The 112,233-nt window shown below is 63.1% G+C and carries 110 protein-coding genes, 1 tRNA gene and 1 other RNA gene (2 of these 112 only partly in view); 47 read left to right on the top strand and 65 right to left on the bottom strand.

Annotated features, from left to right (window positions below):
* Together C8N43_RS04760 and C8N43_RS04755 are read right to left on the bottom strand one after the other, a co-directional pair.
* Positions 1-513: the 5' portion of a TerC family protein gene (locus C8N43_RS04760; RefSeq protein WP_107844510.1), read on the bottom strand. The gene continues 156 nt to the left of window position 1, outside the view; only the first 513 of its 669 coding nucleotides appear in the window; its start codon is at positions 511-513; its stop codon lies off the left edge, out of view.
* A complete protein-coding gene (locus C8N43_RS04755) occupies positions 510-2,108 on the bottom strand; it encodes a GMC family oxidoreductase (protein ID WP_107844509.1) in 1,599 nt (532 codons plus the stop codon). Before C8N43_RS04755 ends, C8N43_RS04760 begins: the two co-directional genes overlap by 4 nt.
* Before the next feature lie 158 nt (positions 2,109-2,266).
* Here C8N43_RS04755 and C8N43_RS04750 point away from each other — a divergent pair, with 158 nt between their 5' ends.
* The 5 genes from C8N43_RS04750 (at position 2,267) to C8N43_RS04730 (ending at position 11,588) form a co-directional block, all read left to right on the top strand.
* A complete protein-coding gene (locus tag C8N43_RS04750) occupies positions 2,267-3,064 on the top strand; it encodes an IclR family transcriptional regulator (protein WP_107844508.1) in 798 nt (265 codons plus the stop codon).
* Positions 3,065-3,282: 218 nt separating this feature from the next.
* On the top strand, positions 3,283-6,549 hold the full coding sequence (locus tag C8N43_RS04745) for an Ig-like domain-containing protein (RefSeq protein WP_107844507.1): 3,267 nt from the start codon (positions 3,283-3,285) through the stop codon (positions 6,547-6,549).
* A gap of 71 nt (positions 6,550-6,620) precedes the next feature.
* Entirely contained in the window at positions 6,621-8,108 is a 1,488-nt protein-coding gene (locus C8N43_RS04740) for a TolC family protein (RefSeq protein ID WP_107844506.1), read from the top strand.
* 137 nt (positions 8,109-8,245) lie between these two features.
* Positions 8,246-10,417 carry an ATP-binding cassette domain-containing protein gene (locus C8N43_RS04735; RefSeq protein ID WP_107846238.1) on the top strand — a complete coding sequence of 724 codons (2,172 nt, stop codon included), beginning with the start codon at positions 8,246-8,248 and terminating at the stop codon, positions 10,415-10,417.
* A 1-nt stretch (position 10,418) separates the two neighbouring features.
* Positions 10,419-11,588, top strand: coding sequence for an HlyD family type I secretion periplasmic adaptor subunit (locus C8N43_RS04730; RefSeq protein ID WP_107844505.1), 1,170 nt, complete (start codon positions 10,419-10,421; stop codon positions 11,586-11,588).
* A gap of 102 nt (positions 11,589-11,690) precedes the next feature.
* Here C8N43_RS04730 and C8N43_RS04725 read toward each other — a convergent pair whose 3' ends face one another.
* The 6 genes from C8N43_RS04725 to C8N43_RS04700 all read right to left on the bottom strand — a co-directional run bounded on the left by C8N43_RS04725 (position 11,691) and on the right by C8N43_RS04700 (position 18,936).
* Positions 11,691-12,935, bottom strand: coding sequence for a glycerate kinase type-2 family protein (locus tag C8N43_RS04725; protein ID WP_107844504.1), 1,245 nt, complete (start codon positions 12,933-12,935; stop codon positions 11,691-11,693).
* A 36-nt stretch (positions 12,936-12,971) separates the two neighbouring features.
* Positions 12,972-14,279 carry a xylose isomerase gene (xylA, locus tag C8N43_RS04720; protein WP_107844503.1) on the bottom strand — a complete coding sequence of 436 codons (1,308 nt, stop codon included), beginning with the start codon at positions 14,277-14,279 and terminating at the stop codon, positions 12,972-12,974.
* Positions 14,276-15,712, bottom strand: coding sequence for a xylulokinase (gene xylB, locus C8N43_RS04715; RefSeq protein ID WP_107844502.1), 1,437 nt, complete (start codon positions 15,710-15,712; stop codon positions 14,276-14,278). The genes xylA and xylB overlap by 4 nt, the downstream gene beginning before the upstream one ends.
* Positions 15,712-16,464, bottom strand: coding sequence for an ATP-binding cassette domain-containing protein (locus C8N43_RS04710; protein WP_107844501.1), 753 nt, complete (start codon positions 16,462-16,464; stop codon positions 15,712-15,714). The genes xylB and C8N43_RS04710 overlap by 1 nt, the downstream gene beginning before the upstream one ends.
* The gene (locus tag C8N43_RS04705; RefSeq protein ID WP_107844500.1) at positions 16,461-17,762 is read right to left on the bottom strand and encodes a sugar ABC transporter permease; all 1,302 of its coding nucleotides are present in this window, start codon (positions 17,760-17,762) and stop codon (positions 16,461-16,463) included. The genes C8N43_RS04710 and C8N43_RS04705 overlap by 4 nt, the downstream gene beginning before the upstream one ends.
* 142 nt (positions 17,763-17,904) lie before the next feature.
* Entirely contained in the window at positions 17,905-18,936 is a 1,032-nt protein-coding gene (locus C8N43_RS04700) for a substrate-binding domain-containing protein (protein WP_107844499.1), read from the bottom strand.
* A 236-nt stretch (positions 18,937-19,172) separates the two neighbouring features.
* Here C8N43_RS04700 and C8N43_RS04695 point away from each other — a divergent pair, with 236 nt between their 5' ends.
* On the top strand, positions 19,173-20,435 hold the full coding sequence (locus C8N43_RS04695; protein ID WP_107844498.1) for an ROK family transcriptional regulator: 1,263 nt from the start codon (positions 19,173-19,175) through the stop codon (positions 20,433-20,435).
* Positions 20,420-21,907: a CRTAC1 family protein gene (locus tag C8N43_RS04690; RefSeq protein ID WP_107844497.1), complete on the top strand. Its 1,488-nt coding sequence runs from the start codon at positions 20,420-20,422 to the stop codon at positions 21,905-21,907. Before C8N43_RS04695 ends, C8N43_RS04690 begins: the two co-directional genes overlap by 16 nt.
* Here the strand turns inward: C8N43_RS04690 and C8N43_RS04685 are convergent.
* Entirely contained in the window at positions 21,904-23,223 is a 1,320-nt protein-coding gene (locus C8N43_RS04685; RefSeq protein ID WP_107846237.1) for a cytochrome-c peroxidase, read from the bottom strand. The two genes, C8N43_RS04690 and C8N43_RS04685, sit on opposite strands and share 4 nt — an antisense overlap.
* A 64-nt stretch (positions 23,224-23,287) precedes the next feature.
* A complete protein-coding gene (locus tag C8N43_RS04680) occupies positions 23,288-24,502 on the bottom strand; it encodes an FAD-binding domain-containing protein (protein WP_107844496.1) in 1,215 nt (404 codons plus the stop codon).
* 171 nt (positions 24,503-24,673) lie between these two features.
* Between C8N43_RS04680 and C8N43_RS04675 the strand changes: the two genes are divergently transcribed.
* The 7 genes from C8N43_RS04675 (at position 24,674) to C8N43_RS04645 (ending at position 29,079) form a co-directional block, all read left to right on the top strand.
* Positions 24,674-25,300: an ATP-dependent Clp protease proteolytic subunit gene (locus C8N43_RS04675; protein WP_107844495.1), complete on the top strand. Its 627-nt coding sequence runs from the start codon at positions 24,674-24,676 to the stop codon at positions 25,298-25,300.
* A gap of 162 nt (positions 25,301-25,462) precedes the next feature.
* On the top strand, positions 25,463-26,728 hold the full coding sequence (clpX, locus tag C8N43_RS04670) for an ATP-dependent Clp protease ATP-binding subunit ClpX (protein ID WP_107844494.1): 1,266 nt from the start codon (positions 25,463-25,465) through the stop codon (positions 26,726-26,728).
* Between the two features lie 12 nt (positions 26,729-26,740).
* Positions 26,741-27,256 carry a hypothetical protein gene (locus C8N43_RS04665; RefSeq protein ID WP_107844493.1) on the top strand — a complete coding sequence of 172 codons (516 nt, stop codon included), beginning with the start codon at positions 26,741-26,743 and terminating at the stop codon, positions 27,254-27,256.
* A 13-nt stretch (positions 27,257-27,269) separates the two neighbouring features.
* A complete protein-coding gene (locus tag C8N43_RS04660) occupies positions 27,270-27,656 on the top strand; it encodes a RidA family protein (RefSeq protein ID WP_107844492.1) in 387 nt (128 codons plus the stop codon).
* A gap of 68 nt (positions 27,657-27,724) precedes the next feature.
* Positions 27,725-28,108, top strand: a complete 384-nt coding sequence (locus tag C8N43_RS04655) for an NADH:ubiquinone oxidoreductase subunit NDUFA12 (protein WP_107846236.1) — start codon at positions 27,725-27,727, stop codon at positions 28,106-28,108.
* Between the two features lie 24 nt (positions 28,109-28,132).
* Positions 28,133-28,579, top strand: coding sequence for an outer membrane lipid asymmetry maintenance protein MlaD (gene mlaD, locus C8N43_RS04650; RefSeq protein WP_107844491.1), 447 nt, complete (start codon positions 28,133-28,135; stop codon positions 28,577-28,579).
* On the top strand, positions 28,576-29,079 hold the full coding sequence (locus tag C8N43_RS04645) for a DUF2155 domain-containing protein (protein ID WP_245912900.1): 504 nt from the start codon (positions 28,576-28,578) through the stop codon (positions 29,077-29,079). Before mlaD ends, C8N43_RS04645 begins: the two co-directional genes overlap by 4 nt.
* Here C8N43_RS04645 and aat read toward each other — a convergent pair.
* The 9 genes from aat to C8N43_RS04600 form a co-directional block, all read right to left on the bottom strand.
* Positions 28,985-29,608, bottom strand: a complete 624-nt coding sequence (gene aat / locus C8N43_RS04640; protein ID WP_107844490.1) for a leucyl/phenylalanyl-tRNA--protein transferase — start codon at positions 29,606-29,608, stop codon at positions 28,985-28,987. The genes C8N43_RS04645 and aat overlap by 95 nt on opposite strands.
* 39 nt (positions 29,609-29,647) lie before the next feature.
* Positions 29,648-30,991 (bottom strand): acetyl-CoA carboxylase biotin carboxylase subunit, encoded by a 1,344-nt coding sequence (gene accC, locus C8N43_RS04635; RefSeq protein WP_107844489.1) that lies wholly within the window; start codon positions 30,989-30,991, stop codon positions 29,648-29,650.
* Positions 30,992-30,997: 6 nt separating this feature from the next.
* The gene (gene accB, locus C8N43_RS04630) at positions 30,998-31,507 is read right to left on the bottom strand and encodes an acetyl-CoA carboxylase biotin carboxyl carrier protein (RefSeq protein WP_107844488.1); all 510 of its coding nucleotides are present in this window, start codon (positions 31,505-31,507) and stop codon (positions 30,998-31,000) included.
* 163 nt (positions 31,508-31,670) lie between these two features.
* Entirely contained in the window at positions 31,671-32,183 is a 513-nt protein-coding gene (locus C8N43_RS04625; protein ID WP_107844487.1) for a hypothetical protein, read from the bottom strand.
* Between the two features lie 135 nt (positions 32,184-32,318).
* Positions 32,319-33,074, bottom strand: a complete 756-nt coding sequence (locus tag C8N43_RS04620) for an ABC transporter ATP-binding protein (protein ID WP_107844486.1) — start codon at positions 33,072-33,074, stop codon at positions 32,319-32,321.
* A 75-nt stretch (positions 33,075-33,149) separates the two neighbouring features.
* Positions 33,150-33,908: an ABC transporter ATP-binding protein gene (locus tag C8N43_RS04615; RefSeq protein ID WP_107844485.1), complete on the bottom strand. Its 759-nt coding sequence runs from the start codon at positions 33,906-33,908 to the stop codon at positions 33,150-33,152.
* A 12-nt stretch (positions 33,909-33,920) separates the two neighbouring features.
* Positions 33,921-35,132: a branched-chain amino acid ABC transporter permease gene (locus tag C8N43_RS04610; RefSeq protein WP_107844484.1), complete on the bottom strand. Its 1,212-nt coding sequence runs from the start codon at positions 35,130-35,132 to the stop codon at positions 33,921-33,923.
* 4 nt (positions 35,133-35,136) lie between these two features.
* Entirely contained in the window at positions 35,137-36,168 is a 1,032-nt protein-coding gene (locus C8N43_RS04605) for a branched-chain amino acid ABC transporter permease (RefSeq protein ID WP_107844483.1), read from the bottom strand.
* A gap of 126 nt (positions 36,169-36,294) precedes the next feature.
* Positions 36,295-37,668 (bottom strand): substrate-binding protein, encoded by a 1,374-nt coding sequence (locus C8N43_RS04600; RefSeq protein WP_107844482.1) that lies wholly within the window; start codon positions 37,666-37,668, stop codon positions 36,295-36,297.
* Positions 37,669-37,920: 252 nt separating this feature from the next.
* Between C8N43_RS04600 and C8N43_RS04595 the strand changes: the two genes are divergently transcribed.
* The 5 genes from C8N43_RS04595 to C8N43_RS04575 all read left to right on the top strand — a co-directional run bounded on the left by C8N43_RS04595 (position 37,921) and on the right by C8N43_RS04575 (position 43,816).
* On the top strand, positions 37,921-39,228 hold the full coding sequence (locus C8N43_RS04595) for a short-chain fatty acyl-CoA regulator family protein (RefSeq protein ID WP_107844481.1): 1,308 nt from the start codon (positions 37,921-37,923) through the stop codon (positions 39,226-39,228).
* A 62-nt stretch (positions 39,229-39,290) separates the two neighbouring features.
* On the top strand, positions 39,291-39,671 hold the full coding sequence (locus C8N43_RS04590; protein WP_107844480.1) for a response regulator transcription factor: 381 nt from the start codon (positions 39,291-39,293) through the stop codon (positions 39,669-39,671).
* A gap of 6 nt (positions 39,672-39,677) precedes the next feature.
* On the top strand, positions 39,678-39,977 hold the full coding sequence (locus C8N43_RS04585; RefSeq protein ID WP_107844479.1) for a hypothetical protein: 300 nt from the start codon (positions 39,678-39,680) through the stop codon (positions 39,975-39,977).
* Positions 39,974-42,637 carry an ATP-binding protein gene (locus C8N43_RS04580; RefSeq protein WP_107844478.1) on the top strand — a complete coding sequence of 888 codons (2,664 nt, stop codon included), beginning with the start codon at positions 39,974-39,976 and terminating at the stop codon, positions 42,635-42,637. Before C8N43_RS04585 ends, C8N43_RS04580 begins: the two co-directional genes overlap by 4 nt.
* Positions 42,638-42,721: 84 nt before the next feature.
* Positions 42,722-43,816: a FliM/FliN family flagellar motor C-terminal domain-containing protein gene (locus C8N43_RS04575; RefSeq protein ID WP_107844477.1), complete on the top strand. Its 1,095-nt coding sequence runs from the start codon at positions 42,722-42,724 to the stop codon at positions 43,814-43,816.
* A gap of 54 nt (positions 43,817-43,870) precedes the next feature.
* On the opposite strand, the gene glnA is transcribed toward C8N43_RS04575, so the two are convergent.
* Both glnA and C8N43_RS04565 read right to left on the bottom strand, forming a co-directional pair.
* On the bottom strand, positions 43,871-45,277 hold the full coding sequence (gene glnA / locus C8N43_RS04570) for a type I glutamate--ammonia ligase (RefSeq protein ID WP_107844476.1): 1,407 nt from the start codon (positions 45,275-45,277) through the stop codon (positions 43,871-43,873).
* A 53-nt stretch (positions 45,278-45,330) separates the two neighbouring features.
* Positions 45,331-45,669: a P-II family nitrogen regulator gene (locus C8N43_RS04565; RefSeq protein ID WP_107844475.1), complete on the bottom strand. Its 339-nt coding sequence runs from the start codon at positions 45,667-45,669 to the stop codon at positions 45,331-45,333.
* 167 nt (positions 45,670-45,836) lie between these two features.
* On the opposite strand from C8N43_RS04565, the gene C8N43_RS04560 reads away from it, so the two are divergent.
* Together C8N43_RS04560 and C8N43_RS04555 are read left to right on the top strand one after the other, a co-directional pair.
* Entirely contained in the window at positions 45,837-46,511 is a 675-nt protein-coding gene (locus C8N43_RS04560) for an NAD(P)H-hydrate epimerase (protein WP_245912899.1), read from the top strand.
* Positions 46,508-47,362 (top strand): NAD(P)H-hydrate dehydratase, encoded by an 855-nt coding sequence (locus tag C8N43_RS04555; RefSeq protein ID WP_107844474.1) that lies wholly within the window; start codon positions 46,508-46,510, stop codon positions 47,360-47,362. The genes C8N43_RS04560 and C8N43_RS04555 overlap by 4 nt, the downstream gene beginning before the upstream one ends.
* Positions 47,363-47,408: 46 nt before the next feature.
* On the opposite strand, the gene C8N43_RS04550 is transcribed toward C8N43_RS04555, so the two are convergent.
* Positions 47,409-47,906, bottom strand: coding sequence for a Hint domain-containing protein (locus C8N43_RS04550; protein WP_158269910.1), 498 nt, complete (start codon positions 47,904-47,906; stop codon positions 47,409-47,411).
* A gap of 277 nt (positions 47,907-48,183) precedes the next feature.
* Here C8N43_RS04550 and C8N43_RS04545 point away from each other — a divergent pair.
* The 3 genes from C8N43_RS04545 (at position 48,184) to C8N43_RS04535 (ending at position 50,399) form a co-directional block, all read left to right on the top strand.
* Positions 48,184-48,268 (top strand) — tRNA-Leu (locus tag C8N43_RS04545).
* Between the two features lie 22 nt (positions 48,269-48,290).
* Complete coding sequence (gene tig, locus C8N43_RS04540) at positions 48,291-49,628, top strand: trigger factor (protein ID WP_107844472.1); 1,338 nt, start codon at positions 48,291-48,293, stop codon at positions 49,626-49,628.
* 186 nt (positions 49,629-49,814) lie between these two features.
* Positions 49,815-50,399: a hypothetical protein gene (locus tag C8N43_RS04535; RefSeq protein ID WP_107844471.1), complete on the top strand. Its 585-nt coding sequence runs from the start codon at positions 49,815-49,817 to the stop codon at positions 50,397-50,399.
* A 149-nt stretch (positions 50,400-50,548) separates the two neighbouring features.
* Here C8N43_RS04535 and rplI read toward each other — a convergent pair whose 3' ends face one another.
* From rplI to rpsF, 3 genes are read right to left on the bottom strand one after another with little or no spacing between them, the layout of a single operon-like run.
* Positions 50,549-51,187, bottom strand: coding sequence for a 50S ribosomal protein L9 (gene rplI, locus C8N43_RS04530; RefSeq protein WP_107844470.1), 639 nt, complete (start codon positions 51,185-51,187; stop codon positions 50,549-50,551).
* Between the two features lie 12 nt (positions 51,188-51,199).
* A complete protein-coding gene (rpsR, locus tag C8N43_RS04525; RefSeq protein WP_107844469.1) occupies positions 51,200-51,427 on the bottom strand; it encodes a 30S ribosomal protein S18 in 228 nt (75 codons plus the stop codon).
* Positions 51,428-51,458: 31 nt separating this feature from the next.
* Positions 51,459-51,809, bottom strand: coding sequence for a 30S ribosomal protein S6 (gene rpsF, locus C8N43_RS04520; RefSeq protein ID WP_107844468.1), 351 nt, complete (start codon positions 51,807-51,809; stop codon positions 51,459-51,461).
* Between the two features lie 274 nt (positions 51,810-52,083).
* On the opposite strand from rpsF, the gene C8N43_RS04515 reads away from it, so the two are divergent.
* The 3 genes from C8N43_RS04515 to otnK all read left to right on the top strand — a co-directional run bounded on the left by C8N43_RS04515 (position 52,084) and on the right by otnK (position 54,955).
* Complete coding sequence (locus C8N43_RS04515; protein WP_107844467.1) at positions 52,084-52,656, top strand: YceI family protein; 573 nt, start codon at positions 52,084-52,086, stop codon at positions 52,654-52,656.
* Positions 52,657-52,802: 146 nt separating this feature from the next.
* Complete coding sequence (gene ltnD / locus C8N43_RS04510) at positions 52,803-53,702, top strand: L-threonate dehydrogenase (RefSeq protein WP_107844466.1); 900 nt, start codon at positions 52,803-52,805, stop codon at positions 53,700-53,702.
* Positions 53,699-54,955: a 3-oxo-tetronate kinase gene (gene otnK, locus C8N43_RS04505; protein WP_107844465.1), complete on the top strand. Its 1,257-nt coding sequence runs from the start codon at positions 53,699-53,701 to the stop codon at positions 54,953-54,955. Before ltnD ends, otnK begins: the two co-directional genes overlap by 4 nt.
* Here the strand turns inward: otnK and C8N43_RS04500 are convergent.
* Positions 54,952-56,145 carry a cytochrome b/b6 domain-containing protein gene (locus tag C8N43_RS04500; protein ID WP_107844464.1) on the bottom strand — a complete coding sequence of 398 codons (1,194 nt, stop codon included), beginning with the start codon at positions 56,143-56,145 and terminating at the stop codon, positions 54,952-54,954. The genes otnK and C8N43_RS04500 overlap by 4 nt on opposite strands.
* Before the next feature lie 152 nt (positions 56,146-56,297).
* Here C8N43_RS04500 and fabD point away from each other — a divergent pair, with 152 nt between their 5' ends.
* The 4 genes from fabD (at position 56,298) to C8N43_RS04480 (ending at position 59,005) form a co-directional block, all read left to right on the top strand.
* On the top strand, positions 56,298-57,236 hold the full coding sequence (fabD, locus tag C8N43_RS04495; protein WP_107844463.1) for an ACP S-malonyltransferase: 939 nt from the start codon (positions 56,298-56,300) through the stop codon (positions 57,234-57,236).
* A gap of 10 nt (positions 57,237-57,246) precedes the next feature.
* Complete coding sequence (locus tag C8N43_RS04490; RefSeq protein WP_107844462.1) at positions 57,247-57,789, top strand: alpha/beta hydrolase; 543 nt, start codon at positions 57,247-57,249, stop codon at positions 57,787-57,789.
* A 25-nt stretch (positions 57,790-57,814) separates the two neighbouring features.
* Complete coding sequence (fabG, locus tag C8N43_RS04485; protein WP_107844461.1) at positions 57,815-58,552, top strand: 3-oxoacyl-[acyl-carrier-protein] reductase; 738 nt, start codon at positions 57,815-57,817, stop codon at positions 58,550-58,552.
* 219 nt (positions 58,553-58,771) lie between these two features.
* A complete protein-coding gene (locus C8N43_RS04480; RefSeq protein ID WP_107844460.1) occupies positions 58,772-59,005 on the top strand; it encodes an acyl carrier protein in 234 nt (77 codons plus the stop codon).
* 35 nt (positions 59,006-59,040) lie between these two features.
* Here C8N43_RS04480 and C8N43_RS04475 read toward each other — a convergent pair whose 3' ends face one another.
* The 4 genes from C8N43_RS04475 to C8N43_RS04460 form a co-directional block, all read right to left on the bottom strand.
* On the bottom strand, positions 59,041-59,988 hold the full coding sequence (locus C8N43_RS04475; protein ID WP_146174157.1) for a hypothetical protein: 948 nt from the start codon (positions 59,986-59,988) through the stop codon (positions 59,041-59,043).
* Between the two features lie 150 nt (positions 59,989-60,138).
* Positions 60,139-60,783: a glutathione S-transferase family protein gene (locus C8N43_RS04470; protein ID WP_107844458.1), complete on the bottom strand. Its 645-nt coding sequence runs from the start codon at positions 60,781-60,783 to the stop codon at positions 60,139-60,141.
* A gap of 1 nt (position 60,784) precedes the next feature.
* Positions 60,785-61,810 carry a nuclear transport factor 2 family protein gene (locus C8N43_RS04465; RefSeq protein ID WP_107844457.1) on the bottom strand — a complete coding sequence of 342 codons (1,026 nt, stop codon included), beginning with the start codon at positions 61,808-61,810 and terminating at the stop codon, positions 60,785-60,787.
* A gap of 108 nt (positions 61,811-61,918) precedes the next feature.
* Positions 61,919-62,896: a hypothetical protein gene (locus tag C8N43_RS04460; RefSeq protein WP_107844456.1), complete on the bottom strand. Its 978-nt coding sequence runs from the start codon at positions 62,894-62,896 to the stop codon at positions 61,919-61,921.
* A 214-nt stretch (positions 62,897-63,110) separates the two neighbouring features.
* On the opposite strand from C8N43_RS04460, the gene fabF reads away from it, so the two are divergent.
* The 6 genes from fabF (at position 63,111) to cysE (ending at position 70,207) form a co-directional block, all read left to right on the top strand.
* Complete coding sequence (gene fabF / locus C8N43_RS04455; protein WP_107844455.1) at positions 63,111-64,364, top strand: beta-ketoacyl-ACP synthase II; 1,254 nt, start codon at positions 63,111-63,113, stop codon at positions 64,362-64,364.
* A 7-nt stretch (positions 64,365-64,371) separates the two neighbouring features.
* Complete coding sequence (mltG, locus tag C8N43_RS04450) at positions 64,372-65,529, top strand: endolytic transglycosylase MltG (RefSeq protein WP_107844454.1); 1,158 nt, start codon at positions 64,372-64,374, stop codon at positions 65,527-65,529.
* A gap of 226 nt (positions 65,530-65,755) precedes the next feature.
* Positions 65,756-66,175, top strand: a complete 420-nt coding sequence (locus C8N43_RS19545; protein WP_158269909.1) for a hypothetical protein — start codon at positions 65,756-65,758, stop codon at positions 66,173-66,175.
* Between the two features lie 25 nt (positions 66,176-66,200).
* Positions 66,201-68,543, top strand: coding sequence for a baseplate megatron protein TIM-barrel domain-containing protein (locus C8N43_RS04445; protein ID WP_158269908.1), 2,343 nt, complete (start codon positions 66,201-66,203; stop codon positions 68,541-68,543).
* A complete protein-coding gene (locus C8N43_RS04440; protein WP_107844452.1) occupies positions 68,536-69,249 on the top strand; it encodes a DUF2793 domain-containing protein in 714 nt (237 codons plus the stop codon). Before C8N43_RS04445 ends, C8N43_RS04440 begins: the two co-directional genes overlap by 8 nt.
* A gap of 148 nt (positions 69,250-69,397) precedes the next feature.
* On the top strand, positions 69,398-70,207 hold the full coding sequence (gene cysE / locus C8N43_RS04435; RefSeq protein ID WP_107844451.1) for a serine O-acetyltransferase: 810 nt from the start codon (positions 69,398-69,400) through the stop codon (positions 70,205-70,207).
* Positions 70,208-70,270: 63 nt separating this feature from the next.
* Here cysE and C8N43_RS04430 read toward each other — a convergent pair whose 3' ends face one another.
* The 9 genes from C8N43_RS04430 to C8N43_RS04390 all read right to left on the bottom strand — a co-directional run bounded on the left by C8N43_RS04430 (position 70,271) and on the right by C8N43_RS04390 (position 80,538).
* Entirely contained in the window at positions 70,271-71,596 is a 1,326-nt protein-coding gene (locus tag C8N43_RS04430; protein ID WP_107844450.1) for a pyruvate dehydrogenase complex dihydrolipoamide acetyltransferase, read from the bottom strand.
* A gap of 12 nt (positions 71,597-71,608) precedes the next feature.
* Positions 71,609-72,976 carry a pyruvate dehydrogenase complex E1 component subunit beta gene (locus tag C8N43_RS04425; RefSeq protein ID WP_107844449.1) on the bottom strand — a complete coding sequence of 456 codons (1,368 nt, stop codon included), beginning with the start codon at positions 72,974-72,976 and terminating at the stop codon, positions 71,609-71,611.
* A 3-nt stretch (positions 72,977-72,979) separates the two neighbouring features.
* Positions 72,980-73,990, bottom strand: coding sequence for a pyruvate dehydrogenase (acetyl-transferring) E1 component subunit alpha (gene pdhA, locus C8N43_RS04420; protein ID WP_107844448.1), 1,011 nt, complete (start codon positions 73,988-73,990; stop codon positions 72,980-72,982).
* Between the two features lie 147 nt (positions 73,991-74,137).
* Complete coding sequence (locus C8N43_RS04415; RefSeq protein WP_107844447.1) at positions 74,138-74,440, bottom strand: FtsB family cell division protein; 303 nt, start codon at positions 74,438-74,440, stop codon at positions 74,138-74,140.
* Between the two features lie 120 nt (positions 74,441-74,560).
* On the bottom strand, positions 74,561-75,454 hold the full coding sequence (locus C8N43_RS04410; RefSeq protein ID WP_107844446.1) for a fructose bisphosphate aldolase: 894 nt from the start codon (positions 75,452-75,454) through the stop codon (positions 74,561-74,563).
* A gap of 87 nt (positions 75,455-75,541) precedes the next feature.
* Positions 75,542-76,312: an SDR family NAD(P)-dependent oxidoreductase gene (locus tag C8N43_RS04405; RefSeq protein ID WP_158269907.1), complete on the bottom strand. Its 771-nt coding sequence runs from the start codon at positions 76,310-76,312 to the stop codon at positions 75,542-75,544.
* A 4-nt stretch (positions 76,313-76,316) separates the two neighbouring features.
* Positions 76,317-77,495 carry a phosphoglycerate kinase gene (locus C8N43_RS04400; protein WP_107844444.1) on the bottom strand — a complete coding sequence of 393 codons (1,179 nt, stop codon included), beginning with the start codon at positions 77,493-77,495 and terminating at the stop codon, positions 76,317-76,319.
* Between the two features lie 104 nt (positions 77,496-77,599).
* The gene (gene gap, locus C8N43_RS04395) at positions 77,600-78,604 is read right to left on the bottom strand and encodes a type I glyceraldehyde-3-phosphate dehydrogenase (RefSeq protein ID WP_107844443.1); all 1,005 of its coding nucleotides are present in this window, start codon (positions 78,602-78,604) and stop codon (positions 77,600-77,602) included.
* Between the two features lie 92 nt (positions 78,605-78,696).
* On the bottom strand, positions 78,697-80,538 hold the full coding sequence (locus C8N43_RS04390; RefSeq protein ID WP_107846233.1) for an ABC-F family ATP-binding cassette domain-containing protein: 1,842 nt from the start codon (positions 80,536-80,538) through the stop codon (positions 78,697-78,699).
* Positions 80,539-80,644: 106 nt separating this feature from the next.
* Between C8N43_RS04390 and ndk the strand changes: the two genes are divergently transcribed.
* Entirely contained in the window at positions 80,645-81,067 is a 423-nt protein-coding gene (ndk, locus tag C8N43_RS04385; protein WP_107844442.1) for a nucleoside-diphosphate kinase, read from the top strand.
* A 102-nt stretch (positions 81,068-81,169) separates the two neighbouring features.
* On the opposite strand, the gene C8N43_RS04380 is transcribed toward ndk, so the two are convergent.
* The 3 genes from C8N43_RS04380 to pcaC form a co-directional block, all read right to left on the bottom strand.
* A complete protein-coding gene (locus C8N43_RS04380; protein WP_107844441.1) occupies positions 81,170-81,550 on the bottom strand; it encodes a DUF4112 domain-containing protein in 381 nt (126 codons plus the stop codon).
* A gap of 49 nt (positions 81,551-81,599) precedes the next feature.
* Entirely contained in the window at positions 81,600-81,938 is a 339-nt protein-coding gene (locus tag C8N43_RS04375; RefSeq protein ID WP_107844440.1) for a TfoX/Sxy family protein, read from the bottom strand.
* A 324-nt stretch (positions 81,939-82,262) separates the two neighbouring features.
* Positions 82,263-82,658: a 4-carboxymuconolactone decarboxylase gene (pcaC, locus tag C8N43_RS04370; protein WP_245912898.1), complete on the bottom strand. Its 396-nt coding sequence runs from the start codon at positions 82,656-82,658 to the stop codon at positions 82,263-82,265.
* Here pcaC and C8N43_RS04365 point away from each other — a divergent pair.
* Positions 82,651-84,786, top strand: coding sequence for an ATP-binding protein (locus C8N43_RS04365; protein WP_146174156.1), 2,136 nt, complete (start codon positions 82,651-82,653; stop codon positions 84,784-84,786). The genes pcaC and C8N43_RS04365 overlap by 8 nt on opposite strands.
* A gap of 129 nt (positions 84,787-84,915) precedes the next feature.
* On the opposite strand, the gene C8N43_RS19700 is transcribed toward C8N43_RS04365, so the two are convergent.
* The 4 genes from C8N43_RS19700 to C8N43_RS04350 all read right to left on the bottom strand — a co-directional run bounded on the left by C8N43_RS19700 (position 84,916) and on the right by C8N43_RS04350 (position 87,195).
* On the bottom strand, positions 84,916-85,059 hold the full coding sequence (locus C8N43_RS19700; RefSeq protein ID WP_170114406.1) for a hypothetical protein: 144 nt from the start codon (positions 85,057-85,059) through the stop codon (positions 84,916-84,918).
* Positions 85,060-85,077: 18 nt separating this feature from the next.
* Positions 85,078-86,076 (bottom strand): type I glyceraldehyde-3-phosphate dehydrogenase, encoded by a 999-nt coding sequence (gap, locus tag C8N43_RS04360; RefSeq protein ID WP_107844437.1) that lies wholly within the window; start codon positions 86,074-86,076, stop codon positions 85,078-85,080.
* 296 nt (positions 86,077-86,372) lie between these two features.
* Positions 86,373-86,756: a cell division protein ZapA gene (locus tag C8N43_RS04355; RefSeq protein ID WP_107844436.1), complete on the bottom strand. Its 384-nt coding sequence runs from the start codon at positions 86,754-86,756 to the stop codon at positions 86,373-86,375.
* Positions 86,757-86,760: 4 nt separating this feature from the next.
* Positions 86,761-87,195 (bottom strand): hypothetical protein, encoded by a 435-nt coding sequence (locus C8N43_RS04350; protein WP_107844435.1) that lies wholly within the window; start codon positions 87,193-87,195, stop codon positions 86,761-86,763.
* A gap of 223 nt (positions 87,196-87,418) precedes the next feature.
* Here C8N43_RS04350 and tkt point away from each other — a divergent pair, with 223 nt between their 5' ends.
* Positions 87,419-89,434 (top strand): transketolase, encoded by a 2,016-nt coding sequence (gene tkt, locus C8N43_RS04345; RefSeq protein ID WP_107844434.1) that lies wholly within the window; start codon positions 87,419-87,421, stop codon positions 89,432-89,434.
* A gap of 75 nt (positions 89,435-89,509) precedes the next feature.
* Here tkt and C8N43_RS04340 read toward each other — a convergent pair whose 3' ends face one another.
* From C8N43_RS04340 to C8N43_RS04315, 6 genes are all read right to left on the bottom strand, one after another.
* Positions 89,510-89,875, bottom strand: a complete 366-nt coding sequence (locus C8N43_RS04340; protein ID WP_107844433.1) for a glutaredoxin domain-containing protein — start codon at positions 89,873-89,875, stop codon at positions 89,510-89,512.
* A gap of 12 nt (positions 89,876-89,887) precedes the next feature.
* Positions 89,888-90,250, bottom strand: coding sequence for a Grx4 family monothiol glutaredoxin (gene grxD / locus C8N43_RS04335; protein ID WP_107844432.1), 363 nt, complete (start codon positions 90,248-90,250; stop codon positions 89,888-89,890).
* Positions 90,251-90,301: 51 nt separating this feature from the next.
* Positions 90,302-90,784, bottom strand: coding sequence for an SF0329 family protein (locus C8N43_RS19425; RefSeq protein ID WP_146174155.1), 483 nt, complete (start codon positions 90,782-90,784; stop codon positions 90,302-90,304).
* A gap of 4 nt (positions 90,785-90,788) precedes the next feature.
* Positions 90,789-91,013 carry a BolA family protein gene (locus C8N43_RS04325; RefSeq protein ID WP_107844430.1) on the bottom strand — a complete coding sequence of 75 codons (225 nt, stop codon included), beginning with the start codon at positions 91,011-91,013 and terminating at the stop codon, positions 90,789-90,791.
* An 81-nt stretch (positions 91,014-91,094) separates the two neighbouring features.
* On the bottom strand, positions 91,095-93,257 hold the full coding sequence (gene purL, locus C8N43_RS04320; RefSeq protein WP_107844429.1) for a phosphoribosylformylglycinamidine synthase subunit PurL: 2,163 nt from the start codon (positions 93,255-93,257) through the stop codon (positions 91,095-91,097).
* Positions 93,258-93,505: 248 nt separating this feature from the next.
* The gene (locus C8N43_RS04315; protein ID WP_107844428.1) at positions 93,506-94,411 is read right to left on the bottom strand and encodes a LysR family transcriptional regulator; all 906 of its coding nucleotides are present in this window, start codon (positions 94,409-94,411) and stop codon (positions 93,506-93,508) included.
* 138 nt (positions 94,412-94,549) lie between these two features.
* Here C8N43_RS04315 and C8N43_RS04310 point away from each other — a divergent pair, with 138 nt between their 5' ends.
* The gene (locus C8N43_RS04310) at positions 94,550-97,936 is read left to right on the top strand and encodes an indolepyruvate ferredoxin oxidoreductase family protein (protein WP_107844427.1); all 3,387 of its coding nucleotides are present in this window, start codon (positions 94,550-94,552) and stop codon (positions 97,934-97,936) included.
* Positions 97,937-97,973: 37 nt separating this feature from the next.
* Here the strand turns inward: C8N43_RS04310 and C8N43_RS04305 are convergent, their stop codons facing one another.
* The gene (locus C8N43_RS04305) at positions 97,974-98,204 is read right to left on the bottom strand and encodes a sulfurtransferase TusA family protein (RefSeq protein ID WP_107844426.1); all 231 of its coding nucleotides are present in this window, start codon (positions 98,202-98,204) and stop codon (positions 97,974-97,976) included.
* Positions 98,205-98,287: 83 nt separating this feature from the next.
* On the opposite strand from C8N43_RS04305, the gene C8N43_RS04300 reads away from it, so the two are divergent.
* The 3 genes from C8N43_RS04300 to C8N43_RS04290 are packed head-to-tail and all read left to right on the top strand — an operon-like array spanning position 98,288 to position 101,361.
* On the top strand, positions 98,288-99,556 hold the full coding sequence (locus C8N43_RS04300) for a hypothetical protein (RefSeq protein WP_107844425.1): 1,269 nt from the start codon (positions 98,288-98,290) through the stop codon (positions 99,554-99,556).
* Positions 99,553-100,896, top strand: a complete 1,344-nt coding sequence (locus C8N43_RS04295; protein ID WP_107844424.1) for a cytochrome P450 — start codon at positions 99,553-99,555, stop codon at positions 100,894-100,896. The genes C8N43_RS04300 and C8N43_RS04295 overlap by 4 nt, the downstream gene beginning before the upstream one ends.
* Positions 100,897-100,899: 3 nt before the next feature.
* Positions 100,900-101,361: a DUF3592 domain-containing protein gene (locus C8N43_RS04290; protein ID WP_107844423.1), complete on the top strand. Its 462-nt coding sequence runs from the start codon at positions 100,900-100,902 to the stop codon at positions 101,359-101,361.
* Here C8N43_RS04290 and C8N43_RS04285 read toward each other — a convergent pair.
* The 9 genes from C8N43_RS04285 to C8N43_RS04245 all read right to left on the bottom strand — a co-directional run bounded on the left by C8N43_RS04285 (position 101,355) and on the right by C8N43_RS04245 (position 107,106).
* The gene (locus tag C8N43_RS04285) at positions 101,355-101,570 is read right to left on the bottom strand and encodes a ribbon-helix-helix domain-containing protein (RefSeq protein WP_107844422.1); all 216 of its coding nucleotides are present in this window, start codon (positions 101,568-101,570) and stop codon (positions 101,355-101,357) included. The genes C8N43_RS04290 and C8N43_RS04285 overlap by 7 nt on opposite strands.
* On the bottom strand, positions 101,567-102,004 hold the full coding sequence (locus C8N43_RS04280) for a QcrA and Rieske domain-containing protein (RefSeq protein WP_107844421.1): 438 nt from the start codon (positions 102,002-102,004) through the stop codon (positions 101,567-101,569). Before C8N43_RS04280 ends, C8N43_RS04285 begins: the two co-directional genes overlap by 4 nt.
* Positions 101,997-102,170, bottom strand: a complete 174-nt coding sequence (locus C8N43_RS04275) for a DUF4169 family protein (protein ID WP_107844420.1) — start codon at positions 102,168-102,170, stop codon at positions 101,997-101,999. Before C8N43_RS04275 ends, C8N43_RS04280 begins: the two co-directional genes overlap by 8 nt.
* Positions 102,167-103,558, bottom strand: coding sequence for a class II fumarate hydratase (fumC, locus tag C8N43_RS04270; RefSeq protein ID WP_107844419.1), 1,392 nt, complete (start codon positions 103,556-103,558; stop codon positions 102,167-102,169). Before fumC ends, C8N43_RS04275 begins: the two co-directional genes overlap by 4 nt.
* A 197-nt stretch (positions 103,559-103,755) precedes the next feature.
* On the bottom strand, positions 103,756-104,274 hold the full coding sequence (locus tag C8N43_RS04265; RefSeq protein ID WP_107844418.1) for an SspB family protein: 519 nt from the start codon (positions 104,272-104,274) through the stop codon (positions 103,756-103,758).
* A gap of 68 nt (positions 104,275-104,342) precedes the next feature.
* The gene (chrA, locus tag C8N43_RS04260; protein WP_107846232.1) at positions 104,343-105,530 is read right to left on the bottom strand and encodes a chromate efflux transporter; all 1,188 of its coding nucleotides are present in this window, start codon (positions 105,528-105,530) and stop codon (positions 104,343-104,345) included.
* 2 nt (positions 105,531-105,532) lie between these two features.
* Positions 105,533-106,309 carry a chromate resistance protein ChrB domain-containing protein gene (locus tag C8N43_RS04255; protein ID WP_107844417.1) on the bottom strand — a complete coding sequence of 259 codons (777 nt, stop codon included), beginning with the start codon at positions 106,307-106,309 and terminating at the stop codon, positions 105,533-105,535.
* Positions 106,310-106,417: 108 nt separating this feature from the next.
* The gene (locus C8N43_RS04250; RefSeq protein WP_107844416.1) at positions 106,418-106,786 is read right to left on the bottom strand and encodes an antibiotic biosynthesis monooxygenase family protein; all 369 of its coding nucleotides are present in this window, start codon (positions 106,784-106,786) and stop codon (positions 106,418-106,420) included.
* Positions 106,783-107,106, bottom strand: coding sequence for an NIPSNAP family protein (locus C8N43_RS04245; protein WP_107844415.1), 324 nt, complete (start codon positions 107,104-107,106; stop codon positions 106,783-106,785). Before C8N43_RS04245 ends, C8N43_RS04250 begins: the two co-directional genes overlap by 4 nt.
* Before the next feature lie 133 nt (positions 107,107-107,239).
* Between C8N43_RS04245 and C8N43_RS04240 the strand changes: the two genes are divergently transcribed.
* Entirely contained in the window at positions 107,240-107,914 is a 675-nt protein-coding gene (locus C8N43_RS04240) for an ArsR/SmtB family transcription factor (protein ID WP_107844414.1), read from the top strand.
* Positions 107,915-108,016: 102 nt separating this feature from the next.
* Here the strand turns inward: C8N43_RS04240 and ssrA are convergent.
* Positions 108,017-108,368: a transfer-messenger RNA gene (gene ssrA / locus C8N43_RS04235) on the bottom strand.
* Positions 108,369-108,548: 180 nt separating this feature from the next.
* On the opposite strand from ssrA, the gene C8N43_RS04225 reads away from it, so the two are divergent.
* A complete protein-coding gene (locus C8N43_RS04225) occupies positions 108,549-109,679 on the top strand; it encodes a hypothetical protein (RefSeq protein ID WP_158269905.1) in 1,131 nt (376 codons plus the stop codon).
* 76 nt (positions 109,680-109,755) lie between these two features.
* Here C8N43_RS04225 and C8N43_RS04220 read toward each other — a convergent pair whose 3' ends face one another.
* Positions 109,756-110,805, bottom strand: coding sequence for an ABC transporter substrate-binding protein (locus C8N43_RS04220; protein ID WP_107844412.1), 1,050 nt, complete (start codon positions 110,803-110,805; stop codon positions 109,756-109,758).
* Between the two features lie 77 nt (positions 110,806-110,882).
* Complete coding sequence (locus C8N43_RS04215) at positions 110,883-111,611, bottom strand: FadR/GntR family transcriptional regulator (RefSeq protein WP_107844411.1); 729 nt, start codon at positions 111,609-111,611, stop codon at positions 110,883-110,885.
* A gap of 60 nt (positions 111,612-111,671) precedes the next feature.
* Between C8N43_RS04215 and C8N43_RS04210 the strand changes: the two genes are divergently transcribed.
* A protein-coding gene (locus tag C8N43_RS04210) for a DUF2182 domain-containing protein (RefSeq protein ID WP_107844410.1) crosses the window boundary here: on the top strand, positions 111,672-112,233 show its 5' portion. It continues 245 nt past the right edge of the window; only the first 562 of its 807 coding nucleotides appear in the window; it begins with the start codon at positions 111,672-111,674; its stop codon lies off the right edge, out of view.

Raw genomic sequence — 112,233 nt, 5'->3', positions numbered from 1 at the left:
CTTCATTATGAGCGTGGCCGCGAAGGCCATCAGCACGATCGCGAGAGCGAGGCCGAAGACCAGCATGTTGGTGTTGCCGTCGGCGATGGCGGCCACAGCGAGCACATTATCGAGCGACATGGACACATCGGCGATGGTGATCGACAGCAGCGCAGAGCCCATCGTACGGGTCGGCTTGCCAGTATAGCCCGCATGCGGATCGCCCGCGACCTCCAGCGCAAATTCGGCCTGCTCGTCGATGCCCTGGCGGATCTCCTCGTACAGGCGCCAGCACACCCAGATCAGCAAAAGCGAGCCCACGAACAGGATGCCGGGGATGCCCAGCAGCTTGGTCGCGACCACCGCGAAGACGATCCGCAGCAGTGCCGCGATCACCATGCCGTACAAAATGGCCTTCTTGCGCAGCTCCGGCGCGAGGCCCGCGGCCGCCATGCCGATGATCAGCGCGTTGTCGCCCGACAGGATCAGGTCGGCGATGATGATTTTGCCGAAGTCCAGCGCGGTATCAATCATGCCGCGTCCTCTAGGATCATATCGCTGACTTTCTCGCCGATCATGATCGCCGGCGCGTTGGTGTTTCCGCTTACGATGAGCGGCATGATCGAGCAATCCGCTACCCGCAGACCGTCGATGCCGCGCACCCGCAGGCGCTCGTCCACGACGGCCATGTCGTCGGGGCCCATCTTGCAGGTGCCGGTGGGGTGGTAGATCGTGACGGCGGTGTTGCGCGCCCAATCGAGCGTGCCGTCATAGTCGTCAAAGGCCACGTCGCGGCCCGGGGCGAATTCCTCGAGAATGTGCTCTTTCAGCGGCGAGAACTCCGCGATCCGCCGCGCCACCTGGATGCCTTTGACGATGGTGCGCTGGTCGGTCTCGGTCGCCAAATAGTTCGGATGGATCGCCGGGTGGTCCTGCCACTTGGATGATTTCAGCTCCAGATGCCCCGCGCTTTCAGGGCGCAACTGCAGCACGCTTGCGGTAAATGCGCTGAACTTGTGCGGCCCTTCGGCCGGGTGGGAGGCCGAGAAGGGCTGGATGTGGAACTGGATGTCCGGCACCTCCATATGCGGCTCGGTCTTCAGGAAGCCAGTGCCAAGGCTTGCGGCCATCGCCATCGGCCCGGAGCGCTTCAGCGCATATTCCAGCGCGATCAGGCCCTGCTTGAAGAAATTCGACACTTCGACATTGATCGTCGAAAGGTCGGTCTTGAACACGGGCCGGGCCTGCAGGTGGTCCTGCAGGTTGCGTCCGACGCCTTTCAGCTCATGCACCATGTCGATGCCATGGGGCTTGATCCCGTCCGCATCGCCAATGCCAGACAACATTAGGATTTGCGGCGAACCTATTGCACCTGCTGACAAAATCACTTCCCGGCGCGCCTTGATCTCGGTATGCGCACCCTTCACATCCGCCTCAATGCCCACGGCGCGCTTGCCGTCCATAATCACGCGCTTGGTCTGGGCGTGGGTGAGAATTTCAAGGTTTGCGCGCCCCCGTGCGGGCTTCAGATACGCCACCGCCGACGAGCAGCGCCGCCCGCGATCCATCGTCAGCTGGAAGTAGCCAACGCCCTCCTGGTTGCCATCGTTGTAGTCGGGGTTCTTCTTGTAGCCCGCGGCAACGGCCGCATCGATCCATTTATCGACGACATCGCGCTTCAGGCGGGTGGGCGAGACCTGCAAGGGCCCGCCGGTGCCGCGTTCTTCGCCGACCTCGTCGCCTTGCCAGTTTTCGGCGCGTTTGAAGTAGGGCAGCACAGTGTCCCAGTCCCAGCCGGGATTGCCCATCTGCGCCCACTGATCATAGTCCTGCGCCTGGCCGCGCACATAGAGCAGCCCGTTGATCGAGGACGATCCGCCCAGCACGCGGCCCCGCGGCCACGGGATCGAGCGCCCGTTTAGCCCCGGATCGCTGGCAGCCTGATAGCGCCAGTCGGTGCCGGGGTTGCCCATGGTCTTGAAGTAGCCGACGGGGATGTGAATCCACGGATTGGTGTCGCGACCACCCGCCTCCAACAGGCAAACGGTATGCTTCCCGTTCGCCGAAAGGCGGTTCGCGATGGCGCAACCGGCGGAGCCTGCACCAACAATCACGTAATCGAATTCCAACCAATCCCCCGATTTATCAAAAAATGAGACTTTTCGTCTCGTTTTTGTTACGCTGACAGTACAGCGATTCGCGGATGGCACAAGAAATATTCTTTCTGCCTGCCAGTCGGGCAGTTGTGAGACGGGCGCAAAACGGGCGCAAAACAGGGGAGGAAGCAATGCCGGACAGCTTGAACCAACCGGAGTCAGACGAGGCGCAATCATCGGGGCGCATCCCCACGAACATGCGCACGCTCCTGCTGCTCGAAGCGTTGGGGCGCAGCTCCAAGGCGATGACACCGACGGAGCTGAACGCCTCCATCGGGCTACCCAAGCAGACCGTGCACCGGCTCTGCGCCACGTTGGAGGCCGAGGGCTTCCTGATCCGCGACGTGGACGGCAAGGGGTTTCGCGCCGCGCGCCGGGCGCGCATGCTGGGGGCGGGCTTGCTGCATGCAAGCTGGGCCAACATCGCGCGCCATCAGGTGATTGACCGTCTTGCGCAAGAGACGGGGGAGACGGTGAACTTCGTCGTGCCCGAGGATGACGGCATGCGCTATCTCGACCGCGTGGATACGTCGTGGTCCTTCCGCATCCAGCTGCCGGTCGGCACCGCCGTGCCGTTCCACGCCACCGCCTCCGGCAAGGTCTTCATGGCCTCGCTGCCGCCCAAGGCGCGCACGGCCTTTGTGGCGGCGCTGAACCTCAAGCCAATGACCAAGGCCACCCATACGTACCCAGAGACACTTCTGGCCGAGCTCAAGCAAATCGCAAAACAGGGCTATGCCGAGGATAACGAGGAGTTTCACGACGACATGGTTGCGATCGCGGTGGCCGTGCGGGACGCGCGGGATCGATATGTCGGCTCGCTCGCGGTGCACGGACCGATCCAGCGCATGTCCATCGAGCAGGCCCGCGCGATGCGACCCCTTCTGCAAAGGGCCGCCGAGCGGCTGCGTGAGGCGGTCTTTATCTGACATAAACCGGCCCAGAGTTGCCGTTGCGGCACCCAAGCCGGAACAGATGTCCAATTTCGACATCAGGTAATCGCCCTAAGGCAAAGAAAAACCACAAGATGTGGGGACTTACTGAATATCTCGTGATTTATCACTTGGATGATTCGAACATTTCCGCCTATAAAGAGGGATAACAATTCGGCCCGCAAAGCGGCCGAGCACGAGGCGGAGCAGTAATTATGGAAGCGATTGAGTTCGTTGTTCGCGATCGCGCGGGCAACATTCGGCGGGGTATGCTATCGGCATCCGACACCGCCGATACAATCTTTGTAAACGGTGGCGATGACATTTCGCTCAACGTGCGCAGGTTTCAGGTTCAGGGATACGAGCGGTCTGGCGATGCCATGATCGTCACCTTGGCCGATGGTCGGAAAATCCGGCTGGAAGGCTACTTTGCCGCGGACGCTGATTTCTACATCAGCTCTGACGGCATTCTCACGAAAGTGGATTTCGCAGGGGCGCAGGAAGGCCTCGTGGACCCGCAATATGCGGAGGCCCAGATCTTCGGCAAATGGAGCCCCGACGACGCGCTCTTCTACGTGGGCGGGCCCGAGGTCGACACCGTCATCGCCGCCGCAGGCGAAGATGAAACCGTCGGCATGCTGGCCGCCCCGATCCTTGCCGGGCTTGGCGGCGCGGGCACCGGGCTGGGTGCTGCGGCTGCGGTCGTTGGTGGCGCGGCTGTCATCGGTGGCGTAGGCGGTGGCGGTGGGGGCGGTGGCGCTGCCCCGGACACGACCCCGCCCGACGTCGCTCTGAGCAGCGGTGTTGTCTCCGTCGATCACGTCTTTGACGCCGATGATCACGCCGACGGCGTTGAAATCGGCGGCACGGGCGAGCCCGGCGTTGATGTGATCGTCGAGATCGACGGTGAGACGCAGGAAACAACCATCGCCGAGGACGGCACATGGTCGGTCACGTTCGATCCGACGCAAGTGCCCGAAGGCGAGTATGATGTCGACGTCACGGTCACGGCAACGGATGCGGCGGGCAACACGGCCTCTGTCACCGATGTGGTGCGCGTCGACACGGTGACCAACGTGAATATCCTGACCATCGACGGGGCCGCAACGGGCTCCGGCGACGTGATCAACGCGGTCGAGCACGCCGATGGCGTCACGCTTACCGGCACCGGCGAGGTGGGCGCGAATGTCGTCGTCACCCTGACCGAAGGCGGGGCCACCGCCAACGCCGTGGTCGATGCCGATGGCAACTGGTCGGTGAACTTCACCGCCGGGCAGGTGGCGACGGGCGAATACAGCTCCGGCGTAACCGTGACCAGCACCGACGCCTACGGCAACAGTGCAACGGCGACGGCCACGATGGTCGTGGACACGGTCACCGATGTGGCGATCACCGGCAACAATTCCGGCACGGATGGCGTCTATAACGGGGTCGAGGTCGGCTCCGCCATGGTGCTGAACGGCACCGCGCAGGCGGGGGCTTCGGTGGTCGTGACGATCACCGGGCCGAATGGACAAGCCCTTGGCACGCAGACGGTTACCGCATCTTCTTCAGGTGATTGGACGGCGGAGTTTCCTGCCGGAACGCTGCCGGGCGGCGAGTATGATGCCGACGTCACCGCGGTGGCGACGGATGCTGCGGGCAACACGGCCACCACGTCCTCAACCCTGCCGGTCGACACCATCGCCAATGTGGCGATCACCGGCAACAACGCGGGCTCCGACGGGGTGTATAACGCAAGCGAGGCTGCCAATGCGGCGGTTCTGAACGGCACCGCGCAGCCCGGCTCCAGCGTCGTGGTGACGCTGACTGGTCCCAACGGACAGACGCTCGGCACACAGGCTGTCACCGCGTCCGCCACGGGCGAATGGATGGCGACCTACCCGGCAAACAGCTTCCCGCAGGGCGAGTATGACGTCGCGGTCAGCGCGTTGGCGACCGATGGCAACGGCAATTCCGAGACGTCGAGCGCCACGATCCCGGTCGACACCCTGATCGACGTGGCAATCACCGGCAACAACACCGGCCCCGACAACGTGATGAACCTGGTGGAAAGTGCCAATGGCACGGTCCTGACCGGCACGTCCCAACCCGGGGCAAGCGTCGATCTGACGCTGACCAGCAACACGGGCGCGGTGCTCGGCCAGCAGACGCTTGTCGCGGGCAGCACCGGGCAGTGGACCGCCAGCTTCCCCTCGGGCACACTGCCCGGCGGCGAATACGGCGTGACCGCCACGGCGGTGGCAACCGATGCGGCGGGCAACACCGCCACGACAACCTCGAATTTCGGGGTCGATACGGTTGCCAATGTCACCGTCGATACCGGCGCGATCGAGCAGGACAATGTGATCAACATCGCAGAGGCCCAAGACGGTGTGCAAATCACCGGCACCGCCGATGCCAATTCGGTGGTCGAGGTCATGCTGGGCAGCGCCACGCAGACGGTCGTGAGCAACGGGGCAGGGCAGTGGACTGCCAACTTCCCCGCCGGCGCGATCCCCGCGGGCACCGAGACGACCCTGCCGGTGCAGGCAAGCTTCACGGATGCGGCCGGCAACGTCGCGCAGGCCAGCGGCACGGTCGATGTCGACACCATCGTGCGCAACCTTTCCGTGGGCGCCGTTGCGGGCGACGGCGTGGTCGACGCGGGCGAGGCCGCCAGCGGCTTCACCCTGACCGGCACCACCGAGCCCGGCGCGCAGTCGGTTATGGTGGGCTTCCACACCCTGCCGCCGCGCGCGGCCACGATCCAGGCCAATGGCAGCTGGTCGATCACCTTCGGGCCGCACGAGGTTCCGGCGGGCGAATATACCAGCCAGGTCAGCGTCACGACCGTGGACCGCAACGGCAACACCGACAGCGTGAGCGCGCCTGTGCAGGTCGACACCGAAGCGCCGGATGCGCCGCTGGTGATTTCCTACACCGAATACACGCGCGGCGACCCGGGCGTCTCGGGCGTGGGCACCGAGCTCAGCGATGATATCGTGGGGATCAGTCAGGTCGCGGCCAATGGCGCGGTGGGCAATGTCTCCTACACAACCAACGAGCTTGCCGCGATCCCCGGCGTGCGCGATGGCGAGCTGCAGTTCACCTTCAACGAGCGCATCCCCGATGGCTCGAATCTGGTGATCAACGCCGCCGATGGGGTCGGCAACGAGGCGGCGACGCTGGTGGTACTGGACGACAACGCCGCCGGTGCGGTGCAGGTCACGACGACGGGGCTTTCGGGCTTCGAGATCGCGGCGATCGACCTCAGCATCGTGGCCGAAAGCGAGCTGACGCTCACCGCCAACGATCTGGTCAACCTGTCCGACGACACCAACGCCCTGATCATCCATGGCGACAGCAACGACGTGCTGAACGTGGCAGGCGCGCAAAGCACCGGCCAGACCGAGCAGATCGGCGGCAAGACCTACGACGTCTACACCTTGGGTAACGATGGCAGTCTGATCATCGAACAGGATGTGACAGTGAATTATTAAAAAGCGGGCGGGGGCGCGCGCGTATTGCGCGCCCTTTTCCAACCTCTCGAGTATAGAAGAAGGGGCTCCGCATGGGACAACAGGTAGGACAGGCACGCGCCAAGGCGCTGCGCATGGTGCTGGCAGGCACCGCACTCATTGCAGTGGCAGGCTGCATGGGGAATGAGGCCACACGGGACGGCTTCGCGCCCGAAAAGCCCGCCACCACCGAAAACATGAGGACCACGGGGCGCTTTGCGGAACGGGTACAAAGCGGCGGCGAGACGACGCCGATCTTCGGCTTCCTCAAACGCGGTGCGTCCGAGACGCCGACGCGCAACGCAAACTCCCTTCAAGTGGGCGAGAACCTCGGCGCACCGGTGGTTCCGGCCCAGCCCGCGCTGGCCGGTGGGACAGGCAGCAAGGACGGCTCCCAGCTGATCGAGACGTTGCTGAAACGCCAGTCCGTGCTCGACCACAGCACGCCCTATGGCAAGGTCGCAGGCGCGGTGCTGGCCGCGAACTCGCGCGCGGCGGAGGCAGAGCTGCGCGCCGCCAAACTGCGCAACGAAGCCGCGTCGAAGAACTGGCTGCCTACCATAGGCCCCGCGATCACCCTGTCGAGCCTTGGCGAAATGGTGGCCTCCATGGTCATCGACCAGGTGCTGTTCGACAATGGCCGCAAGAAGGGCGAGCGCGCCTTTGCCAAGGCCGATGTCGAAGTCGCCGCCGTCGCGCTGGCCGAGGACACCAACGACCGGGTCTTCACCGCGCTGGAGCTTTACTTGACCGCCGAGCGCGCCCGCGCGCAGGCCGCCGCCGGGTCGAAAGCCGCCGCGCGCATGGGGGAATTCACCTACATCATGGAGCGCCGGGTGCGGGGCGGGGTCTCTGGCCCGGCCGATTTGCAGGTGCTGCGCCAGAAGCTGGCCCAGACCGAAAACACGCGAAGCTCTGATATGGAAACGGCCCGCACCGCGATTGCGGAGCTCAACGCCATGTCGCTCAGACCCTTGGGCGATGTGCGTGGGCTGGCATCGGTCTCTCTGCCCAAAGGCACGACCGCGCTGCCGATCCTGAAGGCCGAGGCCGAGATGGAGCGTGACATCGCGCAGGCCAAGCTCTCGCGCGCGGGTTTCCTGCCGGGCGTCAACGCGCGGGCCACGGTCACCGATAGCGGCACCGATGCGGGCCTGACCGTCGGCGCGCCCAACGGCTTCGGGTTCGGCACCAAGGCGAGCCTCAAGGCGATCGAGGCCGCCAAGGACGCCGCATCGCGCCGGGTGGATCAGGCGTCAGAGGATCAGGCGCGCACGCAGCGCCGACTGGAGCAGACGCTCGTCTCGCTCAAGCGCCAGCAGGCGCAGGGCGAGGGGCTGGTGGCCTCTGCCAACGCGAACCTGCAGCTCTTTGATCGCCAGTATCAGGCCGGGCAACGCCCGGTGATGGACGTCGTGCGGGTCTTCGAGACCAAGGTGCGCACCGACCGCGAGCAGATCGCCCTGCGCTACGAAATCGCGCTGGTGGAGCTGCAACTGGCACATAACCTCGGGCTACTGGTGGACGGCGAAGATATATGACAACACCCGTCATAGCCTTTGACATGGCGCGGGCCAAAGCCGCTCGGGACGCCCAGCAAGACGGCGCGAATACCGCCAAGCTGCACCCTGTCGAAACGCCGAAGGATGTGGCCAACGACCCCGGCCTGCGCCTGCCCATGCCGGCCGCGCCGGAAAAGGCCGGGCGGTTCTCCAAGAAGCTGCGCGCACGCGCCGAACTGGTTTCGGTCTATGCCGGGCTCTTGGGGGTCGACATGCAGCCTTCGGATGTGGTCGACGCCGCCGTCGAACTGCCGCTGGACGCTGCTGGCGTTACGCCGGAGCTTATCGCGAAGGCGATGAAATCGCTGGGCCTTGTGTCCGGCGTGCGCAAGACGCCGCTGCGCGCGGACCTTTGGCCCGCCTTGGTCGAGATGAAGACCGGCCAGCTGGTGCTGGTGCTGGAACAGCACGACCAGACCCTGACGTTGTTTGACCAAACCGTGGGCGACCGCCGCGCTGAGGTGCCGCTGGCCGAATTCGCCGCCGTGTTCTCTGGCAAGGTGCTGAAGGCCGAAAGCTCGATCGCGCAAGTCGAACAAAAGCACAAGCTCGACGCCAAGCCCAAGCATTGGTTCTGGGGCGAGTTCACCAAGTACAAGAAACATCTCGTCGAGATTTGCGCGGGCTCCTTTGTGGCCAACCTTCTGGCCGTTGCTGTCGCGCTGTTCTCGCTGCAGGTGTACGACCGGGTGATCCCGCACCAATCCCACGCCACGCTCTGGGTGCTGGCCATCGGCGCCATGGGCGCGCTGACGCTCGAAGCGTTCCTGAAGATCGCCCGCGCGCGGATGATGGACGGGGCAGGGCGCAAGTTGGAAGTCGAGGTGCAGCGCACCTTGATGCAGCGCCTATTGGGCATGAAGGCGGGCACACCCGGCGCGACGCCCTCCGGCACGTTTTCGGCCATGCGCGAATTTTCATCCGTGCGCGAGTTCTTCACGGCCTCCACCGTCGGCTCGCTGACGGATGTGCCGTTCATCTTTCTGTTCCTGGCTTTGGTGTTCTCCATCGCGGGCAACGTGGTCTGGATCCTGATCGCAGGCGGCGTGCTGATGGTGCTGCCGGGCTTCTTCTTGCAAAAGCGCATGATGCGCCTGACTGAAGAGACCCAGGGCGCGTCGATCAAGGCCAACCGCCTGCTGCACGAGGCGATCTACGAAGCCGACACGGTCAAGACCCACCGCGGCGAGGACCGCTTCGCCCGAACCTGGGACGAGCTGACGGCCGTCTCCGCGCTGAAATCCTCCGAGCAGCGCCGCCTAGCCTCGGCGCTCACCTTCTGGTCCCAGGGCATGCAGCAGGCCACTTATGTGGCCGCCGTCGTCATGGGCACCTTCCTGGTCTTCGCGGGCGAGTTCACCGTGGGCTCGATCATCGCTGTTGGTATCCTGACTTCGCGCACGCTGGCGCCGCTGACCCAGCTCGCAGGCACAATGGCCCGTTGGTCGAATGTGAAAACCGCGCTGACCGCGCTGGACGAGGTGGTCGACGCGCCGCAAGACTACGACCCCGCCCGCAGCTACCTGCGCCGCGAGAAGATCACTGGCCGCTACGAGCTGCGCGACTTGATCCACCGCTACGACGAAGACGCGGCCCCGGTGCTGGATCTGGGCGGCATGGCGATCCCGGCGGGCCAGCATGTGGCCGTGCTGGGCGCGAATGGCTCTGGCAAGTCGACCCTGCTGAAGCTTCTGACCGGGCTCTATTCCCCGGGCCAGGGCCGCGTGCTGATCGACGGAATTGATATGGAGCAGGTGCACCCGAAGGACCTGCGCCGCGGGATCGGCTATCTGAGCCAGGAAGTGCGCCTGTTCGCGGGCTCGCTCCGCGATAACCTGAACCTGTCGGGTCTTGAGCGCGACGACGCCCGCCTGATGGATGCGCTGGATTTCGCGGGCTTGGGCCGCTTCGTGCGCGAACATGCCAAGGGTCTGGACCTGCCGATCCATGATGGTGGGGCCGGGCTGTCCATCGGCCAGCGTCAAAGCATCGGCTGGGCGCGGCTGTGGCTGCAGGACCCGCGCGTTGTATTGCTCGACGAGCCGACCGCCGCGCTCGACAGCGCATTGGAAACCGCTCTAGTGGCCAAGCTGGCCGACTGGCTCAAGGGCCGCACGTCGGTGATCGCAACGCACCGGATGCCGATCCTGACCCTAACCGAGCGGGTGCTGGTGCTGCGCGCGGGCAAGCTGTCCGTCGATGGCCCTCGCGCGGATGTGCTGGCTCATCTGCAAAAGGCGCAAGGCGCGCCCAAGGGCCTGTCCATTTCCACCGGCAAGGAGAGCTGAGATGGCCACGATCGACGCCGCCTTTGACGATGAGTTGCGCGGCCCCTCTTGGGTGATCCGTCTGGTCGGCCTCACGGTGCTGGCCTTCATCGTCTGGGCATCCTTTGCCTGGGTCGACGAGATCGTGCGCGCCGACGGTGCGTTCGTGTCCTCCTCGCGGCCCCAGATCGTGCAAAACCTCGAAGGCGGCATCCTGTCCGAGCTGGCCGTGGCCGAAGGCGACACGGTGCAGCCCGGCGATATCCTGGCGCGCCTGTCGGGGACAAATTTCCAGACCTCTGTGGATGATCTGCAGGATCAGATCGACGCGCTGGAGATTCGCCGGATGCGCCTGGAGGCAGAACTGGCCGGGCAATTCGACTTCATCGTGCCGGCGACGCTGCAAAACCGCCAGCCCGAGATTGTCGCGTCAGAGCGCGCCCTGCTGAACGCCCGCCAGTCCGATTATGCGGGCCGCACCGATGGCGCCCGCGCGATCCTGAAAGAGACCAGCCGCGAGAAGCAGTTGATGGAAGACCTGCTGGCGGAAAACATCGTCTCGCTGCTGGAGACCACGAAAGCGCGCAAGGCGTTCTCGGACGCGCAGGCGAAGTATAACGAGATCGTCTCCCGCGCGGAGCTGGAGCGCGCGTCGGACTATTCCGACACGCTCAAGGAGCTTGCGACGCTTAAACAGAACCTCAAGCTCAGCCGCGATCAGTTGCAGCGCACGACCATCCGCTCGCCCATGCAGGGCATCGTCAACAAGGTTGCGATCTCGACCATCGGCGGCGTCGTGCGCCCGGGCGAGGAGATGTTCCAGATCATCCCGCTGGGCGAGGAGCTGTTTGTCGAAGCCAAGGTGAAGCCCAAGGACATCGCCAATCTGCGGCCCGGTCAGGACGCGACGGTGAAGCTGTCGGCGTATGACTACACGATCTACGGCACGCTGTCGGGCAAGGTGCAGGTGATCTCGGCGGATACGTTCAAGGACGAGCGGGCCCGCGACGGCGACCCGCATTACAAGGTGACCCTGTCGGTGGACATGGCGAATCTGTCGGAGCGTCAGAAATCCGTCGAAATCCGCCCGGGCATGTTGGCCCAGGTCGAGCTGCACACGGGCGAGAAGACGATCCTGCAGTATCTGACGAAGCCGCTCTACAAGTCGCGCGAGGCGTTCCGGGAACCGTAGGAATGCTCTGCGGGGTATATTTTTGCCAAGATGAAGGCAGGAGTTGCGGCAGGTAACCCATGGGTTACCTTATGCTAGCCCGTTGAGTCTGCGTGGAAGTTTCTACGGTCTGCGCAGGAAGATCATCACGTCGGCCACATTCGTGCCGGTGCCCCCGGTCATGACCAGATCGCCTGCGGCCCGCAGCGCGGGGTAGGCGTCGTTATTGGCCAAATGTGCCTTGGCGTCGATGCCCAAGGTGTCCAGACGCGCCCCGGTCTGACTGTCGACCATGCCACCCGCCGCATCCGTCGGGCCGTCGCGCCCGTCAGTGCCGCCGGACAAGAACACCCAGTCCCCTGGGATGTCTTGCAGCGCCATGCGCAGGGCCAGGTCCTGATTGCGCCCGCCACGCCCGGTGCCGGTCAGGGTCACGGTCGTCTCACCGCCAAAGAGCAGAGCAGACGGCACATCTTCGGGCAGGCTTTTGAATATCTCGGCCAGCTGAGGCGCGACCACGGCCACGTTGCCTTCGAGCCTGCCGTTCAGGATCTGCGCCTCGGGCGCCGCGGCGCGCATGGCGTCAAGGCTTTGGCGGTTCGACGCGATCAGATGGTTGTCCACCTCGGGCAGGTCGAGGGTCTCGTCCGGTTGGCTGAGATGCGCCTTCACGCTGTCCGGTGCGGCGTCCCAGATGCCTGTGTCTTGCATCAGTGCGCGGGCTGAAGACCGCGTTCCGATGGGCGCGACCGTGGGGCCGGAGGCGATTGCGCGCAGGTCGTCGCCGACGACGTCCGAGAGGATGTAAGCCGTCACATGCGCGGGGCTTGCGGCCCGCAGCAACCCGCCGCCCTTCAGGCGGGAGAGCTGCTGGCGGATGTGGTTCATATCGTTGATCTCAAGCCCGGAGCCCAAGAGCAGCTCGTTCACCTGCGCCTTCTCGCCAAGCGTCACGCCAGCCACCGGGGCGGGCAGCAGGGCGGAGCCGCCACCGGAGATCAGCGCGACCACGCGGTCGCGGGCTCCCGCGTCCGCCAGAAGCGCCTCCAAGGCCCGCGCGGCGCGCGCGCCGGCCTCATCGGGGACGGGGTGATTGGCAAGATACGTCTCGCAGCCGGGGATCGTTGCGGCGTTTTCGGGATTGGTGACCAGCATGGCGCGGACCGTCTGATCGCGGCCCACCCGGGCGATGGCCGCGCGCATCATCGGCACGGCGGCCTTGCCCACGGCCACAAGGTAGAGCGTGCCGGGGGTGGTCAGCGGCGTATCCCCCAAGGCGCGGTCCACGGCGCGGGCCGGGTCAGCGGCGGCGATCGCGGCCTTGAAGAGGCGCAGCGCCTCGGCGCGCATCTGGTCGAGTTTGGTCATGCAGGTCCCCGCAGTTTCGGTCGCGGCGACTATACGTCAGAGAAATCTGTTGACCAGATTCTCCAGCACTTCCTGTTTGCCGGAGCGCGGGGTGGGGTCAATGCCACCGGCCTCGACCCGGGCCGCGATGGTGGCGAGATCACTGTCGAGCAGGTCGGAGCCGTCCCAGCCCGCATAGCGTGCCTCGCGCGCCGCCTCGAGCGATCCGTCCTCCAGCATCGCGGCGGCGGCCTTGAGACCCGCGGCGCAGACATCCATCCCGCCAATGTGGGCGGCGATCAGGTCTTCCGGATCGAGCGACTGGCGGCGCAGCTTGGCGTCGAAATTTGTGCCGCCGGTGGTGAAGCCGCCCGCGCGCAAGACCTCGTAATAGGCCAATGCCACTTCGGGCACGTTGTTGGGGAACTGGTCGGTGTCCCAGCCGGATTGATAGTCGTTGCGGTTCATGTCGATGGAGCCGAAGATGCCAAGGGCGCGCGCCATGGCCAGCTCGTGTTCGAAACTGTGACCGGCGAGGATCGCGTGGCCCTGTTCAATATTGACCTGCACTTCGCCTTCCAGCCCGAACTCCTTGAGGAAGCCGTAGACCGTGGCGACGTCGTAGTCGTACTGATGCTTGGTGGGCTCTTGCGGCTTGGGCTCGATCAGGATCGCGCCCTTGAAGCCGATCTTGTGCTTGTAGTCGACGACCATCTGCAGGAAGCGGCCCGCCTGTTGGCGCTCGCGGGCGAGGTCGGTGTTCAGCAGCGTCTCGTAGCCTTCGCGCCCGCCCCAGAGCACGTAGTTCTCGCCGCCAAGCCTGGCGGTCGCGTCGATGCAGTTCTTCACCGTCGCGGCGGACCATGCGAAGACATCCGGGTCGGGATTCGTTGCGGCACCAGACATGAAGCGGCGGTGGGAGAACAGATTGGCGGTGCCCCAAAGCAGCTTCTTGCCGGACGTCTCCATCTTCGTGCCGATATAGTCGATGATCTCTTCGAAGTTGCGCTTGCTCTCGGCGAAGCTGTCGCCCTCGGGCCGGATATCGGCGTCGTGCCAGCAGAAATACGGCACGCCAATCAAGTCAAACATCTCGAAGGCCACGTCGGCCTTGAGCTTGGCCAGCGCCATCGTGTCTCCAAACCCCGATCCTTCAAACCACGGCCGCTCGAAGGTTTGCCCGCCGAACGGGTCGCCGCCGGGCCACGCGAAGCTGTGCCACCACGCGCAGGCGAAACGCAAATGGTCTTCCATCCGCTTGCCCATGACGATCTCATCGGGGTTGTAGTGCCGGAAGGCCATCGGGTTGGTGCTGTCCGGGCCCTCGTAGGTGGCGGCGTCGATGCCTTGGAAGAAATCGGTCATGAGAGGTCCTTCAGAGCAGTGTAGGTGTCTTTGTAGCGCCCATGCGCGGTGGCGAAGGCGTCGGCCAGCGCGGCGTTCGGGTCGATGGTGGCGTGCAGTTTCGGGGGCGTCGCGAGCGACGTGTCGCCGGTGTCGGCCATCATGCCGAGACGCGCGGCCCCGAACGCCGCGCCAAAATCGCCGGAGACGGGCAGGGCGATGGGTGTTTGCAGGATCGACGCGAGGGTCTCGAGCCAGACTTTCGAGGCCGAGCCGCCGCCTGCGGCGATCAGCTGGTTCACTTCGGTGCCAGTGGCGGCCAGCGCGTCGAGGCTGTCTTTCAGGGCGTAGCCCACGGCCTCCATCACGGCGCGGGTGCCGGCCTCGGTCGTTGTCTCATTCTCCAGCCCAATGAAGGCGCCGCGGATGCGGGCGTCGTTATGAGGCGTCCGCTCGCCGCCGAGAAAGGGCAGGAACAGGGCGCGACCGGGCTCGGTCACGCCGCTGAGCGCGCCGGTCAGCTGCGCAGGTTTCTGGCCCACAAGGCGGCCGTACCATTCCAGCGCATCTGTGGCCGAAAGGATCACGCCCATCTGGTGCCAGGTGTCGGGGATCGCGTGGCAAAAGCTGTGCACGGCGGTCTCGGGCGCGGGGGCGTAGCTTGCGGTGGGCGCGAAGACCACGCCGGAGGTACCCAAGGAGAGGAAGGCCTGACCGGGCTTCGTGACGCCCATGCCGATAGCGGTCGCGGCATTGTCGCCGCCGCCACCCGCCACGGGCGTGCCGGGTCTCAGACCCCAGTTCGCGGCCAGTTCCGCGCGCAGACCGCCGGAGCTGGCAGAGCCTTCGACAAGCGCGGGCATGTGATCGCGGCTGAGATCGGTAGCGGCGAGCAGATCGTCCGACCAGTCCCGCGCGCCTGTGTCGAGCCATGAGCTGCCAGCGGCATCCGACATCTCGGAGACGGCCTCGCCGGTGAGCCACAGGCGCAGGTAGTCCTTGGGCAGCAGCACCTTGGCGGTGGCCTTAAAGACGTCGGGCTCATGGGCCTTGACCCAAGCGAGCTTGGGGGCAGTGAAGCCGGGGAAGACAATATTGCCGGAGACCGCGCGAAATTGCGGGTCGGCATCGAGCGCGGCGGCCTCCGCATGGCTTCGCGTGTCGTTCCACAAGATGCAGGGGCGCAGCACGTCGCCGCGCGCGTCGATCAGCGTGGCCCCGTGCATGTGGCCCGACAGGCCGATGCCTTTCACCGCGGACAGGTCCGATTTGGCGGCGAGCTGTTCCATCACCGCGGATGCGGCGCTCAGCCAATCGGCGGGGGCCTGTTCGGACCAGCCGGGATGGGGGCGGGTGACGGTCAGGGGGGCCGCGGCCTCCGCCACGACGGCCTGATCCGCGTCGATCAGCAGGCCCTTCAGCCCGGAGGTTCCGAGGTCGAGCCCCAGATACATCACGCAGCCCGTTTCGGGTTCTTGCCCAGAATGATCATCGACAGCACGTCGTCCTCGGTGACGTCCTCGACCCGCTCGGTGCCGACCAGTTGGCCGTTCTTCATCACCGACACGCGGTCGCACAGCTCCATCATCTCGTGGGTGTCGTGGGAGATCAGGAAGATGCCCAAGCCCTGTTTCTTCAGCTCCTGGATCAGCTCGGCCACCATCTGGGTTTCGTGCACGCCAAGCGCCGCGGTGGGCTCGTCCATGATCAGGATCTTGGCGTTGAAATAGACCGCGCGGGCGATGGCCACCGATTGGCGCTGACCGCCCGACAGGGCCGAGACCGGCTCTTTGAGCTTTTTGAAGTTGGGGTTCAGGCGCGCCATGATTTTGGCGGTCTCGGCCTCCATCTTGGCGTCATCGACGAAGCCCATGGCGTTGGTCAGCTCTCGGCCCAGAAACAGGTTCGAGGCGGCGTCAAGGTTATCGGCCAGCGCAAGCGTCTGGTAGATCGTCTCGATATTGTGGTCGCGGGCGTCGCGGGGCGAGTTGATTTCGGCGTGTTTGCCGTTGATGCGGATCTCGCCCGAGTCCTTCTTGTAGGCCCCTGACAAGATCTTGATCAGCGTCGACTTGCCCGCGCCATTATGGCCCAGCAAGCCCACCACTTCGCCGGGGTAGAGGTCCAGCGAGACGTGATCCACCGCCTTCACGCCGCCGAAGGCAATCGAGATGTCCTTGAGTTCAACGAGAGGGGTATCGGTCATTTCGCGTTCCTCCGGTAGAGAATGTCGAGCCACACGGCCAGCACCAGGACGGAGCCTACCACAACCTGCTGGATCGCGGCGTCAAAGCCGATCAGCACCATGCCGGTCTGCAGGCTTTGCATCACCAGCGCGCCCAGGATGGCGCCGTAGATCGTCCCGATCCCCCCGGCGAGCGAGGTGCCCCCGATGACGGCGGCGGCGATCACGTAGAGCTCGTCGAGCGTGCCAAGCGCGTTGGTGGCAGAGCCGAGCCGGGCAGAGGCCACGACCGCGCTCAGGCCCGTGAGCATGCCCATCAGACCAAAGATCTTGACCGTCATCCAGCGGGTGTTGATGCCTGCAAGTTCTGCCGCCTCGGGGTTGCCGCCGATGGCGTAGACGTAGCGACCAAAGCGGGTGCGGCTCATCAGGATGGTCATGAAGATCGCGACGCCAATGGTGATCAGCACCGGGATGGCGAAGCCGTGGGAGATGAACAGGCCCTCGGCCGGGACCTCGATATTGTTCTCGGCCGCGTAGCGGCGCACGATGCCCTTGGGCCACGGATAGGAGTTCACCAGCAGGGTCGCGCCGATCACGGCACCGCAGCCCACAACGGCTAGCGTCGCCTCGGCCCAGGCCGGGCGTTGCCGGATGTGGAAGATGCGGCGGTTGCGCCGCGCCATGGCGATCAGGCCCAGCACGCCGACGCAGCCCAAGATGCCCACGATCCAAGAGCCGGTGTTGCCCACCGCCCCGAACGGGCCGCCGCCCATCAGCTTGAAGGTGCTGTCCACGGGCGAGATTGTCTCGCCGCGCGCCACAAGGAAGGCCGCGCCGCGCCAGACCAACAGGCCGCCCAGCGTCACGATGAAGGCCGGGATCTTGCCATAGGCGATCAGCGCACCCTGAAACGCCCCGATGAAGCCGCCGACCATGACGCCGACGATCACGGCGATGATCCAGATCATCGGATGGCCGAGCCCCAGGAACTGCGGCAGGATGTTGACTTGCAGCACACCCATGACGATTGCGCAGAAGCCTAGCATCGAGCCCACCGACAGGTCGATATGCCGGGTGACGATCACCAGCACCATGCCTGTCGCCATGATGGCGATGGACGAGGTCTGGACCGACAGGTTCCACAGGTTGCGCGGGGTCAGGAAGGCACCGAAGCCGTTCACGACCGCGCCGTAGACATGGAAGCCGACCCAGATCAGGGCGAGCGCTGCGAGCATGCCTAAGAGGCGGGTGTCGACCTCGGTCTCGCGGATCAGGCGGGCCAGGGGGCCTTCTTTGGGTTTGGATGTGTCAGACATGGCGCGGGCCTCGTGCTGGCAGGATGCGTGGGTCCGGGCCGCTGCCACGGATGGGCGCGGCGAAGGGGCCAGGCATCAGAATTCGAGAATAGGAAAGCAGAATACCCCGGCGCGGCAGTGGACCGCGCCGGGGCAGGGAGGCTTAGCAGCCGTTGACACCGTCCATGGCGCCTTCGCAAACCTTGTCTTTTGCGATGTGGCCTGCGTCGATCACGGCGGAGATGTTGTCCTTGGTGACCGGTGTCGGGTCGAGGAAGATGGCGTTCATCTCAACGCCCTTCTCGCCGCCGGACCACTTGACCGCATTGGTGATGCCGTCAAGCGCGGTGCCGCCTGCCAGCGCCACGGCGACGTCAGCTGCACCGGCACCCAGCTGGCGGGCGTCTTTCCACACGGACACGGTCTGCGTGCCGCGGGCCACACGGTTCAGCGCGGCGTGGTCGCCGTCCTGGCCACCCACGGGCACGTTCAGGCCCTGGGCCTGCAGCGCGGCGATCGCACCACCGGCCATGCCGTCATTCTGGGACAGAACCGCGTCGACGTCGTTGTTGGCGGCGGTCAGGATCTGCTCCATGTTCTTCTGGGCGTTGTCGGGCTTCCAGCCATCGGTGAAGGCCTCGCCGACGATGTTGATCTTGCCTGCGGCGACGTCGTCACCGATCACTTCCATCATGCCTTCCAGCAGGAAACCTGCGTTCGGGTCGCCCTTGTCGCCCTTGATGATGGCGTAGTTGCCCTCGGGCTGCGCGGCCTTCACGGTCTCGGCGATGATGCGCCCCACACCCTTGTTGTCAAAGGTGATGTAGAAGGTGCGCGGGTCCTCGATCAGGCGGTCATAGCCCACGACCGGGATGCCCTCGTTGTCGGCCTGATCGATGGCCGGGCCGATGGCGTCCTTGTCCATCGCCAGGATGATCAGCGCGTCGGCGCCTTGGGCGATCAGCGCCTCGACATCGGTCAGCTGCTTGGCAGCAGAGGCTTGCGCATCTGCGGAGATGTACTTGGCCCCGGCGGCCTCGAGCGCGCCCTTGATGGCGGCTTCGTCGGTCTTCCAACGTTCCTCTTGGAAGTTGGACCAGCTTACGCCCACGGTCACGCCGTGGCCGTCTGCGTAGGCGGCGGTAGTCATAAGGCCGGCGATGGTAATCGCGGCCGCGGTCAATGCTTTGCGCATGAGATCCTCCCAGTTCATATATCCCCGCCCCATACTCCCGGAGCAGGCAGCCGAAAGAGCGACTCACGGCTGGCGATACCATGACATATTTAATTCAGCTGTCAAAATTAAATTGACGGATGTCGCGAAATCGACAACGCTGACCCCTGTCAATTCATCCGATATCGGCAGTATTTGCGGGTAATTGCGATGTTCATACCGAATCTCGAGGGGATATAGTTTTGCATGTGAAGGAAATGCCGCGCCGCAGCAATTCCGCGCCCCTCGCGCCCGAGGGCTGCGGTCCGGCCTTGCCACTGGCAGGCCAAGCCGCGCCCCCCTTGCGCCAGCAGGTCTTCGAGCGCGTCCGCGCGGCGGGGCAGATCCCGCGGGTGGACGTGGCCAAGGATTTGGGCGTCTCGCCCGGCTCGGTCACTGCGCTGACCTCCGAGTTGATCGCAGCGGGCCTGATCCACGAGGTTGAGACACCCCATCACGGCTCCGCCCGCGGTCGCCCGCCGGTGGCCCTGTCGGTCTCGCCCGGCGCGCGCTACGTCGTCGGCATGAAGATGGGCGATTTCGGCCATTCCGCCGTCGTCGTCGATTTCGCGGGCGGGCAGCTGGCCGAGATGGATTTCCAGACCGACGCGTTGAAAAAAGATGCCGCGACACTGGTCGAAGAGGCCGCCTCGTTATTCGAGGCGGTGGTCGAGAAGGCCGGGCTGACCCGGGCCCAGATCTCTGCCGTGGGGGTCGGTTTGGCGGGGGTGGTCGACCATGAGCGCGGCCATGTGCCCTGGTCGCCCGTACTGCTGGAGCGCGACATGCCGATCCGCGAACAGATGTCGGCCCGCATGGGGCTTCCGGTGCATATCGACAATGATACCAACGTGTTGACGCTGGCCGAGCTGTGGTTCGGGGCGGGGCGGCACAAATCATCCTTCGCGGTGGTGACCATCGAATATGGCGTGGGCATGGGGCTGGTGATCGACAACCAGCTCTATCGCGGCGCAATGGGGCTGGGGCTGGAGCTGGGCCATACCAAGGTGCAGCTGGACGGCGCGCTATGCCGCTGCGGCGCGCGCGGGTGTCTGGAGGCCTACGTGGCCGATTACGCGCTAGTGCGCGAGGCGCGGGTGGCGCTGGACATGAACCGCGATCAGTCGGGCAAGATCTCGTCGATGCTGGAGACGCTCTATGATCAGGCGAAGGCGGGCAATGAGCGTGCGCGCACCATCTTCCGCCGCGCCGGGCGCTACCTGTCGGTGGGGCTGTCGAATGTGGTGCACCTGTTCGACCCGGACCTGATCATCCTGTCGGGCGAGCGGATGCGCTATGACTACCTCTATGCCGAAGAGGTCGTGGCCGAGATGGCGGCGCTGACACTCGACAAGGGCCGCCCGCCGCCCAAGATCGACATCAATGTCTGGGGCGGCTTTGTCTGGGCGCGCGGCGGCGCGGCGCTGGCGTTGTCTGCGGTGACCGACGAGACCTTCGGGGACGCATGGGCCGATATCTGATCCTTCTGTGCCTGCCGGGAATGGCATATGCCGAGCCTGCGTTCGAGCCGGTGGAGCTGGCCGAGCCCCATATCTACACCGGTGGCTGGGAGCATTTCGTGGGCGGCGGGGTGGCCGTGCTGGACTGCAACGGCGACGCCCTGCCGGAGTTCGTCGCCGCAGGCGGTGCGAAGCCGATGGCGCTGTACCGCAATGGCTCCGTGCCCGGCGAGATGCGGTTTACGCGCGGCGAGATTGCCCCGCTGGAGGGCGTGACCGGGCTTTACCCGCTCGATATCGACAGCGACGGGATGCTCGACCTGGCCGTGCTGCGCGTGGGCGCGAATGTGCTGCTTCGTGGCGGGCCGGAGTGCAGCTTTACGGATGCAACGGCAGAGTGGGGCTTTGACGGCGGGGACCGCTGGTCGACCGCCTTCTCCGCCACGTGGGAGCAGGGCCGCGACTGGCCGACCCTTGCGGTGGGCAACTATGTCGACCGCAGCAACCCAGATGGGCCGTTCGAGGCATGCGATGTAAATGAGGTTCACCGCGCAAGCGGGTCTGATGGCTACGAAAAGACCGACCTGGAGCCGGGGTTTTGTGCGCTTTCCATGCTGTTCTCGGACTGGCAACGCAGCGGCACGCAGGACCTGAGGGTGTCCAACGATCGGCACTACTATGTGCGCGGCGGGTCGGAGCAGATGTGGGCGATGCCGCAGCTCACCTTGCGGGAGGGCGACGGGTGGAAGCCGATCAGCATCTGGGGCATGGGGATTGCCAGCCAGGACATCACCGGCGACGGGCGGCCAGAGGTCGTGCTGACCTCGATGGGCGATCAGCTGATGCAGATTGCCTCGCCCGAAGGCTATTCTGCCGCGCCCTTTGGCATCGGCACCTACGCCGCGCGGCCTTATACGGGCGGTGATGGTCGGCCCTCGACCGGGTGGCACGCGCAGTTCGGTGACATCAACAATGACGGGCGTGATGATCTGTTCATCGCCAAGGGCAATGTCGATCAGATGCCGGGGATGGCGACGAAGGATCCCAATAACCTGCTGATCCAGAAGGGGGACGGGACCTTCGAGGAGCGCGGCGCAGAGGCTGGGATCGCAAGCCTGAAACGCTCCCGCGGGGCGGGGCTTGCGGATTTCGATGGCGACGGGCGGCTTGATCTGGTCGTCATCAACCGACGCGCGCCTCTGCAACTATATCGCAATATCAGCGCGGACACCGGCAACTGGCTGGCCTTCGATCCGCGCCAGAGCGGCGCGAACACCCGCGCGGTGGGCGCGTGGATCGAGCTGCGTCTGGGGGATCGGGTGATCGCCAAGGAAATCACCGTGGGCGGCGGGCATGTCAGCGGGCAGGCGGTAGCGGTGCATGTGGGGCTCGGGGACGCCGAGCGCGCCGAAGCGCGCATCATCTGGCCCGATGGGGTCGAAGGGCCGTGGCAAAGCTTTGAAGCCGGACGCATCCACCGGCTGACGCGCTAGCGGTCGATCGGCAATCCGCTGGGGACCTGCTGGGGGATGCCCAGACGCCCCTCGATCGCATCGGGGTCTTCGAGCGTTGCCAGAAACGCCACCAGCTGCGAGACTTCCAGATCGCTTAAGGGTTGCGTGAAGCTTTTGGCGCTGGTGCGGATCGCGTCCACCTCTTCGGGGCGGTCCATGACCCAGAAATCCTCGACCTCCAGCGCGGGCAGGACTGGCTCGACGCGGTTGTAGCTCGACAGTGCATTGACCGGATCGACATGGGCGCGGATGAAATCTCCCAAGCCGCGATAGGCCCCGGTATGCCCATAGGGCGCAGTCTTGGTGACATTGCGCAGAGAAGGGGTCCGGAAGGCATAGGCGTCTGCGTCGTCGCCGGTGACCCGTGCGCGGCCAAGATCGCGCGCGTGGGTTTCGAACCGGGCCGCCTTGCCGGGGCCGAACTGCGGCACGCCCATGTTGTGAAAGCTGTGATCAGTCTGGAATGGCCCGCTGTGGCAGGTGGCGCAGCCCGCGTCGCCGTAAAACAGCTCCATCCCCGCAGTGGCGTCGGGTGACATCTCAGCCTCGCCGCGCAGCACCCGGTCGAACAGGCTTTGATCAGAGCGCCATTCCAGCTCGATGAAGGCCCCGATCGCGTTCGAGATATCGGTGAACATGATCGCATGACCCTTCTCAATGTCGGGGTATACCGACTTGAAAAGATGGGCATAAATCGGGTTTTCGGCGATGCGTTGCGACAGGATATCCCACGCGCCGCCTTCTCCGGTGATCCGGCCCTGGCGCACGGCCTGGCTGACGTCGTTCTCGCTGTAATGCCCCGCCATCTCGTCGGCGCTGAGCACGGGGAACATCGTCTGCGCCGACAGAAGTGTCGCGAAGCCCGTGTTCATATCCTCGTCCATCGGCGTGCGGATGCCCCCGGGCAGCTCCTTGTCGACCTCGATCCGGCCATCATGGAACATGACGGTGAATTCATGGGCGCCGAGGTTGAACAGGCCCGGCGCGTTGCGCGGGATGCGCTGCTCCGGCAGGTTATCGGGGTCCGCGCGCCGGTCGGGGCCAAGGCCGATACCGCCCTCGCCAAGCGACAGGGACACGCCGTCTGCGGTGCCGAATTTCGGATGGTGACAGGTGGCGCAAGAGATGTTGCGATTGCCTGACAGGATCGGATCGTAGAACAGCAGCTGCCCCAGCTCGGCCTCGGCCCGGTTGACCGGCCGATACGCGTCATCAGTGACCGGCGCGGGCAGGTCCAGCGCGTGCGCCGCAAGCGGCGCGATCGCCGCAAGGGAGAGGATGTAGATACTGCGCATTCTGCCAAGGGTCGTGTTGTTTTCCACAACCCTAACCAGCGCGCCTTTCCCTGCCAAGTGTTGATTAAGAGGCGGCGCGTAAGCCCTTCAATTCCCCCACAAGTTTTGGGATCTTCTCCTTGAACTTGAAGAAGCCGTGGGTGGCATAGGGCCAGGCGGCGCTGTCCTCGTCGCGCAGGATGCGGATCAGGGGAATATTGTGGTCTTTCAATTGCCGCTCCAGCGTGTCGAGCCGCTCCTGCGCCGGACCGGTGGGCGCATAGGCTGTCACCACCTGCTCGGCGCCCGTGTCGCGCACCCAGGCCAATAGGTCCTCGGGGGATTTGGTGATGTTGCCCAGCCTGTCGCCGTAGCGCGCGGTGCAATCGTCCAGCGCGGCCTCGGTGAATTCCGTGACGCGGGGCGAGACGACCAGCGGGGAGCGGTCGCTTGCGGCTGAGAAGCTGGCGGTCGCCTGCGGTTTGAGGCCGCGGTCCAGCATGAAGCCGGGGCTCATGTCATCCTCGGAGATCAGCAGCGCGGTGGGCAGGTTGGCGGTCCAGTGATCGCTATAGGGCGGCTCGCCCACGGGCGGGTTGTCCGGGCTGTCGAGGGCCGGGGCATCACTGGCCAGCTCACGTCCGCTGGGCTGAAACCGCCCGTCGGTGAACTTGGCGATGTTGGACGGGCGGGCGAGGTAGGTCTTGCCCTTGGTCTGCATCCCCGCGATCCATCGCCACGACAGCGTGTTGGAGGCCGGGTCGCCATCAAGCAGGTGGCGCAGGAAGAAATCCGCGCCCAAAGCCCATGGCAGCCGCAACGTGAACACCCAGATCGAGGCGAACCACATGCGCGCATGGTTATGGAGATATCCCGTGTTTACAAGCTCCTGTGCCCAGAAGTTAAAGCACTCGATATCGGTCTCGCCCGCGCAGGCCGCATCGAACTCGGCCCGCAGCCCGCTTTCGGTCTGCAGCCGGTTTAACCCCGCTTTCACATCCGTGCGATAGTCCATCCAGATGGACGGGCGCAATTCCAGCCAGCCTTTCCAATAGGTGCGCCAGTAGACCTCCTGAACGAACTTCTCGGCCGAGGAGAGGCTGTAGCGACCGAGCACGGCCTCGACCACCTCGCGCTCGGTGATCAGGCGGTGGCGCAGGTAGGGCGACAGCGTCGAGACGTGGTCGTGGCGGCCCGGACCAAGGTCGAAGTTGCGCTTGGCGGCGTAGTCGCGGCCCGATTTGGGCACGAATTTCGACAGGCGTTCCAGGGCGGCGGTGCGGGTCGGCGGAAAGGTCATGGGGCTCCTCGAACTTGGGGGCTTGACGGTATGGCGCCGCGGCCCCATTTCAAGCCCTCACGCGTCGCCCGGGACCGCGCACGAGATGCGCTTGCACCCGTTTTTTTCCGCCACTAACCTCATCTTCATATTTACGGCGCTAAAAGCGCGCTCAGCACAAGGCAGGCAGGCATGCACGATCCAGTTGAAACCTATATGAACCTCGTCCCAATGGTGGTGGAACAGACCAGCCGGGGCGAGCGCGCCTACGACATCTTCTCCCGTCTGCTCAAAGAGCGGATCATCTTCATCAACGGCCCGATCCACAGCGGCATGTCGCACCTTGTCGTCGCACAGCTGCTGCATCTGGAGGCCGAGAACCCGTCCAAAGAAATTTCGATGTACGTCAACTCGCCCGGCGGCGAAGTGACGGCGGGCATGTCGATCTACGACACGATGCAGTACATCAAGCCGAAAGTGTCCACGTTGATTTGTGGCATGGCCGCGTCGATGGGATCGGTGATCGCCATTGGCGGCGAAAAGGGCATGCGGTTTGCGCTGCCCAATGCCGAGATCATGATCCACCAGCCGTCCGGCGGATCGCAGGGCAAGGCGGAAGATATCCTGATCTCCGCCCGCCATATCGAGCGCACCCGCGAGCGGATGTATCAGCTTTACGTCAAGCACGCCGGACAGACCAAAAAGGCGGTCGAAAAGGCGCTGGATCGGGATCTGTGGATGACCCCGGAAGAGGCAAAAGAATGGGGACATATCGACGAAATCGTCGAGAATCGTGCCAAGGGCGACGACGAAGAATAGGTCCGTGCTGCGGCCCCGTGACACCTGCGTGACGGGGCCGCGCAATTAACACTTTTGGCGTTGTGCCTCTGCGGAGGCTGGCCTAACCTACGGGCCATAGGCAAAACGAACACGGCGCGGGCCAAAATGGCGCGTCGGCATAACACGGATATAGGTGGTGCGATGGCTAACAATTCTGGTGAAGGCAAGAACACCCTCTATTGCTCGTTTTGCGGCAAATCCCAGCACGAGGTGCGCAAGTTGATCGCGGGTCCGACCGTATTCATCTGCGATGAATGCGTCGAGCTGTGCATGGATATCATCCGCGAGGAGACCAAGACCGCCGGGCTGAAGGCCGCGGACGGCGTGCCGACCCCGCAGGAGATTTGCGAAGTTCTGGACGATTACGTGATCGGGCAGGGCCACGCGAAACGCGTGCTCTCGGTCGCGGTCCATAACCACTACAAGCGGCTCAACCACGCGGGCAAATCCGGCGACATCGAGCTGGCGAAATCCAACATCATGCTGATCGGCCCCACTGGCTGCGGCAAGACGCTGCTGGCCCAGACGCTGGCGCGCATCCTTGATGTGCCGTTCACCATGGCCGACGCCACGACCCTGACCGAAGCCGGTTACGTGGGCGAGGATGTCGAGAACATCATCCTCAAGCTGCTGCAGGCGTCCGAGTACAATGTCGAGCGCGCACAGCGCGGCATCGTCTACATCGACGAGGTCGACAAGATCACCCGCAAGTCCGACAACCCGTCGATCACCCGCGACGTGTCGGGCGAGGGCGTGCAGCAGGCGCTGTTGAAAATCATGGAAGGCACCGTGGCCTCCGTGCCGCCGCAGGGCGGCCGCAAGCATCCGCAGCAGGAATTCCTGCAAGTCGACACGACGAACATCCTGTTCGTGTGCGGCGGCGCGTTTGCGGGGCTCGACAAGATCATCGCGCAGCGCGGCAAAGGCTCCGCCATGGGCTTCGGCGCCGATGTGCGTGAAGAAAATGACAAGGGCGTCGGCGAGCTGTTCAAGGACCTGGAGCCGGAAGATCTGCTGAAATTCGGCCTGATCCCGGAATTCGTCGGCCGCCTGCCGGTCATCGCGACGCTGGAGGATCTGGACGAGGACGCGCTGGTCACCATCCTGACCCAGCCGAAGAATGCATTGATCAAGCAATACCAGCGCCTGTTCGAGTTGGAAGATGCCAAGCTTACCTTCACCGACGACGCGCTGACCGCCATCGCCAAGCGCGCCATCGAGCGCAAGACCGGTGCGCGGGGGCTGCGCTCGATCCTTGAGGACATTCTGCTTGATACAATGTTTGATCTGCCTGCGCTGGAGAATGTCGACGAAGTGGTCGTCAACGAGGACGCTGTCGGCCGCGAAGCCAAGCCGCTGATCATCTATGGTGAAGCCAAGAAAGAGGCCGAGGCCGAAGCGGGCTAAGCGTAAGCGGCCATGCTGAAAGATTTGAAAAGGTCGATCCTGCGGATCGGCCTTTTCCTTTTGCTGCCAGTGTTGGTTTTCTATGGCTGTCACGCAAAGCGGGCGCTGGTGGACAACCCGGCCTACGCGTCGGAGGTCTTTGCGCCGGTGTTTCCCGCGTTCGAGGTTCTGGAAAGTCGCCGCTGGCACCGCCTTGGCGGCGAGGCGTGGGATTGCACCTATGCGATTGTCGCGCCACCTGCGGATATGCCCGAACATCCGCCCGCACACGCGAGGAAGGACACGCCACCCTGGTATCTCAGATGGGGCGACGGCGCGTGGCAGGCAACGCCAATGGCGGACCCGCCAGATGGGACGCGCGATGCGATCACCGGGTGCATGCCGTATTGGTCCGATGAGGTGGCCCAACGGATCGAGGCTGCCATCACCCGGGAAGGATCTCATGTCATCATTGGCCCGGTTGGCGAGACCGTTTATGTGTACTCCAAGCCGCAGCGCATCGCGGCGCGCATTCGGTTTGGTGACTGAAAGGACCGCCCCCATGATCAAACGTATCTTCTCCGGTGGCCCGTTCGAGCCAAAGGTAGGCTACTGCCGCGCGGTGGTGGCGGGCGACTGGATCCATATGTCAGGCACGGTCTGCGGGACGGACCATGAGACCGGCGAAGATACGCTGGACCCGGTGCGTCAATGCGAAGGGGCGCTGAAGATCATCGAAAAGGCCCTGAACGAGGCGGGGGCGAGCTTTGCTGACACGGTCCGCGTGACCTATGTGCTGCCGGATGCGGCCGAGTTCGAGGCCTGCTGGCCCGCACTGCGCGCCGCGTTCGGCGACAACCCGCCCGCCGCGATGATGACCGAGGCCGGGCTGATCGACCCGCGCTTCCGGATCGAGATAGAAGTGACGGCATATAAACCGCGGGCCTGAGGCGGCCTGTCCACTGGACGGGCGCGTGGCGATGGGCCATATAGGACACGATGAATTCGGAGGCCGATATGGGCATTCTCAACACGTTGCTGCGCGCCGTCACTTGGTGGAACGGGCAGACCCTCAACACGCAATTTTTCACCTGGCGCAAGGGCGTGCGTGTGGGCGAGGACGAGGCTGGCAACATCTTCTACCAGACGCAGGACGGCAAGCGCCGCTGGGTCATTTTCAACGGCGAGGCGGAAGCCTCCCGCGTGAGCCCGGATTGGCATGGCTGGCTGCACCACACCTGGGACGAGCCGCCGACCAAGGCGCCGGTCAAGCACAAGGCGTGGGAAAAGCCGCACCAGCCAAACCTGACCGGCACGGCGATGGCCTACGCGCCGCAAGGATCGCTGCGCCGCGCGGACCCCGTGGAGCGCAAGGATTACGAGGCCTGGACGCCGGAATAGGCGCAAAGGACAGGGGCTGAGCAGATGGCAGAGAACACAACCGAAGTGGTGGTCGGCACCGGCGTCCTGGCCGTGGCGGTGGGCTTTCTGGTCTACGCCACCGGGGCGACGAGCCTTGCGGTGGGCGGCGACAGCTACCCGCTGACGGCGAGCTTCCGCTCCGCCGAAGGGGTGTCGGTCGGCACGGATGTGCGCATGGCGGGCGTCAAGGTGGGCACCGTCACAGGGCTTGACCTGAACCCGACGACCTTCCGCGCGGACGCGACCTTCACCATGCAAAGCGACATCGAAGTGCCCGATGACAGCGCCATCTCGGTCAGCTCCGAGGGGCTTCTGGGCGGTAGCTTCGTCGAGGTGATCCCCGGCGGCTCGCCCTTCAATCTGGAGCCGGGCGGCGAGATTGAAGACACCCAAAGCTCTGTCTCCCTGATCACGCTCCTGATGAAATTCGTGGCCGGGTCCGAGGAATGATCCGACCGCTTGCGGCCGCGATTGCGATGCTGGCCACGCCCGTCGCGGCGCAGGTCACGATCCAGGGCGACACCACGACAATCCAGCTGGGCAACGCGCCGACCGTAGAGGCCGAGACCCGCGAGGCGGTGTCCATCGCGCCGCAGGCGGTGATGCGGGGGCTCGACAAGCTGGCAGGGGCCAGCGAGGACATCGTTCTGACGGCGGGCGATCCGATCACATACGGGCCGCTGACAATCACGATGCGCGAGTGCCGCTACCCGCAGGGTAACCCCAGCGGGGACGCCTATGTGGGGCTTCTGGTGGTCGACCGCAATCTGGGCGGGCCGGTGTTCGACGGGTGGATGATTGCCTCCAGCCCTGCTTTGAACGCGATGGATCACCCGCGCTATGACGTCTGGGCGATCAGGTGCAAACTTGACGACCGGACACCGTCAGTGGTTGCCGGAGAAAGTTCGCCTCTGCCGCTAATGCGTCCCGAAGGGCTTGGCGGTAACTAGAGCGCGTCATCTCGATCCCGCCCAGCGAGGCGAGATGGGGCGTGATGAACTGCGTGTCGAACAGTCTGAACCCGCCCGCATTCAGCCGCGAGACCAGATAGGCCAGCGCGATCTTTGAGGCGTCCCGGCGGCGCGAAAACATCGACTCGCCGAAGAACGCCGCGCGCAGCGTGACGCCGTAGACCCCACCGACCAGTGTGTCGCCGTCCCAGACCTCGACCGAGTGGGCGTGGCCCGCGCGAAACAGGTCCATGTAGATGCCGAAGATCGGGCCGTTGATCCACGTCTCGGCGCGGTCTGCGCAGCCCTCGATCACGCCTGCGAAATCGGTATCCACCTTGATCTGGAAGGGCTCGCGCAGGATTGTCTTGCGCAGCGAGCGCGAGATATGGAACCCGTCGAGCGGGATCACCCCGCGCTTTTCGGGATCGAGCCAGAACAAGCCCTCATCCTCGCGGCTTTCGGCCATCGGAAAGATGCCGCGCGCATAGGCGTTCAGGATCAGGGCAGGGGTCAGCTCAGCGGACATGGGCCTGAGAAAAGCAGCCCTGCCGCCATGGCGCAAGCATCAGGTGTTCTGCGCGAGCCACTGCTCCAGCCAATGGATATTGTACTCGCCGGTTTGCACGGCGTCTTCGGCCAGCAGCGCGTGAAAAAGCGGCGTCGTGGTGTCGATACCATCGACGATCAGCTCGCCCAAGGCCCGGTTCAGACGTGCCAGCGCGGCGGGGCGGTCGGGGGCGTAGACGATCAGCTTGGCGATCAGGCTGTCGTAATAGGGCGGGATTCGGTAGCCATCATAAAGCGCCGAATCCATCCGCACGCCCAGCCCGCCGGGCGCGTGATACTGGGTGATCTTGCCCGGGCAGGGGCTGAAATTCGGCAGCTTCTCGGCGTTGATGCGCACCTCGATGGCGTGGCCCTGAACCTGCAGGTCCTCCTGCTGGAAGGACATGGGCAGACCGGCGGCGACCTGGATCTGCTCCTTGACCAGATCGACGCCAAACACGGCCTCGGTCACCGGGTGTTCCACCTGCAGGCGCGTGTTCATCTCGATGAAATAGAACTCGCCGTTCTCGTAGAGAAACTCGATCGTGCCGGCCCCGGCATAGTTGATATTGGCCACAGCATCGGCGCAGACCTTGCCGATCTTCGCGCGGGTTTCTGCGTCGATGGCGGGGCCGGGGGCCTCTTCGAAGACCTTCTGGTGGCGACGCTGCAGCGAGCAGTCGCGCTCGCCCAGATGCACGGCGCGCCCTTTGCCATCGCCGAAGACCTGGATTTCGATATGGCGCGGCGTGGTCAGGTATTTCTCGATATAGACTTCGTCATTGCCGAAATTGGCCTTGCCCTCGGAGCGCGCGGTGCGGAAGGCCTGCTTCATCTCATCGGCGCTTTGGGCCACTTTCATGCCCTTGCCGCCACCACCCGCCGTGGCCTTGATGATGACCGGGTAGCCGATCTCGTCCCCGATGCGCAGGGCGTCCTCGAGCGTCGGCACCCCACCATCGGAGCCCGGCACGCAAGGCACGCCCAGCTTCTTCATCGTGTCCTTGGCGGTGATCTTGTCGCCCATGACGCGGATGTGCTCGGCTGTGGGGCCGATGAATTTCAGGCCGTGATCCTCGACGATCTGCACAAAGCCCGCGTTCTCGGACAGGAAGCCGTAGCCGGGGTGGATGGCCTCGGCGCCGGTGATCTCGCAGGCGGAGATGATGGCCGGGATCGACAGGTAGCTTTCCGTGCCGGGGGGCGGGCCGATGCAGACCGCCTCGTCGGCCATGCGCACATGCATGGCGTCGCTGTCGGCGGTGGAATGCACCGCGACGGACTGGATGCCCATCTCGCGGGCGGCGCGGATGACGCGCAGGGCGATCTCGCCCCGGTTCGCGATCAGGATTTTGTTGAACATGGAGGACTACTCCACGATCATCAGCGGCGCGCCGAATTCGACCGGGGTGCCATCATCGATCAGCACCCGCTTCACCGTGCCGGAGCGCGGCGCGGGAATGTGGTTCATGGTTTTCATCGCCTCGATGATCATCAGGGTCTGGCCTTCGGAGACCTGGTCGCCGACGGAGACGAAAGGCGGTGTGCCGGGCTCGGCCTGCAGATAGCAGGTGCCCACCATGGGCGAGGTCACGGCGCCGGGATGCTGCGCGGGATCGTCATTGCCCCCGGCTGCAGGCGCGGGCGCCTCCGCCGCGGCGGCGGGAGCGGCGCTTGGCGCGGGGGCGGCTGCGGCCGGGGCGGGCGCGCTGGCGACGGCCTGCTGCACCAAGGTCACCTGCTTGGAGACGCGCACGTTCAGGCTGTCATCCTCGCCGTACTCGCGTTTGACCTCCAGCTCGGTCAGGTCATTGTCTTTCAGGAGTTCCGCGAGCGCCTTTACGAACGCGACATCGCCGTCATGGGAGTTCTTTGCCATGGATTTGCTTTCCTCGACCCTGGGCCGCCCGTCTGCAGCGCGGGCTTATGTTTTCACCTCGCGGTTATAGGCGATGGGGCAAGAAGGGGAAAGATGCAGTTTTGCGGGCCACGCGCCTGCTTTGGTACAGGGTCTGTCGGCGGCCCGCAAAGGCGTTTGGCCGTTAGGCCCGTTCCGTCTCCGCGGCCTGCGCGGGCCGCTCGGTGCCATCGGGCAGCGGCACCAGCAGGTTCAGCGTCTCGCCCTTGGGGGGCTGCGACGCGGTGGAGGCGATGCCTTCAATCAGCGCCTCGGTCTTTTGCTGATCGGCGACGGCCTGAGCCTGTGCGCGCAGCTCTGCCTCGCTCAGGACGGTGTCCTCGCGGGGGGCGGGTAGGAACTCTTCGACGGGCAGCGGCACCGCGGGGCGATCAAAAATCGACAAGGCGGCCGCATCGCTGCGGGACGCATCACCCGGCTCTGCCGTGGACCGCTCTGCAGCGGCAGGCGATGATTGGTCCGTCTCCGGACTGGCCTCGACAGGTTTGGTCTGGTTGGAGCCTGTGTCCTCCGCGGGTGGCTCGGCCTGGGCAGTTGGCGGCTTTGTCTCTTCCGGCGGCGGCTCCTGCGCCTCATTTGGCGGCGGGGCGTTGGTCTGGAACGGCACGCCACCCCCGAGGCTGGATATGACAGACATGTTTTACACTCCTATTTTGGATACAAGGAGCCCCCACCAAATCCGATGATCTGCCACGCCCCTGAACCAAAAGTTAACGCCGCCCAAGAGAATGAGCGGCGTTTTAGGAAATTTGGCGATGTGGAGCGGTGGCGCTCAAATGGCGAGGTATTCGGCCCGCAGCGCCTCGTTCTCCAGCACCTCTTCGGCCGAGCCGTCATAGACCACGGAGCCGGTGTCGAGGATGACCGCGCGGTCGGCGAGCTTAAGCGCCGCGACGGCGTTCTGCTCCACAATGATCGTCGTGATGCCCTGATCGCGGATCACCTGCAGGGTCTTGGCGATCTCCTGCACGATGACCGGCGCGAGCCCCTCGTAGGGTTCGTCGAGGAGCAGGACCTTGATGTCGCGGCAGAGCGCCCGCGCGATGGAAAGCATCTGCTGCTCGCCGCCCGACAGGGTCACGCCCTCTTGCTTGCGACGCTCGCCGAGGCGCGGGAACAGCTCGTAGACGCGCTCCAGCGACCAGCCGATGGGCGGGGCGATTTGCGCCAGCTGCAGGTTCTCCTCCACCGTCAGACCGGCGATGATGCGCCGATCTTCGGGCACCAGCGCGATGCCCGCGCCGGAGGCCTCGTAGCTCTTCATCTTGTGCAACGGCTGGTGGTCGAGCCAGATTTCGCCGTGCTTGAGCTGCGGGTCGCCAAGACGGGCGATGGTGCGCAAGGTCGAGGTCTTGCCCGCGCCGTTGCGGCCCAGCAGGGCGAGGATTTCGCCCTCGTGCACGTTGAAACTTACGCCCTGCACGATGTAGCTTTCGCCGTAATACGCCTCGATGTCCCAGACGGACAGGAAGGCGGGGGCGGTGGCCGCGTTGTTGGCGTTCTTGTTGAAGTCGGGTTTTACGTTCATCTCGTTTCCTCCGGGGTGGGGGGAAAACTCTTTTGAAGAGTTTTCCGAATTTTCTTCATAAGAAAATTCGCCCCCCTAGACCTGTGCCTCGCCGAGATACGCTTCGCGCACCTTGGGATGGCCTTTGATGTTTTCGGGCGTTTCTTCGACCAGCGGCGTGCCTTGGGCCAGCACGGTGATCCGCTCGGCCAACGAGAAGACGACATGCATGTCGTGCTCGATGATGGCCATGGTGATGTCGCGCTTCTCCTTGATCTCCTTAAGTAGATCGATCGTGTTGTTGGTATCCGCGCGGGCCATGCCCGCGGTGGGCTCGTCGAGCAGCAGCAGCTTGGGCTCCTGCACCAGGCACATCGCCATTTCCAGCCGCCGCTTGTCGCCGCGCGAAAGCGACGAGGCGATCATATGGCGCTTGTCCTGCATGTTGACGTCCATCAGGATGGCCTCCGCCATATCGTGGATGTCAGTCTGGCCCTTGATCGAGCTGATCGCGTTCATCTGGAACGACCCGTCCCGATGTGCAAAGCACGGGATCAGCACGTTCTCATAGACCGACAGGTCCGCGAAAATCTCCGGCGTCTGGAACACGCGGCTCACGCCCAGCTGATTGATCTCGTAGGGCTTGCGGCCCAGCAGGCTTTGGCCCTGGAAGGTCACCGACCCGGTGTCGGGGATCAGCTTGCCCACGAGGCAGTTCAGCAGGGTGGATTTGCCCGCCCCGTTGGGGCCGATGATGGCGTGGACCGTGTTCTCGGCCACCGACAGGTTCACATCGGAGAGCGCCTGCAGACCGCCGAAGCGCTTGCCGACATTCTTGATTTCGAGAATTCCCATGTCATGCACTCCTTATTCCGCAGGGGGTTGCTGTTTGGCGGCTTCGGTTTCGGCCGCGGCCTCGTCCTTCTTGCCGCGGCCGAACAGGCGCGCGATGCGCTGCCCGCCCTCGACCAGCCCGCCGGGCAGGAAGATCACGACCAGCATGAACATGATGCCCAGCGTCAGGTGCCAGCCCTTGCCCACGAAGGGATAGATCAGTGTGACCAGAAGATCCTCGATCCCGTCGGGCAGGAAGGCGAACCAGTCATGCAGGATGGTCGAGTTGATCTTGGAGACGATGTTCTCCATGTACTTGATCACACCGGCGCCCAACACAGGCCCGATCAAGGTGCCCGCGCCGCCGAGGATCGTCATCAGCACCACCTCGCCCGAGGCCGTCCAGAACATCCGCTCCGGGCCCACCTGCGTGTCCATTGCCACCAGCAGACCGCCCGCAAGGCCGGCATACATGCCAGAGATCACGAAGGCCGCGAGTGTGTAGGGGCGCGCGTTCAGGCCGGTGTAGTTCAGGCGTTGCTGGTTGGACTTGATCGCCCGCAGCATCATGCCGAAGGGCGAGCGGAAGATGCGGATCGCGATGTAGAAGGCCAAAAGCATGAAGGCCGCCGCGATATAGTAGCCCGCGTTGAAGGTGAAGAGCCATGGCCCGACCGCCATCTCATAGCTGGCGCCCATGTCCAGGCCAAAGAGGTTGGCCTGCGGGATGCGCCCGTCGTCGGATGCGCCATCAAGCAGGCGCGGATCGGCCAGCTTGGGCTGCAACCCTGTCTCGCCGCCCGTGATGGGCGTCAGCACCGAGTAGGCCAGCGCATAGGACATCTGCGCGAAGGCCAGCGTCAGGATAGAGAAGTAGATGCCCGAGCGGCGCAGCGAGATGTAGCCCACGACCAGCGCGAAGAGGCCCGCGAAGATCACCGCCATGATGATGGCGGGCACGACGTTCATGGTCAGAAGCTTCATCATCCAGATCGCCGCGTAGGAGCCGACACCCAGGAAGGCCGCGTGACCGAAGCTGAGATAGCCGGTCAGGCCGAACAGGATGTTGAAGCCCACCGCGAAGATGCCGAAGATCACAAGACGCTGCATCAGGTCCGGGTAGCCCCCGTTGAACTGCGCCATGGCGGAGCCTTCGGGGAAGGGGTTGAGAAGGAAGGGTGCGAAAAGCAGCAGCCCGGCCACGATCAACAGAAGCGAGAAGTCTTTTTTGTTAAGTCCGAACATTGCCTTATTCCTCCATCACGCCTTTGCGGCCCATCAGGCCACGGGGGCGGGTGAGCAGAATGATGATTGCCACCAGGTAGATGATGATCTGGTTCAGCCCCGGGATCGTTTCGAGCACGATCGCCATGGACGCGAAGCTCTCGAGGATGCCCAACACGAAGCCCGCCAGCACGGCCCCGGGCAGGCTGCCCATGCCGCCGACGACCACCACCACGAAGCTCAGGACGAGGAAGTCCATACCCATGTGGTAGTTCGGCGAGTTGATCGGCGTGTACATCACGCCCGCCAAGCCCGCCACCGCGGCGGCGATGCCGAACATGATGGTGAAGCGTTTGTCGATGTTGATTCCCAAGAGACCCACGGTCTCGCGGTCGGCCATGCCTGCGCGCACCACCATGCCGAAGGTCGTGAATTGCAGGAAGGCGAAGACGCCCGCGATGATCGCCACCGCGAAGGCGAAGTAGACCAGACGCCAGTAGGGGTAGATGATTGTGTTGGGGTCGAACCCCATCAGGGTGCCAAAGTCGAAAGAGCCCGCGAAAACCGCCGGGGCAGGGGTCGGGATCGGGTTGGCGCCGTAGTAGAACTTGATGATCTCCTGCAGCACGATGGCAAGGCCAAAGGTCACAAGGATCTGGTCCGCATGGGGGCGGTGGTAGAAGTGCTTGATCAGCCCGCGCTCCATGATCACGCCCACGGCAAGCATCACCGGGATCGCAAACAGGATCGACAGGGGCACCGCCCAGTCGATGATGACCGATCCGGTCTGCATCCCGAACCAATCCTGCACATAGGGCGTGTTGATCTTGGCGGGATTGCCGAGGAAGTCGGTCTTGGTGGGGTCCACCGTCTCGTAGGACAGCGACAGCAGCCGCGAGAAGGTCACCGCGCAGAACGCGCCGATCATGAACAGCGCCCCGTGGGCGAAGTTCACCACGCCGAGCGTGCCGAAAATCAGGGTCAGGCCGAGGGCGATCAGCGCGTATGCCGACCCCTTGTCCAGCCCGTTGAGGATTTGGAGGATTATGGCGTCCATTGTCCTGCCTTTCGTGGTGCGCGCATCGCCCGCCGGGGTCCGCGCCTGTGGCTGCATTTGGAGAGCCGGGCCCCGAAAAAGGGGGCCCGGATCAGCGTTTAAGACTGTGCCGGTATGGCGGGGCGCTTAGGCGCCCGGGTTGCAGGTGCCAACGGCCACGGCATTGCCGTTCCCATCGCGCATCTGTGGGTGATCGGGTGCGTAGGTCACCTGATCGACCGGGGTCACTTCCACGATCTCGAGAAGGTCGAACTCGGAGGTCGGGTTCTCTTTACCCTTCACAACCAGCACGTCCTTGAAGCACTGGTGATCGTCGGCGCGGTACAGCGTCTTGCCGTTGCCCATACCGTCGAACTCGAAGCCTTCGAGGGCCTCGACCACGGCGCAGGGGTTGAACGAGCCCGCACGCTCCACGGCGTCCGCATAGAGCAGCGCCTGCACGTAGCAGGTGTGCGCTGCCTGGGACGGCGGGAAGCCGTACTTGGTGCCGAACGACTTCACGAAGGCTTGGCTGCCCTCGTCGGTCAGCGACCAGTGCCAGTTGGTGGAGCCGAAGATGCCCTTCACGTTGGCGCCCGCACCCTTCGCCATCAGGCGGGAGTAGAGCGGCACGACGATCTCGAAGTTCTTGTCGTTGACCAGCTTGTCGCGCAGACCGAACTGCACGGCATTGGTCAGCGAGTTCACCATGTTGCCGCCGTAGTGGTTCAGAACCAGCACGTCCGCGCCGGACTGCAGCACGGGGGCGATGTAGGACGAGAAGTCGGTCTGCGTCAGCGGCGTCTTCACGGCGTTGACGGTTTCCCAGCCCAAAGCCTCGGTGGAGGAGCGCACGGCTTCCTCGGTGGTGTAGCCCCAGTTGTAGTCGGCGGTCAGGTGATACGCCTTCCGGTCGGTGCCGTAGTTGGCCGCCAGCACGGGGGCCAGGGCTGCGCCGGACATGTAGGAGTTGAAGAAGTGACGGAAACCGTTGGCCTTCTTGTCCTTACCGGTGGTGTCGTTGGAGTGGGTCAGACCCGCCATGAAGATGACGCCGGCCTCTTGGCAGAGCGCCTGCACGGCCACAGCCACACCCGAGGACGAACCGCCGGTGATCATGATGGCGCCGTCTTTTTCGATCATCGACTTGGCCGATGCGCGGGCGGCGTCAGACTTGGTCTGCGTGTCACCGGTCACATACTCGACCTTCTTGCCGAGGATACCGTTGCCCTGCAGCGCCTTCGACGAGAAGGTGCTCATCATGCCGCCGTCGCCGCCACCGTTCAGGTGCTCGACCGCCAGCTCGTAGGCGCGCAGCTCGTCGGCGCCCTCGTCGGCGTAGGGGCCGGACTGAGGCACGTTGAAGCCCAGGGTGACGGTGTCACCGGTGGGGGCGTTCAGAAAGCCCGTGTGGCCATCGGCCCAGACGGAGCCGTCAAAAATGGTTGGCATCGCCAGCGCGCCGCCGGCAACCGCCGACGTCTTGAGCATCCCACGACGCGTGAAGTTCGATTTGGACATTAAAATCCTCCCTAAGTGATTGTGGCCGCCTCTCCTCCGAGGGGCCGTGCCGGGATGGTTCCCCCGAGCCTCACCAGTATCGGGGAGGGGCGCGATTTCACGCAACAGGCGCGACGTTGCGTCAGAAAACTTTGTAAACAAATGGACATTGCAGGCGCAGAAAGTGTAAACCTATTTTCTAAGCGGCGCGGCATCGCGCTGGAATTGCACGACAAAAGCCACATGGCCGACTTGTAAATCGCGAGAGAGACCATGCCGAAATCCGCCCTGACCGGCTCGCGCATCCGCGAGCATCGCCTGATGCGCGGCTTCAAGCAGGCCGACCTTGCGCGCCAGATCGGCATCTCGGCGAGCTACCTCAACCTGATCGAGCACAACCGCCGCAGAATCGGCGGCAAGACCCTGCTGGCCCTGTCGGAGGCGCTGCAGATCGAGGCCTCCCAGCTTAGCCAGGGGGCTGAACAGTCCGTCGTCAGCGAGCTGCAGGACGCCGCAGCGGCGGCCGAGGACGGCACCCCGATCGAGCTGGACCAGATCGACGAGCTGGTCGCGCGCTTTCCAGGCTGGGCCGCGCGGATCACGGCGCAGCACCGCCAGATTCAGGCGCTGGAGCAGACCGTCGGCGGGCTCAATGACCGGCTGACCCACGACCCGGTTCTGTCGGAAAAGATGCACGAGGTGCTGTCGACCGTGGCCGCGATCCGCTCCACCGCCTCGATCCTTGTGGCGACGCCGGATCTGGGCAGCGATTGGCAGACGCGGTTCTACAACAATATCGACACCGAAAGCCGCCGTTTGGCCGACAGCTCGGCAACGATGGCCGCGCATCTTGATCGCCTGTCGCGTCAGGAGCAGGGCGTCGTCACCCCGCCCGAGGCGGTGTTTGCCGCGCTCGACGCGCGCGGACACCATATCGCGGCGCTGGAAGGCCCGGACGCCGACGTCGATCAAGCCATCTCGGAGATGTCCGAGCTGGATACGCACACCGCGCGGACCCACGCCAAGCGCGTCTTCGCGATTTACCGTGCGGACGCAAAGCTGATGCCGCTGGAGCCATTTTCCGAGGCCGCGCAAGCCACATCCTGCGACCCGGCCGCCTTGGCTGCGCAGTTCCACGCCCCGCTCGAGGCCGTGTTTCGCCGTCTCGCCAATCTTCCGCGCAGCCCGTGGCTGCCCGATATCGGGTTTGTCAGTTGCGACGCGTCGGGTGCGTTGATCGCGCGCAAGCAGCCCAGCGGCTTCGCGCTGCCGCGCTTCGGGGCAGGATGCCCGCTTTGGCCGCTCTTCAGCGTGCTCAGCACGCCGGGACGAGCACGCCGCGCCCGGATCGCGAGCGATGGCGGGGCGGAATATGTCAGCTATGCGGTGGCCCACGCGGCAGGTCCGGTGCAGTTTGATGCGGCGCAGACCTATCACGCGACGATGCTTCTGGTGGCCCAAGACCCCGACCCGGAGGCCGACGCCTTGCCGGTCGGACCCACCTGCCGCATCTGCGCGCGCGCCGACTGTGCGGCCCGCCGTGAGCCGTCGGTCCTGGAGCAGGGCATGGCAAGGCTTTGACACGGCGCGAAAATGGGGCCTAATGGCGCCATGAGGCCCAACTTTGGGGAGGAAGCTGGCTCATGTCGAAATCGGTTTTGCTCGTGGAGGACGAGCCGAACATCATCGAGGCGATAAGCTTCCTGCTGGAACGGGACGGCTGGACTGTGCGCATCCACTCCGATGGAACGAGCGCGGTCGAGGCGGTGGGGCGCGTCGCGCCGGACGTTCTGGTGCTGGACGTGATGCTGCCGGGGCGCTCGGGCTTCGAGATCTTGCGCGACCTGCGCCGCGACGAAGCGCTGTCGCACCTGCCGATCCTGATGCTGACCGCGCGCGGCCAGACCAAGGATCGCGAGCTGGCAAAAAGCTACGGCGTCAGCCATTTCATGACCAAGCCCTTCTCCAACGAGGAGATGGTGAGCACCGTGCGCGCGCTTTACGCGGGCGCGCAAGCCGGGTAGCGGGCCATGTCGGATGCGCCGGGGCAAGGCGAGCCGAAGACCGCTTCTGCACGGCAATTGTTTCTGGAGCGCGCGGTCTACCGGCGCAACCGCCTGATTGATGCCGCACGACTGCTGCCCTTGCTGGCGCTGTTCGCCTTCGTCGTGCCCGCGCTGTTTCTCGGCACGCCCGGCGGCGACAGCGAAGGCGGCAATACGTCCCTGCGACTGGTGTATTTCTTCTTCGTCTGGCTCTGCCTGATCGCGACCTGCGCGACGATCGCGCGCGGCCTCGCCCGCGACGAGGGCGGCGAGGACACGCCATGACGCTGAGCTTCAATGTCCTGATCTCCGTCGCGGTGGCCTACACGCTGCTGCTGTTCGCCGTGGCCTTCTTCGCAGACCGGCGCGCCAAGAGCGGCGGGTCGCGCTGGCTGCGCTCGCCCTGGACCTACACGCTGTCGCTCAGTGTCTATTGCACCGCGTGGACCTTCTACGGCGCGGTGGGCAACGCTGCGCGCTCGGGGCTGGAGTACCTGACGATCTACCTTGGACCCACGCTGGTCTTCTTCGCGTGGTGGTGGCTGCTGCGTAAACTGGTGCGCATCGGCCGCGCGGAGCGGATCACCTCGATCGCGGACATGATCTCCAGCCGCTACGGCAAATCCGGCGCCGTGGCGGTGATCGTCACGCTGCTCGCGATCACCGGCACCACGCCCTATATCGCGCTGCAGCTGCAATCGGTCACGCTGTCGGTCGCGGTCTTCTCGCCCGAGGGTGGCGATCTGAATGCCACCGCGCTGTGGCTGTCGGTGGGGCTGGCGATCTTCACGATCCTCTTCGGCACGCGCAATCTCGACACCAACGAGCGCCACCACGGGGTCGTGACCGCCATCGCGCTCGAGGCCGTGGTCAAGCTGATCGCGCTGCTGGCCGTGGGCATCTTCGTGGTCTGGGGCGTGACCGGTGGGCTGGCCGACACGATCCGGATCATCGACGCAAGCCCGGTGGCTGAGTGGCAGCCCAGCCCAAGCCGCTGGTCGGCGATGATCTTTTTGTCGGCGGCGGCCGTGATCTGCCTGCCGCGCATGTTTCAGGTACTGGTGGTCGAGAATTCCGACGAGCGCCACCTGTCGACCGCCGCCTGGGCCTTTCCGGCGTACCTTATGGCGATCTCGCTGTTCGTTCTGCCAATTGCGGCGGTGGGTTTGGCCGTGATGCCCGAGGGGGCGAACCCGGACCTGTTCGTCCTGACCCTGCCGCTGGAGCTGGGGCAGGACGGCTTGGCGCTGCTGGCCTTTCTTGGCGGTTTCTCCTCGGCCACGTCGATGGTGATCGTGGCCTCCATCGCGCTGGCGACCATGGTGTCGAACCATATCGTGGTTCCGATCTGGCTGTCGCGAAAGACCGGCGGCGCGTCCATGTCGGGCGACATGCGCCAGGTGGTGCTGCTGTCGCGCCGGGTGTCCATCGCCGCCGTGTTGGGCCTGGGCTACGCCTATTACCGGATCACCGGCGGCACCGCGGCGCTGTCGGCCATCGGCCTTGTGAGCTTCGCGGGGGTGGCGCAGGTGGTGCCCGCGCTCATCGGTGGGCTGTTCTGGCGCGGCGCGACCCGGCGTGGGGCCATCGCAGGCCTGATCTTGGGCTTCGGGCTATGGGTCTACACCCTGTTCCTGCCTGCAATTGGCGCATTTTCCGACACGTTAATGATGAACGGCCCGCTCGGGCTTGGCTTGCTGCGCCCGCAGTCGCTCTTTGGCGGCGCGGGGCTCGATCCGCTGGTCCACGCGATCTTCTGGTCGCTTCTGCTGAACACCGTGGCCTTCATTGTGGTCTCGCTGGTGTCCTTCCCGACGCCGATGGAGCGGCTGCAGGGCGCCAGCTTCGTCAATGTCTTCGAGCGCGGCGATGGCGCGATCGGGGCCACGGGCGGGCAGGCCGAGGCCGAGGATTTCCTTGTCATGGCGCAGCGGCTTCTGGGCACCGGCGAGGCGCAGGCGCTGTTCCAACAAGCCGCCGTCCAGCAGGGAAAGACCGGCTACCTGCCTGATCCCACACCGGATTTTGTGGCCTTGCTGGAGCGCAAGCTGGCAGGCTCTGTCGGTGCCGCGACGGCCCATGCAATGATCGCGCAGATCAATGGGCAGGCGTCGGTGTCGGTGCAGGACCTGCTCGCCGTGGCCGATGAGAGCGCGCAGATGCTTGAGTATTCCTCCAAGCTGGAGGCGCAGTCGAAAGAGTTGGCCGAGACCGCCCGCCAGTTGCGTGACGCCAATGCCAAACTGACCGCTCTTTCGGTGCAAAAGGACGCCTTCCTGAGCCAGGTGAGCCACGAGCTGCGCACGCCAATGACCTCGATCCGGTCCTTTTCGGAGTTTCTGATGGAAGGCGGCATGAGCGACGAGGCGCGCAAGCGTCATTCGAGCATTATCCATGATGAAAGCATCAGACTGACCCGGCTGCTCGATGATCTGCTGGATCTGAGCGTGCTGGAAAATGGCCAGGTCGTGCTGAACGAGCAGACCGCGAACCTGCGCGATTTGCTGGACCGCGCGGTGGCTTCTGCCGGGGTGGCGGATGGCGGTCGGATCGCGGTGATCCGCGACCCCGCGCAGGAAGGTGTCCTGCTGAAAACCGACACGGACCGTTTGAGCCAGGTGTTCATTAACCTTATTTCCAATGCCCAGAAATACTGCAGCGCGGACGCGCCGGAACTGCGAATCGAGATCACCGCGCATCCCGATCAGGTGGAGATCGAGTTCATCGATAACGGCCAAGGTATCTCGGACAAGGATGCCACCGTTATCTTTGAGAAATTCACCCGCCTAAGCGACCAGTCTGCGGCCGGAAGTGCGGGGCTTGGGCTGGCGATCAGCCGCGAGATCATGCAGCGGTTGGGCGGCTCTCTGGACTACGTGCCCGGGCGTGGCGGGGCGGCCTTCCGGGTGCGCTTGCCGCGGGTCCGAATGGAAGTCGCGGCTTAACCATAATAGCGCGGGCGCATTAATCATATCTTCGGCTTTGCCCCCCAAGAAGGCGAACACAGCAGGAACAATCAAGGCTCGCCGATGACGTCCCAGAATACAGCTCTCCAGCGCATGGTGCGCCCGCGCAAGCCCGCGCGCGGCGCCAGCCACGCCCTGCTTGAAGGGATGGCTGACGGGATGTTCCGCGGCCCGGCGAAAACGGATCACAACATCGATCTGTTGGTGACGAAGGCTGCCGCGCAACGGCTCAGCCAGACGCGTGCGCTGGACGGGCTGCCGGAGGCAGCCGTGCCGCATCTGCTGAACCATGATGACGGACGCGTGGGCTTGCTGGTCTTCGATGGCGCCTTGGCGGATGCGCTCATCGAACAGCAGACACTCGGTCGGATCAGCGCCGCGCCACGGGTCGAGCGTGCGGTGACCGCGATCGATGCGGCGCTGAGCAGTGGATTTGCGAGATCAGTGGCGTCGAAGCTTGACGCGCTTTGTATCGAGCGGGGCACTGCGCCGACCGTGCAGGGATTTCAATGCGGGCGGACGCAGATCGACCGGGCGGCGCTTTCGCTTGCGCTGGAAGCCAGCCATTATGATGTGCTGCACGTGACGCTTGATCTTGGCCCGGGGCTGAAGACCGGGGAAGTGCAGCTGTTCATGCCCGCCGCGCCCGGCGATGTCGCAAGCGACCCGGAACGCGCGCCCAATCCAGAGATGGAAGCGCTTGTGCGCAGTATCGGGCTTGGGCTGGAGGTTGAGTTGCCGAAAGTACCGATGTCATTGAAAACGCTGATTTCCCTCAAACCCGATGCGGTTATCAAGCTGCCGCCCGACGCCTTGGGCGAGGCAAGCCTGCGCGACGCGAAAGGCTTTGTTGTCGCCAAAGGTCGGCTTGGGCAGTTCAAGGGACGCCGGGCAATCCGCCTGGAAACACAGTCGAGCCTGCCTTTTGCGCAGCCGGCCCAGTTACCGGGGGAGCCGCGCGGTGCAACCGGCGCCGGTGACGGCGCATCGGCCTATCAGACCGTCATGTCCGAAAACGCGAACGGCCAGCCCGCAGAGGAGCAAGAGTTGCTCGCGCCCGATCTGCGGGGCGCGGGAGTCTCTGACCTTGGTGGAATAGAGGGTGAAGGCTTTGCCACAGCGATGGCGGAGGCGGAACGAGACTTGGAGACGACCTGAGCCAAGAAAAAAGGCGCCTCGAATCAGGCGCCTTTTTCGTGATTTTCAAGAGATTTAGCAGCTGTAGTACAGCTTGTACTCCATCGGGTGGGGCGTGTGCTCGTAGGCGTAGACCTCTTCCCACTTCAGCTCCATGTAGCCTTCGATCTGGTCTTTGGTGAACACGTCACCGGCCAGCAGGAACTCGTGATCGGCCTCCAGCTCTTCCAGCGCCTCGCGCAGCGATGCGCAGACGGTCGGGATGTCGGCCAGCTCTTCGGGCGGTAGATCGTAGAGGTCCTTGTCCGAAGACGGGCCCGGGTCGATCTTGTTCTTGATGCCGTCGAGGCCTGCCATCAGCAGGGCGGAGAAGCAAAGATACGGGTTCGCCGCCGGGTCAGGGAAGCGGGCTTCCACGCGCTTGGCCTTGGGCGACTCTGCCCACGGGATGCGCACGCAGCCCGAGCGGTTGCGGGCAGAGTAAGCACGAAGCACGGGGGCTTCAAAGCCCGGGATCAGACGCTTGTAGCTGTTGGTCGACGGGTTGGTGAAGGCGTTGAGCGCTTTCGCGTGCTTCAGGATCCCGCCGATGAAATAGAGCGCCTCCTGCGACAGGTCGGCGTATTTGTCGCCTGCAAAGAGCGGCTTGCCGTCTTTCCAGATCGACATGTTCACGTGCATGCCGGTGCCGTTGTCGCCCGCGATAGGCTTGGGCATGAAGGTGGCCGATTTGCCATAGGCGTGGGCCACGTTGTGGATGACGTACTTGTATTTCTGCAGCTCGTCAGCCTGGTGCGTCAGCGAGCCGAAGATCAGACCCAGCTCGTGCTGGCAGGACGCCACTTCGTGGTGGTGCTTGTCGACCTTCATGCCCATCCGCTTCATGGTGGACAGCATTTCCGAGCGCAGATCCTGCGCCGCATCGGTGGGGTTCACCGGGAAGTAGCCGCCCTTGATGCCCGGGCGGTGGCCCATGTTGCCCATCTCGTATTCGGCGTCCGAATTCCAGGCGGCGTCTTGGGCGTCGACCTCGAAGGAGACCTTGTTCATCTCGACCGAGAAGCGCACGTCGTCGAAGAGGAAGAATTCGGCCTCGGGGCCGAAGTAAGACACGTCGCCGATGCCGGAAGACTTCAGGTAGGCTTCGGCCTTCTCGGCGGTGCCGCGCGGGTCGCGATCATACGCTTCGCCCGTGTCGGGCTCGACGATGGAGCAGTGCACGCACATCGTCTTCTCAGCATAGAACGGGTCGATATAGGCGGATTTCGCGTCCGGCATCAGCTTCATGTCGGATTGGTCGATGGATTTCCAACCGGCGATGGAGGAGCCGTCAAACATGAAGCCCTCTTCCAGGAAGTCCTCATCGACCTGATCGGCCATCACGGTGACGTGCTGCAACTTGCCGCGCGGGTCGGTGAAGCGAATGTCGACATATTCGACATCCTCGTCCTTGATGGTCTTCAGCATTTCCTTGTTGCTCATCTGACGGGTCCTCTTCTGTCAGTTAAGTGTTTGTAATTGTTAATTCTCGGGGTCTACAGCGCGTCGTCGCCGGCCTCGCCGGTCCGGATGCGGATCGCCTGTTCAACGGTGGAGACGAAGATCTTGCCATCGCCGATCTTGTCGGTCTTGGCAGCCGCGATGATGCTTTCAATCGCGCCGTCGAGCTGATCGTCGGCCAGAACGACCTCGATCTTCACTTTGGGCAGGAAGTCCACGACATATTCGGCGCCGCGATAGAGCTCCGTGTGGCCCTTCTGACGACCGAAGCCTTTTACTTCGGTGACGCTCAAACCCTGGATACCCAGCTCTTGCAGCGCCTCTTTCACCTCATCCAGCTTGAATGGCTTGATGATTGCCTCGATCTTTTTCATGACAGGCCGTCTCCCTTTGCTCGTCTGCTACGCGTCAGACCACTTCCATTCCAGAGCTACAATTGGCAGGCTGGTTCTATGGGGAAGCGGACGCCCCGCAACCATACGTGTGATCAAATTTTGCGCGCAATGCCATTTTTTTATGCGGAATGTGAAAAGCTGAGGAAATGACTGCCACCACGACCATCACAAGCGCACAGATGCGCGCGTTGGAGCAGGCCGCGATGGCCTCGGGCGCCGTCACGGGGCTGGAGTTGATGGAGCGCGCGGGGCGGGGCGTTGTCGATGTGATCCACGCCGAATGGCCCGGCGCGACCCGCGCGGTTGTGCTGTGTGGTCCCGGGAACAACGGCGGCGACGGGTTCGTCATTGCGCGGCTGCTTCATGATGCAGGCCTGCCGGTGCAGGTGTTCGTGCCCATCGGGTTCGATGCGTTGTTTGATGGCACCGAGGGCGGCGAAGGTGACGCATGGGACAATGCGCGGGCCTGGTGCGAACGGGGGACCGTTCGGCGCACACCTGACAGCCTGACACTGTGCCAGGATGGTGAGACGATCATCCTTGTCGACGCGCTGTTGGGCATCGGGCAAAATCGCCCGGCCGATGCGATCCTGGAAAGCTACTGGGACATGTGGGACACGTTTGCGAATGTGTCGCCCGACACGGATGTGCATTGCGTAAGCGTGGATATCCCGACCGGTTATGACACCGATACCGGCGCGCTGCTGGCGAAAAACCCGTTTGAGCCCGACATCATCGTGACCTTCCATCAGCCCAAGCCCGTGCATAAGGTGCTGGAACAGCACGGCTACCGCATCATTGTGAAAGATATCGGCCTATGAGCACCATTTCGATGACGCCGGAGCGGCTGGATGCCCTGTGCAAACGGGCCGATCAGCACAAATATGACCACGGCTCGGCGCTTGTTCTGACGGGACCTGCGCTGCGGACCGGGGCCGCGCGTTTGGCGGCTCGTGCGGCGTTGCGGGTGGGCGCGGGCCTGGTGACGCTCGGCGCGCCGCGGGATGCGCTGCCGGAATGCACGGCGCAGATTTCGGCGCTCATGCTGCGCGAGGTGTCGGAGCCGCTGGACCTGACGCTGATGCTTGCCGACGACCCGCGGATCAACGTGATCTGCCTGGGTCCCGGTTTCGGGCTGGAGCGTGAGAACACCGACATGCTGCGCACCGTGCTGACCTGCGGGACGCCTTGCGTGCTGGATGCCGACGCGCTGACCTTGATGGCCGAGGACCGCGATCTGGTGACGCTTTTGCACAAAGACTGCGTGCTGACGCCCCATGCGGGCGAGTTCCGGCGGCTGTTTCCCGGGCTTGGTGAAGATCGGCAGGCGTTCAGCCGCGCCGAGAAGGAAGACGCCACATGGCGCGCGGCGGAGCAGACCGGGGCGGTCGTCCTTTACAAAGGCGCGGTGACGACGGTGGCCAATCCAGATGGGGTCACGGCACTGGATACGCGAGATCGGCCGGGATGTGCGTGGCTTGCGACGGCTGGGGCAGGGGATGTGTTGTCTGGGATGATCGCGGGGCTGATGGCGCGCGGCTTGCGTCCGTTCGAGGCGGCGCAGACGGGCGCGCTGCTGCATGCGCAGGCGGCGGAGGCCGTGGGGCCGGGTCTGATTGCGGAGGATTTGCCGGAGGCCTTGCCCGCGGTGTTCAAGGCATTGGGCATATGACGACGGGCCGCCCGGAACTTGCGGCCCGCGTCGCGATGTGTGGGCTTCAGGCGGCCTGCAGAAGCTGCTGGGCTTCGGCGGCGACAGCCGTCGCGTAGTCGGAGACGATCTCGACCCCATCGGCGTAGAAGATCTCTTCCTGCTCGAATTGCAGCTGATACACCTTGTGCAACTGCTCGGTCTCGGCCTCGACGATATACTTGCCATCGACCATCGTGTTGATGTTGACGATGACCATGTCGCGGCCAAAGAGCATCTCGGCGCGCCAGTCGCGGACCATGACCTCCTGGTCGGGCGCCATCATCATGTCCGTGTCAGGACGGTTGAAGCCCAGCGTTCCCTGACCCACGCGGATCGGGCGCATCAGGTGCTCTTCGACATAGATGTCGGCAAGGACCCGCATGCCGTTGCGAGTGACCACGCGATCGCCGGCCTGCAACGCTTCGATCGGCTGATAGCCGTTCATCGTCAGGACCCGCACGCCGCCCAGAAGGCCGCTTTGCTTGGCTTTGATTTCGTTTCCCCCACCGAAAGATTGGTTCATGTTGGCAGACATTTTCTCGCTCCGGGTATGTTCGTATGCGTCTTTCGATGGATTAAGTATTCGTTTCGAATTGGGGCACAAAAGCGGCGCGACCCTGTCATGTGTGCGGCCATCTCAGGATCATTCCGCGGCATCGGCGCATTTGTGGCCATGTGTGGTAAGGGAACCCTTACCTTTGTCGAAAGCGGCGCGCGATTTTCGTCTCGCATCCCCTGACAGGCTTTGCTACATGGGCGCGAAGCAGGCTGCGGGGCATCCCGGGGCCTATACGAGACATGCGGGTGTGGCGGAATTGGTAGACGCACCAGATTTAGGTTCTGGCGCCGCAAGGCGTGGGGGTTCAAGTCCCTTCACCCGCACCATTATATATAGGGAAGACAAAAGATGCAGGTCACCGAGACCCTGAATGACGGCCTCAAGCGCGGCTACCAGATCGTGCTCAGCGCCGCAGAGCTGGACGAGAAGGTCAACGAGAAGCTTCTTGAGGCGCAGCCGGAGGTCGAGATGAAGGGCTTCCGCAAGGGCAAAGTCCCGATGGCCCTGCTGAAGAAGCAGTTCGGCGACCGCGTCATGGGCGAAGCGATGCAGGAAAGCATCGACGGCGCCATGTCCAAGCATTTCGAGGACACCGGCGACCGCCCGGCGCTGCAGCCCGAGATCAAGATGACCAACGAAGACTGGAAGCCCGGCGATGACGTCGACGTCTCCGTCTCCTACGAAAAACTCCCCGAGATCCCCGATGTCGACCTGAAGGGCGTCAAGCTCGAAAAGCTGGTCGTCAAGGCAGAGGACAAGGATATCGACGAGGCGCTGTCGAACCTCGCGGAAAACACCCAGAACTTCGAGGACCGCAAGAAGGGCGCGAAGGCCAAGGATGGTGACCAGGTTACCATCGACTTCCTGGGTAAGGTCGACGGCGAGCCGTTCGAAGGCGGCGCGGCCGAGGACTATCCGCTGGTGCTGGGCTCCGGCTCTTTCATCCCCGGCTTTGAAGAGCAGCTGGTCGGCACGAAAGTGGGCGACGAGAAAGAGGTCAACGTCGACTTCCCCGCCGAATACCAGGCAGAGCATCTGGCCGGTAAAGCGGCCGTGTTCGAGTGCAAGATCAAGGCAGTGAAAGAGCCGAAAGCCGCCGAAATCAACGACGAGATGGCCAAGCAGTTTGGCGCCGAAGATCTGGCCGCGCTGAAAACCCAGGTCGCCGAGCGTCTGGAAGCCGAGTTCGGCGGCGCCTCGCGCGCCGTGATGAAGCGCAAACTGCTCGACGAGCTGGACAAGATGGTGAAGTTCGATCTGCCCCCCTCGCTGGTCGAGGCCGAGGCGAACCAGATCGCCCACCAGCTGTGGCACGAGGAAAATCCGGAGGTGGAAGGCCACGACCACCCGGAGATCGAAGCCACCGACGAGCACAAGGCACTGGCCGAGCGCCGCGTGCGCCTGGGCCTGCTGCTGGCCGAGATGGGGCGCAAGAACGAGATCGAGGTGTCCGACGCCGAGATGACGCAGGCGATCATGAACCAGGCCCGTCAGTACCCGGGCCAAGAGCGCCAGTTCTTCGAGTTCGTGCAGCAAAACCAGCAAATGCAGCAGCAGATGCGCGCGCCGATCTTCGAGGACAAAGTCGTCGACTACATCTTCGAGCTGGCTGAGATCAAAGAGAAAAAGGTCAAGAAGGCCGACCTCGAGAAGGCCGTCGAGGCGCTGGAAGACGACGCGTCCTAAGCGGCTCGTCTACTCTGAAATCTGGAAAGGGCTGCCTTCGGGCGGCCCTTTTTCGTTGCTCTAGCAGCGGCCCGTGCCCCGAAACGGTCCGGGCATTGTCCTCAATTTATCCATAATTCGTGCAAATTTGGACACAGTTGGTCTGCATCTTCCGCGTCAGGGAATTGCAATACGAGGGGCGTACCAATGACTTTGATGGATTACACTTGGGACGTGCCCGTGCGGGATGCGTCCATCGACGTGGAAACCACCCGCTGGGGCTACCGCATCACCGAGATGGCGCAGACGGGCTGGGTGTATGCCAGCGCGCGCGTTGCCTTGATGGCGTTGACCGTTGGGGTGATCGCGTCCGCCGGCCTGATCTGGACCATTCCGGTCACGGCGATGTTTGGCGATCCACTGGTCTCCCGCATCCTTTTGAGCGTTGCGCTGTTGGTCGTTGCCGCCGCGATGGTGGGCAGCGGTGTCTTCTCGAAAGGCGCCGAGATGCTCGAGGTCGACGTGAAGGGCCGTGTTCTGCATCTGCGCCAGCATGGGCGGGCGGTTGCCGGACGCAAAGCGCGCAAGACCGTCCGGTTCGAAGAGATCACCCGCATCGACCTCGCGGAAACCTCGCTGCTGAGCGAGCTGAAATCGGCACTGTCGCAGTGGGATTATGGCCGTATTACCGTGCGCCTGCATGGCAAGCGTCCGATGATGATCCTGTCGGGCGATATGTCCGAGTTGGAGCCGCTGCTGCGCCGCCTGCGCGCCGATACCGGCGTCGCCTGACCCAATACCGAGATTATACTAAGACTTTTAAGTATCTAGCCGGGCCGTCCTTTTGGGCGGCCCGATTTTTTCGCGACCAAGGCGCAAAGAAAAAGGCCACCCTTGCAGAGGGTGGCCTTTCAAATCATATCGCTGAGTGAGGTAGAGGCTTACGCCTCGTCTTTGTCCTCTGCCTCTTCCGCGTCGTCGGCCGGGCCTTCGACGGCTTCGGCCAGCTCTTCGTCCTCGGACGCGGCAGCGCCGATATCGTCGAACAGCTCGGCGATCTCGAACTCGGCTTCGGCTTCTGCCTCTGCTGCCAGTTCCTGGATCGACTTGCCGGAGGCTTGCAGCTCGGCTTCCTCGTTGGAGCGAGCGACGTTCAGCGTGAAGCTGGTTTCGACCTCGGGGTGCAGCACCACGGTGACGTCGTGCAGGCCCAGCTCCTTGATCGGGCGCTCGAGAGCGACCTGACCGCGGTCCACGGTGAAGCCTTCGGCGGTGGCGGCATCTGCGGCATCACGGGTGGTGACGGAGCCGTAGAGCGAGCCCGCGTCGGACGCCTGACGAATCACGATGAACTGCTGGCCGCCAAGTTTCTCGGCCAGTGCGTCGGCCTCTTTCTTGGTCTCCAGGTTGCGCGCTTCAAGCTGGGCTTTCTGCGCCTCGAACACGGCCTGGTTGGCCTCGGTCGCGTTCATCGCCTTGCCTTGGGGCAGCAGGTAGTTGCGGGCGTAGCCCGGCTTCACGTCCACGATCTCGCCCATTTGGCCGAGCTTTGCGACGCGTTCCAGAAGGATGACTTGCATGTGCTTTGCTCCTTACTTCACGGCGTAGGGCAGCAGGGCCAGGAAGCGCGCGCGTTTGATCGCACGGGCCAGGGCACGCTGGTTTTTGGCGCCGACCGCGGTGATGCGGGACGGCACGATCTTGCCGCGCTCAGAGATGTAGCGCTGCAGCAGGCGGGTGTCTTTGTAGTCGATCTTGGGGGCGTTCTCGCCCTCGAAAGGATCGGACTTGCGGCGACGGAAAAATGGTTTAGCAGCCATGGGTTAGCTCCTTATGTTCAAGTAACAAGACTTAGTTGCGGGGGCGGCGTTCGCGCTCGTCGCGCTTCTGCATCTGCACGGACGGGCCTTCTTCGTGCTCGTCGACCTTGATGGTCAGCACGCGCATGACGTCGTCATGCAGGCGCATCAGGCGCTCCATCTCCTGCACGGCGGGCGCCGGTGCATCGGAGCGCACATAGGCATAGTGCCCCTTGCGGTTCTTGTTGATCTTGTAGGCCATGGTTTTCAGGCCCCAGTATTCGTGCTCAACGACCTTGCCACCGTTGTCAGCCAATACGGCCCCGAAGTGCTCGATGAGCCCCTCGGCTTGGGTGTTGCTCAGGTCCTGGCGCGAAATAAACACGTGCTCGTAGAGCGGCATGTGCGTAGTCCTCTATGTTATCGGCGTGCTTCAAAGACCGGTTGTTTCGCCTTCGCAGCCCGGTCACGAGGGGCACCGCAATGAAAGAAGTATGCGAAGGAAGCCTGCGTATAGCAGGGTTGCCCGGACACGCAAGCCTTTCCCTTTCGCGCGTTGGCGCACAGGCCAGCTAGCGATCCGCGCACACAATCTGTTGACCTTCACCGAGTTGCCTTTTGCCGCGAAAGGCCAATCTTACGCCGTAACGTCAACAACCCCGAAAGGTCCCATTCCCATGAAGTCCATCCTCCTTGCCTCTGCCTTTGCCCTGACCGCAGCCTCCGGCGCGTTTGCAGCCGAGAAATACACGCTCGACTCGAGCCACAGTCAGGTTGTGTTCAGCTACAACCACCTTGGCTTCTCGACCACCTACGGGATGTTCTCGGGCTTCGAGGGCGAGATCATGTTCGACGAGGCCGACCCGGCCGCGTCCTCGGTCACCGTGTCGATGCCGGTGAAATCCATGTTTACCGGCTGGGAGCAGCGCGACGGCCACTTCATGTCCGGCGACTTCTTCGGCGCGGAGGATGGCGATCTTGTGACCTTCACCTCCACCGGCATTGAGGTGACCGGCGATAACACTGCCAAGATCACCGGCGATCTGTCGATGAACGATGTGACCAAATCGGTGGTTCTGGACGCCACGCTGAACAAGGCCGACACGCACCCGATGGCCAGCAAGCCGTGGCTGGGCTTTGATGCCACCACGACGCTCTTGCGCTCTGATTTCGGCGTGGGCGCGTTTGCCCCGGCGGTGAGCGACGAGGTCGAGGTGCGCATCTCGGTCGAGGCGCAGAAGGCCGAGTAAACACCCGCCTTTCAGATCTGGCCCCGTTCGCAGTAACATGCGGGCGGGGCTTTTTCGTGCGTGCCCTGCGCATTGATTGACTTGGCGACGGCAATCCGCCAAAAAATTCCCTACTGACCGTGGGTTGCGGTCATGAGGGGTATCGCATGGGACAAGACTTAACTGCAGCCGTGATCGGGCTGGGGTCAATGGGCTGGGGCGCGGCGATGTCGCTTCTAAAGGCTGGGATTGTGACACAAGGGGCCGATGTGCGCTCCGACGTGTTGGAGAAATTCGCAGCCGTGGGTGGGACCCCGTTCGGCAACGCAGGCGCGGCCTGCGTGAAAGCGGATGTGGTCTTCCTGTTCGTGGTGAACGGCGATCAGGCCCACGAGGTGCTGTTTGGCCGCGGCGGTGCCGTCGTGGCGGCCCAGCCCGGCACGGTTTTCGTGCTTTGCGTCACCATGGAGCCGTCCCGCGCGGTGGAGCTTGGCACCCGTCTGACGGAAGCGGGCATGCTGTCGCTCGATGCGCCGGTCTCCGGGGGCTCGGCCAAGGCGCTGTCGGGCGAGATGACCATCATGGCCTCGGGATCGGAGGACGCGTTCCAAAAGGCAGGCGGCGCGCTCGACGCGATCGCCACCAAGGTCTACCGGCTCGGCGACGCGCCGGGCAAAGGCTCCGAGGTGAAGATGATCAACCAGCTGCTTGCAGGTGTGCATATCGCCGCCGCCGCCGAGGCGCTGACGTTGGGCGCGAAGCTGGGGCTTGATCTGAAGATGCTGCATGAGGTCATCCAGGAATGCGCCGGCAACTCCTGGATGTTCGGCAACCGTGGCGCGCATATCGTCAATGGCGACTACACGCCTCATTCGGCAGTCAACATCTTCATCAAGGACCTCGGCATTGTAACCGGTGAAGCGGGCGAGCACCCCGTGCCACTCTCCGATACAGCGCTGGCGCTGTTCAAGGAGGCCGCCGAGGCAGGGATGGGGCTGGAGGATGACGCCGCCGTGGCCAAGTTGCTGGCGCGCAAGGGCGGCGTGACGCTTCCGGGCATGGAATGACGGTTCTCGGCTGCATCGCGGACGATTTCACCGGGGCGACCGACCTTGCGGGCCTGCTGGCGCGGTCCGGCGTCAAGGTGAACCTGCGCATGGGCGTGCCTGATGAAGCCCCGTCTGACACCGCCGCCTTCGAGGTGATCGCGCTGAAATGCCGGACTTCCCCGGTGGACGATGCGGTGGCGGAATGCCTCGCCGCGCTGGACTGGCTAAATGCGGCAGGAGCGGGCCGATTTTTCTGGAAATACTGCTCGACCTTCGATTCCACGGCCGAGGGCAATATCGGCCCCGTCGCCGAGGCGCTGATGCAGGCGATCGGGGCGGATCAGACGATCTACTGCCCGGCTTTTCCCGAGAATGGCCGCGCGATTTTCATGGGCAACCTGTTCGTGGGCGAGCAGCCCTTGGCCGAGAGCCCGATGAAGGACCACCCGCTGACCCCGATGCGCGACAGCAATCTGGTGCGTCTGTTGGAGCCGCAGGTCACACGCCCCGTGGGGCTGGCCAACCGTTTGGTGGTCGAGAAGGGCGCCGATGCGTTGCGCGACCGCATGGCCGAGCTGCGCGGGCAAGGCGTGGCCCATGTGGTCGTCGACGCGGTGTCGAACGATGATCTCTATGTGATTTCGGAGGCCTGCCGGGACATGGCCTTCCTGACCGGCGGCTCCGCCGTCGCGATGGCGCTGCCGGAGCTGTACCTGCGCGACGGCACCTTGGCGGCGGATGCCGAGAAGATGCAGCCGCCGACGCTCGCGCCCGCGTCCATCGTTTTGTCGGGCAGTTGCTCTGCCATGACCCGCGCGCAGGTGGCGGAATACCTGCAGCAGGCCGACGGGTTCCGGCTTGACCCGCTGGAGCTGGCGCAGCATGGCCCGCAGGCCGCGCTGGAGTGGCTGGAGGCCCAGCCACTGGACGCGCAGAAAATAATCTATGCCACCGCGGAACCCGCGCAGGTGAAAGCCGCGCAGGACACATTGGGCGTGGCGCAGGCGGGGTGCGTGGTCGAGGATGCGCTGGCCGCAATCGCCCTGCGCGCCCGCGATCTGGGTGCGCGCCGCTTTGTTGTTGCCGGGGGGGAGACCTCCGGCGCGGTGACCAAGGCGCTTGGCGTGCGGCAGTTGACCATCGGCGCGGAGATCGCACCGGGTGTCCCGTGGTGCTTTGCCGAAAGCGATGGCGCGCAGATCGCGATCACGCTCAAATCCGGCAATTTCGGCGCGGAGACTTTCTTCGCCGATGCGCTCGCCAAGCTTTAGCGGGTTGCGGTCAGGTTGACCTCGATATTCACGTCGAAGCCCAGCGAGCTTTCGTCGGGGTACGTTTCGCCCACATTGTAATTGGTGCGGTTCAGGGTTGTTTGGCCCTGCATCGCCGCCGTGTCCCCGTCGATCTGCAGCGTGAAGGGCAGGGTGACCGGCTGGGTGTTGCCCTTAACCGTCAGGGTCCCCTCGGCCACGTAATTCTCGCCATCGGGCAATAGGTCGGCCTTGAACACGGCGGTCGGGTGCGCCTCTGCGGCGAAGAAGTCGGGGCCCATGGCCTGCGAGGTGACCGAGCCCAAGGTGAGTGAGCCGATGGCGATCTGCACTTCCACATCGCCGTGAGTGCCTTCGGCATTCGGCTCTTCGGAGAAATTGATCGCGGCGGTCCAATCCTCGAAGCTGCCAGAGACCGCGCTGCCAAGCTGCTGGACGGTGAGGCCGAGCGTGCCGTCCTGCACCTGCCACTCGCTTTCGACAGCGGCGAGGGTCGGCACGGCAGGGGTGTCTGCGCTGTGCTTGAACAGGCCAAGCGCGGCACCGGTGGACAGCGCGACGGCAAACACCGCCACCGCGCCGAAGATCGGCCAGCTTGGGTGGTTTTGCTCTGGCAGGCGGATGAAGGGCGGCTTGCCCGGCAACATCCGCACAAGGGTCAGGTCGCGGTCGATGATGTGGTGCTTCAGCGCGCCGGCGATATGGGCCAGCAGGGTAATCACCAGCACCCGCTCGAAGATGATGTGTAGGGATTTGAACGTATGCGCGAGGCCGTCATCCTTTGGCACCAGCGGCAGGTCCTGCCCGAAGGGCCACCAGATCGGCGCAAAGCCGGTGGTCGCGGCGTGGTGGATCCAGCCCGACAGCGGGACGAGCACCAGCGAGGCGTAAAGCAGCCAGTGCGCGAGGGCGGCCAGCCCGGCCTCCACCGGCTTATCGGCATTGAGTTGCCCCGGCTTGGGCTGCGCGATCGCCCATGCGATGCGGGCCAGCGCGAGAAAGAAGATCGTCACACCGATGGTTTTGTGCAGCGAGAAGTACCACGCCTTCTCGGCCAGAGCCTCCCCGGTGTCATAGGGCAGGTCGTTGGCGTAGATCCCAAGCGGTATCATCGCGATGATCAGCAGGGCGATGGACCAGTGAAAGAACTTGGCGACCGCGCCATAGGTCGTTTCGGTGTTGCTGCGCATGGGGGAAGCTCCGCGTGTTTTGTGTTGCACGTCATGTAGCGGGCCGGGGCGCGCGCGCAAATCTTTATCTATGCAGAGAATCTGTGCGGGCGCTTGTGGGGCCTTGGGCACTGGGCTAGTCATTGAGGCCAAGATAAACGGGGGAGCAGAGCATGCGCGCATTCGTATTTCCGGGCCAAGGGGCACAAACCATCGGAATGGGCCGCGATCTGGCGGAGGCCTACCCGCAGGCCAAAGCGGTGTTCGACGAGGTGGACGAAGCGCTTGGAGAGGACCTGTCCGGCCTGATCTGGGAGGGCGAGCAAGAAACGCTGACGCTGACCCAAAATGCGCAGCCCGCCCTGATGGCGACGTCCATGGCCGTGATGGCGGCGCTGAAATCCGAGGGCGTGGGGGTCGACGCAGCATCTTTTGTGGCGGGTCATTCGCTGGGTGAATATTCGGCCCTGTGCGCCGCCGGGGCGTTCTCGATTGCGGACACCGCGCGTCTGCTGCGCGTTCGCGGGCTTGCGATGCAGGAGGCGGTGCCTGTGGGCGTGGGGGCCATGGCGGCGCTTTTGGGATTGGACTTCGAGGCGGTGCAAGATGTCGCGCAAGCTTCGGCCCAGGGCGAAGTATGCCAGGCGGCCAATGACAATGACCCCGGACAGGTCGTGGTCTCGGGCCACAAGGCCGCGGTCGAGCGGGCCGTCGAGCTTGCCAAGGAACGCGGTGCGAAACGCGCGGTGCTGCTGCCGGTGTCGGCCCCGTTCCACTGCGCCCTCATGGAGCCCGCCGCGCAAGCGATGGAAGGCGCGCTGGCCGATGTGGCGATCAACACACCGGCGGTGCCGGTTGTCTCGAACGTTTTGGCAGAGGCAGTTTCCGAGCCTGACGCGATCCGCCGTCTGCTGATTGAGCAGATCACAGGCTCTGTCCGCTGGCGCGAGAGCGTGGGCTACATGGCCGCGCAGGGCGTCGACGAAATCTGGGAACTGGGCGCGGGCAAGGCGCTGATCGGCATGGTCCGCCGGATCGACCGTGCCGTGTCGACCCGCGCCGTGGGCTCGGCCGATGACGTGAAAGCGGCGGTTGAGGCACTGAGTGCTTAAAGCCCGCCTCGTGGCGCTCGCCCTGGTGGCGGGCTGCGGGACGGTGGAGAACATGTCCCAGACGCTCGACATGCGCGTCGATGGCGAGGTACTGCGGCTCGACGGGGTGATCAACTCGCGCGCCTTGCGGCAATTCGTGTCCGTTCTTGATGAAAACCCGGGCGTGGCGGTGGTGGTGCTGGGCCGGATTGATGGCTCGACCGATGACGAGGTCGTGGCCGAGATGGGCTACACGATCCGCGATATAGGGCTGGCCACGCGGATGGACGCGTCGAGCGAGGTGTATTCGGGCGGGGTGGATCTGTTTCTGGCGGGCGTCGACCGGGTTGTGGCCCCGGGGGCCGTGGTGGGCGTGCATGAATGGCAAACGGGCTTCGGGTCGGCGCGGGACTACCCGCGCGGCGCACGACAGCATGAGCCGACCCGCGGATATATCGAGGATATGCTGGGCTCGGACGCGTTTTACTGGTTCACGGTCGAGGCCGCGGCCTTTGACGAGGTCCACGTGATGAGCCGGGACGAGTTGGAACGATATGGCGTGGTCACACGCTGAGACAAGATCAGGAAAGGGCAGCAAGATGTTCAACTTAGAGGGAAAAAATGCGCTGATTACGGGCGCGTCTGGCGGGATTGGGGGCGATATTGCGCGTGCGCTGCATGGTGCGGGCGCGACCGTGGGCCTGTCAGGCACGCGGGTCGAGCCATTAGAGGCGCTTGCGGGCGAGTTGGGCGACCGCGCCCACGTGCTGACGTGCAATCTGAGCGATTTCGAAGCGGTCGACGCGCTGCCGAAGCAAGCGGCGGAGGCGATGGGCAGCGTGGATATCCTGGTCAACAACGCGGGCATCACGCGCGACAACCTGTTCATGCGCATGTCCGACGATGAGTGGCAGTCGGTGATCGACGTCAACCTGACCTCGACCTTCAAACTGTGCAAAGGCGTGCTGCGCGGCATGATGAAGGCGCGGTGGGGGCGGATCGTGAATATCTCCTCCGTGGTCGGTGCGACGGGCAACCCGGGGCAGGCGAATTACGCGGCCTCGAAGGCTGGCATGGTGGGCATGTCGAAATCGCTGGCCTACGAGGTCGCGTCGCGCGGGATCACCGTCAATTGCATCGCACCGGGCTTCATCACCACAGCGATGACGGACAAGCTGACCGACGACCAGAAATCCGGCATCTTAGGGCAAATCCCGGCTGGAAGAATGGGCGAGGCGGCCGAAATCGCGTCCGCCGCGCTCTATCTGGCGAGTGCGGAGGCGGGCTACACCACCGGCACGACGCTGCATGTGAATGGCGGAATGGCGATGCTGTGAGCGGCGCGCTGTTGCCATTTTGCGCCGCTTTAGCCGGGGTTGCATAAGCGTTTGCACTCCCCATTTGGTATGCTATAGGCGGCGCAGAACCGAGCCGGGGCCTAGCCTTGGTGGCCGTGCGAGCGGCAAAAACAGGCCGAATTGGCCCATATGACTTGGGTGGGGTTTCCTGCCCGCCACAAAAGCGGGCGAGCCCCGAGCAAATACGAGGAACACAATATGAGCGACATTGCAGACCGCGTGAGAAAGATCGTTGTCGAGCACCTGGGTGTGGAAGAAGACAAGGTCGTCGAGAGCGCATCTTTCATCGATGATCTGGGCGCAGACAGCCTGGACACCGTTGAGCTGGTTATGGCGTTCGAAGAAGAGTTCGGCATCGAGATCCCCGACGACGCCGCCGAGACGATCCAGACGTTTGGCGACGCGGTGAAGTTTATCTCTGAAGCGTCCTAAGCGCCTCTCGCGGGCGCGATGCGCCCTCCAGAGAATTATGCCTGAATAGAATGGCGAGGCTGCCCAAGGCCTCGCCATTTTTTTGTGCGGATCGGGCGCGACCTTGCTTCGGCGCACAGAGTGTCGATCTGATCTGCGATGACAGGCGTTCGGAAACTCAGACCCACTCCGGCAGGAATTTCGAACGAATGATCGTCGTAGGTCACGGGGAAGGTCACGCTGGAAAGCTCCAGTTTGAGGTCTTTGGGCTGCTCAAGCATCTCTTCGGCGGCGGCGCGCTGCATGGGATTGATCGCGAAGGTGCAAGACGCCGGGTCGATACCGTGGATATGACCGGAAATGCGCATGTCACCGGCGCTCAAGATCGCCTCGATCCCATTATCATTCGATTGTTTGTGCCTGATTTCCTTGCGGCTCAGTAATGTAGCCAGTCCTGCTATGGCGAGTGTCGCGAAGGTCAGCAACGCCAGGAACATCGGCGGCCAACTGCTGGCGAGCAGTGCCGGGCCCGTGTTGATCTCGGGCGGACGTGCCTTCTTTGCATAGGATTTCGCAATGAGCTGACTTGGCGAAGTCAGATCCTCTTTTGAGCTTGCTGCGGGCTTCGCAGTCTCCGCGCAAGCGCGGTTCAGGATTTGCTTTACGGCCTGGGATTGCGCCACCAGCTTTTCGCGGTGGATGTAGCGGCGCATTTCACGGCTGCCATAGAGGCGGATGATTTTGGACAGCTCGCCTAGCTTGGCGAAATAGGTCATGATTTCTGGGAAATGGATCGCCTTGTATTGAGCGTCCAGCATGAGGCGCAGCTTGCGGCGCTCTAGTTGCGAATAGAACTGTTCGATACGCTGGGCAGAGCCGATGGAATAGGTCTCCGACGGGTTGTCCATCATCTGGAAGCCGATGCTTGCGAGGCTTTTCACGTTCACCAGGTCGCGGCACTTGGCCCACCCGGTGGTCGAGGTCGCAAGAAGCACGATTGCCAACACCCACGCCTTGATCGCGCCTTGGAGACCGCGGAAACTGTGGCCCATGTCGACATGTCCTTCACTCGCAAAACGCGGGCAGGATCGACCAAAACCGTTAATTTAGTGGAGACGAGGCGCGAAATTCTTCTCGCATAGTTAAGCGCGTCTTTACCGGTGCTTGCTGTCCATCCAGTCGTGCATGTGGGGCAGATAGCAGACGAGCTCTGCCGCAACGGCGTCGAACTCTTGCATCTGCGCGCGGTAGCGGATGATCTCTGGCCCCATGTCGAGGGTTGGGAGGACGCCATATTCCACCATGATATCAAGCCATTCGCAGGTAATGATGATCCCACAATCGCCGAGCCAGAGCTGGTCGCGCGACAGGGGCGCTTTCAGCAAAATCTCAAGAGCGGCGAGGCGCTTCGTGATCTCGGCATGGGCGGCTGTGATCTCGTCCGGCCTGCGTGTGCGCGGGTCGGTGTTCGAGAACGTAAGCCGCAGGGCGGGCTCCAGCCGGGTGTCGTGAAACCGGCTGCGCTCGCGGGACAGGGCCCGTGGCACGAGCCCGGACGGCAGCATCGCGGGGCTTGGGTGCTTTTCTTCGAGGTATTCCGCGATGGCCTCGCTGTCGGTCAGGGTCAGTGTCCCGTCGACCAGGGCGGGCAGGTTGCCAGTCGGCACGAGGGACAGATAGTCGGCAGATCCGGTGCCGCCTGGAGGCGGGACGTCACGCCACTCGAGCCGCTTGTGACGCAGGACGAGGCGCAGCTTTGCACAATAGAGAGAATGGTCGACCGAGTAGACCGTGTACATCCTAGCGGACGCCTTGGGCGAGCCTGTCCAGCACGTCGAGGCCTTGCATCTTGAGGAAATGCAGCATGTCGATGATCACCCAGTTCTCGGACAGCTTGTCGCCGTCGCGGCGGTAGATATCGACCACGCGCATATCGGCGGGCGCGCCGCCGCCGGGCATGCCGAGATAGCCGCCAAGCGGCGTCATGGTCAGATTGGGCCAGCCGAAGAAGCCGCAATAGTTGCCCTCGGCCAATCGCGCGACGTGTCCGTTGAAGACCCGGTCGGCGAGATGGGTGCGGAATGGGCGTTGGTGCTGCGCGATATAGCGGTCGATCGTGTAGGTCGAGCCAATGCCGTGGGGGCCGTACCAAATCATGTCCTCGTGCCAGTTGAGCGCCAACTCTTCATGGGGCGAGAGTGACCAATCGCTTTCTCCCTGCAGCGCCTTGTTCGCCTCGGTGATCATTGCGGCCATGTTGTTGACGAGGGCGAGGGTCTTGGTGCCTTCGGCCTCAGGCTGCGGTGCGAGGAGCAGCCCGTCATTGGTGCGAGGCCCGGGGATGATGAAGCTGGCGCCGGTCTGGGGCGGCATCGGATCGACCCCGGCCTGCGCCATGACCGAGAGCACATCGCAAAACAGCGCGGTCTCGGCGATTTTGCCGTCCTCGATCCGGTGGAACTCCGCATAGCGCAGGAAGGCCATCTTGCCGGTGGGCGGGATGCCGAGCCAGGGCTGGTCAAACAAGCCCATGAAATGCCCCATGGAGCAGGTCCAGGTCGAGGTGAAGCTGTCGCAATCATTTTGGCCGGCGAAGAAGACATCCTCGCGCCGCTGGAGCGCGGTGAAGGCGGTGAGGAGCGGGGTCCAGAAGGCCTGCATCGCAGCCTCGGCCCCCGGTTGCACATTGAACGGGTGAACGCCGCGCCATGTGAAGTCGGGCGTTGAGTGCTGCTTCAGAACCCGAAGACGCGCGTCGGGCGGGCTGGCGTCGAAGGCGTCGGTAAAGGCGCGCGCGGTGGCCTTGGCGGCAGCAATCTGGGACATCGGGTCTCTACTGGATATCGGAGAATACGTATTCACGATGGCTACGCTGACCCCAAAGCGGCACCTTCGCAAGAGAGAAATCGGGTCGCCGCAAACAAAGGCGCTGGTTCAGGTCGCGCTGCGCCGCTTTGGATCATGGACTGGCGGGATCGACGACATGGCGAGGATCTGGTGAAGCTGGGTCGGGTCCAACTCCCGCAGAATGCGCAGGCCAAGTTTAGGATTGGGTCCGTCCGGCATGTAGGAGATGCGCAGTCTCAGACTATGCGACCCGATTGTTATGCCGACACGGTCACCGATCTGCGCAGCTGGCTCGGACGTTGCAAGTTCGTCTGTCGATGCCTCGAAATCGAGCCCACGCAGACTCATGCGCGTTATTTTTCCTTCGATTGCCCTGTCGCCGATTTCCAGCTGCGCAGAGACGCGACAGGTGGCCCGCCGCAACATCTTTGCATAAATTCGCGATACGATATGGGGCGCGATGATGGCTGAGACGAGGAGCGCGCCAACGGCGGTATAAAGCCACAGGAGCGCGGAATGAGACCGAGAGCCGGACGATTTGGGCGGGTCTTGTTTGCGCCTGAGGGCTTGGCTGACGACCGCGGACATCGAGTCGGGTTTGTTGTCGCGCTGAGAAGAGCTGCGGGACGGCGCCGGGTCTTCGCAGAGGCTATCCAACATCTGGCGCATACTTTTGGCGCGGGCGGCGAGGTTCTTCTGTCTGGCGAACCGCGCCATCTCGCTGCGTTCATAGAGAAGACCGGCCTGCGCCATACGTCGCAAGTCAAACAGGGTCGCGTTGATCTCGGCATAATCCGCCGCGCGGAAGCGCGCGTCCAGACTTGCGCGCAGCGACGTCCGTTCCGCCTTGTCGATCGAGGACAGCAGCCCTCGCAGGCTCTTGCGATTGAAATGATCTATCGGGTTGAACAGGATATAGGCGGCCTGCACGTTCAACTCTTCAAAATTTGGGAGTGTCACGCAAGTTTGCGCCTGCGCCCGGTCCCCGGTCTGGAAGGACATGAAGACCGCCAGCAGACAAAGCTTTGTGACAAGCTGTCGTCGCAGAAAATGGATACTGGTCACATAGGGTCTTCCCTGAGGGGGCGTTTGTGCCGGGGGTGTCGCATACAGAGGTTAAGGCTTGCTTGCCGGTGTCTCGCTTTGTCGAACTGGCAAGAGCTCGCGCAAATGCGCGTGTGGCGGTGCGGTTTATGCTGCGCTGCGCCTTGCCCCCATAGGGGCCGCCCGTGTAAGACGCGGCTTGAGAAACCTTGTGCTGAGAAAAATGGGTGGGGCTATGCGTCGAGTTGTTGTGACCGGGATCGGAATGGTGACGCCTTTGGGCGACGGGGTGGAGACGACCTGGGCCAACGCGCTGGCCGGGAAATCCGGTGCGCGCACGATCGAGAAGTTCGATGCGTCCCACCTTGGCACCGGTTATGCCTGCGAAGTGCCGCGGGGCACCGGGGAGGGCGAATTCAACGCTGATGACTACATGGAGCCCAAGGACGCGCGGAAGGTGGATGACTTCATCCTCTACGGCATGGCCGCGGCGCAGCAGGCGGTGGAAGATGCCGACTGGATGCCCGAGGATATGGGCGAGCGCGAGCGCACGGGTGTCATGATCGGCTCTGGCATTGGGGGTCTGTCCTCAATTGCCGACACGGCCGTCCTGATCAAGGAGCGCGGGCCGCGGCGCGTCTCGCCTTTCTTTATTCCGGGCGCGTTGGTCAATCTGGTATCGGGTCAGGTGTCGATCCGCTACGGCTTCAAGGGACCGAACCACGCAGTTGTTACGGCCTGCTCGACCGGCGCGCATGCCATTGGCGATGCAGCGCGGCTGATCGCGCTGGACGACGCGGATGTGATGATCGCGGGCGGAGCGGAAAGCCCGATCTGCGAAATTGGAATCGCGGGCTTCAACGCCTGCAAGGCGTTGTCCACCACGCATGCGGACGATCCCGAGAAGGCGTCGCGTCCGTGGGATGCGGACCGCGATGGCTTCGTGATGGGCGAGGGCGCGGGCGTCGTCGTGCTGGAAGAATACGAGCATGCCAAGGCGCGTGGCGCGAAGATTTACGCCGAAGTGCTGGGCTACGGGCTGTCAGGCGATGCGCACCACATCACGGCCCCGCCAGATGACCACGAAGGCGCGGAGCGTGCGATGCGTGCGGCTGTGAAGCGGGCGGGGATTGCGCCGGGCGATATCGACTATGTCAACGCCCACGGCACCTCGACCATGGCGGATACGATTGAGCTGGGCGCTGTGGAGCGTCTGCTGGGTGATGCGTGTTCCAAGGTTGCGATGTCGTCGACCAAGTCGATGACGGGGCACCTGCTTGGGGCTGCGGGCGCGATCGAGGCGATCTTCTGCATTCTGGCGATCCGGGATCAGGTCTGCCCACCAACGATCAATCTTGATAATCCCGCCGCTGAGACAGATATTAATCTCTGTGCAAACAGCAAGGTAGAGCGCGACGTTAATGTCGTCTTGTCGAACTCCTTTGGCTTTGGCGGCACCAATGCCTGCCTGATCATGGGGAAAGTGTGATCGCCTGATGTGGAAATCTATCGCCTCTAACTTCCTGACGCTGTTCATCGTCATCCTCGTGGGCCTTGGCGGACTTGTGGGCTGGGGGCAGGCGCAGTTTACCTCTGAAGGACCGCTGGAGGAAGCGATTTGCCTGCGCGTGCCTTTGGGTGGCTCTATGGCCTTGGTGTCGCGCGATCTGGAAGCGAAAGGCGCCGTATCGAACGCGCGCATCTTCCGCATGGGTGCGGATTACACCGACAAGTCGCAAGACCTGAAGGCGGGCAGCTTTCTTGTACCTGCCGGGTCGTCGATGGAAGAGATCATCGACGTGGTCACGCGGGGCGGGCAAAACACCTGCGGCACGGAAGTGGTGTACCGCGTGGGCGTGACGTCGAAGCGCGCTGTGGTGCGCGAGCTGGACCCTGCGACCAACGCCTATGTCGAGACTGCCAACTTCGTGCCGGGCGAAGACGCCGTGCCTGCGGAATATGCTGAAGCGCGTGAAGACCGCGATGTGCGCTACCGCGTGACGGTGGCCGAAGGCGCGACGAGCTGGCAAGTTGTCGAGAGCCTGAAGGCGATCGACGTGCTTGAAGGCGAAGTGACTGAGCTGCCGGCCGAGGGCAGCCTTGCGCCCGACAGCTACGAAATCGCGCCGGGACAAGAGCGCGCGGCGTTGCTGAGCCGGATGCAGGCGGCCCAAGAGGCCATTTTGGCGGAGGCGTGGGAGAACCGCGACCCGAGCGTGCCGCTTGAGACGCCGGAAGAGGCGCTGGTTTTGGCCTCGATCATCGAGAAGGAAACCGGGGTGGCCGAAGAGCGAAGGCAAGTGGCTAGTGTGTTCACCAACCGGCTGCGCCAGGGCATGAAGCTGCAGACGGACCCGACGGTAATCTACGGGGTGACCAATGGCGAAGGCGTGCTGGGCCGCGGGCTGCGGCAGTCGGAGCTGCGCCGGGAAACGCCCTACAACACCTACGTGATCCCGGGCCTGCCGCCGGGGCCGATCGCGAACCCGGGCCGCGCCTCAATCGAGGCGGCGCTGAACCCCGATGAGACACCGTTCATCTTCTTTGTGGCCGATGGCACGGGGGGGCATGCTTTTGCGGTGACCATTCAGGAGCACAACGCCAACGTGGCCGAGTGGCGCAAGATCGAAGCCGAGCGCAACGCCAACAATTGAACTGTTAACCCATTGGTAACAAACAGCGTTCGGTGCTTTGCGATTTGCGCATTTGGTTGACTTTTGCCCCGGACGCAGGCAAAAGCCCCCCCAAGACGACGACCTGAGAGAGCGGCGCGGACCCGAGCGGTTCGAGGCCGCTTTTCTATTCCAGGCCCTTGCAGTGAGACCCGATGACTGATCGCCCCACGCCCACCTGAGCGCGGGGTATGAAAGGCGCCTTCTTATGAAAGAGACCAACGAGACGACCGGTCCGCCGGGCGAGCCCGCTCGCCCTGAGGCCACTGAAGACGACAAACTTGCGCGGCTGCGCGCGCGCTACCAACAAGCGATCGACGAAAACCTGGACGCCTGGATTGAACTGGCGGACGAGCTGAAGACCAAAGTGCAATCGGAGTGGGACAAGCTGAAGGCGGGAGAGGCCTCGGAGTTGCCCATCACGAAGCTGCTGAAAAACGATCTGCGCACGTTGCTGCAGCTCGCCATGGAAACGGAGGGCCAACTCTATGGACACAGGATCGACCGCGCAGGCAAGGCAGGAGCCTTTGCCATCGACTTCGCTGACGCACGATCTGAGATCGGGCGCCGCCTGGATCGCCTCCGCTCCGCCGGAGGTGCAGGCGGAGTTCCGGAAGGACCTGCCTGATCAGACTGTCTGCGCACTGCTGTACATGTTCGACTTCTGGGCACTGCCGCATCAATTGCCACCGAAGGGCAACTGGCGGTCCTGGGTCGTGATGGGAGGGCGCGGCGCGGGCAAAACGCGCGCGGGGTCCGAATGGGTACGCTCCATCGTCGAGGGCGACATGCCGCTCGACGAAGGGCGCGCGCGGCGTGTGGCACTTGTGGGCGAGACCTTTGATCAGGTGCGCGACGTGATGGTCTTTGGCGACAGCGGCATCCTTGCCTGCTCGCCGCCGGACCGAAAGCCGGAATGGCAGTCCACCCGGCGGCGGCTGGTCTGGCCCAATGGCGCGATTGCCGAGGCACATTCGGCATCCTCGCCCGAGCACATGCGCGGCCCGCAATTCGACGCGGCCTGGGTCGACGAGCTTGGCTGCGCGGCCATCGACAAGGGGACGAACCAACCCAACAAGTTCCTTGATCCGAAATCGAGCGAGAGCGCGCTGCCGCATTACTCGAATGGGCAACGCGATGACTATCTGCAGATGCAGTATTTGCGGGCCTATTACGGCTTCTTCGCCGATGAGGAGAACAACCCGGTCAGCCCTGTCTATGGCGGTCCAATGGTGGATATGTCGCGGGCGTATATCTGGGCGTGGGATGCGCGGCCCTGGCCGGACTTTCCCAGCAACTTGGGCGTGTGGAGCGATGGCGGCAATCACGTCACTGGGCACTGGCTGACGGGGCGCACCTCGGTCATACCGCTGGATCATGTGGTCGGCGAGATTTGCGAGCGTGTGGGGCTGATGGAGTATGACGTCTCCGCGCTGCACGGTGTCGTGCGGGGCTACAACCTCGACAGCTTCGACACGCCGCGAGCGGCTTTGCAGCCCCTGATGATCGCGCTGGGCTTCGATGCAATTGAGCGCAGCGGCGTGTTGGTGTTCCGTAACCGAGGCGATGCCGAAGAAATCGGGGTCGCGGCGGAGGAATACGTGCTTCCCGAGGGCGAAGGTGCCGTGATCGAGCAGATCCGCGCGCCGGAACCGGAGGTCGTGGGCGAGGTTCGGCTTGGCTATGTCGAAGCGGAAGGCGAGTTCGTCGCCCGTGTGGCCGATGCGCGCTTCCCCCACGATGGCAGCGCGGATGTCACCCAGAACGATCTGCCGCTGGCTCTCACCGAGGCGGAGGCGAAGGCCATCGCGGAGCGGTGGCTGGCGGAGGCGCGCGTGGCGCGCGACAGCGTCAGTGTCACCGTGCCCCCCTCGCGCCCGGACGTGCAGGCAGGTGATCTGGCGCGACTGACCGACGCGCAAGGGGTCGAGACGCTCTACCGGGTGGACAGGATCGAGGACCGTGGCGCGCGACAACTGGAGGCGGTGCGCGTCGAGCGCCAAGTCTACACGCCGAGCGCGGCTGTCCATAGCGTGGGCGAAATCAGACCTTTCGCGGTGCCGGTGCCGGTCACCGCTCAATTCATGGACCTGCCGCTTCTGACGGGTGATGAGGTTCCACACGCGCCCCATATTGCGGTCACGGCGAGCCCGTGGCCCGGCGGCGCGGCCGTCTATAGCTCGAGCGAGGACAGCGGATACACTCTCAATACGGTGGTCGAGAACCCATCGCGATTGGGCGTGCTGACATCGCCACTGCGGTCGGGACAGGCCGGGCTGTGGCAACGCGATGTCACCGTCCGGGTCGAGCTGCCGGGCGCGCCGCTTAGCTCTGTCGCCATGCTGGACGTTCTGAACGGCGCAAATGTTGCCGCCATCGGGGATGGTTCATCAGATAACTGGGAGATCATTCAATTTGCCAACGCGCAGCTTGTGGGACCGAACACTTATGAGCTGAGCGAGCTATTGCGCGGCCAAGCGGGCAGCGACGGGTTGATCCCGGATATCTGGCCCGCAGGTGCGCGCTTCGTGATGATCGACGGGACACCGCAGCAGATCGACCTGGCGCAATCCGCGCGTGACCTTGCGCGCCACTACCGCGTCGGACCCTCGCTGCGACCCTATGATGATCCCTCGTTCCGCCACTACGTCGAAGCGTTTCAGGGGGTCGGTCTGCGTCCCTACGCGCCCGCACATCTGAGGGCCGTCGCGGAGGGCACCGATTTGCATGTCAGCTGGATCAGACGCACGCGTCTCGATGGTGACAGCTGGGCATCGGTCGAGGTGCCACTGGGGGAAGACACCGAGCTTTACGAGATCAGGGTCATCAGGGACGGCGCGCTGCTGCGCGACTTGCAGACCTCGTCGCCCGGCTGGACCTATAGCGGCGCACAGCAAAACAGTGACGGCGCGTCGGGCGCCTTTGAAATTCACGTAGCGCAGATTTCCCTGCGCTTCGGGCCAGGACTTTTTGCAAGGATCGAGATCAATGGCTGATACCCCAAGTTTGAAATTGCCGCTGGTGGCACCGTCGCAGGCCCAGAAGCACGTCACAGTGAACGAAGCCTTGGCCCGCATAGACGCGGCGCTGCAGCTGAGCGTGGTGAGCCGTGTCGAGAATAGTCCGCCGACCCTGACCGAAGAAGGGGCGGTGTATCTGGTGCCCCCGGGCGGCGGCACGAACGCCTGGGACGGGCATGGGGGCGAGCTTGCTTTCTTTGTGAACGGCGGCTGGGCATTCCTTGAGCCGCTCGCGGGCTGGCGTTTGTACGTGGCTGACGAGGCCGCTTACCTGAGCTTCGATGGGGTCGTCTGGCAGGAAAACATCCTGTCCATGGGGCCGTCCGGCGCTGGGATGCGGGCCGAGACGGTGGAGACGGATGTGGTGTTGGATGCAGGTGCGGATCAGCTGACTGGGTTTGTCATTCCGTCGGGCGCCGTCGTCTACGGTGTGACCGGGCGGGTTACTGACGCGATCACCGGAACGCTGACGGAATGGAGCCTTGGTGTTGACGGGTTCGAAGACCGCTATGGCAGCGGATTGGGACTTGGCGCCGGGTCCTGGCTGCGTGGGCTGACCGGGCAGCCGGTGACCTACTACTCCGCGACGCAGTTGAAACTGAGCGCCACGGGCGGTGATTTCGCGTCCGGGACGATCAAATTGGCTGTGCATTTGATGCGGTTCGAGTTGCCGCGAGCCTAGGATTTCAACGGCGAAACGGACGGCATAAAGCTGCGTGAACAGGTCCATAAGGGATTAGCGCGTGACATCAATGTGAGAATTGGGGTTTGGATTTGTCAGGTTCTGCCTATGTAGTGTAAGCAGCGGATGACACTGAAAGGATGCCCTCATGGCACATTCCAATCCCAAGCTCTCCGAGATCGACCCCGTTTGGGCCCGGATCACCGATGAAGCGCGCGATGCAATCGTGGCCGAGCCGCTCTTGGGCGGTCTGATCCACGGCTGCGTGCTGCACCACGAGAAGCTCGAGGCGGCGCTGGCGTATCGCTTCTCACAAAAGCTCGCCTCGGCGGAGATGTCAGAGCAGATTCTGCGCGAGATCGCGGATGAGGCCTACGCCTCCGATCCGGACTTGGGTGCTGCGGCCCGGGCTGACATTGTGGCGGTCTACGAGCGTGATCCGGCCTGCCTGCGGTTCATCCAGCCTGTGCTGTTCTTCAAGGGCTTTCAGGCCGTGCAGGCCTACCGCATTGGCCATTGGTTGTGGCGGCAAGGGCGCAAGGACCTGTCCTATTTCGTGCAAATGCGTGTGTCCGAGTGCTTTGGCGTGGATATCCACCCGGCGGCCCGCGTTGGCCGTGGCATCATGATCGACCACGCTCACTCCATCGTCATCGGTGAAACCGCGGTTGTGGGCGACAACGTCTCCATGCTGCATTCGGTGACGCTGGGCGGCACGGGCAAGGAAGACGACGACCGTCACCCGAAGATCGAGAATGGCGTGCTGATCGGGGCGGGCGCGAAGGTGCTGGGCAACATCACCGTGGGTCATTGCTCGCGCGTGGCGGCGGGATCGGTTGTCCTGGAGGCCGTTCCGCCGATGAAGACCGTGGCGGGCGTTCCTGCGAAAATCGTGGGCGAAGCCGGTTGTTCCCAGCCGTCCATCACGATGGACCAGCTGCTGCGCGGCGAAATTTAATCCAAGCAAGTGCTTGATGTGAAATGAGAAGGGCGGAGCTTTTAGCGCTCCGCCCCTTGTCTTTTAGGCCAGCATGCCCATTGGGTTCTCAAGGTTGTCCTTGATCGCGTTGAGCAGGTTTGCCCCTAGCGCGCCGTCGATCACGCGGTGATCCACGCTCAGCGTCGTCGACATTACGGTCGCAACCTTCAGCTCGCCATCCTCACCGACCACAGGCTTTTTGGCTCCGGCACCCACCGCGAGAATGGCGGCATGGGGCGGGTTGATAATGGCGTCGAAATTGTCGATGCCGAACATGCCCAGGTTGGAGATCGCGAAACTGCCGCCCTGATACTCGTGCGGCGCGAGCTTGCGGTCGCGGGCGCGGGCGGCGAGGTCTTTCATCTCGGTCGAGAGCGCCGAGAGCGACTTCATGTCCGCGTCTTTTAGAACCGGCGTGAACAGCCCGCCTTCGATCGCCACGGCCACCGCAACGTCGGAAGGCTTCAGCGACAAGGTGCGGTCACCCGCCCAGACGGCGTTGGCCTCTGGCACCTGTTGCAGGGCAAGTGCGCAGGCTTTGATGATGAAATCATTGACCGACAGTTTCACGCCACGCGGCTCAAGCGTCTTGTTGAGCTTCGAGCGGAAGGACAGCAGCGCGTCCAGCTCGATGTCGCGGCGCAGGTAGAAATGTGGCACCGACTGCTTGGCCTCGGTCAGGCGCGCGGCGATGGTCTTGCGCATGCCGTCGAGCGGCTGTTCCTCGAACTCGCGACCCTCGTACATCTTGCGGACCTGATCGGTGGTCGGGCCGGACGCCATCGCAGCCGCCGCCGGGGCGCTTGCGGCGGGCGCATCGGCCTTGAGCGCGCTGCTTGCGGCTTGCGGCTTGGCGTCCATGACGTCCGCCTTGACGATCCGACCTTTCGGGCCGGAGCCCTTGATCTGGCTCAGGTCCAGGCCCTTGTCCTTAGCGATCCGGCGCGCAAGCGGGGAGGCGAAGATGCGATCACCGCCTTCGGTCGAGCGTGCCGTGGGCGCCTCGGTTTCACCGCGTCCATAGCCTTTGGCGGGGGCGGTATCCTCCGACGCCTCTGCTGGGGCCGCGTGGCTGGACGCCTCTTCTTTCGGCGCACTGACGTCACCAATGTCGTCCGCGCTTTCGCCATCTTCCAGAAGCACCGCGATAGGGGTGTTCACTTTCACCCCATCCGTGCCCTCGGCGACGATGATCTTGCCGACGACGCCTTCATCGACGGCTTCGAACTCCATCGTCGCTTTGTCGGTCTCGATCTCGGCCATGATGTCGCCGGAGTTGACGGTGTCGCCTTCCTTGACGAGCCATTTTGCGAGTGTGCCTTCCTCCATTGTCGGAGACAGGGCGGGCATCAGAATTTCGATAGGCATGTCCGGCTCTCCTTAGCGGTAGGTCACTGTTTTGACGGCCTCGATCACCTCGGCGGTGGTCGTCAGCGCCAGCTTCTCGAGGTTCGCGGCATAGGGCATGGGCACGTCCTTGCCGGTGCAGTTGATCACCGGCGCGTCGAGGTAGTCGAACGCCTCGGTCATGATCCGCGAGCTGATGTAGGATCCGATGGAGCAGACCGGGAAGCCTTCCTCCACGGTCACGCAGCGGTTGGTCTTCTTGACGCTCTCGATCACCGCGGGCATGTCCATCGGGCGCAGGGTGCGCAGGTCGATGACCTCGGCGCTGATCCCGTCTTCTGCCAATTTATCAGCGGCTTCCAGTGCGTACTTCATCCCGATTCCAAAGCTGACGATGGTCACGTCCGTGCCTTCACGCCAGATACGGGCCTTGCCGAAGGGCACGGTGTAGTCATCCATGTCAGGCACGTCGAAGGACTGGCCGTAGAGGATTTCATTCTCAAGGAAGATCACCGGGTTCGGGTCCCGAATGGCGGTCTTCAGCAAACCCTTCGCATCGGCTGCCGAGTAGGGCATCACAACCTTCAGGCCGGGGATTTGCGAGTACCAGGCGGCGTAGTCCTGGGAGTGCTGCGCGCCCACGCGGGCGGCGGCGCCGTTGGGTCCACGGAAGACAATCGGACAGCCCATCTGGCCGCCCGACATATAGAGCGTCTTCGCGGCGGAGTTGATGATCTGGTCGATCGCCTGCATGGCGAAGTTGAAGGTCATGAACTCGACGATGGGCTTCAGCCCACCGAAGGCCGCGCCAACGCCAATCCCGGCAAAGCCGTGCTCGGTGATGGGCGTGTCGATGATCCGCTTGGAGCCGAACTCGTCCAGCAGGCCTTCGGAGATCTTGTAGGCGCCCTGGTATTCGGCGACTTCCTCGCCCATCAGGAAAACCTCTTCCGCGCGGCGCATCTCTTCGGCCATCGCGTCGCGCAGGGCGACACGCACGGTGGTGGACTTCATCTCGGTGCCTTCGGGGATGTCGGTCTCTTTCGGCACGACGATGGCGACAGGCTCGCCCGGGGCGCGGTCCACTTGCGCATCAACGGGCGCGGCTGCGGTGGCGGCCTCGACGGGGGCAGGGGCCTGCACGTCGTCGGCGCTTTCGCCTTCTTCAATCAGTACAGCGATGGGGGTGTTCACTTTCACGCCCTCGGTGCCTTCTTCAACGAGGATTTTGCCAACGATGCCTTCATCGACGGCTTCAAACTCCATCGTGGCTTTATCGGTCTCGATCTCGGCCATGATGTCGCCGGACGAGACGGTGTCGCCTTCTTTCACAAGCCATTTGGCCAGCGTGCCTTCTTCCATGGTGGGGGACAGGGCGGGCATTAGGATCTCAGTAGCCATGTCTCAAGCCTCCTGCGGAACTTCGGTTGCGTAGATATCTGTCCAGAGCTCTTCAAGCGCGGGCTCGGGGCTTTCCTTGGAGAACTCGGCGGCCTCGTTGACGATGCCTTTGATCTCTTTGTCGATGGCCTTCAGGTCATCATCGGTGGCGTGCTTGCCGGTTAGCAGCAGGTCGCGGACCTGCTCGATGCAGTCGCGCTCGTCGCGCATCTTCTGGACCTCTTCGCGGGTGCGGTACTTGGCCGGGTCAGACATGGAGTGGCCGCGGTAACGGTAGGTTTTGATTTCCAGAATGTAGGGGCCTTTGCCCGCGCGGCAGTGAGCGACCGCCTTCTCGCCGGCTTCCTTGACCGCCAGCACGTCCATGCCGTCGACTTCTTCGCCTTCGATGCCGTAGGCGGCACCGCGCGCGAAGTAGGACGGGGATTTGGTCGATCGCTGGGTCGAGGTGCCCATGGCGTATTGGTTGTTCTCGACCACGAAAACGACTGGCAGGTCCCACAGCTCGGCCATGTTGTAGGTCTCGTAGACCTGGCCCTGGTTCGCCGCGCCATCGCCGAAATAGGTGAAGGTGACGTTGTCATTGCCTTTATACTTGTCCGAGAAAGCCAGCCCGGCGCCCAGCGGCACCTGCGCCGCGACGATCCCGTGGCCGCCGTAGAAATGCTTCTCTTTCGAGAACATGTGCATCGAGCCGCCTTTGCCCTTGGAATAGCCACCCTCGCGACCGGTCAGCTCGGCCATCACGCCTTTGGGGTCCATGCCACAGGCCAGCATATGGCCGTGGTCGCGGTAGGATGTGATGCGCTTGTCGCCTTCCTTGGCTGCGGCTTCCAGACCCACCACAACGGCTTCCTGCCCGATATAGAGGTGACAAAAGCCCCCGATCAGGCCCATGCCGTAAAGCTGGCCCGCCTTTTCTTCAAAGCGGCGGATAAGAAGCATGTCGCGGTAGTAGGCAAGAAGCTCGTCCTTCGAGACGTTCGCTTTCTTGGCGGCCTTTTTTGCAACCATAGGGTCGTCCTCCCAAGTGTCAGTGACAGGCGATAGTTTAACGTTAAACTATCCCATATCAGAGCCTTATGGAAAGATCACCCCCAGAACAGCAAACCGCGACGGATTGACTGACCTAGGGTCACGTACGCCAATAAAATATGGGATTTAGCGCAGAATAATCTCGTCGCTGCGCATCAGGCCCAGCACCGCGCGGGCCTGCATGTCGAGCAGGTCAAGATCAAGATACGTGTCAGAGAGGCGGCGCGTTTTGTTGCGCATCTCGGCCACTTCAGCCTCCAGCGCGTCCAGCTCGGCCCGCAGGGTTTCCACCTCGGCTTCCACCTGCACGCGGCGGAAAATGCCGTAATCGCCTTGCACGGCGGCGAAGGTGAAATAGGCGCCCATGGAAAACAGGACCGTGCAGATCAGCAGCGGCGTCAATCCTGGCGTCGAGCGGGTGTGGGTCATGCGTCAGTGCCTCTTGCGCGCCTCTTGCCGGGCGCTGCCAGAGCAGACTCGCATATCTGATTCGCTCTGTGAATCCCCTAAATGCGCAAAAGCGTATTTTTATTGAGGATTTTGGCCGATTTAGCCCGCGACGGAGGCTTTGTAGATGCTGTCGATCGTTGCGGCGAGCCGGTCGTTGAATTCCGCGTCCGATTGGTCCACGGAAAGGCCCTCGGTCAGGGCGCGGCTGAAGCTTGCGATCACGCCTGAGTTCTGGGACAGACGCGCATTGGCTTCCTCGCGGGAATAGCCGCCCGACAGTGCGACGACGCGCATCACGCGCGGGTGGTCCACAAGCGGCTGATAGAGGTTCGCTGTCTCGGGCAGGGTCAGTTTCAGCATGACGTCCTGGCCATCATTGAGCGCATCGAGCTGCTTCAGGATCGCGGCCAGCAGCAGGTCTTCGGCCTCCGCCTTGTCCGAGATCGAGATCGATACTTCCGGCTCGATGATCGGCACCAGCCCATGACCCAGAACTTGGCGGCCCAGATCGAACTGCTGCGCGACGATGGCGTTGATGCCGGTCTCGTTGGCCGCCGAAATGACAGAGCGCTCCTTGGTCCCGAACATGCCCGCGGCCACGCCGCGTTCCAGCAGCGCATCAAGGCCGGGGATCGGCTTCATCAGCTGCACTCCATTGGCCCCATCTTCGAGCCCCTTGTCGATCTTCAGGAACGGCACCACGCCGCTGTCTTCCCAGATAAACTTGCCCGACGGCATCCCGCCCATTTCGCGGTCCATGGTCATCTCGAACAGGATCGCACCGATCACCTTCTCGCCGTTGAACGCCGGGGCCTTCACGATGCGGGTGCGCATCTCGTGGATCAGGTCGAACATCTCGGCGTCGTTGGCATAGCCATCCTCGCCAATCCCGTAGAGCCGCAGCGCCTTCGGCGTCGAGCCGCCGCTTTGATCGAGCGCCGCGATAAAGCCGTCGCCGTTGCGGATTTGCTCGAGTTTCTTCGCGTTCGACATCTTCGGGGCCTCTTATCTGCGGGTCAGGTGACGCAGGGTCTAGGGGAGGTCGCTCGAAGCTGCAATGATGGTTGCGCTAACAGCCGCTCAGGTGCGTTTGTAAAGCTGTGCCGTGATCCACGTGATCAAGCTGCGCGGCAGGATGCGGGGCAGGAAGGCGGAGATCTTGTTCATTGCGCCGGGGACGACGATCCGTTGACCCATATTCATGCCCACCCAGCCCTGATCGGCGACCTCTTTTGCGCTCATCATCTGATCTGCTTTGATGAAACGGGTCTCGTTCATATCGGCCTCGTCAAAGAACTCCGTACGCGTCGGCCCGGGGCAAAGCGCCGTGACCGACACATCCGTGCCCGACAATTCCTGTGCGACCGCCTCTGACAGGGACAGCACGTAGGATTTCGAGGCGTGATAGACCGACATATGCGGCCCCGGCAGGAACGCCGCGGTTGAGGCGACGTTCAGGATACGGCCTTTGCCCGCCGCTTTCATATCGCGCACCGCAAGGCGCATGAGCTGGGTCAGCGCGATCATGTTGACCTGCATGGTGGCGTCTTCGCGCTCCGCATCCACGTCTCCAAACGGTCCGTTGATACCGAGCCCTGCGTTATTGACCAGCACGTCGATCTGCCCGATCGCGCTCGCCTGCTCCCAAAGCTTGGCCGCCGCGCCATCCTCGTTCAGGTCCGACAGGATCACGTGGGCTTCGAGCCCCTTCGCCTTGATCTCGTCTGCAAGCGCATTCAGCTTGTCCTCGGAGCGTGCGGCAAGGATCATGTTGCGGTCGTTCTGCGCCGCGCGCAGGGCGATAGCCTTGCCGATGCCCTCGGACGCGCCGGTGATCAATACGTATCCCATGGGATCAGCCCTCCAATGCTGCGACGCCGGGCAGGGTCTTGCCTTCCATCCACTCCAGGAACGCGCCGCCGGCGGTAGAGATATACGTGAAATCTGGGGCAGCATTGGCGCCGTTCAAGGCCGCGACCGTGTCACCACCACCGGCGACAGAGATCAGCTTGCCCGCACGGGTCAGATCGGCTGCCTTGCGCGCCGCCGCGTTGGTGGCGGCGTTGAATGGCGCAATTTCGAAGGCGCCCAGCGGGCCGTTCCAGATCAGCGTGTTGCACTCGGTGAAGACTTCTTCGAGCTTCGCGACCGTGTCCGGCCCTGCGTCGAGGATCATCGCATCCGTCGGGCAATTGTCAGCTGACAATATCTCGTGGTCCGCGCCCGCCTTGAATTCGCGCGCGACGACGATATCGCTGGGCAAATGGATCGCGCAGCCCGCGGCCTCGGCCTTGGACAGGATCTCGCGGGCCGTGTCCGCCAGATCATGCTCGCAAAGCGACTTGCCCACATCGAACCCCTGCGCGGCGAGAAACGTGTTCGCCATGCCGCCGCCGATCACAAGGTGATCGACCTTTCCCACCAAGTTGCCCAGCAGGTCGAGTTTGGTCGAGACCTTCGCACCCCCGACCACGGCGCAAACCGGGCGCTTCGGGGACGCCAGCGCACCTTCCAGCGCGCTCAGCTCGGCCTGCATCAACCGTCCAGCGCAGGCGGGCAAAAGGCGCGCCAGCGCCTCGGTCGAGGCATGGGCGCGGTGGGCAGCAGAAAAGGCATCGTTCACGTAGACATCGCCAAGGCTGGCGAGCCGCTGGGCAAAGCCCGCGTCATTGCCTTCCTCGCCGGGATTGAAGCGGAGGTTCTCCAGCAGGGCGATCTCGCCGGGCTCAAGCGCCGCGACCCGCGCGCCGTAATTGCCGTCGATCAAGGTGACAGGCTGGCCAAGGATATCCGAGAGGGCCGGGACGACGTGCGACAACGACATCTCCGGCACCACCTTGCACTTTGGGCGACCGAAATGGGCCATCAGGATCGGCATACCGCCCGCGGCCAAAACATCGGTGATCGTTGGCACAATCCGGTCGATCCGGGTGGTGTCGGTGACCTTGCCATCCTCCATGGGGACATTGATATCAACGCGGATCAGCACCCGCTTGCCGTTCAGATCAAGGTCGTCGAGGGTTTTCCAAGGCATGGGATCAGGCTCCGATAGGGTCAGACAGGCAAAAAGCGCCGCATGCGGCGCTTTCTATTCGCTTCGGTTTTGGAGTGGAACTCCAAAAGTCCGTGCTTGGCGTGTTAAATGAGCTTGCCCATCGCCACGGCGGTGTCGGCCATGCGGTTCGAGAAGCCCCACTCGTTGTCATACCAGCTCAGGATACGGACCATACGGCCCTCCATGACCTTGGTCTGGTCAGCGGCAAAGATCGACGAGCGCGGGTCGTGGTTGAAATCGCAGCTGACCAGCTTGCGGTCGGTGTAGCCGAGGATGCCCTTCAGGGGCCCTTCGCTGGCAGCGGCCTCCATCATGGCGTTGATCTCTTCGATGCTGGTGTCTTTCGCAGCCTCAAAGGTCAGGTCCACAACGGACACATTCGGGGTCGGCACGCGGATCGCGACACCGTCGAGCTTGCCGTCCAATTCGGGCAGCACCAGCCCCACGGCCTTGGCCGCGCCGGTCGAGGTCGGGATCATCGACAGCGCCGCCGCGCGGGCGCGATAGAGGTCCTTGTGCATCGTGTCCAGCGTCGGCTGGTCGCCGGTGTAGCTGTGGATCGTGGTCATGAAGCCTTTGACGATGCCCACGTTCTGTTGCAGCACATGGGCCACCGGGCTGAGGCAGTTCGTGGTGCAAGACGCGTTGGACACCACCACGTCGTCAGAGGTCAGGCTGTCATGGTTCACGCCGTAGACGATCGTCTTGTCGGCATTCTTTCCGGGGGCCGAGATCAGGACGCGGCTGGAGCCGTTTTCGAGATGGGCCTGACAGGCCTCTTTCGAGGTAAAGATCCCGGTGCATTCCAGCACGATGTCCACGTCGCCCCAAGGCAGATCGGCGGGGTTGCGGATGGCGGTGACTTCCATGGCGCCGCGGCCCACGTCGATCGTGTCGCCCTTCACGGTCACCTCTTGCGGGAAACGGCCGTGCACGCTGTCATATTGCAGCAGATGCGCGTTGGTTTCGACCGGGCCGAGGTCGTTGATCGCGATGACCTCGATATCGGTGCGACCGCTTTCGATGATGCTCCGCAGGACATTGCGGCCGATGCGACCAAAACCGTTAATGGCGACTTTTACGGACATGAAGAGGCTCCTTATTGGGGCTGAAACTGCTGTTACCGCTAACAAACGGTTTTTAGCGGAAAGGTCAACCTTAGGGCAGTCGCGCTACGCGTCTAGCCTTCGGCCTTTTCCAGTTTGGACTGGGCCTTGAGCCACATGGCTTCGGCGCGGTCCATCGCCTCCATCACTTCGGAGTATTTCTTCTGCCAGACGACGCGTTTGTCGGCCATGTGGTCCTCGTAGACCTTGGGGTCGCCCAGACGCTTGGCAAGCTCGTCCTGCATAGCGGCGATCTTCTCGACGCGGGCCTCGCATTTGCGGACCTCGGCGCGCAGCTCGAGAATGTCGTCGCGCGACGCCTTTTTGGGCTTTGGTTTGTCCTTTTCGGGCTTGTCGGGCGGCGCGAGCAGCAGTTTGCGGTAGGCCTGCAGGTCTTCTTCATAGGGGCTGACGCGGCCGTCCTTGACCAGCCACAGCCGGTCGGCCACGAGGCTCAGCAGGTGCATGTCGTGGGAGACGAGAATGACCGCGCCGGTATAGGCGGTCAGTGCCTCGACCAGCGCCTCGCGGCTTTCGATATCAAGGTGGTTGGTCGGCTCGTCGAGGATCAGCAGATGCGGCGCGGGCAGGGTGGCGAGCAGCAGGGACAGGCGGGCCTTCTGGCCGCCAGACAGGCGCCCGACCTCGGTGTCGGCCTGATCCGCGCCAAGACCAAAGCTTGCCAGCCGCGCGCGCAGCTTGGCCTGACCTTCGTTCGGGCGCTCCTTGATCAGGTGCTCGAGCGGGGTCTGGTCGACATGCAGCTCGTCCACTTGGTGCTGGGCGAAGAAGCCGATGCGCAGCTTATTGGATGCGGTAACGCGCCCGCCCATGGCATCGAGCCGGTCGGAGAGCAGCTTGGCGAGCGTCGACTTGCCCTCGCCGTTGCGGCCCAGAAGCGCGATGCGGTCATCCTGGTCGATGCGCAGGTTCAGGTGGCTGAGCACGGGCGTGCCGTCATAGCCGACGGACGCGCTTTCGGTGTTGATAATGGGCGGCGACAGCTCTTCGGGCTCGGGGAAGGTGAAGACGACGCGGGCGGCGTCCTCTGGGGCGGTGATGGTTTCCATCTTCTCGAGCATCTTGACGCGGGACTGCGCCTGTTTGGCCTTGGACGCCTTGGCCTTGAAGCGGTCGACGAAGCTTTGCAGGTGGGCGCGCTGCAGCTCCTGCTTCTTCGCGGCGGCGGCCTGCACCGCGCGGCGCGCGGCGCGCTGGCGGGCGAACTGGTCGTAATTGCCCGAGTAGAACGTCAACTGCTTGTCTTCGAGATGCAGGATGCCGTTGACCGAGCGGTTCAGCAGCTCCCGGTCGTGGGAGATGATGATGACCGTGTGCGGGTAGCGGGTCAGGTAGTGCTCGAGCCAGAGCGCGCCTTCGAGGTCGAGATAGTTCGTAGGCTCGTCAAGCAGCAGCAGATCGGGCTGGGAGAACAGCACCGCGGCGAGCGCCACGCGCATGCGCCACCCGCCGGAGAAATCCGAGCAGGGCTGATGCGTCTCGGCAGGGGTGAAGCCCAGGCCCACGAGGATCGAAGAGGCGCGCGCCTCGGCCGACCAGGCGTCGATATCGGCCAGCCGGGTCTGGATCTCGGCGATGCGGTCGGGGTCGGTGGCCGTGTCGGCCTCGGCCATGAGATCCGCGCGCTCGGTGTCGGCGGCGAGCACGGTGTTCAGAAGAGAGACCTCGTTCGATGGCACCTCCTGCGCGATGCCGCCAATGCGGGCGCGATCGGGCAGGGTGACGGTGCCGCTTTCCAGCGCCAGCTCGCCCCGGATTAGCCGGAAAAGCGTGGTTTTGCCGGTGCCATTGCGCCCCACGAGCCCGACCTTGTGGCCGGTGGGGATCGTGGCAGAGGCGCCCTCGAACAGGGTGCGGCCCTCGACGGCGTAGCGCAGATCATTGAGACGTAACATGGGGTGCGTGTCGCCCATGCGGGCAGGGGTGTCAATTGCGCGCTTTTCACGGGCGCGGCCCCATGTTAGGTGCGCGCCAAATTGTAACTCCAGCGAGGACTTTCCCATGGCGATCCAACGCACCTTCTCCATCATCAAACCCGACGCCACCAAGCGCAACCTGACGGGGCAGATCATTGCCAAATTCGAAGAGGCCGGCCTGCGCATCGTCGCCTCCAAGCGCATCCAGTTGACCCTGGCCCAAGCGCAGCAGTTCTACGGTGTGCACAAGGACCGTCCGTTCTTTGACGAGCTGTGCGAATTCATGATCTCCGAGCCGATCGTGGTGCAGGTGCTGGAAGGCGAAGACGCCATTGCGAAGAACCGCGAAGTGATGGGCGCCACCAACCCGGCAGAGGCCGCAGAGGGCACCATCCGAAAGGAATTCGCGCTGTCCATCGGCGAGAACTCCGTGCACGGCTCCGACGCACCGGAGACCGCCGCAGAAGAGATCGCGTTCTTCTTCTCCGGCCTCGAACTGGTCGGCTAAGTCTCTGGAAATTTTTTGGGGGAGGCCCGCGTCAATGGCGCGGGCCTTTTCTGTTTTTGCGGCCAGTCACCGCTACGTCCTAACCGCAAATGTGGAAGCGTCTTAGACCACAGGGCTTTGCCGCGAAGCCGTTCTCGAAATGCGCGGCTCTGTCGGCAGATTTGCATCAAGAAATGCGCGCAACAGATTGACATTACGAGTGTTTGCGTTCCATCCAACGTCGAAGATGTCACCGATGAACGGGATCATACCTATCACCATATCGACGCCCACATTGAGCGCCATGCGGATCAATAGGTGCCGCGGCGCGCCCAACCGGTGCGCCTGATGCAGGATGACACTCGCCGGGGCGACCATGATCACGTCGCCTACGACCGGCACGAAACCGGCCAAAGCGTCCAACCCGATCCGCAAATTCGTGCCCGGGATCGGCAGCAGATTTTCAAGCGTATACGCAAGGCGGTCCAAGCGGGCCAGCGTCATCTCAGTGTCTGCGTTGATATAATGTAAATTGGTGTCACATTGAGAGATTTCAATTGCTGCGCGCGCGATTGTTCACGCCAATTTCATCCAGAATACGCTCCAAGCCACTCAAATCACTGTTGAAATGCTTCGCTTTCAGATCATCGAAGCGCGCGCGGAGTGCGGCCTTCTCGTCGCCCTTACAGTCGTTCCAGGGCCGCCCCTGCAGACCCATCACCAACACATAGTATCCGATGAAATGCGGCCGGGTTCCGCTTTCCAAAAGCTTGGCATAGGCGGCATCGGCGCCGACCTCCCGTAGCTGCTCCGCGCTGGTAATACCGACGGCGGCCAAGCTCGCCTCGTAGGCTGGACCCAGATTGCGAATAGATGAGACAGGCGATGTCATGTCGCCAGTCTATTGCGGCCAGCGCGACCGCGCTAGAGGCTCGCCCAATCCGAAAACCCCTCAGGGGGTGTCGGTTTCGGAGCCTGTGTCTCTTTGCCCGTCGGCTGAGGCGTCGGGGAGGGGGCTTGATAGGCCATGATCTGGCCTCCTTGCGTTAATTTTCATGCTCGGTGTCCAAGAACCTCAGCACGGCATTAAGGCGCCTCGGGGGCAGAATTGTGGCGCAAATGAGGCGGAGTTTTAGAGGTCGTGCCGAATATTGTACCGAGCAGTTTCCAAGCCACAAAATGTGCCAAAGCGTTTCAGACTTGAAATAAATTGCGTTCAGTCTTCGGCGGCTTCGGCTTCCGCATCCATCTCTGCAAACGTGGCTTTGGCAAGCTGGATCGCATGATTGGCCGTGGGAACACCGGCGTAGATGGTAACATGCTGAAAGACCTCACAAATATCTTCGCGCGTGGCGCCGGTATTGGCCGTGGCGCGGATATGCATCGGAATTTCATTGAAGTTCTTCGTGGCCGCGAGGATCGCGAGCGTGAGCATCGATCGCTCCCGCAAGGTAATCGCGTCCGATGCCCAGACGGTGCCCCAAGCTGACTCTGTGATAAGCTCTTGGAAAGGTTGATCAAACGCCGTTTGTTTCGCCTGGGAACGGTCCACATGGGCGTCCCCTAGGACCTTGCGTCGTACGGCTTCGCCGCGGTCATATTTCTTGCTCACCTTGGCCTCCGTTGGCGTTTCCCGGAGGAGCATACTTAAAATCGTCGACAAAAGGCGAGGGGTCTTAAACGACTATAAACCGATCTCTGGAAAAAGGAGGCAAATCACAGGGAACCGGCGAATGGTGTTTATAAGATTGAGGTTTCTTCTCGCATGCTTGCTTGCCTGCGTGAGCCTGAGCGCGGCGCAGGCCGAGACGCCGGTCCGCATGGCTTATGTCGAGTTCCCACCCTATTCCTTCACGGGTCCCGGCGGCGCTGCGGAAGGCCTGTCAATCGATCTGGCCCGCGCGCTGCTGGAAGAGGCGGAGTTGAGCTTCATACCCGCGGCATCGCCCGACGAAATGATCACAATGCTCAGGGACGGGCGGGCTGATATCTCGACCCTGCTTGGTCTGACAGAAGATCGCTTGGCGCGCGCCGACGCGACTGACCCGCTCGGCGCATTTGGGAGTGCTTTGTTTACAAAGGCGGAAAGAGCCGGTGATGAGGTCGCGGCCTTCTCGGGCGACCGCATCGGGGTTGTGCGCGGCTCGATCGCCGTTCAGATTGCGCAGGGCATTCCCTTCGCAAAGCTCGTCGAATACGAAACCCCCGATGATCAAATCCTCGGGCTGCTGGTCGGTGATGTGGATGCGGTCGTCGGTGCTACCGATAGTTTCGCCGCGCGCCTGCGGCTGATGGAGCTCGACCGCGCGGTGCAACCCGTCGAGCCGCCGCTGGAGGAATTTCCGTACGCTTTCTACGTCTCCCCGGATCGCCCGGAGCTGCTGTCTGCGATGAATACCCGGATCCGCGACACACTCACGCCGTCAGAGCTGAGCACGCTCAACGAGATCTGGTTCGGAAGTCCGAGCGTCGATCCCAACGGCGAATTGATCGCTTATGGTGTTCTCGGCCTCGTGCTTTTGCTCGGCATGGTCATGTCAATCAGCCTGAGCCTTCGCAAGAAGGCGGCTCGATTGGAGGAGGTGTCACAGAAGGCCCAAGCGACGAACCTTTTGGTAGAAGCGATGAATGCCGTGCATTCTGCCGTTGTTGTGTATGACAAGGACCTGCGTGCCATTCATTGGAACGATGGATTCTCGTCAGCGTTTCCGAAGCTCGTTCCCTTGATCGAACGGGGCGCGAGCCTGCAGGAACTCGTCATTCAATCCTACGAAACAGGTGTTGTCTCGGGGGTCTGGCAGACTGACGAGACGCGGCATTTCGCAGATGACTTGGCGCGCAAACTGCGCCGTGGTCAGTCGATCACGCGCATGATCCGCGGCAGGAACGGCCGCACATTCGAGGCGACGGAATTGCCGCTCGGCAATGGCTATTTTGCATCATTGCGTGTGGATGTGACGGGGCTGCTGGATCAGGCGGCACTGATCGAGGCTCAAAAGAAAGAATTGGAGAGCGCGAACGAGAAACTTCAGATTTTCGCGACGATCGCGGCCCATGATCTGAAGGCGCCTTTGGTTCAGCAATCCAGCATTCTCCAGGTCATTCGAGAAGATATAGCAGAGGCAGACCAAGACTTTCCGGACGATGTGCAAGACTACTTCGGAATGCTGGAGACGCTTTCGGATCGCATGCGCCACCTTATCCAAGGCCTGCTGGATCACGCGCGCGCGGATGAAGAGTTGAGCGAAAGCGAGCTTGTCGATGTGAACGAACGGATGCCATCCATCGTCGAAATGGTCGGCCTTCCCGACAACTTCCGAATTGAAATCCAGCCTGACCTCCCCTCTCTTCGTGTCGCTCCAGCCACTTTCGATGCAGTGATGCGCAATCTGATTTCCAACGCGATCAAGCACCATGACCGCAAAATGGGCGTGATCAAGATCAGGGGTAAGCGGATCGGGGACCAAACCGTGTTTGAAGTAGAAGACGATGGGCCCGGCATCCCGCAAGAGCATCTCTCCTCCATCTTTGACCCGTTCAAGCGCCTTTCCGCGAACGTCGAAGGCAGCGGATTGGGACTGTCCTTCATCAAGAAGACGGTCAATCAATGGGGCGGGGGCATCTACGTGGAAAGCCGCACTGACCGTGGCAGCATCTTCGTCTTCTCCGTGCCCGTGGATACGGCGCGTGACTTTGTTGGGCTGGATCAATGCCCGATGCCGTCCGCGGCGCTCCATTGATATGGACGGTGTGCAAGAGGGGTGACGCGATCTTCACACGATGTCGATGACAAGCAGCGAAACGCTTTCAGAGAAGACGGCAGAGCGAGATGTCAAAGATCAAAGTGTCCAAAGCGGTCCACGGACGGACTAACGCCAAAAGGCCAAGTATTCCGTCAAGTCCAGCAACCGCCGACCGAGGAATATGTGCAAATCCCAGCCAAAGACCAGAACATCGAGCATCAGGATGGCGAAGATCAGCGCGGCGAGCGCGATGGCGATCTTGTTCGTCATTGGGCCTCTGGCGGTGGCTTAGAGGCGTCCCATCGCGCTGGCCACATCGGCCATTCGGCAGGAGAAGCCCCACTCATTGTCGTACCACGCCAATACCCGAACCGTGCGACCGCCCACAACCTTTGTCTGATCCGGCGCGAAAATCGACGAATGGGGTGTGTGGTTGAAGTCGATCGAAACCTTGGGTTCCGGATCGTAGGACAGCACCGCCCCCATATGCCCGGCGGCAGCCTCGCGCACGATTTCATTGACGTCGTCGACGGTCACATCCTTCCCGGCCTCGAAGGTCAAATCGACGGCGGATACGTTCGGCGTGGGCACGCGCATCGCGGTGCCATCAAGCTTGCCGGAAAGCTCTGGCAGCACTTCACCCAAGGCCTTTGCGGCGCCGGTCGATGTCGGGATCATTGCCATCGCCGCCGCCCGGGCGCGGTAGAGGTCGGCGTGGCGCCGGTCGAGCGTCGGCTGGTCTCCAGTATAGGAGTGGATCGTGGTCATGATACCCCGCTCAATCCCGATGGCATCATTGAGAACCTTGGCGAGCGGTGCCAGACAATTGGTCGTGCAAGAGCCGTTTGAGACGACACCATGCTCTGGCAACAGATCGCGATGGTTGACGCCGTACACGATGGTCTTGTCGACACCCTTTGCCGGAGCAGAGATCAAGACGCGTTTCGCGCCGCGGTCGAGGTGAATTTGTGACTGAGCCTTGGAGTTGAACTTGCCGGTGCATTCGAGCACGACATCGACACCATCCCAGTCCAATTCAGACGGATCATAGGTCGAATGGACCTTCATCGGGCCGCGACCGATATCCATCGTATCACCGTCAACGCGTACCTCTTGGCCGAAGCGGCCATGCACGCTGTCGTATTTCAGCAGATGCGCGTTGGTCTCAATCGGGCCGGTGGCATTGATCGCGACGACTTGAATGTCATTTCGGGAGCTTTCGGCGATATGGGCGAGGGTGCATCGCCCAATGCGGCCAAAGCCATTGATGGCAACTGTCGTGGTCATGTGCTTGATCCCTCGTTATCCGTCTTACCCCTTGGCGGCGGTATACGAAGGAATGCGAAACTTTGATAGGTGAATTATTCAAGTATTTGAGTGTGTTAGCGTTAACATGGCTGCTTTCAGGCATGACGCAGGAACTGTTAGCGATAACGTCCGTCAAGTGGCCAGTGGCGAGTCGCAATCCAAGGGAAAAAGAATTTCCTCGGCACCAGGGTAAATGAAAGACTCCGCTCGGCGATCCGCGGTCACCGCGTTACCGGAGGAGTGCCATCGGTCGCGACCGAAAAGTCCAGACCCTATCAGCCGCGTTTCGCCTCCAGACTGTCGGCGAGTGCTTCGGAGCGCGCGGCAAGCTCGGCCAGCGTATCCGTCACCGACTGTGGCACCACGGGTACCTCGACCGTCTGCGGCTGTGCGGACCGCGCGCCGTCTAGGTCACGGCGCAACGTGTCGAGCTGGTCTTCAGCGGCGCGCAATTCCTCTTCGAGCCCCGCCGTTTTGTCAGCGAGCATCAGTCCTGCCATAAGCAGCATCCGGGTCTCGGGCATCCGACCGATCTGCTCTGCCAGCACGCTGGCCTCGTTGTCGAGCAGGCGCGCGGCGGTCTGCAGGAAGTGCTCTTCGCCGGTCTGGCAGGCGACCTGAAAGGTGCGACCGCCGATCTCGATGTTGATCTCGGGCATGGCTTCAGGCCTCCTTAACCAGCGGGGCGATCTCGCCCAGAATTTCGTCCATTTCCGCTATCTGCGCGGCACGCTCTGCCTTGAGGCTGTCATTCTCGGCCTTGAGCGAGGCGTTGATGACATCGGCATCTGCGCCGTCGCGCAGCTGCGTATTGGTTGCGCGCAGCGCGTTGATTTCCGTGATCAGTCGGGCGTTTTCGTCATCAACGGCGTCAAGCCGGTCGGTCAGGCGGGCCAGACGCGTCTCCAGCCGTTCAATCCGGGCGAGGTTCGCGGTGCCGGCCTCGGCAAGACGCGCGTTCGTGGCGCGCTCGACCTCCAGCTCTTCGGCCAATTGTCCATCCGCCGCGCTCGGCGCGGATGCCATCTGATCTGCGCTGTACGCGATGCGGTCCATCGCCGCGACGATGCGCTGCTCCAGCTCGGTGACGTCGGTCATAACTGCCCCTCGTTGCCCCATATTCGTGATCCGCGGCGGATTGCGAGACTTGTCATCCCGAATCAACTCCGCGCGTCACTGGCTTGATTTTAACCACAGTTTGCCGCGATGGCTTCCCCCTATCGGGCCGGGCGCGTGAAACAGGCGACCGCGCGCGCTTGAACTTCGCGCCCACGCTGGTATCACGGCGCGACCTGCTAAGCCTGACAGAAGGATCAGACCCTTGGATATTGCTGCCCTGCGCGACGCCCACCCCGAGCACTGGATGCGCGCCGCCGCCATCCGCACCCTGACGCTGGACGCCGTGGCGGCCGCAAATTCCGGCCATTCCGGCATGCCAATGGGCATGGCCGATGTGGCGACGGTTCTTTATGAAAAGCACCTCAAATTCGATGCCTCCGCACCTGATTGGCCGGATCGGGACCGCTTCATTCTGTCGGCGGGCCACGGGTCGATGTTGCTGTACTCGCTGCTGCACCTGACCGGATACTCGGACATGACGCTGGAGCAGATCAAGAATTTCCGCCAGCTGGGCTCAATCACCGACGGGCATCCGGAATACGGCCACGCGGGCGGGATCGAGACCACGACCGGGCCGCTGGGCCAAGGCATCGGAAACGCAGTGGGCTTCGCATTGGCCGAAGAGAACCAGCGCGCGCGCTTCGGCAAGAAGCTGGTGGATCACTACACCTACTGCATCGCGGGTGATGGTTGCCTGATGGAGGGCGTCAGCCAAGAGGCGATCGGGATTGCGGGCCGACACGAGCTGGGCCACCTGATTGTGCTGTGGGACAACAACAACATCACCATCGACGGCACGGTCGAGCTGTCCGACCGCACCGATCAGGTGCAGCGCTTCAAGGCGTCGGGCTGGCATGTGCAAGAGATCGACGGGCATGACCCCGATGCGATCGATGCGGCCATCGAGAAAGCGAAGAAAACCCGTAAGCCGTCGATGATCGCATGCAAGACGCATATCGCGCTTGGCTCGTCGGCACAGGACACGTCCAAGGGGCACGGCGCGCTGACCTCGGACGAGCTGATCGCGGACACAAAGGCGGCTTATGGCTGGAACTACGGCCCGTTCGAAATCCCGGGCGATGTGAAAAAGCAGTGGGAGGCCATCGGCAAGCGTGGCGCAGAGGATCGCCGCGCGTGGGAAGAGCGCCTGCTGTCGGTTTCCGGCGCGAAGCAGAAAGAATTTGCGCGCTGCTACGCGGGTGATGTGCCCAAGAAGCTGTCGGCCACGATCAAGGCGTTGAAGAAGCAGATCAGCGAGAGCCAGCCGAAGGTCGCGACCCGCAAGGCCTCCGAGATGGCGCTGGAAGTGATCAATCCGATCATGCAGGAAACCTTCGGCGGCTCGGCCGACCTGACCGGGTCGAACAATACGTTGACCAGCGATATGGGCGTTTTCAGCCCCGACAATCGCAAAGGTCGCTACATGTATTACGGCATCCGAGAGCATGGGATGGCGGCTGCCATGAACGGCATCGCTTTGCATGGCGGATCAAAGGCTTACGGCGGCACGTTCATGTGCTTCACCGACTATGCCCGCGGCGCGATGCGGCTATCGGCGCTGATGGGCGTGCCGGTGACCTACGTGATGACACACGATTCGATTGGTCTTGGCGAAGACGGTCCGACCCACCAGCCGGTGGAGCATCTGGCGATGCTGCGCGCGACGCCCAACGTCAATGTCTTCCGCCCCGCAGACGCGGTCGAGACCGCAGAGGCGTGGGAGCTGGCGCTGTCGTCGAAGAAAACCCCGTCCGTTCTGGCGCTGTCCCGCCAAGGACTGCCGACGGTCCGCACGGATCACACGCTGAAAAATCAGGTTGCGACCGGCGGCTACGTCTTGGCCGAGGCCACCGGCAAGCGGCAGGCGATCCTGATGGCGACCGGCTCGGAGGTTGAAATCGCGCTCGCCGCCCGCGACCTGCTCGAGTCCGAGGGGATCGGCACCCGTGTCGTCTCCATGCCGTGCTGGGAGCTGTTCGAGGAGCAGGACGAGAAGTACCGCCGCAAGGTTCTGCCCGCAGGCCCGGTGCGCGTCGCTGTCGAGGCCGCCATCCGCTTCGGCTGGGACCGCTGGCTGTTCGGCGAGCGTGGCAAGCGCGAGAAGTCGGGCTTTGTCGGCATGCATGGCTTCGGTGCGTCGGCGCCCGCGGGCGATCTCTACAAGCATTTCGGCATCACCGCAAAGGCCGTGGCCGAGAAGGTCAAGAGCCTGCTCTGATCCGCTGATTTCTAACGAAAAAGGCCCGGTCGCATCGCAGCGGCCGGGCCTTTTCTTTTTTCCAAGCCGCGCAGGCTACTGGTTCATATCGCGCATCGTCTGCATCATCTCAGCGTCATACGAGACGTTGCGCGCGTCGAGGATCTTGTCGAAATCCTCGCTCGCCACCGCGTCGGGCATCAGGAAGCTGTCCACGATGAACCCGCCGTCGATAAAGAGCTGCGCCATTTTCGGCATGCCCGACCGCGTGGAGACCTCTTGCGCGATGACGGGTTGGCGAGAGACGTCGACCGGAAAGAACGCGACCTTGATGGCCGACAGGATGTCGCGCGCCATGGCGCTTTCGGCATCGGCAGGGGTTTCGACGGTGCCGTTCATGAACAGCACGACGCGGTGCTCTTTCAGGATCTCGTCGACATGTTCCTGCACGGTGTCGGCCATAACGGTCGCCCTTTAGCTGTTGTGTTCGCGGATCTTGTTGGCCGCGTCCTTGTCGAAGGCCACGCCGTTTTCTTCCAGCAGCGTGTCCAGCTCGCCCGACAGGGTCATCTCGGTGATGATATCGCAGCCGCCGACGAACTCGCCCTTGACGTAAAGCTGCGGGATTGTGGGCCAGTCGGAATAATCCTTGATGCCCTGGCGGATGCCATCATCGGCCAGCACGTTGATGTCTTTATAGTCCACGCCCATGTAGTTCAGCACACCCGCCACTTTGGACGAGAAGCCACATTGGGGCATGCTCGAGGTGCCCTTCATGAACAGCACCACATCATTGCTGGTGACGGTGTCTTTGATTTGAGCGTGCGCGTCGGTCATTGCGTGTATCCCATTCTTGTTACGTTTTCTTTCATTCGCAATCTAGGTTGTCTAGAACTTGGAAGAAGTCCTTAAGTCCAGAAAACGTCTTTCCGGTAGAGCGAAATCCCAGGAATCTTGAAGCTTGGCAAGCGTTCGTGTCCCAACCCGAGCGTCCAGTACAGCTAGAATGCGGGTTAGAGGCTCTTTCGCGACCAAAGCATCGGCTATCGGAGTGTTCAAAAAATCAAACAGAAGCTGAGGAAACTGCCAGCCCGGCAAGAACCCCGCGTTCTTGACCTCGTCAGTGACTTCAGGGTGTTCTTTGAGCAAACCCAATGACGCAATCCCGGTTTCGCGCTCGACCACGCCTAAGGTCTTCGCAGAATGCTTGAATACGCACGCGTCGAACCAAAGTTCACCGTCCACCAAAATGCGGCCGTGTTGTTCCGCGTCGTGTGAGCCACGATGTCGTGTGAGGTGAACGTCAACTCGATCTGCGATTTCAGGCGCGAAGTTGCCTTCAATTCGCTGTTTGAGTTTGCTCCACCGCACCGATCTACTCCGGTGCTTTGGTGGTCAGGGCGAGGGCGTGCAGCTCGCCGCTGTCGACCTTTTCCTTGATCGCGGCCATGACGGCGCGCTGTTGCTGAACGCGGTTTTGGCCGCGGAAACTTTCATCGACAACCAAGGCCGAGAAATGCACGCCATCGTCGCCTTGGACGTTGATCTGGGCGTCGGGGAAGCTGGCTCGGATCAGGTCTTCAACATCTTGTGGCTGCATCGGGCGGGTCGTCCTTGGTTGGTGTCTATCTGGAAGGTAGGGAGCCGCCGGGGCAGTGACAAGCCAACTTTGTCGTTTGGCCTAGCCCACCGCCGCCGCGAAGCTGGTGCGGTAGAGCTCTGATAGCTCGGACAGCGGGGCTTGGGATTTGTTGATCCAGACCGTCTGGTCGCCTGTGAACTTGCCCACGGTGGTCAGCGGCACGCCCGCTTTGCCCGCGGCGATCATCAGTGCCTCGGCCTTGTCGAAGGAGCAGCCGATCAGGTAGCGCGCCTGATCCTCGCCGAAGCATTGCGCGGTGTCGTCATCATAGAGCCACAGGCCCACGCCCGCGCTTTCGGCCATCTCGAACGCCGCCATGGCGACGCCGCCGTCGGAGACATCGGTGCAGACATCGATCCAGTCGCGCTGGTCGCGGATGAAGTCGCCATTGCGCTTCTCGGCCGCCAGATCGACCGCAGGTGCATCGCCATCTTCGCGGTTGAACACTTCGGCCAGCAGGGCGGATTGGCCCAGATGGCCTTCGGTCTCGCCCACAAGCAGCAGCACATGGCCCTCGCGGACCTGGCCCGCGATCATGTGGTCGAGATCGTCGATCAAGCCGACCGCGCCGATGGTGGGCGTGGGCAAGATGCCGGTGCCGTCGGTTTCGTTATACAGCGAGACATTGCCCGACACGATGGGCATATCCAGCGCCTTGACGGCCTCTCCGATGCCTTTGATGGCGCCGACGAACTGGCCCATGATTTCGGGCTTCTCGGGGTTGCCGAAGTTCATGTTGTCGGTCGTGGCCAGCGGCCGCGCGCCGGTGGCGGTCAGGTTGCGGTAGGCTTCGGCCACCGCCTGTTTGCCGCCCTCGACCGGGTTGGCTTTGACATAGCGGGGCGTCACGTCGGAGGTGAAGGCGAGCGCCTTGCCGGTGCCATGAACCCGCACGACGCCGGCGCCAAGGCTTGGGGTGACGACGGTGTCGGCCATGACCTGGCTGTCATACTGCTCCCACACCCATTGCTTGCGGGCGTAGTTGGGGCTGGCGAGCAGGGCCCTCAGCCCGTCGATTGCATCGATCTGCGGGACATCTTCCAGCGGTGCGGCTGGCGGTGTCTCGACCCACGGGCGGTCATATTCCGGCGCAGTGGAGGACAGTTTCGAGAGGGGCAGGTCGGCTTTGATCTCGCCATTATGCTCGATCAGGAAGCGGTCTTCTGCGATCGTCTCGCCCACGATGGCGAAGTCGAGGTCCCATTTGACGAAGACCGCGCGCGCCTCTGCCTCGAGCTCGGGCTTGAGGACCATGAGCATGCGCTCCTGGCTTTCCGACAGCATCATCTCGTAGGCGGTCATGTTCTCTTCGCGCTGCGGGACATCTTCGAGCTTGAGCTTGACGCCAAGGCCGCCCTTGTCGCCCATCTCGACGGCGGAACAGGTCAGGCCCGCGGCGCCCATATCCTGGATCGAGATCACGGCGCCGGTGGCCATCAGCTCCAGCGTGGCTTCCATCAGGCGCTTCTCGGTGAACGGATCGCCGACCTGCACGGTCGGGCGCTTTTCTTCGATCGTGTCGTCGAATTCCGCGCTGGCCATGGTCGCACCGCCAACCCCGTCGCGGCCGGTCTTGGCGCCCAGATAGACGACGGGCATGCCCACGCCGGACGCGGCGGAGTAGAAGATTTTGTCCGCATCGGCCAGACCCGCGGCGAAGGCATTGACCAAGCAGTTGCCATTATAGGCGGCGTGGAATCGGACCTCGCCACCGACCGTTGGCACGCCAAAGCAGTTGCCGTAGCCGCCGACGCCCGCCACGACACCCGAGACCAGCTGGCGGGTCTTGGGGTGGCTGGGCTCGCCAAAGCTTAGGCTGTTCATCGCCGCGATGGGCCGCGCGCCCATGGTGAACACGTCCCGCAGGATGCCGCCCACACCGGTGGCCGCGCCCTGATACGGCTCGATATAGGAGGGGTGGTTGTGGCTTTCCATCTTGAAGACGACCGCCTGGCCGTCGCCGATATCGACCACGCCTGCGTTCTCGCCCGGTCCGCAGATGACTTGTGGACCCTCAATAGGCAGAGTGCGCAGCCACTTCTTGGACGACTTGTAAGAGCAGTGCTCGTTCCACATCGCCGAGAAGATGCCAAGCTCGGTGAAGGTCGGCTCGCGCCCGATGATCTCGAGAATGCGGTCGTATTCGTCTGGCTTCAGCCCGTGTGCGGCGATCAACTCGTCGGTAATGGACGGCTCAGACATGCTCGATTTCCCCCGAAAGCGCTTGTGTTGCGGGTCTCATAAGGCAGTGGCGGGCGAAGCGGAAGGGCTTTGTCTCTGGCCGAAAAAAAAGGCCGAGCACGAAGCTCGGCCAAAGTCCAACAGGGAGGTGAGAAACGCATCAGCGCCTCTCGATGATTGGGATTTAGGCACCTGCACCAACCGGTTCAAGAAATTTAGGCAAAATTAAAAGCAAACCCGCTATGCGCAGGGTGCATATCAATCGGAAATCAAGCGTTTTCAATGTTTTGCGCGCGTTTGCGCTGTAAGTCGATTTGTCCTACGACAAAGTCGCGGAACGCAGAAATGCGCTTGGACTGCCGTAATTCTTCCGGGTATGCGAGGAAAACGGGCACAACATTCGACTCGACATCCGGCAGGACGCGCACCAGCTCGCGGTCGTCTATGGCCACGTAGTCGGGCAAAATGCCGATCCCAAGATCATGGCGCACGGCCTGCAAACAGCCGAAATAATTGTTCACGGTCAACAGGTTCGGCAACTCATAGCTCATCAACTCGCGCACCAGCGTGGCCCCCGCCGAGACCTGCTCGGATGTGGTGTTTTGGCAAATCAGGCGGTGATCCTGCAAATCCTCGATCTGCTCGGGCATCTGGTGGTTTTCAAGGTAATTGCGCGACGCATATAGCCGCATCCGCACCGACATCAGCCGCTTTCGCACCAGATCGGCCTGCGACGGCTCCTTCATGCGGATCGCCACATCCGCCTCGCGCATTGGCAGGTCCAGCACCCGCTCATCGAGCATCAGGTCGATGTTAAGCTCCGGATAATCCACGTAGAAATTCGACAGCCGTGGCGCAAGCCAGAGCGAGCCGAAGCCGATGGTCGTGGTGACGCGCAGCTCGCCGAACACCTCTTCTTCGCTGTCTCGGATACGCGCGCTGGCGGCATCGAGCCGCTTGGTCATGGCTCGGGTCGCGTCAAACAGCAGCTCGCCTTGCTCGGTCAGGATCAGCCCGCGGGCGTGCCGGTGAAAGAGGGTGGTGTTGAGCGATTCCTCCAAAGCGCGGATCTGGCGCGACACGGCAGACTGCGACAGGTGCAACGTGTCGCCGGCATGGGTCAGGGAGCCCGCGTCGGCCACCGCGTGGAAAATTCTCAGCTTGTCCCAGTCCATTGCGGCTGTCCCTCGTCAAAACTCCCGGCTTGTTAGCCCGTCATGCGGGGGCTGCATAGCTTGCAAGCGTGAAAAAGAGCTTGGTAGGTCAGCTTTTGTGACCTATAATGCTCACAATGTAGTCGTTGGGAGGCGCGCATGGGCACTCAGACCGTATCATTGAACGACCGCTACGACCTGGACAAATCCCCGGTTCTGCTCAACGGCACACAAGCGCTGGTGCGGCTCATGCTGATGCAAAAGGCCCGCGACGAGGTCGCGGGGCTGAACACCGCGGGTCTGGTGACGGGGTATCGCGGCTCGCCATTGGGCGCGGTCGACATGCAGATGACCCGCGCCGCCAAGCAGCTTGACGCCAGCAACATCACCTTCCAGCCGGGTCTGAACGAAGACCTCGCCGCGACCGCGCTTTGGGGCGCGCAGCAGGCGGAGCTGCGGGGCGAGGGGCGCTATGATGGCGTGTTCGGCCTGTGGTACGGCAAGGGCCCTGGGGTCGACCGCTCCGGTGACGTGATGCGCCACGCGAATATGGCGGGCTCGTCGGCGCGAGGCGGCGTGCTGATGGCAATGGGCGACGATCACACGGGCGAGTCGTCGACCACCTTGCACCAGTCCGACTGGGCCATGGTCGACGCGTATATGCCCATCATCTCGCCCGCCGGTGTGCAGGAAATCCTCGATTTCGGGCTCTATGGCTGGGCCTTGTCGCGCTACTCCGGCCTGTGGGTCGGCTTGAAGACCATGAAAGATACGATCGAGGTGACCTCGGTCGTCGATGGCCGCCCGGACCGCATGAATTTCGTCACGCCAGAGTTCGACATGCCGGAAGGGGGCCTGAACATCCGCCTTGTCGACACGCCGCAATTGCAGGAAGAGCGGGTGATCAATCACAAGCGCTTCGCCGCGGAAGCCTTTGCAAAGGCAAATAAAATCGACCGCCCGGTCATGGGCGACGCGCAGGCGAAGATCGGGTTTGTTGCGGCGGGCAAGAATTGGCTGGACCTGTGTCACGCGCTCTCGTTGCTCGGCATCGACGATGAAGAGGCCAAGCGCCTCGGAATCGCAACCTACAAGATCGCGCAGGTCTGGCCGTTGGATATGGACAGTTTCAACGAGTGGGCGGAAGGGCTCGACCTGATCGTCGTGGTGGAAGAGAAGCGCAAGCTGATCGAGGTCCAGATCAAGGAGGCGATTTTCGACGACCGCCGTGGGCGCCGCGTCTATGGCGGCACGAAGCAGGGCGAGGTGCTGTTTACCCCACAGATGGCCCTGGACCCCATTGATATTGCAGAGAAACTGGGCGGTATCCTGATCGAGGAAGGCCGCCGCACCGACCGGATTGAAGCGGGCCTGGCGCAGCTGGCAGAGGCGCGCCGGTCCGACAACGCACAGGATATCGCGGCGCGGCTGCCCTATTTCTGCTCCGGCTGCCCCCATAATACCTCCACCAAGGTGCCAGAGGGCTCGCGCGCTTACGCGGGGATCGGCTGTCACTACATGGTCCAATGGATGGACCGCGAGACGCTGGGCTTCACCCATATGGGCGGCGAGGGCGCGAACTGGATCGGCGAGGCGCCGTTTTCCAAACGTGATCACGTTTTCCAGAACATCGGTGACGGCACATACAATCACTCCGGCATCCAGGCGATCCGCGCTGCGGTCGCGGCGGGCACGAACATCACCTACAAGATCCTGTTCAATGACGCCGTCGCGATGACCGGGGGACAGGGCAATGATGGCGGTCTCGGCGCGCCTCGGATCGTGGCGGAGCTGCGGGCTATGGGCATTGAAAACCTCGCGCTGGTTTATGACGATAAAGAGGATCTGGATTTCACCGCTTTTCCCACGGATTTACCGCGATATGAACGGGCTGAGCTGCAAACCGTTCAAGAGAAAATGAGCAAAGTCAAAGGAGTATCGGCCATTGTTTATGTGCAAACCTGCGCCGCCGAAAAGCGTCGTCGGCGCAAGCGCGGGCTGTTCCCTGACCCTGACAAGCGCGTCTTCATCAACACCGATGTCTGCGAAGGCTGCGGCGATTGCGGGGTGCAGTCGAACTGCGTCTCCATTGTGCCGGTCGAAACGGAACTTGGCCGCAAACGCGCCATCGACCAAAGCTCCTGCAACAAGGATTTCTCTTGTGTGAATGGCTTCTGCCCGTCCTTCGTGACCGTTGAAGGGGCCAAACTGAAAAAGCAGGCCACCGCAGAGGTCGACTTGCCGGACCTGCCAGAGCCGGCGCTGCCTGTGATCACAGGCACGCATAACGTTGTGATCACAGGGGTTGGCGGCACCGGCGTGGTAACCATCGGCGCGGTTCTTGCCATGGCAGCCCATATCGACGGCAAAGGCGCGGGCATGATGGAAATGGCCGGTCTCGCGCAAAAGGGCGGTGCCGTGCATATCCATTGCCGTCTGGCCAATAGCCCCGACGATATAACAGCTATCCGTGTCGCCACGGGCGAGGCGGACGCGATAATCGGTGGAGACTTGGTCGTCACGGCCGGGGCCAAAACCTTGGGATTGATGACCTCTGGTCGGACGGGTGCCGTGGTGAATAACCACGAGATCGTCACTGGCGATTTCACCCGCGACACAGAGTTCAGAATCCCTTCCGACCGCCTGGAATTGTCGCTGTCTGCACGGCTGCGCGACGGGGTGCAATTCTTTGACGCGTCCGAACTCGCCCGCGTGCTGATGGGCGACAGCATCTATTCCAACATGATGATTTTCGGTGCGGCGTGGCAGCGCGGTCTCATCCCGATCTCCCATGATGCGCTGATGCAAGCGATCGAGCTGAACGGGGCCGCGCCCGAGCGCAATAAACGCGCGTTCGAGCTTGGTCGCTGGGCGGCCGCACACCCGGATCAGGCGGCAGGGTATGTGACGGATAAGGTCGTCGCGCTGCCGAAAGGCGTTGATGAAAAGATCGCCTTCCGCGCCGATCATCTGACCAGATATCAGTCCGCGCGTCTCGCCAAGAAATACCGCAAGACGGTCGACAAGATCGATGATCCTGCGCTGAAGGAGGCCGTTGCCAAAGGCTACCATAAGCTATTGTCCTACAAGGACGAATACGAGGTCGCGCGACTGCATCTCGAGACAGAAGCCAAGGCCCGAGACGCCTTTGATGGGGAGCTGAAGCTGACCTACCATCTCGCCCCGCCGATGCTGTCGAAGATCGGTGCGAACGGGCGCCCGATGAAGAAGGAGTACGGCGCAGGGATGTTGCGAGCGTTCCGCCTGCTTGCCCGGTTCAAGCGTCTGCGCGGCACACCGCTCGACCCGTTTGGCTACACCGCCGAGCGCATGATGGAGCGCGCCTTGATCAAGCAATACGAGGCCGATCTGCCTAAAATTCTTAAGGCAAAAAACCGCGATGCGGCGGTTGCGCTGGCAGAGTTGCCTTTGCAAATTCGCGGCTTCGGTCCGGTCAAGGACGCCAACGCGAAAGCCGCCGCGAAACGCCGCCTGGAGCTGCTTGCAAGCCTCGACACGACGCCCGACGCACTTGCGGCCCAATAGACTTCATCTTGGCTAAAATATTGCCCCCGGAAGGGTGCTATCCGCCCTTGCGCAGAAGGTAGACCTGATGCGCGCCCGCATCGGTCATCGAAACAAGCTCATGCCCGGCTTCGGCGCAGAAATGGGGCACGTCAACGATGGCGGCGGGATCGTCCGCAAGCACCCTCAAAACCTCGCCCGAAGACAGCGCTTGCAGGCGCTTGCGGGCCTTCAGAACAGGGAGCGGGCAGAGCAGCCCGAGGGCGTCGAGTTCAGCGTGATGGTCCATGGCAGTGATCTAGGAGACACGGCGCCCCTTGTCCACGCTCAGCCTTGCTTACTTTTGCCAAAAAGCGCCGCTATCGTCGCGCCATGAGTAAGGCAAGCCCTGATCAGACCGTACGGACGCGCCGGGTGTTCTACATCCCGGGCTACGATCCGATCCATCCGCGACGCTACCGCGAACTCTACCGCAAAGAAGGTGCAGCGCAGGCTCAGATCAGCGGCTACCAGATTGATTTAAAACCGAAATCCGGAAAGGGCATTTATGGCTGGTATGCCGAGGCAGAGATCGATGGGCAGCGGACGAAGGCGCAGGTGGACGTGCTTGTCTGGTCCGACATCGTTCGGAGCTCGATGTCAAATTCGATCCCCGCGACCTACTGGCAACTGCTGCGCACGGCGGCGACCTATATCGGGACCGGCGCGCTGATCCGCCTGATGCGCCTGCGCAAGGGGCCAATCATCGCCGCGCTCTATCCTATCGGTATGCTGCTGCTGCAATTGGCGCTGGCCTTTGGACTTGGTCGCTTGGTCGCGAACGCGATCGAATGGGTCGGGGAGCGCGGGCTGCGTATGGTCTTAGGACCGTTGATATCCGGGCAGTATCTTTGGTTAATCTCGCTCCTCGGCTGGATCGCGACACTCGCGGTGATGTTTACCATGTTGCGCTGGTTCAAGGCCCGAGACGGCAAGCTTTTCGCCTATTACCTGATGCATGACTACGCCTATTCGGCACGGTGGATGGGGGCCAATCCGCCGGCATTGGAGGCGCGCATGGCAGAGTTTCGCGCGATCATCGCGGAGGCGCTGATCGACGATTGCGACGAGGTGCTCGTCGTCGGGCATTCCTCCGGCGCGCATCTTGGCGTGTCGATCCTGGCCGATCTGATCCGCGCGGAGGAACTGCCCAAGAACGGCCCGCACTTGGCATTCCTGAGCATTGGACAGGTCGTGCCCATGGTCTCTTTCTTGCCGAAAGCCAACAGGTTGCGGGGCGATCTTCAATTCCTCTCATCACGTGCGGACATCACTTGGGTCGACGTCACGGCGCCCGGCGATGGCTGTGCATTCGCGCTCTGCGACCCTGTGGCCGTGTCCGGCGTCGCACCCAAAGATAAACGCTGGCCGTTGGTGTTTTCCGCCGCGTTCACGCAAAGCCTGAGCCCGGAGCGGTGGAAAGAGCTGCGCTGGCGCTTCTTCCGTCTGCACTTCCAATACCTCTGCGCCTTCGACCGTCCGAAAGACTACGACTACTTCCAGATCACGGCGGGACCATTAACCTTAATGGAGCGCTACAAGGACCGTCCGCAGAGCAAGTCGCGCATCGATGTGCCCGCGTCCGGGTATGTGTCAATATGATCCCGCCCAAGCCGCCGTCGCGTCCGGATCGCGTCTCGCTTTGGCGTTATGTGAAGCTGTTCCGCCAAGATATCCTGTCCGCGCAGCCCGCGAAGCTTTATCGCGCCTGGATGGCGGAGTTCAGAACCCCGTTCTTCCGTAGCTATCTGATGAATCAGCCGGAACTGGTGAAAACCGTGCTGAAAGATCGCCCACAGGACTTCCCGAAATCCGACCGCATCGGGGAGGGGCTTCGTCCGCTGTTGGGCAACTCGGTCTTTCTGACCAACGGGGCAGAGTGGGAACGGCAGCGCCGCATCATTGATCCGGCCTTCGAGGGCGGCCGCCTGCGCGACACCTTCCCGGCGATGTGGGCGGCGGGGCAGGCGGCAGTGGCGCGGTTGCCCGAAGGCGTCGTCGAGATCGAGGAACAGACCAGCTTCGCCGCCGCGGACGTGATTTTCCGCACGCTTTTCTCACTGCCCATCGAGGACGAGATCGCAGCGCGGGTCTTCGCAGAATTCCGCGACTACCAGCGCACGCAGCCGATCCTGAACCTCGCTGCCTTCGTCAGGGGCCCGCGCTGGATGCCGCGGCTCTTCAAGGGGCGAACGAAAGAGACCGCCGCGTCGATCCGCGGCCTGATCACCCAGCTGACCAAAGCGCGGATGGCTCAAATCAAAGCCGGTACCGCGCCGGACGATTTGGCGACAAAAATCATGACGACCGCCGACCCGGAAACGGGCGAAACCTTCACGACCGAAGAAATGGTCGACCAGGTCGCAATCTTCTTTCTTGCGGGCCACGAGACCAGCGCGAGCGCCCTGGCGTGGACGCTGTTTCTCGTCGCCATGTACCCGGACTGGCAGGACAAACTGGCGAAAGAGGCGCTGGCGTTGGAGGCCGATCCAGACATATCGAGCATGTCAAAACTGCCACTCTCGCGGGACGTGTTCCGCGAAGCGCTGCGCCTCTATCCGCCGGTCCCGATGATGGTGCGCGAAACGACATGCCCGGAGCGCTTCCGGGACCGCGTCGTCAAACCCGGGGCACAGATCGTGCTGTCGCCATGGCATCTGCATCGGCACACGCGGCTGTGGGATGACCCCGATGGCTTCGATCCTGGGCGCTGGAAAACCGAGAATGGCAAACAATGTCAGCGCGACGCGTATATCCCGTTCTCCGCCGGGCCGCGGGTCTGCACCGGCGCGGGCTTCGCGATGGTCGAAGGCCCGCTTCTGCTGTCGATGCTGTTGCGCAGCTTTCGCTTTGAGTTGACCGAGCGGGTTCCGGTGCCCGTGGCGCATTTGACCGTGCGCGCGAAAGACGGAATATGGTTAAGGGTGAGCAAGAGGGATTGAGCGATGAGCGGTGGTAAAAACACAGGCGCGCCGTGGTCGATGATCATTATCGCGATGGCTTTCGGCATTGTCATCGTTGGGCTCGCGAACATGGATCGGGTGATCTGGAACTGGACCTCTCACGGCGAACGGTTGCCCGGACAAGTGGTCGACCTCTCCAGCTTTCGTACGTCTCCGGGGGCGACCTATCTGACCTTTGTGCCGCGGGTGAAATTCACCGATCCCGGCGGACAGCCTCGGGAAATGAACGTGGCCAACGGCTCTCGGTATTATGACTTCCGGCTGGGCGACCGGGTGACCGTCCTCTGGCGGGCGGAGACGCAAAGCATCGCGATTGACCTTCCGTTCAAACGCTCGTTTGGGATGCAAATCTTTCTGTGGGGGCTGACGCTTGTCGGCTTAGCTTTGCTGGGGTTTGCGCTATGGATGGCCCTCGAACGCGTGCGCCTGCGCAAACGCTATTGAGCTTTCAAATCTGCCAGCACGAATAGTCTGATGGCAGAGGCGAGCCCGATGTCCGTGCCCCGCGCCTCGTCGATCTCTGCCGCTAGGTCATTGATAGGGCGGGATTTCTCGGCGGCGATGCGGCGGAACTCGGCCCAGAACTCATCTTCCAGAGACACGGACGTGCGATGACCGCGCAGCGTCAGCGAGCGTTTCTTCGGGCGGCTCATGTCACGGCTTCCACCGGGCCAAGCGCCGACGGCGCCATTAGGACCATGCCGTCAAACCTGACCGGAACGCGGTCGAGCTTTCGGGGTACCGGGCCGGAGATCGGCTCGCCATCAAGCGCGAACCGGGCTTCATCGCAAGGGCAGGCCCAACTGGTGTTGTCGTCCGACATTTGCAGCGCGCACCCGGCGCGTGTGCACGTCAGGTAATAGGCAAGCAGGCCGTCGCCGGGCGCATGGAAAACGGCAAAAGGCCGATCGCTGACGCTGAAGCGCTGAAGCTCGCCGGGCGCAAGATCCGACAGATCAAACGCGCCTTGCACCGATTTGCCACGCTCGCCGAAGATCCGCATGACGCCGTAGCCGATTGCCCCCGTGCCGACCGCCGCAGCGGCCCCCAGCAAAAGGGTCAGGGCGGACCGGCGGGTCTCACTCATCGCGCTTGTGACCGTCGAGCTTGCGGGCCTCTAGCTTGGTTAACGCGGCCGCCTCGGATTTCTCGGATTTCGTCCGCCCGAACTTCACCGAATTGGCGTCTGCGCGGGCTTTCTTCTCGGCCCGCGCACGCTCTTTTCGCTTCTGGTTCAGGTTAATCGGCTTCATTTCGGGCCGATCATATCCTTGGGCTGGACCACACGGTCGAAGGTTTCCGCGTCCACCAAACCAAGCGCGATCGCCTCTTCCTTCAGGGTCGTGCCGTTCTTGTGGGCGGTCTTGGCGACCTTGGTGGCGTTGTCATAGCCGATGGTGGGCGCAAGTGCTGTGACCAGCATCAGCGATTCCTTCATCAGCTTGTCGATCCGCTCGACATTGGCCTGCGTGCCGACGACCATGTTGTCGGTGAAGCTGCCCGCCGCATCGCCCAGAAGCTGCATGGACTGGATGACATTGTAGCTCATCATCGGGTTGTAGACGTTCAGCTCGAAATGGCCTTGCGAGCCGGCAAAGCCCACGGCGGCGTCATTGCCCATCACATGGGCGCAGACCATGGTCAGCGCCTCGGCCTGGGTGGGGTTCACCTTGCCGGGCATGATGGACGAGCCGGGCTCGTTTTCGGGCAGAATCAGCTCGCCCAGACCGGAGCGGGGGCCGGAGCCCAGCAGGCGCATATCGTTGGCGATCTTGAACATTGACGCCGCGACGGTTTTCAGCGCACCGGAGAACATGACCATTGCGTCATGGGCGGCGAGCGCCTCGAACTTGTTTGGAGCCGTGACAAACGGCAGGTCGGTGATCGCGGCGATCTCGGCCGCAACTTTCTCGGCGAAGCCTTTGCGGGTGTTCAGGCCCGTGCCCACGGCGGTTCCGCCTTGGGCCAGTTCGTAAATGTCGGGCAGGCAAGCCTCGACCCGCTCGATGCCCTTCTTCATCTGATGGGCATAACCACCAAATTCCTGGCCCAGGGTCAGGGGCGTCGCGTCCTGCGTATGGGTGCGGCCGATCTTGATGATGTCCTTGAACTCTTCCGCCTTCGCCTCCAGCGCCGCGTGCAGCTTGCGCAGACCGGGCAGCAGCGTGTCGCGGGCGACCATCCCGATGGCGACATGCATCGCGGTGGGGAAGGTGTCGTTCGAGGACTGACCCATGTTGCAATGATCGTTGGGGTGGACGGGCGATTTGGAGCCCATCTCGCCACCGAGGATCTCGATCGCGCGGTTCGAGATCACCTCGTTGGAATTCATGTTGCTTTGCGTGCCGGAGCCTGTCTGCCAGACCACCAACGGAAAGTTGTCGTCGAACTTGCCGTCGATGACCTCTTGCGCCGCCTGCTGGATCGCGGGGGCAAGTTCTGCGTCAAGGTCACCGAACTCAAGGTTCACGGTCGCCGCGGCCTTTTTGATTACGCCGAGAGCGCGGACGATGGCCACGGGCTGCTTCTCCCAGCCAATGGGGAAGTTCATGATCGAGCGTTGGGTCTGCGCGCCCCAGTACTTGTCGGCGGGGACCTCCAGCGGGCCAAAGCTGTCGGTCTCGGTGCGGGTCGCGGTCATGGGGCGGGTCCTTGCGTGATTTAGCGAACGCCCCCGGTTTAGCCGCGCTATCATGTCTTGGCAATCAAGCCACGGGCTTCGCGCGCACTCGAAATGTGACGCGGCGGACATCCCGATCTACACCCTGCCGATATGGAGCTTGGCCATAAGGCGGACGCGCATTTGGCGGAGATCGAGGGTGCAGGAGCCGCGTTAAGTCAGGTCTTTCGGAACGCGTCGAGGCTGACGACATCGGCGTCCTTGGCCGGGGCAGGGTCGTCGGACGCCGTTTCGGGTTTCGGATCCTCGACCTTGTCGAGATCCAGCGCTTCGGCGAGGTCGAGGTCGGGCAGGTCGACGACCTCGGCGTCGTCCTCCTCGCCATCCTGATTTTCGAACCGCAGGCCGAATTCCACCGACGGATCCACGAAGGTGCGGATCGCGTCGAATGGGATCGCCAGCGGCTCCGGTGTGTCGCCGAAGTTGAGCGTGATCTGGAAGCCGTCACTGCCCACGATCAGATTGTCGAACCAGTGCTGCACGACGATCGTCATCTCGGACGGGTAACGGTCGAACAGCCAGTCGGCCATCTCCACATCGGGGTGACGGGTATCGAAGGTGATGAAAAAGTGGTGCTCGCCCGGCAGTCCGTTTGCCCCGACATCCTCCAGCACCTCGGCGATGAGGCCGCGCATGGCGCGGTGCATCATGTTGCCGTAGTCGATGCTCTTGGACATGGGATGCGACCCCCTTCATTTGACCTACGGGTAAGCATACGGGATTCGCGGGGGAGTAAAAGGCCCGCTCAAACCGGCGGGGCCAAAAGCAGTCCCAGTGCCGCCGAAATGGGCAGCACCCACAGCATGTCCCACCTCCGCCACAGCAACAACAGCGCCGCAACCCCGGCGATCATCACCGGTGCGAACTGCAAAAAGCCCTGCTCGAAGAACACGGCACCCGCGAACCACAGCCCCAGATTGGCGATCACCCCCACGACCGCCGCGGTGATCCCCGCAAGCGCGCCCGACAGACGCGGCATGTGGGCGAGCCGGTCGATATAAGGCGCCCCTGCAAAGATCCACAGGAAGCACGGCGCGAAGGTGACCCAAAGCGTCACGACCCCCGCGGCGATCGCCGTGCCGGGGCTGTCGCTGGCGATCATGGCGACGAACTGTGTCACAAGAATAAGCGGGCCGGGGGTGGTCTCCGCCAGGCCGAGCGCGTCGATCATCTGCTCGGTGGTGAGCCAGCCGAAGTCTCCCACCACGATCTGCGTCATGTAGGCCAGCACCGCGTAGGCCCCGCCAAAGGTAACGACCGCGAGGGTCGAGAAAAAAATCGCCATATCGACAAGGATGTTTGGCGCGTAGAGCTCGAGCAGGAGGATCGGGGCCAGCCAGATCGCAAGCCAAATTGCCACGGTCTTGACGGTACTCCAAATGCTTTGCGGCGCGGATTTCGGCCCCGGCTCGACCGGGGCTTTCAGAAAGAGCGCACCTGCCAGCGCCGCGACCGCGATGACCAGCGGGAAGGGCAGGTCGAGCGCGAAGAGCGCCGCGAAGCTTGCGACGGCGATGGTCAGGTGCGCGCGGATTTTGAGCGCTTTCTGAGAAACCTTCATCAACGCGCCGATCACGATCACCACGACGCAGGCCTTGATGCCGATGAACAGCGATTGCGCGATCGGAAGCTGCCCGTAGGCGCTATAGGCCAGCGCCAGCACCGCGATTACCAGCGCGCCGGGGATGACGAACAGCAGCCCCGCGATCAACCCGCCCAGTGTGCCGCGCAACCGCCAGCCGGCGTAGGTCGCAAGCTGCATCGCCTCCGGCCCCGGCAGCAACATGCAAAATGACAGCGCGCGCAGGAATTGCGCGTCGGTCAGCCACGGCCGGTCCTCGACCAGCTCCTTGTACATCAGTGCGATCTGCGCCGCCGGGCCGCCGAAGGACAAAAGCCCGATGCGCCCGAAGACGCGGATCAGCTCAGCCAAGGTCACTGTGACAGCTCCGACGCGTGGGTCTCGGCCTGCCCGTCGCGGGCCCAGGCGTAGAGCGCATCATAGACTGTCATGCCCGCCTCCAGCTGGGATTGGTCGTTTTTATGGGCGCGCGATAGGCCGACGGACAGGGCCAACAGTCCCGCCGCCTCGGGCGCATCTTGCGGGCGGCCCAGATCCGCCGCGCGGATCACGCGGGCCATGGTCTGGAGCGGTGTAGTGTCGAGCGCGAAGACGCGCAGCATCGTGTCAAAGGTGCAGCCGTCCTGATGGGCAAGGGCCGCTCCGTCTGCATCAAAAGGCGTGGCGTCGAACTTTTCGGCCACCGCCATCACCTCGGCGGGCGGCACGAACAGGACCTGCGCCTTCGGGTCGATGAAGCGGCGGATTAGCCACGGGCAGGCGATGCGGTCGATCTTCGGGCGGTGGCGTGTGACCCAGTAGGGGCCAGCGATTGCCGTGGCCGGGATCAGCGGCAGGCCTGCGTCACGCCATGCATGGTTGCCGCCTTCCAGAACCTCTGCCTTGATTGGTTTGGTACGCAGCAGGGCCGCCGCGCCATGGCTCAGCTTCTTGCCTTTCTGGCATACGACGACGACAGGACCGCCGTCATAGTTCGCAATATCGCGATGCGGCCAGCGTTTCGCGGTCGGGATCAGGCGCGGGTCGACGCTAAAATCCTCGTCAACGCAGACATCAAGGATCGTTGGACAGCCGGGCGTACCGATCAGCCGCATCAGCTGATCGGGCGAGATTTCATTGTATCCAGACATGGTTGCACCCCGTTCTTCATGTTGATTTGGGATGCGATGCTTGGGCCGCAGCCTCACGGGGTGCTCGCGAACCCCATGATGTCAGGATGGCGGGCGCCGCCGTCGCGGTCAAGTGTCGGCAAGATAGGGGCAGCCATGGGCGGCGTTGCTGTCCTCAGGCGCCTGATCGCGGTTCCGCTCCGGCCCGTAGTCGCGCATCACCGAGACGACCCGCAAGCGGTAGTCGTCGAAGATGCCGCTGCGGCCCGCATCCTGTGCCGCGCGGTGCTCGGCCATGGTGCGCCAGTTGGCGAGCGCGCTTTCATCTTCGAAAAAGCTCAGGGACAGCATCTTGGACGGATCCGTGATCGACTGGAACCGCTCGACAGAGATAAACCCCTCGACCTCGTCGAGAAGGGGGCGCAGGCCGCCCGCGATGTCGAGATAGGCATCCTTTTTGCCCTCTGCGGGCATGACTTCGAAGATAACGGCGATCATGTGGGCTCTCCATGGGGTGTGCTGGCCAGTGTCAGGAAGGTGCGGTCTTCGCGCAAGATGAACTTCTCGGATTGCGCGAATTCGTAGTTTTCCCGGCCCAGCGGATCCGCCGCGAGCCTTGCGCGGTATGTCTCATATTCCGCGAGGGAGGGGATGTTGTAGACCCCGTAGGCGAGGGTCGATGATCCCTCGTGCGGGGCAAAATATCCAACAAGATCAGCCCCATTGCGCGGGATCGCCCGTCCCCAGGTCTGAGCGTATCGCACGAACTCGGCGCGTTTGGTGGGGTCGATCTGGTAGCGGATGAAGCAGGTGAGCATGGCGGTATCCTTCGTTGTCCATGCCTCTGGTCTAGCGTGGATTGTCGCGCCAATGGTTCGGTCTGAGCCGAACTATGCTTGCATTGGTGTGTCGCCCATGCTTCGGTTGCCACCGAACTATGGAGCGCAAGCCATGAAAGACGGACCCGACATTTCCCGCATCGCCACGCTGATCGCCGATCCCGGACGCGCCAACATGCTAGCGGCCCTGATGAGCGGCAAGGCCCTGACCGCGGGCGAGCTTGCGGGGGAGGCTGGCATTCAGGGCCAGACCGCGTCGGGCCATCTGACCCGGCTGGAAGAGGGCGGATTGATCACGCGCGAGCGGCAGGGCCGACACCACTACTTCCGGCTCGCCGATGGCGATGTGGCGGAGGTGCTGGAGGCGCTGATGGGGCTGGCGGCCAAGAAAGGTCAGCTGCGCACCCGCACCGGACCGCGCGACGCGGAACTGCGGCAGGCCCGGGTCTGCTACAATCACCTCGCGGGCGAGATGGGTGTGGCGCTTTACGACGGTCTGATGGCGCGCGGCGTTATTGCGGCGCAGGGCGACGAGGTGGTGCTGACAGCGGCTGGTCGGGCGGAAATGGCGGATCTGGGCATCGATTTGTCAACGAAGTCCCGCAGCCCGGAGTGCAAGTCCTGCCTCGACTGGTCCGCGCGGCGCATGCATCTGGCGGGCCGCCTGGGCCGCTCGATCCTGGATCACGCGTTCGCCCAGGGTTGGGCGAAGCGGCCTGAGGGCACACGCGTTGTGCGTTTCACCGGGCTTGGTGCTCCCGCCTTTCGCGAAGCTTTCAAGCTTTGAAGTCTTGCCGGTCGGCGCGCGACCGAAGATCGTAACGTTCGCGTGGAAAAACTGAATTGAAACAAATCAATGCCATGCGATCTTAAAGCTCAAAAGGGAGTAAATGCAGGTTTCTGTTGCCAGGTACCTGCGAACCCCGCCTGACGCTGCTAGGCGACAGGGCTTAAGATTTCGATCTTACGCACAGCTTACGCTGCGAGTGCGACCGGAGCTTTGTTGTCGTTTGCAACTAGCTTAAGTGTACCGATAACGGTGGTAACTCACCGAGACAAAGCAAACCCCTTTAGACGTCCGTCGATCCTATTTCGACCCCATGGTCCCCAAACGAGGGAGTTTTGGTGGAGTCGCCGGGTACCGCCCCCGGGTCCGATCCGCTTATTACGAGCGCGTTTATGTCCATAGTCCCCGAAGGAACATAAGACATATAGGCGGATGGCGCCCCGGTTGCAATTGCCGAGGCCGGATTTCGCCGGAATCTAGCCGTGCATGGCGCGCGCTTGGGGGCGGCGGCCTTCTCTGGTTACACTTGCACGGGGAGGACAGGCGCGCGGCACATTTCTGACACCGCATCTCCCTAGTTATGCCAAGTCTTTTTGCAAAAAACGTGGCAAAATACGGCGAATGAGGAACAATTATGCGTAAAATTCTGAAAACCTGCCTGACCGTGATGGCGGTCTCGGCCTTTGTGGCGACACCGATTGTTACTGTTGTGGGCACCGACGGTGCCTATGCCAAGAACGGCAATGGCGGTGGCAAGGGCGGGGGCAACGGCGGCGGCCAAGGTAATGGCGGCGGCAATGGTGGCGGCAAAGGCGGTGGAAACAAAGGGGGCAACAGCGACAACGCCAAGGGCGGAAGCCAAAAGGGCGGCAAGAGCGACGTTGCGCGCTCGGGCGGTAAAAGCTCCAAAGGATCGGCGTCGAAATCCCGCGGCGGCAAAGGCTTCAAGCTGCGCGACATCTTCAGCGCGCAGAAGAAAACCTCTGGCAAGACCCGAACCGTGAAACGCCAGGTTGCGAAGGCGCCCGCCAAAGCGCGCACCAAGCGGATCGTTAAGGCCTCGGTGGCCCCGGTGCAGGCCCATACTGCCCCGAAAGCGCGCCCGGAGCGCAAGGTCAAAGGCACCCTGCATCCAAGCAATCTTGGCAAGCTCAACGGGGCGATCAACTCCAGCCCGAATGCCAAGCTCGCCCATATCGCGAATGGCAATTTCAACGGGCCGGTGGGCTTGAGCGCGGCGCTTGCGTTGGCGGACTACGAATACGCTCTTGAGCGCGAGGCGTTCGACGCTGCGGAGCGTACGCTCGAGCTGGCAGAGGCGTTCGATCTCATCGAGAACGCACCGACCGAGGAAGAGCTCGAAGCCGCGCGGGAGCTGATCGACAATGGCGTGGACGACGGTCAGGCCGATCTCGACGCGCAAGCGGCGCTGGATTACCCCGATCTGACCGACGCCATTGCGCTGACCGACGGCGTGGACGAGGTGCCGACGGAGGCGGACATCGCCGATGCGGAAGCCCTGGTGGAGGAGGGCGTGCCGTCGCGTGACGGCGTGACCACGGCGGAGGAAGAGCTACTGGCGGCCTATAAAGGCACGCTGGGCGAGGCCGAGACCGAGCAGGTCTTGGACGCGATCCGGGGCGGGTTGCCGACCGAGGAGCAGATCGCTGCGGTGCTCCCCGAAGAGGACGAGGACGATCCGACGATCAGCGATGACCCGGCGGCTGTGGATGATGAGGTTCTGTTGGTCATCGAAGAAGGATAGCACACCCAGCCAACTCCACGAAAAAAGGCAGCCGTCCGACGTGACGGCTGCCTTTTTCTTTCAAACTCAGAAGGGTCTAGAAGCCCGCCTTGATGCGCTCGAACTCCTTGATCATCTGCTCGCGCAGGGACGTGTCCATGGGCAGCTGCGCCAGCTGGGGCGCGGAGATCTCGTTCAGGCCCACCTCGGTCAGCGTCTCCTCGCCGAAGCCGGACATGGCAGCAGTGTTGGAATGGCCGTAGCCCCATTCGTTGACGATGTAGTCGGCGGTCTCCTGGCTCAGGAAGGACTCGATGAAGTCATGGGCCTTGTCCTCGGAGCCGGGGCCATCGACGAGGTTCACGTAGCCGCAGAACCAGCTTGACGAGCCTTCCGCCGCCTCGCGCTCGAACGCGATGTTGTAGCCGTCACCGACCATCTGCACCGGCGTCTCGTTCCATGACCATGCGACCAGCACTTCGCCCGTGGCCATCAGCTGGGCCAGCTCGGCACCATCGGCCCAATAGGCGCGGTTGTTGGCATGGGCCTGCCGCAGCCAGTCGGAGGCCTTCTTAAAGTCTTCCTCGGTGGCCTTGGTCCAGTCGGAGGTACCGGTGGCCAGATACGCCAGCGCATAGGCGTCATCGACATTGTCGGGCAGGGACACGCGCCCGGCCATCTCTGGGTCAAGGAAGATCTGCAGCGAGCTGACCTGTTCGGCCGTCACTTCGTCGGCATTGTAGGCGATGCCGGTCATGCCGAGGTCAGCGGGGATGAAGTAAACCTCGCCGTCGCGCACGAAGGTCGGGTCGGTCTTGTAGATGTCGGCCAGCGTCTCGTAGGTCGGGATCTTGGACAGATCCCACGGCTCGATCAGGCCGGCCTGGAACCACTTGTCCACCGATTGCGAGCAGGGGTGCGCGACATCGGCCTTGAAGCCCGAGCGCAGCTTTTGGAACGCCTCTTCCTCTTCCCCGAAGAACGCGTAAGTCGGGCCGGAGCCGTGCTTTTCGGCGTAGTTGATGAAGAAGCCTTCTTCTTCGTAGCCCGACCAGTCGAAGACCAGCAGGTCGGGGTCGGCAGCAAAAGCAGTCGTGGAGGCAAGCGCCAGAGCGGCGGTGCCCATCAGGGTGGTCAGGCGGGTCATTGGGTACTCCGTGTTGGTCAGGCGATTTTGGTCTGGCCGTGAGCGTATGTGAGGCCCGGGGGGCCAGCAAGCCGAATTTAGCGCTTGGCCCGCTGGGCGAAGACGTCGCGCGCCAGCGTGATCGTATAGGCCTCGAGCGCATCAAGTGCTGTGTCGGCGGCGCGGGCATCGGCGGCCTCCAGCGCGTCGGCGATTTGAGTGTGAAGGTCCACGATGCGGGCGCGGTCGCGGGCGGAAAAAGTCACCATATTCATCAGCGGCTCGATCGCCTCCACGGCGCCCGCCAGCTGGTAGGACATCACCGGGTTGCCCGCGCCATCGACCAGTGCGCGGTGGAAGGCAACGTCCGAGGCGCAGAAGGCCTCGTCGCTCAGGCCCTGCTGGGATTGGCGGTGAATTTCGGCGCGCATCGTGGCGAGATGATCGGCGGTGCGCCGCTCGGCCGACAGGGCGGTGCAGGCGCGCTCCAGCGCGAAGCGCGCTTCGCAGGCGGTCTCGAAGCTGACCTCGTTCATCGACAACAGCAGCGTCGAGGTGGTGATCTGCTGCGCGTAGGCGTCCTCGAACGTCAGCTTGTTGACGAAGGCCCCGCCAGAGGCGCCGCGCTGCGTTCGGATCAGCGATTGCGCGGCCAGCCGCTTGAGCGCCTCGCGCACGGTGGGGCGCGAGACGTCGAATTGCTCCGACAGCTCGGCCTCGGACGGCAGGCGCGCGTCCACGATCAGCGCGCCCGAGACGATGGCATCCCGGATCGAGCCTGCTATCTGCGCGGACAGGTCCGCTTTGGGGGGGCGTGCGGTTTTCATTTGTCAGACAATTAAAAACCTGCCATCCAAAACGCAAGAAACTTCGAGTCGAGATCCGCCATGTCCGGTTTTGCCCGCTCCGCCCTCTGGTTGACCTTCTTTGCCGCTATCCTTGCGGCGTGGTGGATGATGTTCTCCATGGCCCAGATGATGGGAGTCGACTGGACCGGCCGACCGTCGGGCATGATGCAGATGGGCGGCATGTCCGATGCGATGTCGGGCGGCATGTCCGCCAGCGGCGACATGGCGATGATGGAGATGACCAGCTTCGGCGCGCTGTTCCCGATGTGGGCGATCATGATGGCGGCGATGATGCTGCCTACGATGATCCCGACCCTGCGCAGCTATGAAGACCTGATGGTGTCGGCGAATGGCACCCGCGCGGGCTGGGCCGGGGTGATCCTTGGCTACTTCATTGTCTGGGTGGGCTTCGCGGCGCTGATTGCGACGGCGCAGATCGGATTGATGGCCTCCGGGTTGATTGACGATCTTGGCATTGCCAATTCGTTGTGGTTTGCGGGCGCGCTTCTGGTCACCGTGGGCGCGTTCCAATTCAGCCGCACCAAAGAGATTTGCCACGGCGTGTGCCACTCGCCCATGCAGTATTTCCTGGGCCACTGGC

It is taken from the genome of Litoreibacter ponti (assembly GCF_003054285.1).
Lineage (GTDB): Bacteria > Pseudomonadota > Alphaproteobacteria > Rhodobacterales > Rhodobacteraceae > Litoreibacter > Litoreibacter ponti.
This window is presented reverse-complemented; position numbering and strand designations above follow the sequence as displayed.

Bases quoted from the DNA above. Each gene is read 5' to 3' on its own strand.
- C8N43_RS04750 (WP_107844508.1), top strand. From the start codon at position 2,267: ATGCCGGACAGCTTGAACCAACCGGAGTCAGACGAGGCGCAATCATCG.
- C8N43_RS04745 (WP_107844507.1), top strand. From the start codon at position 3,283: ATGGAAGCGATTGAGTTCGTTGTTCGCGATCGCGCGGGCAACATTCGG.
- C8N43_RS04740 (WP_107844506.1), top strand. From the start codon at position 6,621: ATGGGACAACAGGTAGGACAGGCACGCGCCAAGGCGCTGCGCATGGTG.
- C8N43_RS04735 (WP_107846238.1), top strand. From the start codon at position 8,246: ATGCCGGCCGCGCCGGAAAAGGCCGGGCGGTTCTCCAAGAAGCTGCGC.
- C8N43_RS04730 (WP_107844505.1), top strand. From the start codon at position 10,419: ATGGCCACGATCGACGCCGCCTTTGACGATGAGTTGCGCGGCCCCTCT.
- C8N43_RS04725 (WP_107844504.1), bottom strand. From the start codon at position 12,935: ATGACCAAACTCGACCAGATGCGCGCCGAGGCGCTGCGCCTCTTCAAG.
- xylA (WP_107844503.1), bottom strand. From the start codon at position 14,279: ATGACCGATTTCTTCCAAGGCATCGACGCCGCCACCTACGAGGGCCCG.
- xylB (WP_107844502.1), bottom strand. From the start codon at position 15,712: ATGTATCTGGGGCTCGACCTCGGAACCTCCGGGCTGAAGGGCCTGCTG.
- C8N43_RS04710 (WP_107844501.1), bottom strand. From the start codon at position 16,464: ATGACCGATACCCCTCTCGTTGAACTCAAGGACATCTCGATTGCCTTC.
- C8N43_RS04705 (WP_107844500.1), bottom strand. From the start codon at position 17,762: ATGTCTGACACATCCAAACCCAAAGAAGGCCCCCTGGCCCGCCTGATC.
- C8N43_RS04700 (WP_107844499.1), bottom strand. From the start codon at position 18,936: ATGCGCAAAGCATTGACCGCGGCCGCGATTACCATCGCCGGCCTTATG.
- C8N43_RS04695 (WP_107844498.1), top strand. From the start codon at position 19,173: ATGCCGCGCCGCAGCAATTCCGCGCCCCTCGCGCCCGAGGGCTGCGGT.
- C8N43_RS04690 (WP_107844497.1), top strand. From the start codon at position 20,420: ATGGGCCGATATCTGATCCTTCTGTGCCTGCCGGGAATGGCATATGCC.
- C8N43_RS04685 (WP_107846237.1), bottom strand. From the start codon at position 23,223: ATGCGCAGTATCTACATCCTCTCCCTTGCGGCGATCGCGCCGCTTGCG.
- C8N43_RS04680 (WP_107844496.1), bottom strand. From the start codon at position 24,502: ATGACCTTTCCGCCGACCCGCACCGCCGCCCTGGAACGCCTGTCGAAA.
- C8N43_RS04675 (WP_107844495.1), top strand. From the start codon at position 24,674: ATGCACGATCCAGTTGAAACCTATATGAACCTCGTCCCAATGGTGGTG.
- clpX (WP_107844494.1), top strand. From the start codon at position 25,463: ATGGCTAACAATTCTGGTGAAGGCAAGAACACCCTCTATTGCTCGTTT.
- C8N43_RS04665 (WP_107844493.1), top strand. From the start codon at position 26,741: ATGCTGAAAGATTTGAAAAGGTCGATCCTGCGGATCGGCCTTTTCCTT.
- C8N43_RS04660 (WP_107844492.1), top strand. From the start codon at position 27,270: ATGATCAAACGTATCTTCTCCGGTGGCCCGTTCGAGCCAAAGGTAGGC.
- C8N43_RS04655 (WP_107846236.1), top strand. From the start codon at position 27,725: ATGGGCATTCTCAACACGTTGCTGCGCGCCGTCACTTGGTGGAACGGG.
- mlaD (WP_107844491.1), top strand. From the start codon at position 28,133: ATGGCAGAGAACACAACCGAAGTGGTGGTCGGCACCGGCGTCCTGGCC.
- C8N43_RS04645 (WP_245912900.1), top strand. From the start codon at position 28,576: ATGATCCGACCGCTTGCGGCCGCGATTGCGATGCTGGCCACGCCCGTC.
- aat (WP_107844490.1), bottom strand. From the start codon at position 29,608: ATGTCCGCTGAGCTGACCCCTGCCCTGATCCTGAACGCCTATGCGCGC.
- accC (WP_107844489.1), bottom strand. From the start codon at position 30,991: ATGTTCAACAAAATCCTGATCGCGAACCGGGGCGAGATCGCCCTGCGC.
- accB (WP_107844488.1), bottom strand. From the start codon at position 31,507: ATGGCAAAGAACTCCCATGACGGCGATGTCGCGTTCGTAAAGGCGCTC.
- C8N43_RS04625 (WP_107844487.1), bottom strand. From the start codon at position 32,183: ATGTCTGTCATATCCAGCCTCGGGGGTGGCGTGCCGTTCCAGACCAAC.
- C8N43_RS04620 (WP_107844486.1), bottom strand. From the start codon at position 33,074: ATGAACGTAAAACCCGACTTCAACAAGAACGCCAACAACGCGGCCACC.
- C8N43_RS04615 (WP_107844485.1), bottom strand. From the start codon at position 33,908: ATGGGAATTCTCGAAATCAAGAATGTCGGCAAGCGCTTCGGCGGTCTG.
- C8N43_RS04610 (WP_107844484.1), bottom strand. From the start codon at position 35,132: ATGTTCGGACTTAACAAAAAAGACTTCTCGCTTCTGTTGATCGTGGCC.
- C8N43_RS04605 (WP_107844483.1), bottom strand. From the start codon at position 36,168: ATGGACGCCATAATCCTCCAAATCCTCAACGGGCTGGACAAGGGGTCG.
- C8N43_RS04600 (WP_107844482.1), bottom strand. From the start codon at position 37,668: ATGTCCAAATCGAACTTCACGCGTCGTGGGATGCTCAAGACGTCGGCG.
- C8N43_RS04595 (WP_107844481.1), top strand. From the start codon at position 37,921: ATGCCGAAATCCGCCCTGACCGGCTCGCGCATCCGCGAGCATCGCCTG.
- C8N43_RS04590 (WP_107844480.1), top strand. From the start codon at position 39,291: ATGTCGAAATCGGTTTTGCTCGTGGAGGACGAGCCGAACATCATCGAG.
- C8N43_RS04585 (WP_107844479.1), top strand. From the start codon at position 39,678: ATGTCGGATGCGCCGGGGCAAGGCGAGCCGAAGACCGCTTCTGCACGG.
- C8N43_RS04580 (WP_107844478.1), top strand. From the start codon at position 39,974: ATGACGCTGAGCTTCAATGTCCTGATCTCCGTCGCGGTGGCCTACACG.
- C8N43_RS04575 (WP_107844477.1), top strand. From the start codon at position 42,722: ATGACGTCCCAGAATACAGCTCTCCAGCGCATGGTGCGCCCGCGCAAG.
- glnA (WP_107844476.1), bottom strand. From the start codon at position 45,277: ATGAGCAACAAGGAAATGCTGAAGACCATCAAGGACGAGGATGTCGAA.
- C8N43_RS04565 (WP_107844475.1), bottom strand. From the start codon at position 45,669: ATGAAAAAGATCGAGGCAATCATCAAGCCATTCAAGCTGGATGAGGTG.
- C8N43_RS04560 (WP_245912899.1), top strand. From the start codon at position 45,837: ATGACTGCCACCACGACCATCACAAGCGCACAGATGCGCGCGTTGGAG.
- C8N43_RS04555 (WP_107844474.1), top strand. From the start codon at position 46,508: ATGAGCACCATTTCGATGACGCCGGAGCGGCTGGATGCCCTGTGCAAA.
- C8N43_RS04550 (WP_158269910.1), bottom strand. From the start codon at position 47,906: ATGAACCAATCTTTCGGTGGGGGAAACGAAATCAAAGCCAAGCAAAGC.
- tig (WP_107844472.1), top strand. From the start codon at position 48,291: ATGCAGGTCACCGAGACCCTGAATGACGGCCTCAAGCGCGGCTACCAG.
- C8N43_RS04535 (WP_107844471.1), top strand. From the start codon at position 49,815: ATGACTTTGATGGATTACACTTGGGACGTGCCCGTGCGGGATGCGTCC.
- rplI (WP_107844470.1), bottom strand. From the start codon at position 51,187: ATGCAAGTCATCCTTCTGGAACGCGTCGCAAAGCTCGGCCAAATGGGC.
- rpsR (WP_107844469.1), bottom strand. From the start codon at position 51,427: ATGGCTGCTAAACCATTTTTCCGTCGCCGCAAGTCCGATCCTTTCGAG.
- rpsF (WP_107844468.1), bottom strand. From the start codon at position 51,809: ATGCCGCTCTACGAGCACGTGTTTATTTCGCGCCAGGACCTGAGCAAC.
- C8N43_RS04515 (WP_107844467.1), top strand. From the start codon at position 52,084: ATGAAGTCCATCCTCCTTGCCTCTGCCTTTGCCCTGACCGCAGCCTCC.
- ltnD (WP_107844466.1), top strand. From the start codon at position 52,803: ATGGGACAAGACTTAACTGCAGCCGTGATCGGGCTGGGGTCAATGGGC.
- otnK (WP_107844465.1), top strand. From the start codon at position 53,699: ATGACGGTTCTCGGCTGCATCGCGGACGATTTCACCGGGGCGACCGAC.
- C8N43_RS04500 (WP_107844464.1), bottom strand. From the start codon at position 56,145: ATGCGCAGCAACACCGAAACGACCTATGGCGCGGTCGCCAAGTTCTTT.
- fabD (WP_107844463.1), top strand. From the start codon at position 56,298: ATGCGCGCATTCGTATTTCCGGGCCAAGGGGCACAAACCATCGGAATG.
- fabG (WP_107844461.1), top strand. From the start codon at position 57,815: ATGTTCAACTTAGAGGGAAAAAATGCGCTGATTACGGGCGCGTCTGGC.
- C8N43_RS04480 (WP_107844460.1), top strand. From the start codon at position 58,772: ATGAGCGACATTGCAGACCGCGTGAGAAAGATCGTTGTCGAGCACCTG.
- C8N43_RS04470 (WP_107844458.1), bottom strand. From the start codon at position 60,783: ATGTACACGGTCTACTCGGTCGACCATTCTCTCTATTGTGCAAAGCTG.
- C8N43_RS04465 (WP_107844457.1), bottom strand. From the start codon at position 61,810: ATGTCCCAGATTGCTGCCGCCAAGGCCACCGCGCGCGCCTTTACCGAC.
- fabF (WP_107844455.1), top strand. From the start codon at position 63,111: ATGCGTCGAGTTGTTGTGACCGGGATCGGAATGGTGACGCCTTTGGGC.
- mltG (WP_107844454.1), top strand. From the start codon at position 64,372: ATGTGGAAATCTATCGCCTCTAACTTCCTGACGCTGTTCATCGTCATC.
- C8N43_RS19545 (WP_158269909.1), top strand. From the start codon at position 65,756: ATGAAAGAGACCAACGAGACGACCGGTCCGCCGGGCGAGCCCGCTCGC.
- C8N43_RS04445 (WP_158269908.1), top strand. From the start codon at position 66,201: ATGTTCGACTTCTGGGCACTGCCGCATCAATTGCCACCGAAGGGCAAC.
- C8N43_RS04440 (WP_107844452.1), top strand. From the start codon at position 68,536: ATGGCTGATACCCCAAGTTTGAAATTGCCGCTGGTGGCACCGTCGCAG.
- cysE (WP_107844451.1), top strand. From the start codon at position 69,398: ATGGCACATTCCAATCCCAAGCTCTCCGAGATCGACCCCGTTTGGGCC.
- C8N43_RS04430 (WP_107844450.1), bottom strand. From the start codon at position 71,596: ATGCCTATCGAAATTCTGATGCCCGCCCTGTCTCCGACAATGGAGGAA.
- C8N43_RS04425 (WP_107844449.1), bottom strand. From the start codon at position 72,976: ATGGCTACTGAGATCCTAATGCCCGCCCTGTCCCCCACCATGGAAGAA.
- pdhA (WP_107844448.1), bottom strand. From the start codon at position 73,990: ATGGTTGCAAAAAAGGCCGCCAAGAAAGCGAACGTCTCGAAGGACGAG.
- C8N43_RS04415 (WP_107844447.1), bottom strand. From the start codon at position 74,440: ATGACCCACACCCGCTCGACGCCAGGATTGACGCCGCTGCTGATCTGC.
- C8N43_RS04410 (WP_107844446.1), bottom strand. From the start codon at position 75,454: ATGTCGAACGCGAAGAAACTCGAGCAAATCCGCAACGGCGACGGCTTT.
- C8N43_RS04405 (WP_158269907.1), bottom strand. From the start codon at position 76,312: ATGGGATACGTATTGATCACCGGCGCGTCCGAGGGCATCGGCAAGGCT.
- C8N43_RS04400 (WP_107844444.1), bottom strand. From the start codon at position 77,495: ATGCCTTGGAAAACCCTCGACGACCTTGATCTGAACGGCAAGCGGGTG.
- gap (WP_107844443.1), bottom strand. From the start codon at position 78,604: ATGTCCGTAAAAGTCGCCATTAACGGTTTTGGTCGCATCGGCCGCAAT.
- C8N43_RS04390 (WP_107846233.1), bottom strand. From the start codon at position 80,538: ATGTTACGTCTCAATGATCTGCGCTACGCCGTCGAGGGCCGCACCCTG.
- ndk (WP_107844442.1), top strand. From the start codon at position 80,645: ATGGCGATCCAACGCACCTTCTCCATCATCAAACCCGACGCCACCAAG.
- C8N43_RS04380 (WP_107844441.1), bottom strand. From the start codon at position 81,550: ATGACGCTGGCCCGCTTGGACCGCCTTGCGTATACGCTTGAAAATCTG.
- C8N43_RS04375 (WP_107844440.1), bottom strand. From the start codon at position 81,938: ATGACATCGCCTGTCTCATCTATTCGCAATCTGGGTCCAGCCTACGAG.
- C8N43_RS19700 (WP_170114406.1), bottom strand. From the start codon at position 85,059: ATGACGAACAAGATCGCCATCGCGCTCGCCGCGCTGATCTTCGCCATC.
- gap (WP_107844437.1), bottom strand. From the start codon at position 86,076: ATGACCACGACAGTTGCCATCAATGGCTTTGGCCGCATTGGGCGATGC.
- C8N43_RS04355 (WP_107844436.1), bottom strand. From the start codon at position 86,756: ATGCCCGAGATCAACATCGAGATCGGCGGTCGCACCTTTCAGGTCGCC.
- C8N43_RS04350 (WP_107844435.1), bottom strand. From the start codon at position 87,195: ATGACCGACGTCACCGAGCTGGAGCAGCGCATCGTCGCGGCGATGGAC.
- C8N43_RS04340 (WP_107844433.1), bottom strand. From the start codon at position 89,875: ATGGCCGACACCGTGCAGGAACATGTCGACGAGATCCTGAAAGAGCAC.
- grxD (WP_107844432.1), bottom strand. From the start codon at position 90,250: ATGACCGACGCGCACGCTCAAATCAAAGACACCGTCACCAGCAATGAT.
- C8N43_RS04325 (WP_107844430.1), bottom strand. From the start codon at position 91,013: ATGCAGCCACAAGATGTTGAAGACCTGATCCGAGCCAGCTTCCCCGAC.
- purL (WP_107844429.1), bottom strand. From the start codon at position 93,257: ATGTCTGAGCCGTCCATTACCGACGAGTTGATCGCCGCACACGGGCTG.
- C8N43_RS04315 (WP_107844428.1), bottom strand. From the start codon at position 94,411: ATGGACTGGGACAAGCTGAGAATTTTCCACGCGGTGGCCGACGCGGGC.
- C8N43_RS04310 (WP_107844427.1), top strand. From the start codon at position 94,550: ATGGGCACTCAGACCGTATCATTGAACGACCGCTACGACCTGGACAAA.
- C8N43_RS04305 (WP_107844426.1), bottom strand. From the start codon at position 98,204: ATGGACCATCACGCTGAACTCGACGCCCTCGGGCTGCTCTGCCCGCTC.
- C8N43_RS04300 (WP_107844425.1), top strand. From the start codon at position 98,288: ATGAGTAAGGCAAGCCCTGATCAGACCGTACGGACGCGCCGGGTGTTC.
- C8N43_RS04295 (WP_107844424.1), top strand. From the start codon at position 99,553: ATGATCCCGCCCAAGCCGCCGTCGCGTCCGGATCGCGTCTCGCTTTGG.
- C8N43_RS04290 (WP_107844423.1), top strand. From the start codon at position 100,900: ATGAGCGGTGGTAAAAACACAGGCGCGCCGTGGTCGATGATCATTATC.
- C8N43_RS04285 (WP_107844422.1), bottom strand. From the start codon at position 101,570: ATGAGCCGCCCGAAGAAACGCTCGCTGACGCTGCGCGGTCATCGCACG.
- C8N43_RS04280 (WP_107844421.1), bottom strand. From the start codon at position 102,004: ATGAGTGAGACCCGCCGGTCCGCCCTGACCCTTTTGCTGGGGGCCGCT.
- C8N43_RS04275 (WP_107844420.1), bottom strand. From the start codon at position 102,170: ATGAAGCCGATTAACCTGAACCAGAAGCGAAAAGAGCGTGCGCGGGCC.
- fumC (WP_107844419.1), bottom strand. From the start codon at position 103,558: ATGACCGCGACCCGCACCGAGACCGACAGCTTTGGCCCGCTGGAGGTC.
- C8N43_RS04265 (WP_107844418.1), bottom strand. From the start codon at position 104,274: ATGTCCAAGAGCATCGACTACGGCAACATGATGCACCGCGCCATGCGC.
- C8N43_RS04255 (WP_107844417.1), bottom strand. From the start codon at position 106,309: ATGTCTGGATACAATGAAATCTCGCCCGATCAGCTGATGCGGCTGATC.
- C8N43_RS04250 (WP_107844416.1), bottom strand. From the start codon at position 106,786: ATGATCGCCGTTATCTTCGAAGTCATGCCCGCAGAGGGCAAAAAGGAT.
- C8N43_RS04245 (WP_107844415.1), bottom strand. From the start codon at position 107,106: ATGCTCACCTGCTTCATCCGCTACCAGATCGACCCCACCAAACGCGCC.
- C8N43_RS04240 (WP_107844414.1), top strand. From the start codon at position 107,240: ATGAAAGACGGACCCGACATTTCCCGCATCGCCACGCTGATCGCCGAT.
- C8N43_RS04225 (WP_158269905.1), top strand. From the start codon at position 108,549: ATGCGTAAAATTCTGAAAACCTGCCTGACCGTGATGGCGGTCTCGGCC.
- C8N43_RS04220 (WP_107844412.1), bottom strand. From the start codon at position 110,805: ATGACCCGCCTGACCACCCTGATGGGCACCGCCGCTCTGGCGCTTGCC.
- C8N43_RS04215 (WP_107844411.1), bottom strand. From the start codon at position 111,611: ATGAAAACCGCACGCCCCCCCAAAGCGGACCTGTCCGCGCAGATAGCA.